A 115,343-nucleotide genomic window follows, 5' to 3' on the forward strand; every position below is an offset into this window, starting at 1 on the left:
TGTGTGGCTCGTGTGGCGCCGAGGAGGAACGCAACGCCGCCGAGGAGACCGGGATGTCGGTCACCGACGGGCAAGACGAGACAGAGGTCGTCGACGTGAGCGACGTGGACGACACCCAGGTCGCACCGACGACGGAGGTTCACTGTCCGAAGTGTGGCAACGACCGTGCCAGCTACGAGATGAAGCAGATCCGCGCCGCAGACGAGTCCGAGACACGCTTCTTCACCTGTACGGAGTGCGAGCACAAGTGGCGCGAGGACGACCACTGACCCCTGGTCGCCGTCGACACCGACTCGCTCGCAGACGTCGCAGAGCACGAGCCAGGGGTTGGCGCGGCGGACGTTCCACGTTGTAGCAAGGCTCTTGCCGCTACCCCGTGTCTCGCCGGACGATGGTTCTGGGTGGACTCCTCCCGCAGGTTCCCGCGGTGTTCGTCGCCGTCTGTGTCGTCACGACGCTGTCGATCTGGGTCGGGAGCGGACTGTTGGAGCAGGCGGCAGAGGAGCTGTCGCGCTACTACGGCCTGCCGGACGTGATCCAGGGCTCCGTCGTGGTGGCGGTTGGCTCTAGCTCCCCGGAGCTGGCGAGCGTGGTGTTCGCAGCCGCCGCCGGCTCCTTCGGGATGGGGGTCGGCGCCGTCGTCGGCTCTGCGGTGTTCAACGTGCTCGTGATCCCCGGGCTGGCCGGGCTCGTGACCGCCGCTCCGGTGGACGCCGACCGCACGCTCGTCTACAAGGAAGCACAGTTCTACATGCTCGCCGTCTCCGGGCTGATCGTCACGTTCGCGCTCGCGGTGATCTACTTCCCCGTCGCGGGCGGGCCGTCGCTGACCGGCGAGGTGACTCGTCCGTTGGCAGCCATCCCGTTGCTCCTGTACGGACTGTACGTGTTCATCCAGTGGCAGGACGTGAACGACCACGAGCCCGACGCGGACGGCGAGCGAGTCCCGGTCGGGCGGGCCTGGGGCCGACTCGCCGCCGGGCTCGCGGTCATCCTGATCGCGGTCGAACAGCTCGTCGGGGCCGTGGAGGGGCTCGTCGGCGTGTTCGGTATCCCGGAGTTTCTCGCGGGCGTGACGATCCTCGCGGCGGCCACGAGCCTGCCGGACGCGCTCGTGTCCGTCCGTGCGGCCCGCGACGGCAGGGGGGTGACGAGTCTGGGGAACGTCCTCGGGTCGAACACGTTCGACCTGCTCGTCGCCATCCCGCTGGGCGTGTTGATCGTCGGCGACGTCCCCGTCGACTTCGCCGTCGCCGCTCCGATGATGGGTGTGTTGACCGTGGCGACGATCCTCCTGTTCACGATGCTGCGGACTGGCCTCTCACTCACGACCGGCGAGTCGTACGCGCTCTTGGGCGCGTACCTCCTGTTCGTCGGCTGGGTGGTCGGCGAGACCGTCGGCGCGATCGACCTGATCGTCGGAGCCTGACGACGAGACTCGGTGACGCCCCCGAACCGGGGGTGAGGAACGGACAGCTTAACCCGTTCCAACGGCTATCGCGAGCGATGAGTGAACGGACTGCGAGCGAGGACCGTAGTGAGGGTGATCTCCGCAACACCGGACTGTCGCTGAAACACGACCGCGAGTGGGACTACGAGCTCGAACGGATCGTCGAGGAACTGGAAGAACGCGACGCAGACACCGTCGGACTCCAGTTCCCGGAGGGACTGAAGCGACGCGGCCCGGCCGTCGCCGACGACCTCCGTCAGCTCACCGACGACGCGACGTTCCTGTTGTCCGGGCAGCCGTGTTACGGCGCGTGTGACTTGGACACCTACCTGATGCGTCGGACGGACCTGTTCGTCCACTTCGGCCACTCCCCGATGAAGGAGTCCGACAAGATCCTCTACGTCCCGTTGTTCTCCAACGTCGACCCGTTCGGGATCATGGAGGAGTCGCTCGAGGAGCTGACCGACCCGGACGACGATCCGGACGTGGGGCTCGTCACCACCGCCCAGCACATGAACCTGTTCGACGACATGTTCGACTGGCTGGCCGAGCGGGGCTACGAGGTCCACACCCGCCGCGGCGACGACCGACTCACCCACGAGGGCCAGGTGCTGGGGTGTAACTACGCCTCCGCCCAGGTGGACGCCGACCAGATCCTCTACGTCGGCGGCGGGAAGTTCCACCCCCTCGGCCTGGCGATGGAGCACCCGGACAAGACGGTCGTCATCGCAGACCCCGTCAACAACGTCGTCGAGGTGGCCGACACGGAGAAGTTCATGAAGCAACGCTACGCCTCCGTCCACAAGGCGATGGACGCCGACAAGTGGGGCGTCATCTTCTGTACCAAGATCGGGCAGGGCCGCTGGGAGCAGGCCCAGGAGATCGTCGAAGCCAACGACGACGCCTACCTCATCACGATGGACGAGGTGACGCCCGACCGCCTCCGCAACTTCGACATGGACGCGTTCGTCAACACCGGCTGCCCCCGGATCACCACCGACGACGGCCCGCAGTTCCACAAGCCGATGCTCACGCCCGGCGAGTACGAGATCGCCGTCGGCAACAAGCCGTTGGACGAGTTGGAGTTCGACACGTTCCACGGGACGTGGTGATCTTCAGGCTGGCGTAGACCCGAGGTCACGGGCGGAACGGTTCCGTGTCCGTGACGGGTAACACTAAGTTTTCTACTTCCCGTCTCGCGTACAGAATCGCACCGTACCCCGCAGTCGCGGCGACGGACACACCGATCACGGTGTTGAGGAGGATCGCTCCCGTCGTGTCGACGGAGACGACGGAGAGGACCGGGAGACAGACGAGGAGTTGACAGACGCTGTAGACCACGAGGACGGTCGTTGCCGGGGCAGTCGGTCCCCCGCCGACGACAGGCCCCTCGCTCTGGTCTCTCGCAACGACACCGAACAGGATCGAGAGGGCGGGAGAGGCGACAGCGTAGAGACAACCGAGTGCGACGACCGCGACGGTCTCGACGGGCGAGACGCCAACGGCGGCGGCGAGACCACCCGTCGTCACGACGGCCACGGGCACCATCGGAAGGGCGACCGCGAACAGCTTCGCCCTGACGTACTCTGTGGCCGTCAGAGGTGAGGTGAGGACCCAGGGAAGCGCCACTCCCTCCCTGTCGACGACGTTGATGTTTACCGCACTCCCGGCGGCCAGTCCGACGGAGATCGCACCGAGGGCGTGGGCGACCCCGAATCCAGATACTGTCGGGTCGATCAGCAACAACAGTGGTGTGACCAGCGGTGGAACGGCGTAGACGAGCGTGACTGGACTCCGCGCGGCCGTCCGCCAAGTGCTGCGGAGGAGTGCGCCGACACGACGAGAGAACAGTCGTTCGAGCGGGACTCTATCGGGGAGTGGCTCCCCGTCGGATTCGTCCGTCTCCTCGGGGTCGTCCTCGGAGGCGACCGTGTCACCGAGCCAGATCCGGTCGGCCACGCTGGCGGACCCGACGAGACTGACCGCCGTCGCCGTCAGCAACGCAGCCCCACCGAGTAGCGCCTCACCGAGTGGCGCGTCGAACGGTGGCACCAGAGCTAGCCCTGCGACACCGACGAACCGGACTGGGGTGGCGACCAACCCCTCCACTATGGGATTCCAGCTGATTATAAAGAATCCGAGCAGAGCTACGGTGACGAACCCGAAGATGGTCTCCTGTTCGGCCTCCAGATCGGCCGCCTGGACCGACGACAACCCTACAAGTCCCAAGGAGTATCCCAGTGCGACGCCCAGCGGGATCACACAGAGAGAAATCAACAGCAGCGACACCGACGGCAGGAGCGCACGAGAGCCGTAGTAGAACGCACCCGCGCCGGCGACCACCGGAGGCCCGAACACGAACAGCTTCGAGCTGACGTTTCTGAGTGTGAGCCTAGCGAGATACTCGGAGACAGTGAGGCGAACGATCAGCCCCCTGTCGCCGTTGGACAGTTCCGCTTCACCCTTCACAGTGTCGAACACGGTCGCAACCACAACGACCAGCAGGCCACCGACCAGTGTCTTGACGACCGCTGTCGCTACCGCCGCGTGGTCGCCTGCCAGAAACTGTTCACCGAAATAGAGTGCTCCCTGTCCGTTGGGCTGGATGATCCGGAACGCGACGTACCCCCACAGTACGAAGGCGATCGGTACTGTCAGTAGTTCGAACTCACGGCGGCGACGGCGAGCGTCGAAACGGATCACCGTGAGAACACGCCGGACCGAGTCGCCAGACACTCCCGGTGTCACTCTGTGTCACCCCGACGCTCTTGGGTGAGCTTCAGGAAGACCTCGTTCAGACCGCTGTCCTCCGACTCGCCCACGTCGGCCACCAGCTCCTCCGGCGACTCCTGAGTCAGCAGCTCTCCCTCGTGCAGGAGCCCGACCCTGTCGGCAGCCCGTTCAGCCACCTCTAAGATGTGCGTCGACAGGAAAATCGTGGTCCCTGCTTCGGACAGTTCTGAGAGGAGTTCTTCCATCTTGTTCGCGGCCCGTGGGTCGAGTCCACCGGTCGGCTCGTCGAGGAACAAGACTTCGGGAGAGTGAATTACCGCCTGGATGACGTTGATCTTCTGACGCATTCCCTTCGAGTACCCGGATATTCTGGAATGTGCGTCCTCCAGCATGTCGAAGCGCGCGAGATACTGTTCGGTGTCCGTCTCGTCGTCGTCGACTCCGTACACGTCCGCTGCGAGCCGAATCTGCTCCCAGCCGGTCAACTGTTCGTACAGCGGCGGCGTATCCGGCGCGTACCCGATTCTAGGAGCGAGCTCAGACCGATCAGCGACGGAGACACCTGCCACTTCCGCAGATCCGTCGGTCGGTCGTGTGAGTCCTGTCAACATCCGCATCGTCGTCGTTTTCCCGGCACCATTCGGGCCCAAGAACCCGTACACTTCACCCTTCGGGATACGAATATTGATCCGACCCACGGCTGTCGTGTCGCCGAACCGCTTGGTGAGTCCGTCAGTCTTCACTGCGTAGTCGCCGCCGACGTCTCTATCCTCGGTTGACCCAGTTCGGCTGATATGTTCTCTCACACACCCGTATGAGGAACTCGTGAACAAAAACTATTGGAATTATGTAGGTACAGTAGTCTAATTATTAACCATTTCTTTGGTCTACAGTGATAACGGACGGGTGGGAATCCCTGACGATGTGTGTAATTTTTGAAGATAAAGATTAGAACTGCTACATGAGATTTATATTATGAGGCTACATGCATTCCAACGAGGTGAGAACATGATCGGACTCACCACGATGTGTGCTGGCATCGCCGGCCGGCTCCGAGTGCACCACCACGGCAACGCTTAACACCGCCTCGGGACAGACCTGTTGGCGTGCTGTCGAGTGAGACGGTCAAGCTCGGGCTGGGTGGGGTCGGAGCCGTCGCGTTCCTCGCGGGGCTCGCCGTCGACGTGAACGCCGGGGCGCTCGCGGATCCGTTCGTCTGGCTGGCCGTCTGGGCGCTCCTGATCGGGGTCGGTCTCGGGGGGGACGACCCGCGACGGGACGCGCTGGCGGCCGGCGGGCTCGTGATCGCGGCGGTCGCCTTCTCCCTCGCCTGGCTGGGCGCCGCCACCTGGCGCACCACGACGTTCCCGACCGCCGGCCTACTGTTCGGTTGTTTCGGTGTCGGGCTCGCGCTCCAACTCGCGGGCGGCCGACTCTCGTTCGGCTGAGCCGACGGCCGCCTCGACGGCGCCGACAGCCGCGACGGGGCTCCCGGCGATCACACTCACACGAGTGACTCCGGGGGGACGGCTCGAGAAGACTCCGACGAGTCCTGGTCGTCGGAGCGTAACGGCACGGGACGCGCCGTCCGGGTCACTCCTCGTCCGGCGACGGCGGTCGTGGCCGGCCGACTGCCCGCGACATCGTCGCCGCCATCTCGCCGAAGCCGGCCGTCTGTCGTTCTCGTCGCACACCACGACACGACACGGGAGTTCGGTAAGTGTTTTGCGGCGAATACAGCCGGGGTGTCACCGGAGAGCGTCGCGGAGCTACGCTCCAGCGCGCGACTCTCACTGTCTCGCGTGGCGTGCGTCGCCACGCGACTCCGTGCCGTGGCTCCGCAATCACAAGAGCCAGGCGGCTCGCGGTCGACCGATCGGTCGTGACAGACACGGACGCAGACGCCGCGGCGGCGGGAACGTACGAGTTGGCAGATGGACTGACGGTCAACCGGATGGGCTACGGCGCGATGCGGCTGTGTGCCGAGGGGATCGTCGGCGCGCCGGACGACGAGGACCACGCCCGGACGGTCGCGCGGCGGGCGCTGGACCACGGCGTCGACTTCGTCGACACCGCAGACTCCTACGGCCCCGGGGTGTCCGAGCGCCTCCTCCGGGAGGCGGACGTGCCGGACGACGCCGTCGTCGCCACGAAGGCCGGCCTGCTGCGCAACACGGAGACGGAGTGGCTCGCACACGGCGACCCGGACTACCTGAAGAACCAGGCGCTGGTGTCTCGAGACCGGCTGGGCGTCGACAGCATCGACGTGCTCCAGCTCCACCGTCCGGACCCGGACACGCCGTTCGAGGACAGCGTGACCGCGCTCGCCGAACTCGTCGACGAGGGGGTCGTCGACCACGTCGGGCTGTCGAACGTCACCGTCGAACAGCTCGACCGCGCCCGCGAGGTCGTCGACGTGGTGTGTGTCCAGAACCGCTACAACGTCGGCTACCGGGACGAACAGCCCGTACTGGACGCCTGTGAGGCCGCCGACGTGGGGTTCCTGCCGTGGTACCCGATCGCCGCCGGCGACCTGGACGACGTGGGCGACGACTTGGACGCGGTCGCCGACGCACACGACGCCACCCGCTACCAGATCGCACTGGCGTGGCTGCTGGCTACCTCGCCGGTGACGCTGCCGATTCCGGGCACGTCCGACCTGGACCACCTCGCGGACAACGTCGCCGCCGCTGGAATCGAGTTGACCGACGAGGAGGTTCGGCGGCTGGACGAGGCGGTCTAGGTTGAGATAATAAAAGAGTTATATTTTCTTGATATTTTCTTCACTGACCTGCCCAGGCAGGACGTTCCATAGAACGCCTATCTGGTCGTCATATTCTTCACTTATTGAGATGTGGTACAGACCAAGTGTGACGCCTGTTATAAAAGAGTACATTAATGACATCTGTCTGTGAATGTAAGAAATTATACTATCTATAGGCCTCACAATATCACTGTTACCTACCCCCAGATTAATATTTTCTTCATCGAGTTCGAAGGCGTCTTCAAACACAAGCCTATAATCAGCATGAGAGAAACTATTTCGGATGTCAGATGCATTCGGATGCTCGTCAAACTCTCCACTATCTAAGGCTTCGTCAAAGCTCTCACCCAACCCGTTCCTCTCTGCATAGCTTTGATGCTGGCTTATTATAATCAGTCCTTTCGTCACCAACTCAATTCCTGCGTTCAACTCTCCATTATCTGCCGTATTGTGAGCTTGTTCTGATATTTGAATACAAGTGTTCAGCATTTCATGAAATCTTCGGATATCCCCATCACTATCGTATAACCTGGAGTGCCAATTCCCCTCTGACCCGCGATACTCATCAAGCAGATGTATTAGCGTTGCTATATGGTATTTCATCGGACCTTCGAGTTCTTGTGCATATATAGGTGCAAAAATATGGGCTCCTGCCCTCTTCGTGGCATAAGGCACTTGTCTCCCGTCCAGATTCCAACTCATCCAGTTATTGAATAACGAGTGATAAATTCGTGACCGGTCATAGAACGTTGCAATTGATCCAGTTAATTCACGAGACTCAAATAAGTTGTTCGAGTCTTGGTCAAGTTCTCTACTTAGGTACAGCGGTACTAAAGCCGAGTGAACGTGTAGATCTCTTTCAAAGTCGTCTTTATAGTCGATATTGAATATTGGCTGCAGTGGACCCTTGTCCAGCATCGGTTCAACAAACTCGTAGTCTTCTGGCTCCACCATAGTAGACAACACCGGTTTTCTAAATGATAAAGCTATGCATATTCCTCAGACAAAGCTACAAGTTGGTTAACCGCGTCTGTGATATCTGGGCAGGTTGGGTTTATCTGACTTTTCGCCTATGCCGCGCGGTAGCGCCGGAGGTCGAGCCCGACGACGACTGCGGTCGAGACGACACCGACGGCCCCGGCACCCGCGGCCGTCGTCGACTCACCCAGCGTCAGCCCGTACAACAACGCGAGGGCGGCCACTGCCCCGATCAGGCCGACGATCAGGTACCGGATCAGCCACTCGTCCATCGTCCGTGAGTCGCTCATGCTACGCCGTAGCCGAGCCATCCCTCAAAAACGAATCGGACCGGATCAGGCGAGCCAGTCGTCCGGCTTCGTGTCGTAGTCCACGTCGTCGGCCGACAGTCGGTTCGTCAGCTCCGGCGAGAGGTCGTGTTCCTCGAACCCCATCCCGTCGTAACGGATCCTGACTCCCACCTCCTCGCCTTCCGGCTCTCGGCCGCGACGGCGAGCGACCTCCAGTTCGTGCTCGCCGTACTCCGTCCGGATCGTCGCCAGGTTCACCGGGCGGCCCCACAGCTGGAACGTCCGCTCCAGCGTCGCGCGCGCCTGGCTCTCGTCCAACGGGACGCCGTTGTACTGGTGGCCCAAGAGGAGCTCCCCACGGTTGTCGAAGTTGCCGTCGTACACCGCCACCGTCGGCTTGCCGAAGTTGGTGAACTGGAGCAACAGCTTCCTCTTCACGTCCGCCGCCTCCGTGCTGGCGACCCGGTAGTCGCCCGTCGCCTGGGAGTACTCGTAGGTGAAGTAGTTGCCCTCGGCGACGAACTCGTCTGTGAGGAAGGCGTCCAGGAACGTCACGTCGTTGTGGCTCTCGCGAATCTCCCGCATCCGGTCCCAGCCGGCCGCGTAGTCCACGTCCGAGAGCGCCGCCGCGACGCTCTCGTACCGCTCGTCGTCGAACATGTACCGGGCTGCCTGTTCTAGCTCCGAGCGACCGACCCGCCGGAGGAACCCCCGGTTCTGGGGCTTCGTCAGCGAGAAGTGCCGCTCACACAGCCCCTCGTACGCCAGGACGTACCACGGGTACTGGTCGACATCGATCTCACCCTCGCGGGCGGCCGCGAGCCCGTCGGCGTCCACCCGCGGGTCCTCCGGGTCGAGTTCCGACAGGGTCTCCGCTCCGATGTCGGCGACGATCGGGTCCGGCTCCAACAGCGACTCCACCTCGTCGAAGTCGATCACCTCGTGGAACGTCCGCCAGGTCACCCCCTCGACGCGCAACAGCTTGTCGATCACCTCCTTCCGGTTGGCCCGGTTCTCGACGTACTGCCAGATCTCGATGCCGAGCTTGTACGGGTTCAGCCCGGGCGAGCCCAGGACTCGCGCCATGTGGTCCGCGTACGTCAGGAACTCGTCTGTCCCCGCGAACCCCTCGTCGCTCATCATCAGCGACTCCCAGTAACTTGCCCACCCCTCGTTCATTGTTTTTGTCATTTTTTGGGGTGCGAAGTAGTACGACTCGCGCCGCAACAGCTCCAACACGTCGTCCTTCCAGTCCGGGCGGTCGACTGCCTTCTCCTCTTCGTCGTCGTAGTCTTTCCCGTGTTCCAACAGGAATCCGAGCACGTCTGGCCGGGGGTTCGCGAGCCCCTCCTCGCCCTGCGAGTCGAGCCACTCCTGGTCGAACACCTGGGCACGCACCTCCTCGGAGATGTCCAACCGATCCAGTCGGTCGGTCATGTCCGGCAGTTCTTCCTCGTCGGGGCCGTCCTCGCGGTCGGCCGCCAGCGCGCGGTGTTGGTCGATGGTGTCTTCCAGCGTCAGGACGGCGTCGACGAACCGCTCGACTTCCTCGCGGTCGATCTCCGGGTCGTCGGCGTACGACTCGATGGTCTCGGCGTGGCGCTCCAGCATCGCCGCCGCCTCCGGGTTCTCGTCGTCGCCCGCGAACCGCCCGAACCAGTTGTTGTTCCGGAAGAAGTCCGCGTGCGCCTCGACGTGGGTGATCACCGCCTTCTGGTCGGCCGGGCTGTTGGTCTCCTGGAGGAAGGCGTGACACGGGTTGTCGTTGTTGACGATCTCGAACGCCTTCCCCATCCCTAGCTGGTCTTGTTTCTGCTGGCGGTCGTACTTCATCCCCCACCGCCAGTGTGGGTACCGGGTCTGGAACCCGTCGTAGGCGATCAGCTCGTTCATCTCGTCGTAGTCGACGACCCAGTAGTTGACCGGGTACGGCTGCAGCCCCAGTCGACGCGCGAGCTCGCTCGCCAGTTCCACCGGCTCCTCCAACTGCGCCGCCTCACGGCGGGCGCGGGTGCGTCTGTCGATCATGTTCCTTCCTCTTCCGTACTGAGAATCTCGTAAATCGCGTCCGTCACGTCGGCGTTGTCGCCGACGCGGGCGACGGCCACGTTGCCCGTCTCACCTAGGGCGCGCTCTACCTCCTCTGCGTGTGTCGCGTTGATCGTGTTCCCGCCCGGCTGTGTCTCCACGTAGGCGTGGAGGTTGGCGTCGATCTCCTCCATCAACGGGATCACGTTCTCTGTCGTGTCGTTCGAGGAGTTCTCCGAGTCGCCGGCCGCGAACACGTACCGGTTCCACTCCGAGAACGGGTACTCCTCTAAGATCTCCGCGGCCGTCTCGTACGCCGAGGAGATCCGGGTGCCGCCTCCGGAGCGAATCCCGAAGAACTCCGCGCGTTCCACCTCCCACGCCTCCGCGTCGTGGGCGACGTACCGGAACTCCGCGTTGTCGTACTTCCCCTGCAGGTACCAGTCCAACGGGGTGAACACCCGCTCGACCAGCTCTCGCTTTCGCTTCCGCATCGAGCCGGAGACGTCGCGGATGTTGACGACGACGACGTTCTTCTGCTTCTCCTCGACGACCTCCGGGTGGCGGTAGCGCTCGTCCTCGCGGCGGAACGGCACCTGTTTCAGCCCGTCACGCCGGATCCGCTCGTTGATCGGCGTCCGCTCTACCTCCGCCTCGAACGCGGCGAACGACTCGTACTGGTCCTGCTCGGTCTCGGGCACTGCGCCGGCGGCCTCCTGGATCCACGACAGCGACACGAGCACGTCCTCGTCGCGACAGTGCTCGAACACGTCGCGCGGTCCCGCGCCCGCGACCTTGCACGCCTCCCTGACGTACTCTTCGTCGAAGTCAGTGGCCAGCTTCCGCTCTAACCCCCGCTTGAACAACTGCTCGAAGTCCAGCGTGGAGTTGGGGCCGGCCCGTGTCAGCTCCGTGTAGTCGCCTTCCGTCTCCTCGACGACGCGTTTGCCCTTCGGCTCCAGGTCCAGGCCCAACTCCTCGTCTAACTCCTGGGCGAACTCCTCGGGGTCCATCTCGTAGTAGCCGTGGTCCCCTTCGTCCTCGCCGGGGTCGCCCTCCTCGGCCTCCTCGTCGTCGCCCGGGTCACCCGGCACGTCGACCGGCTGGCCCGGCTGCGGCTGGCCGTCGCCGCCGCGGCCGACACCGCCCTGTTCGCGCTGGTCGTAGGCGAACTCCGGGAGGTCGACGATCTTCACCGGCACCCGAACGGAGTCCCGGCCGGAGCCGGACAGGTCACCCTCGCGGATGAACTCCGTGAGGTCCGGCCGCCGCTCGTCGCCGATCTCGCGGAACCGCTCTAGATCGTCTCTCAGGCCCATCTGTCGCTCACCTCGTTCCCGCGGTCACCACGCTGCGCGCCTGGAGCGTCCAGACTGGCGAGTCGTGGCCACTCGCTGGCTGCTCGCGGGTCGCCCCGCTCCCCGCTCGCGTACGAGCGGCGCTCCCTTCGGTCGCGCCGACTCGCTCCCCGTTCGTGTACAAGCGCTGCTCGCTCCGCTCGCAGTGACTCACTCAGTCCCATCGGCCTTTCACCTCTCGCATCACGCGTCGACTGGTCAACTCGGCGGACGCCTCGCTGTAGCCGTTCTCGGTCATGTGTCTGATCGTGTCCTCCTTCACCTGTTCCGTCTCCGTGTTCGCGGGCGGATCCTCCCACTGTGCCGGGTCGAGGTCCTCGAAGATCCGCGCCACGTCGTCCCACGAGTGGGTGTCGAGCACGGCCCGGATCACCGGGATCTCTGTCAGATCCACGTCCGCGATCGAGAAGTCGTCGTCCCGGTGTTCCCAGGCGAACCGGTTGAGCGCCGTGATCACCTTCTCCCGGCGGAACGACACGACCGTCGACCCGGGCTCGTTGCCCCGGTAGTCGTCGTCCTCGAACCGACCGAGGTGTTCCGTCTCGAACACCTTCATCAGCAACGGATCCGGATCCACCGACCCACGCTCCGTCTCCACCTGCTCGTCCGCCTCCCAGGCGAACACGTGCTCGACGTACTCCGCGACCGTCTCCTCGGCGACGGCCTTGTCCGCCAGCACCGCGTCCAACACGTCCGACTCCTGCCGCTCGAACACCCAGTCTTTCACGCCCGCGAGCCGGGTCTCGTACTCTGCCGTCTCCGCCCGCGAGAACACCGGCGCGGTCGACAGCCGGTCGGCCATCGCGTTCACCACGTCCGACGGCAGCAACACCTCCTCCACCGGGAGCTCCGGGTGCGCCCGGTCCGTCTCCTCGTGGAGCAGGTCCGCAATTATGTCACGCGTGTACGTCACCGGAATCCCGTGGCTGCCGTCGTCGCCGTCGAACTCGAACGCGTCCGCCTCCGTCCGTTCGTCACCCTCCCGGAGGTACCCCCGGTCGAACAACGTCGCCTTCTCCACCAGGTCCAGCTCCGGCGGGAGATCCTCCCCGTCCAACCGGGAGACGACGCCGTACATCGCCGCCGCCTCCAGCGTGTGGGGCGCCAGCTCCCGCTCGCGGGTCCGACCCCGGTCGTCGCGGACGGTGACGGTCAGCGGCGCCCGAACCCGTTGCTGCACGTGATCGTGGACCAGCTCCGGATCGACGGTGACGTCGTCCGTCGCCCGGCTGTTCGGCAGCTCCGGCGTCTCGTCTAACACCGCCGTCTCCCAGACGGGCGTCTCGTCCGTCAGCTCCCGGTGGATCAGCTCCGTCTCCAACGAGACGCTCGTGAGGTACCGGAACTCGTGGCGGTCCAGCCGGCGCTTGAGCGCCTTCAACGGGTCACGCCCGTTCCGGTCTGCGTACTGGTCCAGCTCCACGTCCAGGTCCGGGTTCGAGATGACGATCAACTGCGTGTCGATGTCCATCCCGATCCCCTTGTCCAGCTTCACCCGTTCCTCGTCGGGGACGTTCAACAGCTTCCGCAGCAGGTCCGCGTGCTGACTGGCGTCCTCGACGAGCGTGAGCAGGCCGTTGCCCTGCGACAACACGCCGTCGTAGCTGAACGCCCGGGGGTCCTTCCGGCCGCGAGCGTCCAGTTCGCGGAGCATTCCCGGCATCCACGACCCGACGAGTCGTTCTTTCGGGCTGCCGTCGTCTTCCGCGTGGAGAACGCCGATCCCCTGGCCCTCGTCGACGACGTAGTTCTTCACCCGGAGGTGTCGCCGGTCCGTCACCGCCGAGAACAACCCCTCCGTCCCCTCGCGGCGGTAGCGTTCCTCCAGTTCGTCGTACGCTTCCCGGGAGAACGGGTCTAACTCCGTGTCGACGCGGACCGGCACCGGGTCGTCGTGACGCTCGTTGAGCTCCGCCAGGATCTCTGCGCGCACGTCCGGCGGGAACACGGACAGAGGATTGGTCTGGACCGGACTCTCGTACCAGTCGTCCTCGTCGTCCGTGTCGCCGCCGGCGTAGCTCAGCCCCCGGTCGTCGGCCGTCGTCGCGGCGATGTTCCACTCGACGGTGTAGCGTCGACCGGCTGCCGTCTTCGAGTACTCCCGGAGCCCGTTGACGAGACACCGCTTCAGCTCCGACTTCCCGGTGGCCGTCGGCCCGTCGAACCAGACGATCTTCTCGCCTTTCCCGCGGTCGGCCGCGACCGTCCGCAGGTCGTCCACGAAGGCGTTGAGGATCGCCGTGTTGCCGAGCACGGCGTGTTCGCCGTCGTTGTGCGGGTCGTCGAAGAAACGGTACCGCTCGTGTGTCTCCCCCTCCTCGACGACCGTACGGGTGCCCATCGACTCGATGGCGTCCAAGAGGTACTTCGCGGCGTGGGCCGCCACGGACGGCTTCCGGAGCGCCCGCTCGACGTACTCCGACAGCGACAACGGGGGTTCGTACGCCCCGGCCAACGCCTCGTCTGCGCGGTCGATGTAGTCGGTCACGGTATCACTCCTCTAACTCCGACTTCGCCACCTCCGCGCCGGCGAACTCCAACACCTCGCGGGCACCCTCCTTCGAGTACCCCTGCTCGACTAACGCGTCCACCCACGCGGACCGTTCGTCGTCGTCCAGTTCGTTCGCCGACACCAACGCGGAGAAGTTGATGTTGTGTTTCTTGTCCTCCCACAGCTTGCGCTCCAACGCCCGGCGCAGCCGGTCGTTGTCCTGCGGATTGAAGCTGGACCCCTCGCGGGCACGCCGGGACACCCAGTTGGCGACCTCCTGACGGAAGTCGTCCTTCCGGTCGCCCGGCACCTCCAGCTTCTCCTCGACGGACCGCAGGAACGTCTCGTCGGGCTCCTGCTCGCGGCCCGTCAGCTCGTCTTCCACTGTCGTGTCGTCGATGTACGCCATGACGTGGTCCATGTACTTCTCGCCCTGGCGCTGGATCTCGTCGATGTCGTACGCTAGCGCGTGGCGCACGTCCTCGATGGCGCGGTCGCGGTACTCGCCACGCACCTGCTCCAAGTACCGCTGGTAGGTGTCCAGTTTCTCCTCGGCGATGGAGCCGTGGTTCTCCAGGTTCTGCTCGAAGTGGTTGAACACGGACAGCGGGGAGAGGTACCCACGACCGCGGTGGGTGGCGTCCATGATCGCCTCGGCGATCTCGTCGCCGATGAACCGGGCGGACACCCCCTCCATCCCCTCCGCGATCTCGGCGAGTTCGTCGCCGTCCTCTCGGAGCTTCATCTCGTCGATCTCGTCGGTCTCGTCGATCTCTCCGTTGTACGCCTTCGCCTTCTGGACGAGCGTCACGCTGTCGTCCGACGGCTCCTCCAGCCGGGTGAGCACGCCGAACAGCCCCGCCATCTCCATCGCGTGGGGCTCGACGTGGATGTCCGGCACGTCCGCGTTCCGCAGCATCTTCCGGTAGATGCGCGACTCGTCTTCGTACTCCAGGACGTACGGGTAGTCGATCCGCTTCGTCCGGTCGTTGAACGCCTCCATCTTCTCGTCGCCCTTCTTGTCCCGGTACTCCGGCATGTTCGTCCGACCGACGATCACCTGGTCGATGTCGATCCGGGGGTTGCTCTTGGGCTTGATCGTCTGCTCCTGGGAGGCGTGGAGGAAGTCGTAGAGGAACTCTCGTTGGAGCTTGAGCAGCTCCTCGCCGGAGAACAGCCCACGGTTCGCGTTACAGAACGCGCCGGCGTAGTCGAACGCCCGGGGGTCGTTCTCCCCGTACACCGCGAGCTTCGAGTAGTTCACGTCGCCCGTCAGCTCCGTCTCGTCCTGGTTCTTCTTGTCCTTCGGCTCGAACGTCTCGACACACTGGCGCTGGTTCTCGTCGGCGACGAGCCGCACCACCTCGACGTGTTTCTCCAACACCGTGTGGAGGTCGTCGTCGTAGTGTGCCAACAGCTCGTTCATGTAGAAGCTGGACGCCGGGTCGAGACTCTGCTCGTTGCGGATCGTGTACGGCGCGTCCAGCCGTTCGTTCAGTTCCTGGATCACCCCGTCGCGTTGCTCCTGTGGGAGCAACACTATCGGGTCCTGGTTCATCGGCGACCGGACCGTGTCGTCTGCGGGGTCCTGGTCCGGGATCACGTCCGTCAGATTCGTCCACTTGAACGTGTACATCCGACCGTCGTCACGCCGAGTGTAGTCCTCGAAGTACCGCCGGACGAGGTAGTCGAAGTGGGACTTCCCGGAGCCGACCGGGCCCAAGAGGAGCTTGATCCGTTTCTCCGGGCCGAGTCCGCGGGCGCCGGACTTCACCTTGTTCACGAACTCGTGGATCGACTCGTGAATCTCGCGCCCGTAGAACACGTTCTCCCCGTCGTGGATCGGGTCCTCGCTCGCCATCTGGTACTCTACGACGCCGGCGTCCTCGTCGTACTCCGTACCGTAGTGGTCGAACATGTCCGCGACGCGCTGGTGGGCGTTGCGGGCGATCCGCGGGTCCTCCCGGAGCTCCTGGAGGTACCACTCGAACGTCTTCGCGGCCCGGAGGTCCTCCGGCACCGATTGCTTGTACTGCTCGCTGAGTTCCGCCAGGGTCTGTGTTTCACCGGTCATGGTTGTTGGTCGGTCGCTGTCGACGGGCCGTCCCACACGGAGGTGGGGTCTGCTAACGCCTGACACGCCACGCGCACCGACAGCAGCTCTTCGTCTCCGACCAGAACGTCCGACGGCGGGCGGCGAGTGGCGTCACCCCCGTCCCGCGGCAGGACCGGGGAGTTGATAACAAACAGATGGCCGAGAGTCATAAGGCTTCTCCCGTACCCGCCGCTTTCCCTCGATTTCTGTACGTGTGTCCAGTCCTTTCTTGCCAGGAGTTCCGAACGCCCGGGCCGTCGCCGGTCGCCACCGAGTGGTCACCGGCTAGGTCCTGAGACACGGTGACACACGTTCGCCAGCCACCCCACCCCAGGCCTACTACCCCGCTGTGGGTCGTCGCTCCGTCGTCGGTGCTCCCCCGACACCCACACGAGCGCTCCCCCGACACCCACACGAGTACCCGCCGGCGCCCCGCGCCGGCGTGCGCGAGTCCGTCGTCGCGGTTTCGAAGACAGGTGGTTTACGACCCGACCGCCAACACCCACGGTGTGACACTGGAGTCAGACGACCTCCCGACGGGGTGGCGGCTGTGGAACGAGGAGCCCGACGGCCGTGTGATCCTGGCGTACCGGCCGGACGTGTTCGACGCCGACCGGTTCGATCCGGCGTGTCTGCCGACGATCTACCTCTCGAACGGCGCCCGGCGGCGTCGCCCCAGCGCCGGCGCCGTCGAGACCGACGAGTGGCACGTCACGCTGTTCCTGGAGCCGGAAGTCGAAGTCGAGAAGACCGTCTACGACGACCGCGAGAGCGGGCTCACGGGCGCGATGGAGGTCGCAGAACGCTTCGCCGCCGGCGAGGTGGACCACCGCAGTGCCTACCAGGTCCCGCGGGACGCGTACCTCGACGAACTGGACCGACTCGTCGGCGACGGCTGACTACGGCTCCGGCGGTTCCTCGCCGGTGATCTCCGCGACCGCCTCGCGGAACCGTTCGAGATTCTCCGCGGAGTCGGGCGCCGTCGCCGCCTTCGTCCCCGGGAGGTTCGTCTCCTTCGCCAGTTCGATCTTCCCCGACAGGCCGGCGTGTTCCTCCACGAAGCTGTACATCTCCATGAGTTTCTCTCCCATCGTTTACACCTCCTCGAAGAAGTCCTGCAACGCCGCGACGTACGGCTCTGCTCTGTCGTCCCACTCGTCGATCGGCTTGATCACCCAGCGACACACGTCGTCGCCCATCCCGACACACTCCGTCTCCAGTTCGAGGACGGGCTCGCCCATGAAGCCGGAACACCACGCCGAGCCGTACCCCATCAGGCTCCAACACACCGGCTCGTCCGACACGCCGTTGTGGATGACGTGTTGTTGCGCCTCGTAGGAGTTGTGCCACAGCCCTTCGAAGTAGAACTCCCCGGCCTCGCGGTCGTACTCCATCTCCTCGGGCTCGACGGCCACGACTCCCTCCTGGGTGTGGAGCGCCGGCCCGACCTCCAACAGGTCGTCCGGCGTCGCCCAGTCGTACCCCGTCTCCATCTGGAGGTAGTCTGCGTAGCCGGACTGGAAGCCGAATCGGAGCAGGAGCTCCCGGGCCTGGTCCGTCCCGACGGCGTCGATCAACTGTTGACGCAACAACCCGATGGCGTCCGCGTTGAACGTCACCATCCGGTTGGCGTGGAACTCGTTGACGCCCGCCTGTGAGCCGTACGTCAGGTCCCCCTCCAAGTCGAAGTCCGATGCTTGCATGCCAGTGGTTGACGATACCCCACGGATTTAAGAAAATCGAAACGACGAACTTCGACGGTCGCGTCCGTCGTTCGTCGCGGCGGACATTTATGCCAGCCCCCACAACGGTGCCGCATGCCCACTGTCACGCTCATCGGCACGCGGCTCGCAGAGGAGGGAACGGAGTTCGTCTACCAAGGGGAGTCGGACGCCTGCGAGGGCTGTCCCTACCGGGGGCAGTGTCTCAATCTCGTCGTCGGTCGGCGCTACCGCGTCGCCGACGTGCGCGAGAACACCCAGACGCTGGAGTGTGCCGTCCACGACGCCGGGGTGCGGGCCGTCGAGGTGGAGCCCGCCTCCGTCACGGTCAACGTCCCGTCGAAGGCGGCGTACGCCGGCAGCAAGGCGAGCCTCGCCGGGTCGTGCCCGCACGTCGAGTGCCCGAGCCACCCGTACTGCGAGCCGGACGGCGCCGAGTTCGACCGGGAGTACCGCATCACGGAGGTCCACGGCGACCCCCCACACGACTTCTGTGCGCTGGACCGCGAACTCACGCAGGTGGAGTTCGAGCCGGACGACGGGTGAGCGGGGCCGGCCCCGCCCGCCCGTAGTCTACATGTAGCCGAGGTCCCGCAGCCGCTCCATCAGGTCCTCCTTGTCCTGTGCGCGGCCGGCGCGTTCCGTCGTGTTCTCCATGTCTTGGAGCCACGCCGGCTCCTCTGCGGACTTGTCCGTGGAGATCTCCGAGCCGAGCGACCGGAACCCGGCGAAGTACTTCGGCGACACCGGGATGTCCTCGTGGGTCAGCCCGTTCGGCAGGTCGTCGTAGTCCTGCGGGACGTAGCCGTCGTCCGGGTAGTTGTCGACCGTCTCCGGCACGACGAAGTACCAGAACGCGTCCCACACGTCCGCCTCCTCGAACTGGAGGATCGGCTGGACGCGGTCGTGGGGCGGGTAGATGTCCGGGTCGTGACGCGGCGAGAAGAACGTCTCGTCTGCCCGGGCCTCCTGTTCGTCCCACCGGATCCCGGAGATGATCCCGTCGATCTCCTCGTCTTCCAGCGCCTGGTTCAGCGCTACCGTCTTCAGGAGGTGGTTACCGACGTACGTGTCCAACAGGAACGGGAACGTCTCGTCTTCGTACTCCAGGATGTCCCGGATGTGGTGTCGGTTGTGCTCCGACAGGTCCGCGACCGGGATGTCGTCACCCGGGTCCAGCCCGTTCTCGTCGACGTACTCGCCCACGTCCGTGTTCCGGGCGTACTTCACCTCCAGATCCCACTCGTCTGCCCACCGCTCGACGAACTCCATCAGCTCGTCGAAGTGCTGGAAGTGGTCGATGAAGACGGTGGTTGGCAGTTCCAAGTCGTCCCGACCCTCGACGATCTCCTTGACGAAGTACAGCGTCAGCGTCGAGTCCTTGCCGCCGGTCCACATCACCGCCGGGTTGTCGTACTCCTCCAGGCCGGTCTCGACGACCTCCAACGCCTTCTCGATCTTGTGCTCGATGCTCGGGTACTCGTCCGGTGACTCCCCCTCGCCGCTCGTGTAGTCGACGTCGAGGTAGTCGGGGAACTCGGTCGTCTGGGACATCGTGTAATGAGATATAATTAGGGGGTTGAAGTGTCTTGTGGACTCGGATTGAGAGGCGGTGGCGGTAGACACTGTTATCCACCTCTCGCCTGGGCGTGCCCCGGCCGAACCTACCGACTTGGAGCTGTCAGCACAGAAGAAGTACTGAGAAATTAGAAAATCAAATAGAAATTTCTAAATATCTATAGTAGTACTACAACAGGCCATGTTCACAGATATGACTTCAGACGCAGTTGAACAGCAGTTAGCCATCGAAGATCCGCTCGTCGGTGAGATCACAGACAGGGTCTTCAACGCTCGCCAGTCGACCCTGACTGAGTTCGAGGACTGAGTCGACTCAGAGACATCTCACCCGGCGTGTTTCTTTACCGCACTCGTGTACATCCCCTGCGACATCTCGTAGAGAATGTAGGTGAGGAACAGGGCTGCGATGGTGACTGACGAGCCGACACGGGCCCAGAACACTCCGACTGTCTCGTACGAGAGCATCACGCCCAGTATCACTGCCAACGGAAGGCGTAGTACGAGTTTGTTGGCCATCCGGAACATCATCGACGTTCGCGTCCGCCGGGCAGCGTTGAACCCCGAAGATACCACTTTGAGCACTCCCGAAGCAGGATACGAGAGCGCAAGTAGTTCCACAAACGTCACAGACAGCGCCAACTCACGCTCGCCGATCGTCGGGACGAACAGCTTCGTGACGGTCGAGGCGGCGAGGAACTGGACTCCGCCGAGCAACAGCATTCCGGCCACACTGATCTTCAATCCGGAGTAGACGGCAGCCTTGGCCCGTGTGGCCTCAGTTGCACCGATGTTCTGCCCCGTCACGGTCGACACTGCCGACCCGACGGCACCGACGGGGAGCAGTGCGACCGCCGAGACCCGCGTCCCGACGGTGTACGCGGTCAGGCCCGCGGCACCACCGACGGTGAAGACGACGAAGAACACGGCCATCGAAACCGCGTTCCCGACGGTGCTACTGACGACTTTCGGGGACCCGATGTCGAGGATCTCTCGCAGTTCGTTCCAGCGTGGCTTCGCCGTTGCGAGCGAGTACACGTCGCCGTCCCGGACTGCGAGCACACCCGCGACGACGAAGCCAGCGAGGTAGCTGGCGACAGTCGCGTAGGCCGCTCCCCGAATACCGAGCTGCGGCAGTGGACCGACTCCGAAGATCAGTAACGGATCGACAGTGAGGTTCGCCACCACGACCAGAACGTTGATGACGAGCGTCGCTCGGGAGTTTCCACGGGCCAGCAGACACCCCTCCGCAACGTCGCCGAGCCCGGCGAGGAAGATCCAGGTTGCGACAATCTGGATGTACGCCGTTGCCATTTCGGCGACGGCGGTGCCGCCCGACTGTGGCTGTAACTCCGCGAGCAACGGCGCAGCAGCACCTGCGAGGAAGCGGACTGGCTGTCCGAGGAGGAGCCCGAGCGCCACTGCGACGAGGAGCCCGTTGAACGCGACTCGCTTCGCACCCATCTCGTCTTCGCTTCCGTACCGCTGGGCGAACAGAATCCGGGTCCCCGCGAACGGGACGTCGATACAGATCCCGATCAGCAGCCAGACGAGCGGGCTCGCCAGCCCCACCGCAGCAACTGCGAGCGCGTTGAACTGACCGAGCCAGAACAGGTCGACGATCTGGTTCGCCGTCAGGACCAGATTCTGTGCGAACAGCGGTGTTGCGATCAGGAGAATTGCCTTCGGGATCGACCCCTCTGTAATCTCCTCTCTGGAGACATCGAAGTAGCTCATTGTCTCTGTTCGAACCCCCTTTTCCAGAATCTCCCGCTAGTGCGATCCCGTCTAAATTCGATGCTTGGTCGCTTCACATGGCCAAATTAGAAACTGTAGGAAAAAGTCTACGACTTGTAATTTAGCTCTTTTTGGATCGTTCAGCCAACACAGTCACGCACAGTCGCCACCTGTTGTTCACAGCCCTGTGTGGACAGCGATGTCCCGTTCGAGCACTGCTACGGACGACTCGACGGGTAGCTCCGACTGCCTCACGCCGACGGATCGGCGCCACGTCGGACCGCCGCCCGGAGTCTGTCGGCGACACGATCCGGCTCGGCGAGACAGACGAGCGTCGTCTCGTGGAACCAGTACGGCGGTGTCGCCGCCGCCTCGTGCCGGGGGACAGCGACGGCCCCGACGCTCACGCCCGGCGGCCCGACGAGCGGTCCACGCTCGACACGCACCGCCTCTACCGCGGCGAGTGACGCGCGCCACTGTGGCGCGTCGAGTCGGGTGTCGTAGGCGACCAACGCTCCGTCGTACAGTCGGTACTCCAGTCTGCCGAACGCGAGGTCGAACTGGACGACCCCGACCAGACAGAGGAGTCCGACCGCGACGACGACCGACACGGTGACGGCGACGACAGCCGTCTCGATCCCGATTGGAGTCGGTCGCGTCGCGGTCACGGCGACGAGCCCCGTGACGGCGGCGGTACCGACGAGCAGGACACGCGAGAGGAGGCTCCGCCCCCACCGCACCCACCACGGCGCGGTGTACTCGTCGACCGTCTCCGGGCTCCAGCCGACGTGCCCGAACAGGCCGTCGAGCGCGCCGAGGAGCCACACCGCCCGCCGTCGCGGCCGGAACGTCGCCGTCGGACTCCCCGTTGGCGCAGTCACACTCCAAGCGGACCCGTCGACCGCCGGCGTCTCCTCGCCCGACAGCCGCAGCCCGTAGATCACCCGCGCGAGCAACAGCACTGCGGCGATCACCACTCCCAGCGCCGAGAGTCCGGCGACCGGTACCTCTCCGCTCGTGTACGCGGTGTCCAACAACAGGATCGGGAAGAAGACCACGAGCGGGGCGACCGGCCGGTACGTCTCTGGCCGCCGCCAGTCCCGCTCGATCAGCGTCGCTGCCGTCGCTCGTGGGTCGGTCGTCGCGGCGGCGATCGTCGGAGCCCGTTTCACCACGGTGGCGACGACACCGCCAGCGAGCACGGCAGCCCCGGGCCACTCGGCAACGACTCGCCACCCGCCGTTGGGGAGGATCACGAACGCCGCCGCGACGACCGGGATCCCAGCCGTGACCACGAGTGCGACACACCCTCGCGCCGCGATCCGGAGGTTGTGGGGCGAGACCGGTGGCAGCCACCTGACGAACCGCACCGTCCCGACCTTCGGTAGGAGGTGGCGGAACGGCCCCGGACGGCCGGTCGCGCCGAACGCCGGCGGCTCCGTCGGCGCGTGTTCGTGTCGCGGCGCCGCGAGTGCGACCCGAACCTGGTGTGCCAGCGTCCCGACGACCGCGTCGACGGCGTACAGGAGCAACACCGTGTACAGCGGCGCCGAGGCGACGACGACCGCGACGGCCGCGGCTGCCTCGACTGCGAAGTACGCCCAGCGCCGAACGGTGTCGCTCATCTTCGACTCCGGAGTGCCGTCAGCAGTAGTCGATCTCCTGGATCACGTCCCCGTCGCACAGTTCGTTCTTCACACCTGCAGACGGGACGACTGTAGCGATATATCACAGAACTACAACGCACGACACGACCCTACGTCCGCAGGGGAACAAACGACCGACCGAAACCGCCCGCTCTTACCCGCTGATGAAGTCGTTGTCCCGCCAGTCGACACCGCTGCCCTCGCCTTCACCGTTCGCGGGCGACTCGACGACCTCGACGTTCGCGGGACGGTTCTCACCTTCGACGATCCGAGTGGCACGGAGCTCCCCGTCGTCCTCGGTGATGGCGGTGAGGGTACCCTTCTCGGACAGGAGCGCGATGTCCCGTAAGACGAGGAACATCGGATACTGGAGCGCGGTGTTCTGGAGCACGGTCTCGCGGTCGCCCTTGAAGCAGGCGAACTCCACGAGTTCGGAGGGGATCTCCTCTTCTTCCTCCTGCATCCAGCCGCCGCCGGGCTTGGGCGGCTCCTCCTCGTAGACGCGGGTCTCGCTCACGCTGGCCTTCAACTGGGCGGTGGGGGTGTACTTGCTGATGTCGTTGTCGTCCTCGGCGACGGCCTGGAGGATCAAGGTGTTGTTGCGGCGTGACACGTCCACGTCCGCGACGCCGGGCGGCAGCTCCGGGTCGGAGTCGAAGTGATCGTGGACGTCTTCCAAGGGCAGTTCGAGCGTCGAGTGGAGTCGGTATACGCGACCTGACATTTTGTGTTGTGTGGGTGCCGGGGTCGCCCGGCGTGTCCGCGAGTTCTCGTCTGTCTGTACGTCGGCCAGACGCTTAAGGGGCGCCCCGCCGTCACTCCGCCGCGAGCGTCGACTCCAGTTCGCCACGTTCGTCCAGTTCGGACAACACGTCGCTGCCGCCGACGAACTCCCCGTCGACGAACGCCTGCGGGATCGTCTCCCAGTCGGAGTGGTCCGACAGCGCCGCCCGATACTCGTCTAAGGCGGGCAACACGTCGACGGTCTCGAACTCCTCGACGTACTGAGAGATCAGCTGGAGCGCCCGCTTCGAGTAGCCACACTGGGGCATCAGCCGGTTCCCCTTCATGAACAACACCACGTCGTTGTCCTCGATGACTCGGTCGACGCGTGTGGCCACGTCGTCCGGCTCACCCTCTGGCTGGAACGTCATACGGGAACGTTGGTTCGGGACGGGTTTGTGTGTTGCGTTGTCCGATACTTCCGCCGGGCACGACACGGCAGGGTGACAGAGAGAACAGAACGGGGACCGGACTCAGTTCCGGTCGATGGTCATGAACGCCGACTCGACGTCGTCGAAGTCCTGGACGGTCTGGTCGAGTTCCTCGCGGAGTTCGTCGGCTCTGGCCTTCAGCTCCTGGTACTCCTCGTTGTCTTCGAGTTCGTAAGTCGGCTTCTGTGCCTCTAAGACACCGATCTTCGACACGACGCTGAAGTAGTCTTGGAGGTCGTCGTCGTACTCCTGTTCGGCCAACTGCTGTTCGATGGCGTCGAACAACGACTCCTTCTCGACGGGCTTACACAGGTAGTCGTCGAACGGCATGTCGACGATGTCGAAGTCCGGGTCGACCGCCGTCACCATGATGACGGAACAGTCCAGCCCGCGCTCGCGCATCTTCTCTAAGACTTCGCCGCCGGAGTAGTCCGGCATCCGGCGATCCAGCAGGACGACGTCGACCGTCTCGTCGACGGCGGACAGGGCCTCCTCCCCGCCGTACGCCTTCCGAACGTCGTCGTACTCCATCTGGAGGCGGAGGGCGTAGGCGTCGGCGACCTGTTGCTCGTCGTCGACGACCAACACGGTTGGACTGTGGTCGGACATCCGTTACGTCTACTGGGGGCCGACGGAGAGATATATTTTTCCCGTGCGGACGGCCCGAGCGACGGCGTCACACACCGTACGACGGGGGGGAGTCGGCTGGTCGCGCGAGCGTCGGTGAGCGTGCAGCCCGCTCGTTCGAGAGTGGAGATCGGCTCAGAGCCGACTCTCCACTGCCCAGTGGCGGAGGTACCCGAACAGGGGGAACAGAGCTTCGGCGCGGTCGGTCGGGGTGTACTCCACGCGCGGAGTGATCTCGTCGTAGGCGGTGCGGTGCAAGAGTCCGGTACCGGTAAACTCGGACAGGCGGGCAGAGGGGGTGTCGGGAGCGATCTCCACCCGGTCTTCCAGGTCGGAGAAGCGGAGCGGATCCTCGGAGAAGGCGAACTCGCCGAGGACGGCCATCGCGTGGGCACGCCCCGAGAGGTCGAGCAGTTCGGCGACGGTCTCCTGGATCCGGGCGCGCTCCTCGGGGTCGAACGACTCCTTCGGCGCGCGAGCCTCCTCGCGGGAGAGTCCGGCACTCGGGTCCGGTACCTCCGGCGGCTGCGTCGTGCGCGAGGCTCCGCGTCGGAGCCACTTGCCAGTTCGTGTCCGCGCCGCTACGCGCCGCGGACCCGGAGCGCCCGCCGTCGGTCGTGTCGGCGACCACCCGTGGCTCCGGCCGTTCGAAGCTACCGTTCCAACACTACAGCGAGCGTAGTTCGGTGTGGAGATCACAGTGGTCGACGCATCCGGCCGGACCGGGAGACCAGTCGTGACAGTGGTGACTGTGACAGCCGGTCGGCACGGCAGCGACCGGGACAGCCGGTCGCCGGGTCGTCGCCGGGTCGATCGACTGGTGGCCCGGTGTGGACCGCGAGCCGGCACCCCGACCGGACCGGCAGCACTCGCCGACGACGAACTGACGACGCGGGCGAGCAGCGTGCGCAGCGAGGTGACTCACACGAGCCGTCGGCCCCGGCGTTCCCGTGGGAGGCTGCGAGCGCCACGAGCTGGGGTTCGCGCCGCTCCAGGTCGGAGTCTCGTGGCGTGACTGTGACCGGCCGCGCGGGTGTCCGACAGTCTCCCACGGCTGTTGGACCGAACTGCACGCCGTCGACGGCCACCTCGTGGTACGCGCCGTTGCCGAGCGGCGAGACGGGAGCCCACCCAGTGGTTCGCTATAGCGAGATGTAATTTACGAGTCGCGTGCGAGACGGAGATCTGACGCCGCGTGCACGACAGATTCCGCGCCGGAACCGTCAGAGTGAGGCGGGAACCGGGTGAAAGGGGGGTCGTGACACTACTGGAGTCTGACCCTGTGATCGGGATGGTCCACCTGGACGCGTTGCCGGGGGCGCCGAAGTTCGACGGCGACCGCGAGGCGACGTTTCGGGCGGCGCGGCGGGACGCACGGCGGCTCGCAGCCGGCGGCGTAGACGCGGTGATGGTGGAGAACTTCGGAGACGCGCCCTTCTACCCGGACGACGTACCGAAACACGTGGTCGCGTCGATGACGCGGGCCGCGACGGTCGTCGCCGACGAGGTGGGCGTGCCGGTCGGGGTGAACGTCCTCCGGAACGACTCGCTGGCGGATCTGGCGGTCGCGCAGGCGGTCGGCGCGGACTTCGTCCGGGCGAACGTCCACGTCGGCGCCCGCGTGACGGACCAGGGCGTGATCGAGGGGCGTGCCCACGAGGTGATGCGGGAACGCGAGCGACTCGGCGCCGACGTGTCGGTCCTGGCGGACCACGACGTGAAACACTCCGCGCCGCTCGGGACGGAGTCGTTCGTCGCGGAGTCGATGGCCGACGGGGTCGAACGCGGGCTGGCGGACGCGACGGTCGTAACCGGCGTCGGCACCGGCCGCGGGGTGGATCTCTCCGACTTGGAGGCGGTCGTCGCGCGGCGCGACGAGTACGAACTCGACACGCCGGTTCTCGTCGGCAGCGGCGTGACGAGCGACACGGTCGGCGAGATCTTGGAGACCGCCGACGGCGTCGTCGTCGGCACCGCGCTGAAGGAGGGCGGCGACGTGGGGCGTCCGGTGTCGGAAGATCGGGTCGAAGCGCTCGTCGCGGCCGCAGACGAGGTTCGTTGAGTCCGCGCCGGCCACTCTTCGCCGGTGCGGTCCGGTGAGTCCGCGCCGGCCACTCTTCGCCGGCGCGGTCCGGTGAGTCCGCGCCGGCCACTCTTCGCCGACGGCGTCGGTAGCTACCGCTCGGCCAGGAACGATTCCACTCGGTCGGCCGTCGGGAGGTCGCCGGAGGCGCCCGCGGCGGTACAGGACAGCGCCGCGGTCGCGGCCGCGAATCGCCCGGCCGCGCGAGCGCTGCGGTCGCCCAACAGCCAGGCGTGGAGTAGGCCGGCGACGAAGGCGTCGCCGGCACCGGTCTCGTCGACGACAGACACGTCGAACGCCGGGAGCGAGACCGTGTCGGTCCCGTCTCCGGGGACGAGCGTCGCCCCCTCTGGCCCACTCGTGACGGCCGCGCGGGCGACACCCCGGCCGCGGAGCGTCTCGGCGGCGGCCGCGCCGGTCGCGTCGAGGTACGACTCGGCGGCGACCCGACCGGTGACGAATAGGTCGGCCGTCTCCACCCAACGGTCGACGGACGCCTCACTAGCGCCCCGGCCGTCGAGCTCTGCCAAGGGGCCAGAGAGGTCGAACACGACGGGCGGGAACCCGTCGGCCGTGGCCCACTCGGCGAGTGTGCGCTGGACGCAGTCGGGGGCGTAGGCGGTGACGAACACGGCGTCGGCACCCGCGAGGTACGGGCGGTCCGTCGGGCGCAGCCGCATGTTCCGGACGCTGTCGCCCGCGGTGACGATGCTCCGGGTGCCGTCGTCGGCCCGCACGACGACACAGTGGGTCGAGGTGTCCGGTCCGCGGCGGACGTGTGTCGTGTCCAACGCCCCCTCCCGGAGCCCGGCGGCGACCGTGTCGCCGACGGGGTCTTCGCCGAGCCGGGTGACGATCCCGGCCGACTGACCGAGTCGAGCGACACCGCGGGCGACGTTCGCGGCGACGCCGCCCGGGTGCTCCGTCACCTCGGGGGCGTACGCGCCGCCGTCCGGCGCCGGGAGGTTCGAGACGGCGTAGTGGCGGTCGACGGTCGCGGCGCCGACGGTCACGACCTGCGGGGCGTCTGTCATCACTCCTCGACGAGCGGGAACTGAGCGAGCCGCGCGGCCGCCATCGACGTGAGGCCGCGAGCGGTGACGGAGTCGCCGGTACGCTCTCGGTGGCCGACGACCGTCTCCTCGAGGTCCGCACACGGGAGCAGTCTGATCTCCGTCCCCTCCGGCCCCACGTCGACGAGGAGGTACGACTGCGGGAACGAACAGGTCGTCGGCACCATCACCTCACGGACCCCCTTCGCCGTCGTCGTCGACGGCATGTGGAGGTGGCCCGTCAGCAGGAGCGGGGCGTCGTTGTCGGCGAGCGCGTCGACGAACGGCTCCGGGTTCCGGAGCTCCGGCGGGACGAACATGTCCGGCTCCGCGAGTTCGCGGTGACGGCGGATCTGCTCGAACATCCCCGGGAAGTTGAAGTGAGAAAGGACGACCGGCGCGTCCGTCTCCGGGAGCGTCTCCCGGAGCCAGGCCACGGTGTCCTCGCGGACGAGCCCCTCGTGGCTGTCCGTCAGGAACGACTCGTCGCCGGCGGAGTTGATCCCGAGGAGGTCGACACCGCCGACCTGGGTGTGGAACGGGAAGCCGTCGCCGGGCGCGTACCGCTCGGCGAACGCCGACACCGGGAGGTTGTCGTGGTCGTACCCCTGCTTGGGCACGTCGTGGTTGCCGGGGACGGCGTAGAACGGGGCACTGGGGCCGTGTTCGGCGAGCAGTTCGTCGAACCGGTCGAAGTTCCACCGCTCGCCGTCCTTCGTGATGTCGCCGACACAGACGACGGCGTCCGGGTCGCGCTCGGCCGCGTCGGCGAGCGCCGTCCGAACGTGGCGTTCCGTGCGCTCGAACAGCTTCGAGGTGCCGGCCTCGCGCGTCGAGAGGTGGGGGTCGGCGATCACGGCGAGTCTCGTCGGTTCGTCGGCTCGTGGTCGGGCGAGCGACGCCATCGGGGTGCCACTCGAACTGCCGTCTCGGTCGACGGGATGCATACCACTACCTTCGCACCCACCGACAAAACCCCGCCGAAAACCCCGCCGGTGTCTCACTGGCAGTTCCACGAGGGGCCACCGAGCGCTTCGGTCTCGGTGTTCCCCCTTGCCTCGTCGACCGTGTCGTCCGTGCCGCTCTCCGTCGGGGCTGTCCCCACGCCCTCGGGGCGTGGCCGATGTCCCAGAGTTCGCGTCTCGGACGAGTCGGCAGTGGCACACCCGCCACAACTGAACCCCCCGAGCAGTCTCCGTCGCGTCACCGTCGACTCCCGTGTCGCCCGGGTGACTACAGAGTTACGTCCCTGCGTACGATTTTCGCGGTGAAATGTCCGTAGATTCAGGCGAATGGAACACCGTAGCGGAAAACCGCAAGACTGAGAGCTATATACAGACACGTAGCCGAACGTACGCGCGTATGACAAACTATTTTAGTCGCCTCTCCGCCAAGACACACGATGCCCGAGGACAAGACTCGACGCGGTTTCCTTGCGGCGGCCGGAACGGGCGCGGCCGCGGCACTGGCGGGGTGCAGCGGTGGTAACTCACCCGAATCGACAGCGACCGAAGAGCCAACGGAGGACGGGACGCCGGAGGCGACGGACTCGCCGACGCCGGAGCCGGAGAAGAGCGAGACCGGCGGCACGCTCCAGTTGGCGTCGCCGGGGCCGGTCCAGACGCTGGACCCGGTGAACGCGAAGGGGTCGGGCGCGGGGTACAACCAGTACAACGCGGCGCTCATGAACTTCCCGAACGGGGATCTCCCGCCGGTCGCCGACCTGGCGACGGACTACGAGATCTCCAACGAGGGGAAGACGTACACGTTCACGCTCCGAGAGGGCGTGACGTTCCACGACGGGACGGAGCTGACGGCACAGGACTTCGTCTACTCGTGGGAGCGGCTCGCGGGCGCAGAGGAGACCCGCAACGCGGACGACATCGTGGGCGGCACGATGACGATCCAACACGAGGAGACGGAGGGGATGGACGGCGTCTCCGGGTTCAAGCCAGGCACGCTGGCTTGTGAGGCAGTCGACGACTACACCTTCGAGTTCACGATGGAGTCGGCGTTCCTCGGCACACTCCAACAGGTCGCCGGGGGCGCGTTCGCCCCGATCCCGGAGGGGGCCGTCGCCTACCCGAAGGACTACGAGCAGCACGGCCTGGACGGTCTGCTGTACGAGGGAGAGTACGGCTACAACGAGTTCTTCTCCACGCAGGGTGACGGGCCGTTCTTCGCGGGCGTCGGTCCGTTCGAGGTGGACTCCTGGAGCAAGGGAGACCAGATCACCCTCTCGGCGTTCGACGACTACTACGGTGAGGGACCGTTCATCGACGAGATCGTCTACACCGTGATCGGCAACGAGGCGACTCGGTTCAGTCGGTTCAAGAACGGCAACCTCGACGTGCTGGGCGGCATTCCGACGGCCCAGTTCAACCCGGACCGCCGCAACATCGAGACGGACCGCGGCACCTACCGCGTCGGGACGTACGAACTGGGCAACGGCGACAGCGTCAACTACGGGGAGGCGCCGGCCCTGGACACGGACTACATCGTGTTCAACTGTGCGCGGACGCCCAAGCCGGTCCGGCAGGCGATCGCGTACCTGATCAACCCGGTCCGGATCGCCAACCAGGTGTACAAGGGGCTCAACGAGCCGGCGTACCACCTCTCCCCGCCGGCGGCGTTCCCGGCCGCCGAAGGCGAGAACCCGGTCGACAACTACGACGCCCACTACCAGGAGGGTGAGGGCAGTCAGCTCGATGTCGCCAGTGACGGCTACATGTACGGCGTCGACTCGACGGAGTTCGAGAAGGCACAGCAGGTGATGGAGGAGGCCGGCTACGGCCCGGACAACCGCGCGGAAGTGGAGTACACGGTGTTCTCCGGCGACAGCGGCTGGGACTCCATCTCGAAGACGCTGCGCGACAAGGCCCAGAACGCCTACATCGACATCAACATCGTGAAGGCGGACTTCGGGACGATCATCGGCCAGGCGCTCAACGGCTCGATGGACATGTTCTCGCTGGGTGACGGGATGGAGTACGCGGACCCGTCGAACTTCCTGCGGTTCATCCCGCCGTACGACAACCCCAGCGGGATGTTCACGCGGTGGACCTACCAGGTCCAGGCGACGGACGTGGCCCTGGGTGGTGACGACCGGTCCACCGTTCGGAGCAACGTCTACGACGCGCTGGACGCGGAGTTCCCGGAGGACCACGTCCAGGTTTCGCTCAACGAGGAAAGCGAGAGTCCGCCGCGCGTCGCCGTCGCCATCGACGAGGTGACGCCCGACGAGCTGTCGTCGGCTCTGTCGTCGGCCGGCTACACGGTCGACGGCGAGGTAGAGTCCACGCAGGCGCCGTACGATCCGTTGATGACCGAGGCAGACCGTGCGTGGGACCGCTACCAGGCGAACCGTGGCCCCACCGAGGAGGAGGCGGCCACACGCCGCGAGGTGTACCGGTTGGTGGAGGAGATCAACTGGGCCGTCGTCCAGGAACTGCCGCTCGTCCACACGGTCACCCAGCGCATCTGGAACGACCGCGTGAACGTTCGGATGTCTGGCACGATGGAAGACCAGACGTTCGACCAGCTCACGCTGGAACAGGAGTAGCTCGCTCGACCGGCGCTCCCCGATCGACCGCAGAGAGAAACGGCGGCTAGAGGCGTTCTCGCCGTCGATTATCTGTGTTCGGGGGCTACCGTTCCGTCAGGATTTTTAGTGTACGAGACGACCACCCGATGAACACGGACGCAACATGGAACGACTGAAGTACATCACGAAGCGGATTCTCATGGCGTTCCCGGTGTTGTGGCTCGGTACCACGATGACCTGGTACATCATCTACCAGGGGCCGGTCGACCCGGCAGCCAACCTGTTGTCCGGGAACGAACGCCTGACAAAGGAGAAGTACGAGGCGGCGAGACAGTCGCTGGGTCTCGATCAACCGCCGCTGCAACACTACGTCGACTGGTCGACGAGCCTGTACTCGCTGGACCTGGGGACGACCTGGCTGATCTACCCCGGCTCGGAGGTGGGATCGTTGGTGATCGACTTCCTGCCTCGGACCGTCTGGCTGGGGTTCTGGTCGGTGTTGATCGCCATCTTCATCGGCATCCCGCTGGGCTTCTACGCCGGCGTCCGGTCGAACACGATCGCCGACTACGTCGCCTCCGTCTCCGGGATCGTCTGGCGAGCGATGCCGAACTTCTGGCTGGCAGTGATCCTGTTGTCGGTGCTGGTCGGCTCGGAGCCGCTCTTGGGGTTCGACTGGGACACGTTCCTCGTGGATCTCCCGTCGGGAGTGACGGGCAACCCCGGCCTGAGCTACATGGCCGGTGACCCGCTCGCCCTGTTCACCGAGCCCGGCCAGACGCTGTCGGCGATCAAGAAGATCATGCCGGCGGCGTTGGTGTTGGGCTCGGCGTCGATGGGCAACGAGATGCGGATCGGTCGGACGGCCGTCTTGGAGACGAAGAACGAGCAGTACGTCGACTTCGCCAGGGCGAAGGGGGTGTCGAACCGATCGATCGTCTGGAAACACGTCTTCCGCAACGCGTTGATCCCGTTGGTGCCCATCGTGACGACGGAGGCGTTCCTGTTGATCGGTGGGAGCGTGCTCGTGGAGTCCGTCTTCGGGATCAACGGGATGGGGAAGCTGTTCTTCGACGCGGCGATCCAGGGGGACCTCCCGCTCGTGGGGTCGCTGATGTTCGTCTTCATCGTTCTCCTGCTCGTCATCAACATCGTTCAGGACGTGTTGTACACGCTGATCGACCCGCGGGTCGGATACGAGGGGAGCTGAGATGGCAACACAGACACAGACACAGTCACGGACGCACGCTGACGGAGAGGCAGAACCGTTCTGGGGCCGAGTGAGTCGGAACCCGCGGCCGGCGTTGCTCTGGGCCGGTGTCGCCGGCTTCCTGTTGCTGTTGGAGCTCGGCGCGGCCGCGGAGTTCCTGCTCACGGTCCTGAGTGACGCGCTGGCGGCGTTGCCGACGATGGGGCGAGCGCAGTTCCTCGTCGCTGCAGAGGAGGCGGCCGGCCAGGTGCCGACGCTCCTGTCCCGAGAGACGATCCCCAACCGGGGGTACTACACCGGCTCCGGCTACCAGGGGACGTTCCTGGGGCTGTCGCCGATGTACGCCTGGCTCCTCCGCTTCGTGTTGACGTACGGCTACGCCTTCGTGACGCTGGCGTGGGTGTGGGTCGGCTACGACTGGTACCGGGAGCACTACCGTGTCGCCGACTGGACGCCGCGTGACGACGTGGTCGACCGGCTGCGCTCGCACCGCTGGGGGCAGTTCGGCTTCGTCGTCGTGTTCATGTTCTTCGTGCTCGTCGTGTTCGCACCGTCGGTGAGCCCGACGACCGTTGCCGCGAACCTCGCGGACCCGTACGGCCACACGCTCCAGTACTACACCGGGACCGGCGTCGAGGAGCTGACAGTCGGGCAGGCGAACCTCGGCTCGAAGTCGACCGGCACTCTCCAGAACAACGTCGGGCCGTGGAGCTACGACGACTACGGCCGGTTCCACCCGTTCGGGACGCTCCCCACGGGTAAGGACCTGTTCACGTTCATCGCGCACGGCTCCCGGATCTCGCTCATCATCGGGCTGCTGTCGGTGACGCTGTCGGCCGGGCTCGCGGTGATCCTGGCGCTCGTGACGGCCTACTACAAGGGTGCGATCGACCTGAGCGTCGTCCTGGTGTCCGACGCCGTGATGGGGATGCCCCAGCTACTCCTGCTCATCATGCTGACGGTGATCCTCTCTGGCACCTGGATCGGACAGATCTACTCCGGCGCGTTCGTCCTGGCGTTGATCTTCGCCGCGACGGGTTGGCCGGCGATGTGGCGGTCGTTCCGTGGGCCGGCGCTCCAAGTGTCCGAAGAGGAGTGGGTGGACGCTGCGAAGTCGTTCGGCCAGTCGCCGGGCGCGATCATGCGGAAACACATGCTGCCGTACATCTCCGGGTACATCCTGGTGTACGGCTCGATGACGCTCGGCGGCGCGATCATCGCCATCGCCGGGCTGTCGTTCCTCGGCCTGGGCGTCAACCCGCCGACCCCGGAGTGGGGACGAGCGGTCAACGCCGGGCAGGACTACGTCACGACGGCCTCCTGGCACATCTCGCTGATCCCGGGCGTCCTGATCACGTTCGTCGTGACCGGGTTCAACGCCCTCGGTGACGGGATTCGGGACGCCATCGACCCCGAGTCGGACAGCTCGACCGGGGAGGGTGACGCCGCCGGCCGTGGGGGTGGTGCCTGATGGCCGACCCGTTGCTCGCGGTCGAGGACCTACACACCACCTTCTACACGGACAAGGAGACGATCCGGGCCGTCGACGGGGTGGACTTAGAGATCGAGGCGGGCGAGACGGTCGGGCTCGTCGGCGAGTCCGGCTCCGGGAAGTCCGTCACGGCACGGTCGATCCTCGGGCTGATCGACGATCCCGGTCGTGTCGAGAGCGGGTCGATCCGGTTCCGGGGCAACGAGCTGACCGAGGGCGCCTGGGAGCAGTACCGTGGCGACCTCTCCATCGTGTTCCAGGACCCGATCAACTCGATGAACCCGGTGTACACGGTGGGCAACCAGATCCGGGAGGCGCTCCGGATCCACCAGGGCCTCCGGGGAGAGGAGGCACGTGCGGAGGCGATCGAGCTGTTGGAGGCGGTCGGGATTCCGGACGCGCCGCGGCGGCTCACCGAGTACCCCCACCAGTACTCCGGCGGGATGCGCCAGCGAGCGGTGATCGCCATCGCGCTGGCGTGTGACCCGGACCTGTTGGTGTGTGACGAGCCGACGACGGCGTTGGACGTGACGATACAGGCGCAGATCCTGGAGCTGTTAGACGACCTGCAGCGCGAGGAGGACCTCGGAATCCTGTTCATCACCCACGACATGGGCGTGATCGAGGAGATCGCAGACCGGGTGAACGTGATGTACGCCGGCGAGATCGTGGAGACGGCGCCGGTCGACCGGTTGTTCGACGACCCGCAGCACCCGTACACTCGTGGACTGCTGGCGTCGATCCCCGGCCGGACGGCCGAGGGGGACCGGTTGCCCACTATCGGCGGTGAGGTGCCGACGCCGACGGCGGAGCCGGAGGAGTGTCGGTTCGCCTCCCGGTGTCCGGCGGCGTTCGACGCCTGCGAGCAGGTCCACCCGCAGCCGGTGTCGGTCGGCGGTGGCACGGCCGAACACACGGCGTCGTGTCTGCTCCACGAGTCGGAGTTCGGTCACTCGCCGTCGGAGGCGACGTTCGACACGGACGGCGACGCGGCGGCAGACGGAGGTGAGCAACTGTGAGCACACAGACGACCCGAGAGACCGCGGGCGAGGAGACGCTGTTGGAGGTACGGAACCTGAAGAAGTACTACGACGACGGCAGCGTCCTGTCGGACCCGGTCAAGGCCGTCGACGGCGTCAGCTTCGAGCTCCAGGAGGGCGAGACGCTGGGTGTCGTCGGCGAGTCCGGCTGCGGGAAGACGACGCTCGGTCGGACGATCCTCGGGCTGGAGGACGCGACGGAGGGAGCGGTCCTGGCGGACGGGACGGACGTGACGGAGATCTCCGGGGGCGAGCGCCGGGAGTGGCAACGGGACGCCCAGATGGTGTTCCAGGACCCCGACTCCAGCCTGAACGACCGGATGACGGTCGGCGAGATCATCCGGGAGCCGTTGGACGCCCACGACTGGGAGACGGCGGCGGCACGCCGCGACCGCGTGTTCGAGCTGATCGACAAGGTGGGGCTGCGGGAGGAGCACTACTACCGCTACCCCCACCAGTTCTCCGGCGGGCAGCGTCAACGCATCGGGATCGCCCGAGCGCTGGCGTTGGAGCCGGAGTTCATCGTGTTAGACGAACCGGTGTCGGCGCTGGACGTGTCCGTACAGGCACGGATCATCAACTTACTGGACGACCTCCAGTCGGAGCTGGGGCTGACGTACCTGTTCATCGCCCACGACCTGAGCGTCGTCCGGCACATCTGTGACCGTGTGGCCGTGATGTACCTCGGCAACGTCGTGGAGCTAGGACCGACGGAGTCCGTGTACACGGAGCCCGCGCACCCGTACACGACCTCGTTGCTGTCGGCGATTCCCGGCAGCGCCGGGCCGGAACGCGAACGGGTGACGCTACGCGGGACGCCGCCGTCGCCGCGGGACCCGCCTGCGGGCTGTCGGTTCGTCACGCGGTGTCCGGCGAAGGTACGGCCCGACGAGTACGACGACCTCCCGGAGCGGGCCTGGGAGGGAATCGAGGAGTTCCACACGGTGTTGCGGGCGCGGTCACAGGCCGACGAGGGGCTGATCGAGCGACTGCGGGCCGCGATCGGCCAGTCCGTCGGCGAGGACGTGGCCCAGACGGCGGCGGACCTGTTCGAGGACATTCAGTTGGACGACGCGGAGTCGGTGATCGACGAGGCCGTCGACGCCGCCCGCGGCGGCGACGACGCCGACGCGGCCGCACTCCTGCGCGAGGAGTTCGGCTCCGTCTGTAACGAGGAACACCCGGACAGACACGTCGTCGACGACGACGGTCGGTTCAGCCGGTGTGTGCGCCACGAGGAGGAGTACGACGCACCGGAGGAAGTGATCCGGCGGCGGCTGAGTCGGCGGCGAACGGAGTGAGGTGGGGTCGACCAATCCCTCTGGCTCAGTTGTTCTCGGTTTTTGTCTCGACAGTTCGGTCGTTCGGAACAGTTGGTGTCTTCAGTAGAAAACTCTTATAACCTAGGGGAGTCTATCGTTCCTTATGGGTTACCAGACCACAACAATAGACAGTATTATAGATGATGTGAATTACACTTACCTCGTTCCTGCGATTCAGAGAGAGTTCGTCTGGGATTCAGACCAGATTCTCGACCTATTCGACTCCGTCGTCAGAGGCTATCCAATCGGGTCTTTTCTCTTCTGGAGGGTCAGCGGTGAGTTCTCGAAGAGCAGAATAAAGTACAAATTTATAAAAAACTATATTGGGGATCCGATTCACCCCGACGAACTGGACAACGTTACGTACCACAACAACAGGCATCGGGACAGCCTAGAAGACAATCCAAACAAAATTAATCTGGTCTTAGACGGGCAGCAGCGGCTCACATCATTCTACATCGGTCTCAAGGGATCGTACACGGAGAAGATACTGAACAAGAGAAGGAGGAAGAAGGACTCCTGGGAGCGAAAGTACCTGTACCTGAATATTGCGTCCCCGACTGACGAGGAGGTGAGCGGTAGGAAGTTTGACTTCCGATTCAAGAAGCCAGACCCGGATCACGGCTGTGACGAATACTGGTACAGAGTAGGTGATATCCTAGATGTTGACGACTTCGCAGAGGAAGCCGACAAAATTATGGAGAACATCGAGTTGATAGACGGAATAAATGCGGAACGTGTCCACAGAAGCATCAGTAAAAATATACAGAGGCTCAACCACGCGATCTGCCAGCGTGAGTCGATATCGTACTTTGAGGAGGATGAGGAGAACCAGGAGAAGATTCTCGACATCTTCATCCGCGCGAACGACGGGGGGACCCAGCTCAGTAAATCGGATATGTTGTTGTCAGTTGCTACTGCCCAGTGGAGCGACCGGGGCGTAGACAACAAAGTAGTTGCTAGAGAAGAAATAAAGCAGTTTGTCGACAAGCTGAACAGCCACGCGGCGAGAGGGACGGTCGAACTTGACTCTAACTTCGTTCTCCGCGCACTGTTGACCGCGTCGGATGTTCCTAACCTCTCGTTTACTCTCGCCAACTTCGACGAGGAGACACTAAGGGAAATGAAAGAGACGTGGATGGACGGAGAGTTCAAGCAGGCGGTGATGAGCACACTGGACCTACTCCAGAGCTACGGGCTCTCGACCACACACATAAGGAGCAAGATGGTCATCCTCCCGATAGTCTACTACTTCTACCATAATTCAAATCCACACCTCTCGTTCAACGGTAACTCTGGCCGCTCCGAGAGGCAGAAGATCCTCTACTGGATGTGCTCTCTAGTCGCCAACGGTGACCTGAACACCGGCGGAACGATCCAGACTATTCGCGGTATAAGAAACATCATCAGAGAGTCTGCCGACCGAGAGTTCCCGTTGTCTCGAATAGAGGAGAAGCTAAACGACTACAACAAGTCGATGGGATTCGACAGAAGTACGCTCGAAAGGTGGTTTAGTGACGGGACTCTGAGCAACAGCTCACAGAGAGTTGTCCTGTCTCTCGCGTACTTCCCCGATATAGCGAGTGAGAGCTACGAGTACGAACTCGATCACATATTCCCGAAGTCCGAGCTACAACGGGATACGTTGGTGGACGAGTACAATATGTCGATTGAGAAGGCTGAGAGGCTGGACGACCTTCGGTCGAGCACGGGGAACTTACAGCTCATTCGTGCCGGTGAGAACCGGTCGAAGTCGGACAGTCAGCTCACAGAGTGGCTGAGTACACGGCGAGAAGACTACTTGGACCGCCACTACGTTCCGACCGATGAAGATCTCTGGAGAGTAGAGAACGCTCTGGACTTTATAAACGAGAGAGAAGAGAGGTTGATGCAAGAATTGCTCGATAAATCACCAGACAGAGCCACTAAGCAACCCACCTGATCATCCCACCGAGGCAGAACCAGATTCTCCTCGCGTCCGTGGCTTAGTCCGCGTCGGCGTCAATCCCGTCGGTCCCGACGGTGCGTTCCTTGCCCAGCCGGCTCTGGAGCCTGCCGGCGACGACCGCGAGGACGTAGACGACGACGGCAGTCAACACGAGCAGGTCCGCCTGGTCGCCAGTGCCCGAACGATGAACGCCCGCTGGTGTTGGCCGCCGGACAGTTGGGTAACCTTCCGGCCCGCGAACGCCTTCACCTCGACAGTCTGAATGGTGTCGTCGAAGATAGTCTCGTCGTCGTCTAGCCGGCCGAAGCCGAGTGTGAGAACCGCCCCATCCGGATACCTCACGCACCGTGATTGGCATCTCCTTGACGGCGCTGGCGTGTTGGGCGACGTAGCCGGTCCGGTCGCCACCATCGAACCGGTGAGGCGGCTCGCCGAACGGCCGGACCCCCCGGTCCGGGCGGCACAGCCCCACCGCCAGCTCCATCGGCGCCAACCTTCCGGAGCCGTTCGGCCCGGCGACGGAGACGAATTCTTCGCCTGGATCGACAGCGTCACGTCCCGAATACCCGCATCGTCGCGTGGCCGAACGTCACGTCAATCAGTTCGATCACCGTGTCGCCCGCGGTGCCGTCCCGTTCGCGCCGTCTGTGTCACTCTCGCCGCCCGCGCCGGCTGCCAGTGCCACACGACGACCCACCCGCCACGACTCGAACGTCTCGGTCGTGCTGACGATCTAACACGCTTGAGGATCGCGCCCCAGCGCGGTCGCCGGCAGGTGCTCTCGTTCGGTGTGTGTCACCGCCGACTGGAGAATCCGTATAGTGACATACGGTTTGTGAGTGGCGTGAGCGACGGTGGAATCGAGTCCCCCAGCCACTGGCTGTGAACTGTGGAGTGGCCAGAGAACTGTCGAGCGGCCGCGGGACGAACTGCAGCGGCGAGTCAGGAAGAGTCAGTGTCGAGTGTGGGCCGGGGCATTCGAGCGAGGAGCGGTTGTCGCATCGACAAGCGCCCGGCGGGACCGTGAAGCGGCGACACGACACCGAGAGAACTGAATCGACCCGACGAACGCTGCTCCAACGACGGAGCGTCAGAGTCTCTCGCTCGAACCAATGCTCGCACACCGACGGTTACACTCGAATCGACGGCCCGGCCACCCGCGGGGAAGAGAGCAGACCGCCACTGAACGCCGCCAAAGTAGTAAGACAGGATCCTGAATACACGAGAGACACCGGAACAACCGCTGGAGACGCCGGAAATCCGTCGACAGGCCGAATCGACGCCCCCAGCACGAATCGAACTCCTGTCTTAGGGCTTTAGGACAGAGTCCTGCATCAGGTTGAAGTGGGCGGCCACGCACCGTTCTGGCGTGACGAGCGAACGACGAGAGCCGGTGACGACGCGGGTGCCGGCCGCACAGAAGCGGGAGTGGGCGGCCGACGCCGAGGCGTTGGACATGAGCCAGAGCGAGTTCGTCCGGACGATGGTCCAAGCCGGTCGGCGAGACCTCGGCCTGGAGACGACGGTGGCGGTCGCCGAAGAGAGCGACGACAGCGAGGTGGAACCCCCCCGAGAGAGTGACCCCGTCGAACCCGCTTCTCCCGGGTCCGACCCTGGGGGTGACGGGCTGGAAGACCGGGTGCTCGACGTTCTCGCGGCGGAGGGGGTGTGTTCGTGGGACGATCTCTTGGACGCGGTCGTCGGAGACTTAGAGGCACAGCTCGACGAGACGATGGAGCGACTCCTGGAGGAGGGGACGGTGACGTACTCCGGCCGGGAGGGGGGGTACGTTCGCCGTGAGTAGCACACGCGCCGGGGAGGTGGAAGAGCCGGTCGCCTTCTTCCTGCGAGACGTGGAGCTCCACGGCAAGAGCGAGCGCACCCGCGCGGAGTACGAACGAGTGCTGGGGCGGTACCGGTCGTTCCTGGCCGACCGGAGCGACCGAGCGCCAGGGGAGGCGACCCACCGCGACTGCACGGCGTTCGTCCACGAACTCCGGACGGATCCGGAGCTGGCCGACTCCACGGTGGCGACGTACGCGGCGTACCTCCACCGGTTCTACGCCTACATGACCCAGGTGGGGGCGTTCGACGCCAACCCGATGGCGCTCGTGATGGAGGAGTTGGACGAACGGATCGACACGGACCCTGCGCGACGGGAGCTGACGGTGTCGGAGATGCGGTCGTTCCTGACGGGCGTCACCCACCCGTTGGAGCGGGCGCTGATCGTCACGCTGCTGAAGACTGGGGTGCGAGTCGGGGAACTGTGCAACCTCGACCTCAGAGACCTCTCTCTGTCGGGAGTGTCGGGGTACGACCTGGGTGACCGCCCGGCGTTGGAGGGGCGACGCGACTCGTTGTTCGTCCCCGCGGCGCCGTCCGTCGGCGAGTCGTACAACGGCGCCGAACGTACCGCCTCGAACAAACGGAAACGCGACACGGTGGTCCCCGTCGACGAGGAGCTCCGGGAGGCGCTCCTGGTGTGGCTGGCGATCCGGCCCGACACTCCGTCGCCGGCAGAGCCGTTGTTCGTCGGCACCGCCTCCGGGTGGGGACGGCGACTCACGCCCGAACAGGTCCAACGGGTCGTCAGGCAACACGCCCGCCGGGTCGGGTGGTACGAGAAGGGCGCCGGCGTCACCGAGAACGTCACGCCCCACTACTTCCGCCACTTCTTCACCACGCACCTCCGCGAGCGCACGGGAGAACGCGGCGTCGTGAAGTACCTCCGCGGGGACGTGGCCGACGACATCATCGACACCTACACTCACAACTGGGGCGGCCGGGTCCGAGAGACGTACGAGCGACACGTGTACGAGCTCTCGTGACCGCGACGCCAGGGCGGGTCGTGTCCCAGTGACGACGCGTAAATCACATTTTGCTATATCGAAACTGTGTGGGCCGTTGGTCGCGCGGTCGTCGCCCGCACACGAGAGAGTACATCGAAGGGTTAACACGAGTGATAACCCTACGTCTGCGTATGACTGACGACGCCGAAGAGACGGGGGGCGATCGCCCCGTCGTCTTCGATCTCGCTCCCAGCTGTACGCTGTCGGACGTCTCCGAGGGGGACCGTTACCACGCCACGGTGAACGGTGTGGTCGACTACGGTGTGTTCGTCGACGTGTCCGACGCCGTCTCTGGGCTGATCCACGAGTCGAGTCTCGACACCGACTACGCCGTCGGCGACCGTCTGATCGTCGAGTTGGACGAGATCCGAGACAACGGGGACGTCGCGTTCACGCCGGCGGACCCGGACGACTACCAGACGGCTGCAGTCGAACACGACCCGGAGATCACGCCGCTCGACTCGCTGACGGTGGGTGACGAGGCGACGGTCGAGGGGGAGATCGTCCAGATCAAACAGACCGGTGGCCCGACCATCGTCCAGGTGGGCGACGAGACCGGTATCCGTGCGTGTGCGGCGTTCGCCGGCGCGGGCGTCCGTGCGTACCCGGAGTTGTCCGTCGGCGACGCCGTCCGGATCCGCGGCGAGGCGGAGTCACACGACGGCACGCTCCAGCTAGAGATCGGCGACGTGACGATCCTAGACGGCGAGACCGCGACGGACGTCCACGAACGGGTCGCCGAGGGGCGCCGCGAGCGGGCGACGCCGGCCGACGTCGACCCGCTCGTAGAGTGGGAGGCGTTCGAGGAGATCCGCTCGGAGCTCGTCGAGGTGGCACGGCTCCTCCGAGAGACCGTCTTGGAGGGTCGTCCGATCCGGATCCGTCACCACGCGGACGGCGACGGCATGTGTGCGGCGATCCCGGTCCAACAGGCGCTGGAGGCGTTCATCGACGAAGTCCACGGTACGCCAGACGCCGCCCGCCACCGCCTCAAGCGGCTGCCCAGCAAGGCCCCCTTCTACGAGATGGAGGACGTGACCCGCGACCTCAACTTCGCGTTGGAGGGTCAGGCCCGACACGGCCAGAAGCTGCCGTTCCTGCTGATGTTGGACAACGGGTCGACGGAGGAGGACGTGCCCGCCTACCGGAAGCTGGCCCACTACGACGTCCCGATCGCGGTCGTCGACCACCACCACCCGGACCCGGAGGCCGTGGAGCCGTTGCTGGACGCCCACGTCAACCCCTACCGTCACGGGCTGGACTACCGCGTCACCACCGGGATGATGTGCGTCGAGCTCGCTCGACTGATCCACCCCGAGATCACCGACGACCTCCGGCACGTCCCGGCGGTCGCCGGGCTGTCCGACCGCTCGTCTGCGACCGCGATGGACGACTACGTCGCGCTCGCCGACGAGGAGGGGTACGACCGTGCAGACCTGGAGAACGTCAGCGAGGCGTTGGACTACGCCGCCCACTGGCTCCGTTACAAGGACGGGGGCCAGGTCGTCTCGGACGTGTTGAACGTCGGCTGTGACGACGAGGCCCGCCACGAGGAGCTCGTCGAGTTCCTCTCGACCCGGGCCGAGCGCGACGTGGAACGACAGCTGTCCGTCGTCGAGCCACACGTCGAGTCCGAGCGGCTGGACTCCGGCGTCCGGTTCCACCGGGTGGATCTCGAGAACTTCGCCCACCGGTTCACTTACCCCGCGCCGGGGAAGACGACGGGCGAACTCCACGACGAACTCGTCCGCGAGCACCGCGAGCCGGTGATCACCGTCGGCTACGGTCCGGACTTCGCCGTGCTCCGGTCGGACGGCGTCCGGCTCGACATCCCGGAGATGGTGACGGAGCTCAACGAAGAACTGCCGGGCGCGGGCGTCTCCGGCGGCGGCCACCTCGTCGTCGGCTCGATCAAGTTCGTCGAGGGGCGCCGCGAGGACGTGATCGACGCCTTGGTGGAGAAGATGGGCGACGCGGACCTAGACGAGGAGCTGTCGGCGGCGGCCGTCGACGACTGATCGGCCATCGCAGCCGACCGAGGCTCGGCAGAGACCCGCAGATTGCCTCTCACCGAGGCGTAAACGCCTCGCCCCTCACCGAGGCGTAAACGCCTCGCTTCTCACGGTTCGTCGGCGAATCGGAGCCGGCGGCGGGCCAGCAGCGCCACCCCGGCGACGGCACCGACGGCTGCGACCACCAACAACGGTGGCACGCTGCCGCCGACGAACGCGGTCCCGGCCCCGGGGCCGTTCCAGTCGGCGTCGAAGACGCGTCGGTAGTAGTCGGCGACCGCCGGGTCGCGGACGGCGACGGCCACCTCGCGGTTCTCGCGCACGCTCGTCGGGTTCCAGTTGAGCGACCCCACGACCGCCGTGTCGTCGGCGACGACGCCTTTCGCGTGTATCTTCCCGAAGGCACCGCCGGGGTCTGCGAGCCGGACGGAGAGCGTCGCGTTCTCGCGGTCGGCCCACCCGGACAGCCGGTTGGCCAGCCCCCGGTTGGCCTCCTCGGCGTACCAGGCACTGGACAACAGGAGCCGCACCCGGACGCCGCGGGCGGCCGCCTGGCGCAGCGCCGTCAGCAGGCGGCCGCGCTCCACGGTCGGCTGGATCACCGCGACCCGGCGGTCGGCCGCGGCAACGACTGCGGCGACGGCGCCGCCGGCGTTGCCCGGGGCCGTCAACAGGAACGTCGCGTTCGCCTCGAACGAGGTCGGCTCGAACCGCGTCGGGAACTCACCGGTCGCCGGGCCGTCGCCGACGCCTCCGCTCCCGCCCGCCTCGGCGACGGCCGACCACGGCCTGGCGCCTCGGCCGCGCCAGTCGTGTCGGAAGACGGCCGCGAGCTCGCGGGCCGCGACCGGGCTGTCGATCCGGACGCCCCAGCCGCGGTTGCCGGCGCCGCCGGTGCCCGACGGCTTCCAGTTCTCCGTGGCGACGATCACCTCGTCGTCCGCGACGGCGTACTTCGGGTGGTGGAACCGGAAGCGTGCGCCGTCCCCGCCGACGAGCCGAACCGGGACGCCCGCGTCGGTCAGCGTCGTCGTCAGGCGGGCCTGTCGCCGACCGATTCCGCCGACCGGGTCGGCGTCCAACAACACTCTGACCCTGACGCCGCGGTCGGCGGCCGCTCGGAGGGCGGCGACGACCCGCTCGGAGCCGAGCGTGTAGCCCGCCAACAACAGTCGGTCGTCGGCCGCACGCAGTGTCGCCACTGGGGGGGTGGGGGCGTCCGGGAGGACGAACGCCGTGAGGTTCGTGGGGCCGAGCGCGACGGCCGCCCGCTCGTGGAGTCCGACGGGCTGCCAGCGCTCGGCGGCGACGTGGTACCGACTCCCCGACTCTGCGGCGGGGTACGCGACGCGGTGGACCCGACTCCCGTTCCGGAACAGCGTGAGCCGTTCGCCCGCGTTCGACAGCGCCAGGTCCGCGTGGACGACGCGGCCACGAGCGTCGACGCGGTCGGGCTCGGGGGTCACGACGACCCGGCCGGGGCCGTCGAGGTCGACCATCGTCTCGCCGTCGGTGAGACGGTGCGGACCGGGCGCGAGCGCGACGGTCACGCGCTCGCCGGCGTCGTCGTCGGCGACGGGGTCCGGCAGGACGGAGACGACGCGGCTCTCGCCGGCGTCCGCGCCGGCGATCGCCGGCACGAGCCACGGCGACGAACAGAGACACAGACACAGCAACACGCGGACGGCTGTGCGGGAGCGAGCGGACACGGGGGCGTTGGTCCCGGCACCACTCAAGAAAGTTCGGTGGGCTTTTTCCCCGTCTCGGCGACGGCCGGGTATGGTCGAACTCGCAGAGACTGTCAGGCTGGCCGGCGCGGCGCTCGGCGCGATTGGCGGAGCGCTCGTCGCCTTGGAGTTCTTCCAGCAGCCCTCCTACGTCCGGTACGACGCGGAGTTCGACAGCTACGACATCGACATCGCGCCCGCGGAGCTGACGGAACACACCTGGCTGGGGCGGGCGGGTGGACTGCTGATGGCGGCCGGCTTCGCGTTGTTGTTCGTCGGGGAACTGCTCTGATCAGGCCGGAACGGCGTCCTCGTCGGAGTCCAGTGCGTCCGCGGCCCGTTCCGCCTCCGACTCAACGATGTAGGCGTCGTCGTCGGTCGCCTCGCTCGCGGCCTCCAGCGCCGCTCGGGTGCCAATCTGCCGGAGCGCCCACGCCGCAGCCGCCCGAACGGTGTCGACTTCGTCCGTCCGGAGCGTCTCCTGCAACGGTGCCACGGCGCGTGTGTCGCCGATCATTCCCAGCGCACGGGCGGCGAACGGCCGCACCTCCTCGTTGTCGGCGACCAACTGGTCGGCCAACGGCCGGACGGCGTCCGTGTGGCCGATCTCGCCGAGCGCCTTGAACGTCACCTTCTGGAGCTGCGGGTTGGAGTCCTCGTCGACGTAGTCCACGAGCGTCTCGACGGCGTCGTCCGCGGCCATCTTCCCCAACGCCTCGATGGCCGGCTCGCCGCGCCGCTGGGCCCGCGAGTGCATCTCCTCGAAGGCGCCCTGGTCGTTCATCCGGGTGATCGCCTCCAGACAGTGCCGCTCCATGAACTCCGAACCCAGGCTGTCCAGGGCGAGCAATACCATCTCCACGTTGCCGCGCTGCTCCCACTCCTTGAGCGCCGCCCACTCCGGCGGGAAGTCCTTGTAGTGGCCGAGCACGTCGTAGTACCCCTGGGCCGCCAACTGCTCGCGGACCTCCAGGTCGTCCCACTCCTCGGCGGCGTCGACGCCGTCCGCGAGCGTCTCCGTCGCCGACAGCAGGGTCTGGACCGTCTCGGCGTCGTCGTCCGGGTCCAACTCGGCGTCGAGGACGGCCGCGGCGACCGTCTCCAACCCGTCGGCCAGCGTCTCCGCGTCTCCGCTCGTCGCGGCGTCGACGGACGTACCCAGCGCGTCGCCGACCGTCTCGACGAACGTCGTCTGCGCGTCCGCCAGTTCGGCCTCCCCGTCGTCCGTCCACCGGGTGTCGCGCAGCGTGCCGGCGATGTCGTCGATCTCGTCGGTCGCGTCTTCGGCGTACGGCCCGCGTGCGGCCGTCAGGTCCTCTCGGACGGTCACCAACTGGTCGTCCAACGACTCGTCGTCGTCGTCCGGCTCCGGGAGGTCCGCGGCCGACAGCCGGTCGGCCACGTCGTCTAACTCGGCTTCGGCGTCGTCCAACGCCGCCTCCGTCTCCGCGTCGGCGACGGCGTCGGCGACGGTCCCGAGTCGGTCTTCGAACTCCTCGCGGGAGAGTTCGACCGCGTCCTCGCCGCCCTCGCCTCCGGCGTCCGACGCGGACGTGTCGTCGTCTTCGCTCATACGGGTGGGTCGTCCCCTGGCCTTCAAGGGCGTTTCCATTCCCGGCCCGTCTCGCCGGGCGACGGCGCCCGAAACGCCTACCAGTGGTTCCGTCGTACCTGGGCACATGACCGACACAGCGGCGGACGGCGAAACCGCCGACGACGGCACGGCAGAGTCACAGGGGCCGGTGAAGATCACGGAGCGGTTGGACGAAGCCCTCGCCGACCGACGCGAGGAGCTGTTCGAGGAGTTCGGCATCGCGGACGGCTTCCCGCCGGAGGTGTTGGCCGAAGCGGAGGCGCGCACGGAGGAGGTCGACGAGGAGATCGAGGCGGAGCTAGACGAACGGCAGGATCTCCGTGACCTGACGACCTGGACGACCGACCCGATCGACGCGCAGGACTTCGACGACGCCATCTCCGTCCGCGACGAGGGCGACGAGTACCACCTCTGGGTCCACATCGCGGACGTGAGCCACTACGTCCACCCGGAGTCGGAGATGTGGAGCGAGGCCGTCCAACGCGGGAACACGGTGTACCTCCCCGGCTACACGATCCACATGCTGCCGCCGGTGCTGGCCGAGACCGTCTGTTCGCTCGTCCCGCAGGAGGACCGCCTCGCTCACACCGTCGAGATGCGACTGGACAAAGAGACCCTCTCGTTCGAGGAGTTGGACATCTACAAGTCGGTGGTCCGGTCGGACGAACGACTCACCTACACGCAGTGTGAGAACCGCCTGGAGGACCCGGAGGCGCCGCTCCACGAGGAGAACGCCCTCGCGTACGAAATCGCAGAACAGCTCCACGAACAACGGAAGGAGGACGGCAGCCTCGTGCTCAACCCCTCGCGGGACCGCGCCCACACCATCATCGAGGAGTGCATGCTGAAGGCAAACAAGGCCGTCACACACGAGCTGATGTGGGAGCGCGGGGTGGAGGCGATGTACCGCGTCCACCCACAGCCGACGCCGGAGCAGTGGGACGACGCGCTCCGAGAGATCCAAGAGCTCAACGGCGTGTCGATCCCCGGCGGTTCCTGGAACGACCCCCGGAAGGCGGTCAACGCGGCGATGGAGGAGGCCCCCGGCCGCGCACTCGACAAGATCCAACGCGCCGTCCTGAAGGTGATGCCGCGCGCGAAGTACATGAACGACCCGTTCGGCGGCCACCACGCGCTCAACTTCGACATCTACGGCCACTTCACCTCCCCCATCCGGCGGCTGTCGGACCTCATCAACCACTGGATCGTCCACACGAACGACGTGCCCGAGGACCTGATCGCGCTGTGTGACCGGGCGTCCGACCGGCAGAAGGACGCCGAGACGGCAGAGCGGCTGTACAAGGAGCACATGGAGGAACTCGGACTGGACCCGTACGCCGTCAACAACCGTGGCGTCGAAGTGGTGGACGACCCCGCGGAGGCGACCCACGAAGCGCCGGAGACGCTGCCGGACTAACGCTCTCTGTCGACGACGGCGACGAGCGCGTGCGGCTCGTCGGCGACCGTCACCGGCTCGACGCGCACGTCCGCGACCGTCTCCGCGCTCGGGAAGCCGACGGCCTCCACCACGCGGGTCGTCTCGCCGACACTCTCGGAGACGGCCCCGGAGCCGTCGGCCGTCGTCACTCCGCCGTCGCGACGGGCGCGTCCCAACACCGTCTGGACGGCGGAGTCGACCCGGCCGGTGTCCGGCTCCGCGACCAGCGTCGCCACCGCCGGCCCGTCGCCCGCCCTGGGGCGCGGGGAGACGCCGAGTCGCCGCCGTGCGGGGTCGTTGGCGAACAGGACCGTCGACGTCTCGTCGACGACGAGCGCGGGCGTGCCGACGCCGTCGGCGACGGCCGCCTGACAGTCGTGACGAACTGCCGTCCGCTCCCGCGTCGTCACGTCGTCCGCGTAGACGATTGCACCGCCGTCGTCGTCGGGGAACACGCGAACGGACAACACTCGATCGTCCGTCTCTACCTCGACCGTCTCCGGCTCGCGGCTGTCGACGACACGCCGGGTGGCCGACTCCACGGCCGTCCCGGCGAACGCAGGGACCGCCTGCCACAACGACGCGCCGGCGACCTCGTCGCCGTCCACGTCGAACTCCGACAGGAACGTCTCGTTGCCGAACAACACCGTCGAGTCGTCGTCGACGGCGACGACCGACTCCCCGGTGCGGTGGTACGCGCGCCGGAGCTCCGCGGCCGTCGCCTCCGCGCGTCGCTTCGCGCGGTAGCCCTGTGTCACCGTCCAGATACGCTGGGCCAACAGCTCGAAGTTGTTCTCACCCGCCCGAACCGGGACGTACGCGCTCACGCCCGCCGCGATGGCGTCGGAGGCGACGCTCTCCGAGCCGGCACCGGTGAACAACACGAACGGGAGATCCGGGTACGACCGCCGGAACGACTCCAGAAACGAGACGGCGTCCGTCTCCCGGAGCGTGTAGGCGCTGACGACACAGTCGACGGTCGGCTCCGGCGTCGTCGGGTGGGCCCCGTCCAGTGTCGTCGCGCTCGGGTCTTCGCCCGCGATGGCGGCGAACGCCGCCGCCGCCGAGTCGACGTGTGTGACCGAGACCGTCGGATCCAGTCGCGTGAGCGACCGTTCGACCAACTGCGCGAAGTCCTCGTCGCTGTCGACGTACAGCACCTCCGTCGGAGCGACGGGTGACTCCGCACGGTCACGCATGTCCGACTCTCTCGGTGTCACGCTTTATCGTTGTGTCGGTCGGGACAGTGTTCTCGAACATTAATTCAATTTTTCTGTACAGAGTCTAACTCCCGGGCCCTCGTTCTGCACTCGTTCTCTATTCGAAGTCATAGGTTTTTCGATAGAGTGTCGAAATCAGGCACGAGAGACCGTTTTCCCCGGATTCACCAGGCGTCGTCGAGGACTCGGCGTGCGGCAGTCTCGTCGAGGTCGTACGCCGGCGGTGCGTTGGCGACGAGCGAGTCGGCGGCAGTCGCGCGAGCGGCGGCCGCGAGCGTCTCTCCCGGTTCCCCGTCGCGGTCCGCCGCGGCCCGCAGTGTCGCTGGCAGCCCCAGTGCGTCTCGAATCGCCGCCAGTCGGTCGGCGACCGCCTCACCGTCCGACACCCCCAGCGCCTCCGCCGACGGTGTCGGCGAGACGCCGGCCGCGAACAACCGCCGCAGGGCGTGGGGGGCGACTACCGCGTGTGCCACTCCTTGTTGGAGGTCGAACACGTCCCGGAGCGCGTGGCCGAACGCGTGGAGCACGTTCAGCGTGGTCGTCTCCGGTCGGGCGACGCCGTACTGCGCGAGCACGAGGCCGGCGACGACTCGGTCTACCGCGGCGGCGTCGTACCCGTCGTCCCCGTCGAACAACGCCGGCAGCCCGGTGTCGAAGTACGCCAGCGCCCGCCGGGCAGTCGCGTCGGTCACGGGCGTCCGGTCGGCGGCGTACGTCGATTCGACGGCCTTGTTCAGGCCGTTGAACGCCGACCCCGCGAGCACGGACTGTGGTGTGGTCTCGAACAACGCCGGGTCGAAGACGGCCGCCTCCGGCATCAGTCCAGGGTCGCCGACGCCGGTGGCGACGACCTGGTCGTCCAACTGCACCGTGATCCCGGCGACGCCCGACAACGACGCCCCGGCGAGCGTCGTCGGCACGGGGACCAACGCCGGTCTGTCGCCCGACGGCGGGGTCACCCCCCCGGTCTCGGCGACCGTCTCTCGGACGGCCGCGAGGTCCCGGTCGTCCGCCCGGAGCGTCGCCGCGACGGTCGCCACGTCGAGACTCGACCCGCCACCGACCGGGACGAGCGCGTCGGCGTCCGTCTCCGCCGCTCGGTCGGCGACGGCCGCGGCGGTCGCCGCCCGCTTGTCCGGAGTCGTCCCGACGAACGTGTCGACGCGAGCGTCGCCCAGCCCCGCCTCGACGGGATCCATCAGCGCCCGGTTGCGCCCGGTGTTGTCGCCACAGACGACGAGCGCGCGCGAGCAGTCCAGCGCGGCGAGCAGGTCCGCCAGCCCGTCGGCGGCGCCGCGGCCGTACTCGATTCGCGCGGGTCGGTAGTCGAACGCGAACGGCTCGGTGTGCACGCCGAGTGGTTGGGTGCCGCCGGCTTAGACCCCTCGGGTCGTCGCTCGACTCCCCACGCCTCTTTTGCCGTGGCGCGTGTTCCGTGGGGTATGGACGAAATCGCCGCAGAGTTCGGGCGGGCGTGGGTGGCGGATCGCCCACGGACGTTCCTCTCGGAGCTGACCGGGATCGACAGTCGGATGGCCGGGTCGCCGGGCGAGACGCGCGCGGCGGCGCTCGTCGTCGACGCGCTCCAGTCGGCCGGCGTCGAGGATGTGACCCAGGAGTCGTTCGAACTGTCGGCCTGGAGCCGAGGCGACGCGACGCTGACGACGACCGAGCCGACGGAACGCCAGTTCGAGGCGGTGGCGTTGCCGTACTGTCCATCCGCGTCCGTCTCCGGCCCGGTGGTGGACGTTGGCCACGGCAGCCCCGAGGAGATCGAGGCCGCGGACCTGTCCGGCCGGGTGGCGTTGGCGAGCACGGACACTCCCGCCGGCGGGCGGTTCCTCCACCGGATGGAGAAGTTCGGCGCGGCCGCCGACGCCGGGGCCGTCGGCTTCCTGTTCGTCAACCACGTCCCCGGCCAACTCCCCCCGACCGGCTCGCTGACGTTCGGTCGGGAGGCGGAGATCCCCGCGGTCGGCGTGAGCCACGAGACCGGCGAACGACTCCGGGAGCACGCCCTCTCGTCGGCCGCCTCACACGAGGACAGCGAGCCGACAGGCCCGGTCACCCGGGTGGAACTGGACGTGGACGCGGAGACGCGCCCGGGAGAGAGCCAGAACGTCGTCGGTCACCTCGGCCCGGAGACGGACGACCGGCTCCTGCTCCTCGCCCACTACGACGCCCACGACATCGCGGAGGGGGCACTTGACAACGGCTGTGGCGTGGCGACGCTGCTCGTCGCCGCGGGGCTCCTGGCCGACGCGGAACTGGACCGTGGAGTGACCGTCGCGGCCGTCGGCGCCGAGGAGGTCGGACTCCTGGGGTCGGAACACCTCGCGCAGACGCTGGACCTGGAGACGGTCGCGGGCGTCTGCAACGTTGACGGCGCCGGTCGGTTCCGCGATCTGGTGGCGATGGCTCACAGTTCGACGGCGACCGCGAGCGTCGCGCGCCGCGTCGCCGAGCGGACCGGCCACCCGGTCGCCGTCCAGACGGATCCACACCCGTTCTCCGACCAGTGGCCGTTCGTCCGCCGGGGCGTGCCGGCGCTCCAGCTCCACTCCCGGGCCGCGACGCCGCCGGCCGCCACCGGCGACTCCCCCTCGGGTGGCGTCGGCGCCGGCCGAGGCTGGGGACACACCCACGCCGACACGCTCGACAAGGTCGACGTCCGGAACGTCCGGGAACACGGGATGTTGACCGCGTTGCTCGTGCGGGAACTGGCGGCCGCGGAGCTGCCGCGGTTGGAGACGGCGACGCTGGAGAAGGCGTTCGAACGGAACGACTTCGAGCCCGGAATGCGGGCGGCCGGACTGTGGCCCGACGAGTGGGCGTAGTGTGAACTACCTCGGGGTCGAGTGGTTCGAGATGCCGAGGGCGTCTCGTCGTCCCGGCTTCGGTCTCCGGAGACCCCGAGGCACCCGCCTCGTCTACCTGTAGAGAACTGTGAGGTGTCGGCGTCGGTCGCGGTCGGCGTCTTCGTCCGCGACCCGTGTCGGTGTGACGCTCCGTCGGCGCACTATCGTCGGTCGCGGTCGGCGTCTTCGTCCGCGACCCGTGTCGGTGTGACGCTCCGTCGGCGCACTATCGTCGGTCGCGGTCGGCGTCGCCTTCGGTCGCGCGGGCGACGACCTCCCGTTGGAAGACGGCCGCGAACTCCTCGCTCGTCGGGTGGTCGACCTCGCGTTCCACGTCGGCCAGGAGCGACTCCAGGCCGTCGCGGGGCTGGTGACACAGGTCGCCGTGACAGTCTCCGCAGAGGTACTCGAACTCCTTGTCGTGACGGTCCCACCGATCTCCCTCCTTGTCGTACTCGCGGGCGTCACCCCGGGGGAGCTGGTCGCCACAGGCGATGCAGACGACCTCTTCGCCACCCCGATCCCGCCGGGAACCGAACATGAGCGTACGTGAGACGCCCGGGGACTTAGGCGTTGTCGGCTCGTCGCCGACCGTGTCGTCGGTCGACTCGGTCGGGACGGTCGGTCCGCTCGTCACCGAATCGAACGGGCGATTTATGCTCCCGACGCCGCCCAGACACACACATGGACGTGAAGTCGCGTCACCACCTCCGGTCGGACGAGATCGACGAGATCCGGACGGCGTTGTCCGACCGGCTGGGCGTGTCGTTGGACGGAGAGGCGTTCGAACTGGTCGAGTTGACTGACTCCCCGTTCGATCTCGTGTTGGTCGACGGTGACCCGGACGTGTTGTACGTGGACGGCGATCCGTTCCTCACCGTGCGTGGGGCCAACGAGCACCCCCCGGAGACGGGTGTGGTGACGGTCGACCCCGGGGCGGTGTCGTTCGTCTCCGACGGCGCAGACGTGATGCGCCCGGGGATCACCGAGGCGGACGACGGGATCTCGACGGACGACCTCGTCGCTATCGCCGAAGAGAGCCACGGGAAGGTGCTCGCGGTCGGGCGCGCGCTCGTCGACGGCAGCGAGATGGCCGGCAACGAGGGGAAGGTGGTGGAGTCGGTTCACCACGTCGGCGACGATCTGTACGAGTTCGCGGTGTAGTCGAGCGCTGCGTTCTTGCGCTCGGATCGAGACAGCTTCGACCGCATGGACGAACTGATCGAGGTCGCAGATGTCCTCGTGGACGGCGGTCTCGAGGGTATCGTCGCCGCACTGATCCGACTCGTCGGGCTAGTCGCACTGCTCGCGGGTGTCGGCCTCTGGCTCCTGACGGACACCGGGCTGCTCGTCGCGCCGGCGGCGTTGATCGCCTGCGGACTGTTCACGCTGCTGATCGCTCCGGGGCTGTTCGTCGCCGCGTTGGAGGTCGTCTAGTCGGTTGCCGCCAGGTCTGCGGCGACCGGCCGGTGATCGGAGGGCCGCCCGGCCGGCTCGTCGTCGCCGTCGGCGCCGCCGGCGTGGACGGCGTACCGCCGCGTCTCGAACCCGCGTGTGAACACGTAGTCCAGCCGCCGACGGTCGGCCGGGCTGTCCTCGTCGTGGGCGCGGCCGCCGAACCCGACGTACGTCGCCCGTGGCCCGACGGTCTCCCCGGCGGCGCGTCGGCTGTCGGACAGCGACTCCGTGAACGCCGCGTACGGCGGGGCGTCGGGCGTGCAGTTGCAGTCGCCGGCGACGACCGCCGGGCCGTCCGGGAGTCGGTCACGGACGAGCCGCGCACCCTCCAGGCGGGCCTCGCTCCCGCGGTGGTCGAGGTGGAGAGAGACGACCGGGAACGTCGCCTGCGTCTCGCGGTCGCGCAGCGTCACCCGGGTCGCAACGCGCGGGAAGGCGGCGTCCCACGCGACCACACCCAGTTCTCCGTCCGGCGCGATCCCGAACGCCGTCGCGTCGACTCGCTCGAACCGCTCGGGGTCGAAACCCACCGGCGTGTGGCTCCCGTTCTCGTCCGGAAACGCGACCCACTCGTGGGGCGTGCGCGCCCGGAGGTCGTCGAGTTGACCGTGCCAGCACTCCTGGAGTGCGATCACGTCCGGCTCCAGACCCGCGAGCACGTCGGCGACACGGTCGCGTCGCCGCTCCCAGGCGATCGACCCCTCGTCTAAGCCGGCGTACCGGACGTTGTAGGCGACGACACGGAGTGTCATCGTGTCCACGGAGCGTCCCGACGGAGAAGAGTCTGCTCCCGGCGGCCCCCCGGCCGCCGTCGCGGAGGTCACCCACGCCGAACCACCTGTGCGGGTCCACCGACGACCGGAGCGCGTCGAGGGCGCCCACCCGGTGAACCCGTCTGGCACGTTCACCGCCGTCGAGCGGCCGGTCGTCCCGGCGACTCTATGCCGGAACGCAGAAACCGGGGACGGCCGTACGTCGCCCGTGGATCAGAAACGCGAGCTGACCAGCGTGGACGTGGCCGCCGTCGTCGGGGAGCTGTCCCGGTACGAGGGGGCGAAGCTGGACAAGGCGTACCTCTACGGCGACGACCTGGTGCGGCTGAAGCTGCGCCACTACGACCACGGGCGGGTGGAGCTGTTGATCGAGACGGGCGAGCGGAAACGGCTCCACGCGGCGGACCCCGACCGGGTGCCGGACGCGCCGGAACGGCCGCCGGAGTTCGCCAAGACGATCCGGTCGCGGATCGCCGGCGGGGAGCTGGCGAGCGTCGAGCAGTTCGAGTTCGACCGGATCGTCGTCTTACGGTTCGAACGACCCGACGGCGACACGACGCTCGTCGTGGAGCTGTTCGGCGACGGCAACGTCGCGGTGCTGGACGAACACGGCGAGGTGTTACGGAGCCTGGAGACGGTGCGGCTGAAGTCACGGACGGTCGCCCCCGGCGCCGTCTACGAGTACCCCGCCTCGCGGCTCCAGCCGTTCGCGGTGGGGTTCGACCAGTTCCGTGCGAAGGTGCAGGAGTCGGACGCCGACGTGGTGCGGACGTTGGCCACCCAGCTCAACTTCGGCGGGCTGTACGGCGAGGAGATCTGTGCCCGAGCGGACGTGGACAAGACGCTGGACGTGTCGGAGCTGTCGGACGACCAGATCCGGGCGCTGTACGACGCCGTCGGCCGGATCGGCGACCGGCTGCGCGCCGGCGACCTGGAGCCCCGAGTGTACGAGGACGACGACGAGGTCGTCGACGTGACGCCGTTGCCGCTCGCCGAGCGGGAGTCGTTCGACGCCGTCGGCTTCGACGACTTCCAACGGGCGCTCGACGACTACTTCCGGCGACTGGACACGGACGAGGCGGACGACGACACTGCGCCACAACGGCCGGACTTCGAGGGAGAGATAGCCAAACAGGAACGGATCATCGAACAACAGGAGGGGGCGATCCAGAACTTCGAGGAGCAGGCCGAGGCGGAGCGCGAACGGGCGGAACTGTTGTACGCCAACTACGACCTCGTCGACGACGTGCTGACGACCGTGCGCGACGCGCGCGAAGAGGGGACCGACTGGGACGAGATCGAGGCGACGCTGTCGGCCGGCGCCGACCGCGGCATCCCCGCGGCGGAGGCGGTCGTCGGCGTCTCCGGGAGCGACGGCACCGTCACCGTCGATATCGACGACAGCCGGATCGAACTCGTCGTCGCCGACGGGGTCGAGAAGAACGCCGACCGGCTGTACCAGGAGGCCAAACGCGTCGAGGGGAAGAAACAGGGCGCCCTGGAGGCAATCGAGAACACCCGCGAGGAGCTGGAGGCGGTCCGGGAACGCAAGCGCCGTTGGGAGGCGGCCGACGGCCACCCGGACGACGAGGACGAGGAGGAGGACGACGACGACGAAGAAGAGACGGAGACGGACTGGCTCGCGGAGCCGTCGGTCCCCCTGCGGACGAGCGACGAGTGGTACGAGCGGTTCCGGTGGTTCCACACCTCCGACGGCTTCCTCGTGATCGGCGGCCGCAACGCCGACCAGAACGAGGACATCGTGAACAAGTACCTGAACAGCAACGACCTGTTCTACCACACTCAGGCCCACGGCGGTCCAGTGACGGTGTTGAAGGCGACCGGACCCAGCGAGGCCGCTCGTGACGTGGACATCCCCCAGCAGAGCCGCGAAGAGGCCGCACAGTTCGCGGTGGCGTACTCGTCCGTCTGGAAGGACGGTCGCGGCGCCGGCGACGCCTACGAGGTCACCCCGGATCAGGTGTCGAAGACCCCCGAGAGCGGGGAGTACCTGGAGAAAGGCGGGTTCGTGATCCGCGGCGACCGGACGTACTACCGGGACCTGGCCGCTCGCGTCGCCGTCGGCGTCCAGGCCGAGGAGACGACCCAGGTGATCGGCGGGCCGCCGAGCGCCATCGGCGACCGTGCCGCGACGACGATCGAGCTGGAGCCCGGCCGGTTCGCCCAGAACGACGCCGCGGTGAAGTGCTACCGGGAGTTCAAGACCCGTTTCGCCGACGAGTCGTTCGTCCGGAAGGTGGCGAGTGCGGACCTGATCCAGGAGTTCCTCCCGCCCGGCGGGAGCGACCTGCTCGGGGTGTGAGGGCGGGCGGAGACAGGTGTCGATCCCGTGAGGACGCGCGACTACTTCGTGTCGCCGTCGCCCGCGTCGCCGTCCCCCTCACCCAGCACGTCGTCGGCGAACGCCCGCAGTTCGCGCCCGTGTTCCGCCGAGAGCCCGGTCTGGCGGGCGGACTCCAGCTGTGACTCGACGAGCCGGTTCTGTTGTGGCCCCCGCACTTCCGGGGGGTTGTTCCGTACGTACTCGGCTCACCGCTCGACCGCTGCCAGCCCCTCGCGGCGGGTCTGCTCGCGGCGGTCGGCCAACGGGTCGTCGGGATCTGAGTCTGGCACACTCCTCGGACATCCCCAGGTGACGGTCGCCGTGGGGCCGTCGACGACGCTCACGGCGCCATCTCCGCCCCGGCCGGCCCCAGCGCGTCGGCGGCCGACGCGGACGCGCAGCTCCACGAGACCGCCCGCAGACCCCGACAGAGTCGGCACACGCCGCCTACGACGAGCGTGTCGGCGTCGTTGCGACGGCGCTGGCGACGCTCCGCGACCGAGTCGAGTCGTCGACGTCGGAGGCGAAGTAGCTCTCGGAGACGCCGGTGTCGACTTCGGTGACGCGGAGTCGATGGCGCCGACGCGGAGTCGACCGTCGGCCCGCACGACCGCGGCGGCGACGGTGTCGCCCCGTCGACAGCTACGGCACGGGAGAACGGCGTCACAACACCGACGCCAGCTCTGCGAGTGAGCCGAGTCGGTAGTCCGGCGTCGGGTCGGGGTCGTCCGTCGCGTCGTCGCGCGGCACCCACGCACTCGCCGCCCCGGCGGCGCGAGCACCGCCCACGTCGTCGTGGAGTGAGTTGCCGACGAGCAGAACTCGCTCCGGGGTGGTGTCGAGCGCCGCGGCCGCACGCTGCACCGGCTCCGGACTCGGCTTCCCCGGCGCGTCACCCTCGGGATGACAGTACAACTCGACGGCGAACGCGTCCCGAATACCGACGGCGTCGAGTTTCGTCGTCTGTGTCTCCCGTCTTCCGTTGGTCACCAGCCCGACCGATCCGTCGTCGGCCGCGGCCGCCAGCGCGGACGCTGCCCCCTCGCGGAGCGACACGGCCGTGTGGTCCACCACCTCGGCGTTGGCCGCCGCCAGTCTCGGGGCGAGCGACGGATCCCCCCCGACCGTCTCGATCACCGCCCGGTACACCGCCTCGTAGAACGCCCGGTCTCCGGTGGCGTCCACCTCCGGCAACGAGTGGAAGTCCACCGCGCGCATATCGGCCGGGTCGAAGAACGGGTCCACGTCCACCCGGTCGAACACGCCCGCGTGAATCTCCTCGAGTCCCTGTTCGTCCACGACCAGCGTCCCGTCGAGGTCGAACAACACCGCGTCGAACGTGTTCACGACTCCGAGTTCGGGAGGCTCTCGGCAAGGCCGTTTCGACCGGTCGCGGACAGTGAGAGGCCGTCGTAGTTCTCGTCCGGGTCGTCTGGGTGGTTCGACGACGACGGGCCGCCACGGGAGGGTAGCGGCGGCGCTCGACGGACCGACCGCACGGGCGAACGGCAGCCGTCCACTCCGGTCGCCAGACTGGTAGCGGCGACTCGCCGGGTGTCGCACCGGCCGGGCCAGACGATCCAGAGTCGAGACGTTCGGAGTGTCCCGAAGACCGATGTCCCGTATCGACGGTTGTCTGCGGCCGTTCTGGCGAGAACCTCTGTTCGCTCGCTCGCCCGTCCCGCGGTCGCTGTCGGTGTGCCGTCGTCGTTCTGGGAATCGTCGAGTCGGTCGGAGAGGGCGCGCCGGCCACCACCGCCGACGACGTACTGGCGAACCCGGTCGCGTTCCCCCTCGGTCACGTTCTCGACGGGCCCGTCGGAAGGGGCCGAGTGCGGACCCGATCCGGGGGTTCCTGCCGCCGGGCGGGAACGACCCGATCGAGGTGTGAGACGACCGTCGTCCGCTCACCCGACGACGCCGTTGGCTACTTGTCGCTCGACAGAGACCCGAGGCCGTGGAGAAGACAGTGTTCAGACGCGAGGACAGAGGCGACGACGCGGCCGCGGCGACGGCCGTGCGAACACGCCACGCGGACCACGACCGCGTGCAACTCGACGGGTTCGTCCCGCCCGGGGAGACGCCCCGGGACCGGGCCGATCGAGGACTGTCGTTCGCGGCGACGTTCCTCTCGGAGTACTGTGACGGGGGGTTGGAGGACGTGACGACGATCCGTCACTACGTCCGCGAGGATCTCCTCCCGGAGGCGGAGTTCGAGATCGGCGCGGCGTGTCGGGAGCACTTCGAGCCGCCGGAGCTGCCGGCGACCGTGATGGTCGGCGTGAGCGACGTCGTCGGCGGCGACGCCGCGGTGAAGATGGAACTGCGGGCGACGGTGCCACACGATCGCGAGACGACGGACGTAGACGTGGTGGAGCTGCCGCCGCCACCGGGGTACGCGAGCAGCGCCGACCGGACGGAGTGACCGAACGTCGGCACTGTCCCACTCGGCGTTCGTCCACGGTCTCGCGGCGACACAGTGGGTGGGTTCGGCAGTCGTGGACGGTCGAACTGCCGTCGGCGCGTCAGTCGCAGCGAACTGTCCCGGGTCGTGAGCGTCGAACCACGACACCCTTGTAGCGGCCCGCCCGAGATCCGAGTATGCGAACGGAGCCCCGCGGCTACGCCGAGGACGGTCGCGAGCGACTGGAGATCGTCCCGGAGACGACGGACGACCTGTGGCACCTCTCACACGTTCTGGAGCCGGGCGACCACGTCTCCGGCGACACCACGCGGCGGATCCAACGAGACGACGAGAACCTCCGGGACACCGGCGGGGAGCGCGAGCACATGCGTGCCACGGTCCAGGTGGACGACGTCGAGTTCGCTCGGTTCGCCAACAGACTCCGAGTGGGCGGAGAGATCGTGGACGCCTCCCGCGAGGATCAGCTCGGCCACCACCACACGCTGAACGTGGAGGCAAACACGGAGATCGTCGTGGAGAAGGAGTTCAAGCCGGACCAGACGGAGCGGCTGGAGGAGGCAGAGGCGGCGACGGACGCGCCGCCGGTCGCCATCGCCACCGTGGAGGAGGGGGCGGCGGCGGTCCACACGGTCCAACAGTACGGCACCGAGGAGTACGTCTCGCTGACGAAGCCGACGGGTAAGGGGGAGTACGCCCAGCCGCGGGCGGAACTGTTCGACGAGCTGGGCGAGGCGTTGAGACGGCTGGACACGGACGCGGTGATCCTGGCCGGGCCGGGGTTCACGAAACAGGACGCACTAGACTACTTCGAGGAGAACTTCTCGGACGTGGCCGGACGGGTGACGACCGTCGACACCTCGGGGATCGGCGACCGTGGGGTTCACGAGGTGCTCAAGCGCGGCGCGGTCGAACGGGTGCGCGAGGAGACCCGGATCGCTCGGGAGGCGTCGCTGATCGACGACCTCACGGAGCGAATCGCCGAGGGAACGAAGGCGACGTACGGGCCGGCGGCGACGATGGAGGCCGCGGAGTTCGGCGCCGTCGACACGCTGTTGATCGTCGACGAACGGCTGCGGGCCGAACGCCAGGGTGACGGCGACTGGGAGATCGACGCCGACGAACTGCTCACGACCGTCGAACGCCAGGGCGGCGACGTGACCGTCTTCTCCGGAGAGTTCCAGCCCGGCCAACAGCTGTCGAACCTCGGCGGCGTCGCCGCACTCCTGCGGTACCGACTGGAGTAGCCGGCGGCGCCTCCAGCCGGTGTCACCGTCGCACGTACAGTGTTTCGAATCCTGTGACACAGCGTTAGCTACTACTCGTGTGGTGTTGTACCAACGAACATGCCAGAGTCCCGAATCGAGGGTGACTACGTCGTCGCAGTGATCGACAGTGTGACCGACGTGTCACCGGTGTTCGAGTCCAGAGCCCGCGACATCCTGGCGGACGCCGGGATCGACGACCCAGAGCCGTCGGCCGCCTACGACGCCGCGGCGTTCGGCGACGCGATGACGGAGATGGCGGACGCGACCGGCCAGACGACGGTGAAGCGGGCCGGCGAGCAGATGGTCGCACAGAACGACGCCATCACCGCACAGGAGTCGTTCGTGGACGGGTTCGAGGTGTTGTGCGAGCAACACGAGGCCGTCCACCGCAGCTTCTCGACGGAGGCAGTCGGCGACTACCGGGCCGAGCAGACCGGCGACCGCGAGCACCGAGTCGCGACGTACGGCGGCTACACGTTCCCCGAAGCGTTGGCCCGTGGTGTGACCGAGGGCGTGGTGAAGGCGACGGAGTCGCCGGCGATCGTAGCGTTCGACGACGCCACCCCGGAGCCGGACGAGACGCACGCGTTCGTCGTCTCTTGGTAGGGAGTCAGCCGTCGACCGGAATGCCGAACTCGGCCGCGAGTGTCGCCTCGAACGACGACTCGTCGACCGGCCGGCGCTCCCGGCCGTCGGCGGTCGTCACCGTCAGTCGGCCGTCCGTGAGCGTGCGGTAGCCGTCCTCTGTGGCGACGACCGCCAACGTCCAGTCGGTGAAGGTGGCGTCCGGGGCGTCCTGGTGGTACTCTCGGGCCGGCTCGAAGTACGACCGCTCCCGGTGGGTCGTCTCGAAGACGAACCGGTCGCGCCAGTCGTCGCCGTCGAATCCGCGCGACTGGGCGACGTAGTCGGCGTCGCGGCGGTCGCTGTCTGTGAGCCGCCAGGCGCCACACGGTCCCTCGCGGGGGGTGCCGTCGAACGGCAACGGCGTCCGGATCACGTCGCCGCCGAACCCCACGTCCGCGAGGTACGGTTCGTCCAACGAAATCAGCAGCGTCTGGTGGTCGCCCGGCGGCCCGAGCGACCCGTCGGGCGCGAACACCCGAGCGCCCAGGCGGGAGACTTCGAACCCCAACTCCGTCAACAGCCAGTAGAACAGTCCGTTGAGTTCGTAACAGATCCCGCCCCGACCACGTTCGACCACCTTCTCGTAGCGGGCCGCCAGCGACTCCGGCACCCCACTCGGCTCCCACTCCTCGCGTGTCCCCGCCGACACGGACAGCGTCTCGAACGGGACGGCCGTGACGTGTGCCGCCTGGAGTCGCCCGAGCGTCTCCAGGTTCGGCTCCGTCGCCGCTTCCGGCTCCACCCCGACCCGTTCGAGGTAACGTTCCACGTTCAAGTGTGGAAACTACTACACTACTACTGTTTTTAACCCTTTCTCTCGGGGAGGCTGCCGAGATCGACGGGAGTAACTACGTTTCACGGACACCAGCCTCCGTCGACGGTCTCGTGGGTGTCAGTCGTCGTCGACGGCCTCACGGACGCCACTCGCCGTCGCCTCGGTCAACGCCTCGCGGACGCGGTGGCTGGCCTCGGCGTCCGTCTCGACGGCGACGACGCCGCTGCCGTCCGTCGTCGTCGCCTCGCGGTACTGCTCGCGGAACGCCGCCGGATCGTCGCCGTCGACGCGGGCGAACGACAGTCCGAACATGTCGGCGGCGTGCTCGAACTCCAGTCCGTGTGGGGTGCGGAACTGCTCGGTGAACGGGGGGTCGAACGACTCGATGGGGAGCTTGTGGAAGATCCCGCCGCCGTCGTTGTCGATCAACACGACCGTCACGTCCACGTCGGCGCGCTCGACCGCCAACAACCCAGTGGTGTCGTGGTAGAAGGCGAGGTCCCCAGTGACGAGCGTGAGGTGATCCGTGGTGGCGCTGCCGGCACCCAGTGCGGTCGAGGTTATCCCGTCGATCCCGGAGACGCCACGGTTCCCCAGCACCGTCAGCGAGCGGGCGGCGGGCTCGGCGAAGCGGTCCAGGTCGCGGACGGGCATGGAGTTGGAGACGAACACGGTGGACGGCTCCGGCGCGAGTTCGACCACGTCCGCGAGCACGCGCCCCTCGAACGGGCGGTCCTCGGCCGCCACCGCCTCCCAGTGGGCGCGCTCGGCCGCCTCCCAGCGCTCCCGCCAGGCGGTCGAGTCCGGCCCCCCGACGCGGCGCGCCGCGGCGACGGCCAGCCGCGAGGGGTCGGCCGCGACCAGGTCCGTCGCGGTGAACTCCGCCTCTCGCCAGCCGCCGGCTGGGTCGACGAGTAGCTGTCTGGCGTCGGTCGCGGCGAGGTACTCTCGGAGTGGCTTCGATGTGGGCGAGGCGCCGAAGCGGAACACCACCTCCGGATCCGGCCAGTCGGCGACGGCGTCGCCCGCGAGCACGCCGTCGTAGCCGCCGAGAATCGGCGCGACCCGGGTCGAGGAACCGAATCGGAGCCCGGACAACGGGTCCGCCAACACGGGGAAGCCCGTCCGGTGGGCGAGCGTGGTGATCGCCTCCGGATCCGGCCCGGGCGGGTCCGCCGGTCCGGCGACGATCAGCCCGCGTTCGGCCGACAGTGCCTCCGTCACGGCCCCGAGGTCCCGGTCGTCCAGCGTGGCGTGACCGGTCGTCGTCGCGACGAACGCGGTGTCGCCGTCGCGGCCGGCTGCCGCGAGCGGCGGCAGGTCGTCGGGCACGTCGCCCGGCACCGACACCGGCTCCAACGGCTTGCGGAACGGGACGTTCAGGTGGACCGGGCCGGCGGGTGTCGACTCCGCCTCGTGGACGGCCCGGCCGGCGTCCGTCCGGAGCCGTCGGAGCTTCCGTTCCGTCGGCTCCGGCTCCGGCAGGTCGCGGTACCACCGCACGGCGTCCCCGAACAGCTTCTCCTGGTCGGCCGTCTGGTTGGCGCCGGAGTCGCGCAGCTCCGGCGGACGGTCGGCCGTCAGCGCCAGCAACGGGACGCGCGCCTGTGACGCCTCCATCACGGCGGGGTGGTAGTTGGCGGCGGCGGTGCCGGAGGTGCAGATCAACGGCGTCACCTCGCCGGTGCGGCGGGCGCGACCCAGGGCGAAGAACGCCGAGGCTCGCTCGTCTAAGTGAGAGAAGACGCGGAGGTCGTCGTGGGCGGCCGCGGCGACCGTCAGCGGCGTCGACCGCGACCCCGGCGTGACACAGACGGCGGAGACGCCGGCGGCGACGAGCTCGTCGACCAGCGTCCGCGCCCACAGCGTGTTCCTGTTGGGTGCCTGACTCACGTCGTCCCGTTCGGGCGGGGCGGTGTTACGCGCTACGGACTCGTGGTCACACCTTCTCTTCTGCGTCGTCCGCGAGCTCCTCCATCCGCTTGCCGACGCGACCGGCGTCGGAGAACTCGTCTTCCGACATCGCCGTCGCCAGGGCGTTGCCGAGGACGAACACCGCGTGCTTGTGTTCGCTCTTGGACTTGTGGACGTGTGAGGGGTCCACCTCCAACTCGTCGTACGGATCGAACAACGAGGAGTCCACGTCGTCTTGGCTGCGGAACTGCTCCATGATGATGACCATCTGCTCGTGCAGTTCGAGCAGTTCGTCCTTGTGCATACCCACACTGAGGATTTCCCGAGGTTAAACGTTGTCCGGCAACCACTCGCAGACGGCCGCGACGGACGGCGCCGCGGCTCCCCGCGGGCCCGCACGCGACGAGACCGGCCCAGATCAGAAGACGTACTCGTCGTCGTGGCCCATCATCCCGTCGTCCTCGAAGCCGTCGACGGGATCCGCCCCCTCGTCGTCCTGGGGTCCGCTCGTCTTGAACGCCTTCAGCCCGGTGGACAACAGTTCCTCGACCGCCTCCTCCCTGTCGACGAACTCCCCCCGCTCTACCATCTGCGCGATCTGCATCTCCAGGTGCTCCGGTACCGTCAGTTCGACTCGTGGCATCTACTGCGGTCTTGACGAACGTGTTATTTAAAACCTGTGGGGCGTGCTCCAGCACCGAGACCACCGGATAATCGCTGTACGGCGGCGGGGTCGTCGGAACACCGCCGCCGTAGAATTCACGTCTGTTGTCACGATTCTAACCGTCACAGGGGGCGGCTGGCGGCGCGCGCGCGCCGAGACGGCCGCGTCGTCGGTGACACTCGTGGCCGGCAGTGGGTCGTCGCCAGCGGCGCCCTGGTGCTCCACGCTCGCGGACGACTGCTCGCGGACGACTGTTCGCGGACGACGCCGCAAGCGCCAAGCCGTCGGGCCGCCAGGATTCGGTCGTGACACGCGCGGCAGTCGAGGCCGGCTTCGAACAGTTCGTCGACGACGCGATTCGGGCGACCGCCGAGGCGTTCGCCGTCGGCAACGCCCTCGGCGGGACGGACGGCCCGCCGGGGGTCGTCGACCGGCTGGTGTCCAACAGCGCGGCCGTCGAACGCTCCGTCGTCCAGCCGGAGCTGGAGTCGTACCGTCGGGACGTGCTCGCACAGTTCGACGCCGTCTTGGACGCCGTCGAGTCGCCGGAGCCGTGGGACGCGCACGCCGACCGGGTTCTGGAACTCGACCGCTACCGGGTGGCGATGCGCGACTCGTTGTCGTCGAGCCGCCGCGAGACGGTGGAGTCGGCGTTGTTGGACCGCCAGCGCGGGCTCGCCGACGCGGTCGCGCCGATGGTCTCGGCCGACGCCGACGCGTTCTGGCCGGCCGTCACGGAGACGCTGTCCGTCTCGGAGGCCCGGACGGTCGTCGACGACCACTTCGAGTTCACTCGGCCGCTGGAGGCGTTCCCGGACGCGTTCGCGTTCGCCACCACGGTCGACCCTGCGGACGTACTCGGCGGGCTGGGTGGTCTCCTGGCCGGCGGGCTCCCCACCCTCCGGGTGGAGTTCACCGACGAGGCCGCGCGCGCGATGCGACGCGCCGAAGAGCGCGTGAGCGAGCAGGCCCACCGCGAGATCGACCGCCGGTTCTAACGTCCCGGCTGGTCGAACTCCGCTTCCGTCACGCGGACAGTCACCGTCTCCTCGACGTCGTGGAGGTCGTAGCTCGGCCGCCCGCTCCCCGTCCGCGCGAGGTACATCGGCTCCAACAGCCGATCCTCTCGGAGACCGTACACCTTGAGGTACCGTCCGGTCTCCTCGGGCGCGGCCCGTTCGTTCCTGATCGCCGTCGCCAGGTCGCGCGAGAGCCACTCCTCGTCGGTGACACTGGGCTCCTGGAGCAGCGTCTCGTCGACGAACCGCGTCAGGTACCAGTCTAAGTCGTTGCACAGCGCGAGCGCCGTGCCGAGACTCACCGTCTCCAGGGCCACGGAGTCGTGGAACGGACTGTACAGGTCGTAGGTGGCCAGCGCCTCCCGGGCCGTCTCCCGCGAGAGGAGTTCGCGTCTGAGCGGCGCCTCCGCGTCGCGGTCGCCGAGGAGACAGACTGTGGTCATTCGGGTCGCCGTCGTGGTGCCAACGGCATAACTGGCTGGGGATCGGCCGCCTCAGACGAGCGGCTCGACGACGAGCGTCTCCTGTGCCGGCACCGGTCGCTTCCGTCTCCCCTCCGTCTCGAAGCGCCCGACGCCCAACTCTGCGAGCGCCGACAGATCACGCGACACCTGCGACTTGTCGCGGTCGAGCCGGCGCGCGAGATCAGTGACGGAGTCGACTTCCTCGGCTCGTACCGTTCGAAAGATCTCCCGCCGGGCGGGGGTGATCTCGGCGGCCGTCTCCCAGCCGATCACGTTCACGTCGTCCACTCTGCCGCGTGCGAGCGTCAGAGAGAGACCAACAGGCGGACGGACGACCACGCCAACGCCGAGCCGACGGAGACGAGTCGTCGGATCGAGTCTCTCCTTCGCCGTCGGTGTCACCTGTCTCTGGTGGGAGGTGGCGTGACGTCACACCTTCCGAACAGAGGGGGACGACAGATCGTCCTACGGGCTCTCACGAACCAGGCGTCACGACGAGCCAGACACACTCTCCAGCAATTTTAACAAACGGGCGAGCATCTACTACGGTTCGATCTGTGACCAGTACACGACGACGACTTCTCCAGGCGGTCGGTGTGGCCAGTGTCGGGTCGCTCGCCGGGTGTGGTAGGGCCTCTGAAGACGAGTCGACGAGCGACCCTCGTGTGGGTGGGTGGCCGTCCATCTACTACGACGGTCGCAACACCAGCCACAATCCACACGCAGCGCCACCGACCGACGAGCCCGGAGTCGTCTGGCGGGTGAAGGGTCACACCTGGAGGAGCGCCGCAGCAGAGACGACGTACCGTCTCTCCAGCGCTAGACCGGTCGTTGCCGACGGACGTGTGTACGTCGGTGGCCAGGGCGTCACCTGCTACGATACACGAACTGGGGAACGGACGTGGGAGCGAGAGAACGACGACCGGTTCGTCGTCGGGCTGGCTGCTCTCCACGGTCGGGTACACGCCGTCGAACGGGCAGCGGACGCATCGGCGGGTGGTGACCCGGAGGGGTTCCTGTCGGTCCTCGATGCGGCGACCGGGGAACGCGTCCGGACGGCGAACTGTGGTGCTCGACCGTTCGTCCCGACTACCGACGGCGACCGAGTCGTCGTCCCGACACGTCGTGGTCAGGTCGGGTTCGACGCTGCCGGAGCCAGACGGTGGCGCGTCGCCGACGGCACTCCCCGGATCCCTCCCGGGCCGGCGGCGATCACCGACGACAGCGTCTACCTCTCGGCGTCCGGCGAGTTCGGAAGATACAGCCGGGAGAGTAGTCTAATAACCGGGGCTTCCGTCGACAGCCGTTGGTCGGTCGACCGTGGCCTTCGGCGTCGCTGGCACCCGCCGACAGTCACAGACGAGTGTATCGTCGCCCCGGTCGTGCAGTTGGCCCAGGATCTTCCCGGGGCGGGTGGTGTTCGGCCGGGGCTCCACGCGTACGGTCGGGACGGCACACCTCTGTGGCACCTCCCCGTCCCGACGACGTGGATGTCCGGTGACGACTCTCCGGGAGAGTTCATCCACCGTGTGTCGTCGCCGGCCGTCGCAGACGGCGTCGGCTACGTCACGAGCGCCCGGCTGTCGTGGAACCGGGGGGCCGCAACGTCGGCAGACACGGCCCTCCAAGCGTTCGATACGACGAGTGGCGACGAGCGGTGGCGGGCGACCTTCCCGGGCGAGGGGAGTGACGCAGTCAGTCCGGTCGTCGCCGACGGTCGGGTCTACGCTGTGATTCCCGACAACACTGGGGAGAGCGAGACGAGCAGGCTCGTCGCCCACGGACGACGTGGAAATCGCTTGTGGAGCGTCGGCGTCCCGGGAGTCGGGTACCACCTCGCTGTCTGTGGTGAGACGTTGTACGTCGCACTGAGGGGCGGTGAAGTCGTTGGGTACAGTTCGAACAGTTGAGCTTCGGAGCTAGCCTCTGTAGACGTTCCCTGTCTCGGTGGCCGTTCGGGAGCGAGGCACCGATCGCACGGACACGCTGTCGCTGTAGGACGCCTCGGACTACTCCCCCGGCGTCCACGTCAGCGCCTCGTACAGCGACGCCCGCGGCGGCGAGCACGACCGGCCGCGACAGACGTACGCGGTCGGCGTGCCGTCGCGCGCCTCGCGGTTCGCCCAGACGGGCGGCGCGTCGGCGAGGTCGAGTCGCGTCAGCCAGTCTTCCAAGTCGGCCTCGGTCGCGGGCCGGGGGGCGAGCACGGCGTCGGCGAGGAACTGGTTGGCGAGCGTGTCGCGCCACTCGGTGGGCCACTCGTCGGCCGCGAGCGTGAGCTCCAGCGAGCCGCGGGCGTGTTTGGCGGCCGACAACGCCAGGGTGACGTGCTCCAGCGGGCGGCCGGCGACGCGGTCGCGGTGGGTCGCCAGCGTGTCGGCGGCGGCGTCGGCGAAGCCCGCCTCCGGCCGGAAGTCGTCCAGGTCCAGCAGGACGGAGACGGCGACACCGAGACTGGAGGGGGTCGAGCGGTCCGTGGGCTCCTGTGGCCGGGCGATCAGCTCCTCGCCGTCGGCGGGCGTGGCGTAGATCGTCCCCTCGTCGGCGTCGTAGAACGCCTCCGAGATCACCTCGGCCAGATCCAGCGCGAACGCGAGGTGGTCCACGTCCCCGGTGACGCCGTACAGTTCCAGCGCGCCGCGCGCGAGGAAGGCGTAGTCCGCGAGGTAGCCCGTTCCGGCGGCGCCGCCGACGGCGTCTCCCCCGCCTGCGTCGGCGTCGTCCGTCTCGGTCGCTTCACCGTCGTCACCGACGGGGTTCACGTCGGCCGGGTCGACGTACCGACGAGCGAGTCGGTCCCCGTCCCAGAGGTGCTCCCGGACGAACGCGAGCGCGTCGGCGCCGCGGTCGGCCAGCCCCGGATCCAGGCTGCGGGCACCGGCGGCGAACGCGGAGACGGCCAGCCCGTTCCAGGCGGCGATCACTTTCTCGTCGCGCGGCGGTCGCTCCCGACGCTCGCGGGCGTCGTACAGCGCGGCCCGGGTCTCTCCCAACAACGCCGTGACGGTGTCCTCGTCCAGGTCGTAGTCGGCCGCCAGGTCCGCGACGGACGCGGTGACGGTGAGGACGGTCGTCCCGCGCTCGAAGTTGGGCTCGTCGACGCCGAACCGGTCGCGGACGACGGCGACGGCAGTGTCCTCGTCGACACCCAGCTCCCCCAGCACGTCCGAGTCCAGTTCGGCCGACAGCGCGGCCGTCAGCGACGACTCGTCCCAGACGTAGAACGCCCCCTCCTGGCCGCCGGTGTCGGCGTCCAGCGAGGCGTAGAAGCCGCCGTCCGGGTGTGACAGCTCCCGGTCTAGGAACGCCAGCGTCTCGCGGGCGACGACGGCGTACCGCGGCTCGTCGGTGAGCCGGTGGCCGTCGAGGTACAGCCGAGCCAACGAGGCGTTGTCGTACAGCATCTTCTCGAAGTGGGGGACGACCCACTCCCGGTCCGTGCAGTAACGGTGGAAGCCGCCGCCGACGTGGTCGAACAGTCCGCCCTCGCTCATGGCGTCCAGCGCCTCCGTCGCCACCCGCAGCGGCTCCGGATCGTCCGCGCGGTCGGCCGCCCGGAGGAGGAGGTCGACTCGACCGGGCTGGGGGAACTTCGGGCCGCCGCTACCGAAGCCGCCGTAGTCGCGGTCGGCGCTCCGGAGTGCGGTCGTGACGGCGTCGTCCAGCGAGCCGTCGACGACGTCGGCGTCGGTGCCGGGGGCGCTCGCGTCCCCGGTCGTCGACTCGGAACTGCCCGTCGACTCCAGTTCCTGGCGGGCGGTCGCGGCCCACTGCTCGCCGCGGCGCTCCATCTCGCGGCGTTGTTCCGGATCCGCCCAGGAGTCGGCGACGTTGCGGCAGATCTCCAGGAACCCCGGGCGATTCCCCTTCGCTCTCTTCGGGAAGTAGGTGCCGACGTAGAACGGGTCCCCGTCGGGCGTGAGCCAGGCGGACAACGGCCAGCCCCCGCCGCCACTCACCTTCCGACAGACGGTCTGGTAGATCCGGTCGAGATCCGGCCGTTCCTCGCGGTCCACCTTGATCGGGACGAACGCGTCGTTGAGCAGCTCCGCGACGGTCTCGTCTTCGAACGACTCCTCTTCCATGACGTGACACCAGTGACACGCCGCGTAGCCGACCGAGAGGAAGATGGGCTTCTCCTCCTCTCGGGCGGTCGCCAACGCCTCGTCGTCCCACGGCTGCCAGTCGACGGGGTTGTCCGCGTGCTCGCGCAGGTACGGGCTCGCCTCGCCGGCCAGCCGGTTTCGCGCGGTCGAGTTGCTCATCACCTCGCGGTAGGAGCGCGACACTGAAGAAGGGCCCGCGACCGGGCGAGCGGGCGGGGGAACCGCTCACACGGACCGAGTCGCCCGTTCCGGTCGGGCGCAATCCACTCGGTCGGGTGCCGCCCACCCGATCAGACGCCGTCTCGGACGGACACCACCCGGAGCTCCGTGTCGGCGGGTTCGCCGTCGGCCGTCAGGTAGCCGGCGGCGAACAGGGTGTACACCCCGCCACTCTCGGCGGTGACGTCGACGGTCGTGATCGGCTCGCCCTCGTTGTCACTCGTGGCGCCGTACACCGACAGGCTGTACTCGCCGGCCGGCAGCTCCGTGTACGAGCCGTCCCCGTACGCGACGCCGTCGAAGACGACGCTCCCGTCCCCCCCGACCACGTCCACCGCGGGTGCGTCCGGGACGGCGTGCACCAGTCGCACGCGCGCCGTGTCCTCGCCGGGGCTGTCGTTGTCGTCGCGCAACACCACCGGCTCGAACGGGAAGTCACCGTCACCCACCTCGCCGACCGCGGCGACCGTGTAGTCGACCCCGCTCTCGAACGGGATGCGCCCGCCGAACACGGTCGTCTCCGGGTCGTCGGCCGGCCGGATCTCCACCGGTCGCCCGCCGGGAGTCACCGGGCGGTACTCCGACACGTCGCCGAACGCGAGGTCACTCAGTGCGATCATCTGGTCGGTGAACACGTCCACCGCGGGCGCGTTCGGCGAGAGGTGTGCCACCCGGAACGCGGCCTGCGAGGGCACCGCGTCCACCAGTCGGGTGCCGCCGTCGTCTCGGGTCACCCGGAGGTCGAACCCGCGCTCCCCGGGGACGTCGTCCGGCACCGACTCCGGCGAGAGGTAGCCGACCGCGAACGCGGAGTAGCTGCCGTCCGCAGCGAGCTCCAGGTCGTAGGCGGCGACGATGTCGCCGTCGCCGTTCGCGGTGTCGCCGCGAACCTCGACAGTGTACTCGCCGGCCGGCACCGTCGCGGTCGGCGCCTGCCCGAAGGAGACGCCGTCGAAGACCGCGACGGGGTCGCCGTCTGCGACCAACTGCACGTCCACGGCGGGCGCGCCCGGCGAGGCGTGGAGCAGTCGGAGCCGGGCGTCGCCGTCGGAGTCGGTCACGTCGTCGGTCAACACCTGCGGGGTGAACGAGCGGTCGCCGTCGGCGCCGAGTTCACCCGTCGCGGCGACCGTGTAGCCGGTGTCGCTCGCGACGGAGACCGACCCCTCGAACACCGTCTGCTCCGTGTCACTCGCGGGCGCGATCCGAACCGTGTGCTCGCCCGCCACCACACCGCCGTACTCGGTCACTTCTCCGTACGAGACCTCTCGGAACCTCGAGGTTCCGTCGAGGAAGACGGTGACGGGAGGTGCGTTCGGCGAGAGGTGTGCCACCCGGAGCGCGCCGACCGCGTCCATCTCCGTCGCCTCGTCCGTCTCTGTCGCCTCGTCCGTCTCTGTCGCCTCGTCCGTCGCAGTCGAGGGGGGCGTCTCCGTCTCACTGGCGCCGCCACAGCCGGCGAGACCGGCCGTGACACCGACACCGAGCGTTCCGAGCAACCGTCGTCGCGTCGTGTCGCGGGGCATGCAGACGGACGGAGTCACCACACCGGCAAGTATCATTTCGGGAGTGGGTCGGGACTCTCTCTCAATTTCGACTCGATTCCGTCGTGAGTTGCTCTCTCCGTCGAAATCGGCCGTTCGTCGAAAGTCATATACCCACACTCCGACGATCAAACGGTGTGACAGGCCGGCCGTCGCTCCGCCGCGAGACACCCGTTCGGCACCCGGAGCGACAGTGCCACCCACGACGGTCGTCGACCGACACAGTGTCGGTGGATACTTGCCGCGAGGTGCAGAACCGACAGACGGGATGGACACGGTCCTCTGGCAGACGCTGGCCGGGACACGCGGAGGACCGAACCGCGCCCGGATCCTGGCGACCCTCGACGAACGGCCGCGCAACGCCAACAAACTCGCCGAGGAGATGGATCTGGCGTACAACACCGTGCGGTACCACCTCGACGTACTCGAGGAGAACGGTGTCGTCACCAGCGGCGACACGGACTACGGCGCGGTGTACCTGCCCAGCGACCGCACCCGAGCCAACTGGGACACCGTCGAACGAATCCTCTCACAGGTGGACGACTGACATGCTCACGCTACACCACGCCGACCCGCTCTCGTCGACTGCGACCGAGACGATGGCCGCAGGCCAGTTCGGAGGTGGTCGGCGGTGAGTCTCCTGTTGGACGCCGCGCGCGTCGCCGCGGGCACGAACATCCTCCTACTGCTCGCCCTGTTGGGAATCTGGGGGCGCACCTACCGCGAGGTGAAGGCGCCGCTCACGCTCGGGTCGATGGTGTTCGCCGCGTTCCTGCTCGCGGAGAACGTCGTCGCCATCTGGTTCTACTCGACTGCACCCGCTCTCCCGGGGATCGCGGTCGAGGTGATGATGGCGCTCCAACTGTTGGAGACGGTCGGGATCGCGGCGCTGACGTACGTCACCTGGCAGTGAGACAGTCGACGACTGCCGTCGGGGTCGTCGCCGTCGGACGGGACTACTCCCGTCGGGCCAGATCCGACCACGCGCCCCAGAACCGTTGGAGTGCGGTGAGGTGGCCGACGACGGCGAACAGCCCGAGCAACGCTCCGACGACACCGACACTGCCGACCACCGGGACCGACAACGTCACCGGAACGAGGGCGGCGACGACGCCGACGACCCCGGCGAGTGCGAGTCGGTCGGCCCGTCCCAGCAGGCCGCCGTACTCCCGACCGATCCCGACCGCCTGGATCTGAGTGCCCAGGTACGAGGTCATCAACACGCCCGTCACCGCGGCGAGCCCCAACACCCACTGGTCGACGCCGGCGGTGAGACCGACCAACACCGCGAGGTCGGCGTAGCGGTCGAGCACGTGGTCCAACAGGTCGCCGCCGGAGGAGTCGACACCCTGTTCGCGGGCGAGTGCGCCGTCGACCAAGTCGAGCCAGCCGTTGCCGAGCACGAGCAGGCTGCCGGCGACGTACGCGACCGGGGTGGCGACCGCGAACGCGCCGCCGGCCGCGACCGCACAGCCGAACGCGACGACGCTGACGCCGTCCGGCGACAGCCCCAGTCGGTCGGCGGCGGTGACGAACGGCGTCAGCCCGCGCTCGGCCACGGGGCGGAGCCGGTCCAGCGTCATACGTACTCGATGTAGTCGACGGTGCCGACCGCCGGCTCTCGGTCGCCGGCGACGACCGCCTCGATCGCGGCGGCCGTCTCGACGGGGGTAGCCTGCGTCGTCTCGATCTCGTAGACGGCGTCCCGTCCGTGTCGTTCGACCGCCTCGCCCGTCACCACGTCCAACGCCTCGCTCTCGCGGTTCTCCGCCGCGCTCTCGGGCGACTCACCGCGCTCCACGAGTCGGTCTTCGAGCACGTCCGGACGGCAGCGCAACACGACGACCCGGTCGGCTGCCAACCGGTGTGCGAGGTGTGACTCGACGACGACCGGCCCGTCTGTGGCCGCGACCCGTTCGTCGACGAACGTGGCGGCGGCGTCCAAGTCCACGATCAGGCTGTCGCGCTCGTCGTCCCGGTCGGCGACCAGTTCGCCGCCGCTCCCGTCCGTCGCGTCGCCGGTCTGCTCGGTCGCGTCACCGCCGACTCCGTCCGTCTGCTCGCGGACGGCGTCGTTCAGGTGGACGACCGTCTCGTCGAGGTGGTCGGTCGCGGTCGTCTTCCCGGTGCCGGGGGTGCCGGTGACGGCCACCCTCACGAGGCGTCACCCTCCGCTGGAGTCGCCTCGTCCTCACTCGGTGCCGTCTCGTCTGTTCCGGCTGTCGCCTCGTCTGCTCCCGGCGTCTCCTCGGATCGGTCGCCGCCGTCGGCGGCCGCGTCCGGCGGGCCGGCCGCGTCGGGGTCGAACGCCGCGGCGTCCAACTCTGCGAACACGTCGTTCAGTGTCTCGACCGCGGTGCGGGTCTCCTCTCGCGTCCCGCAGGAGATCCGGACGTGGTCCGGGAGCCCGAACGAGCCGGTGTCGCGGACGATCACGCCACGGCGCTTGGCGGCCGCCGCGACCGCCGCGCCCGGCGTCTCGCTGTCCACGTCCGTGCCCTCGGTCTCGACGTCGCCGACCTTCGCGAGCAGAAAGTTGCCCGCGCCGTCGACGGTCGGCACACCCAGCCGCTCGGCCATGTACTCGCGGGCCCAGGCGGCCGTCTCGACGCTCTGTTCGACGTGGTCGTCGTCGTCCAACGCCGCCAGCGCCGCCCGGAGTCCGACCTCGTTGGCCGCGAACGGCGTGTTGATCTGCGCGTACACCTCGCCCCACGACTCCGGGACGAGCGCGTACCCGATCCGCAGCCCCGCGAGCCCGTACGCCTTCGAGAACGTGCGTGTCACCGCGAGGTTGTCGTGCTCGTCGAGCAACTCTGCCGCCGAAGCGCGCTCGGTGTACTCCCCGTACGCTTCGTCGACGACGACGAGCGTGTCGTCGTCGACCGTCCCGAGTAGCTCCCGCAGCTCCTCGCGCGGGAACTCCGTCCCGGTCGGGTTGTGCGGGGAGGTGACGTAGACGACCCGTTGGCCGTCGTACGCCGAGAGCACGGTCGCGGCGTCCTGTTGGAACCCGTCGGCCTCGTGGAGGTCGTAGGTCGTCACCTCGCCGTGGTGGTAGCGCGTGCTCATCGAGTAGTAGGCGAACCCCGGCTCGGGGACGAGCACCTCCTGGCCCGGCTCCAACACCGCCCGCGAGACGTAGTCGAGCGAGCCGTCCGCGCCCGGCGACACCCACACCTGCTCGGGGGTCACGTCCCACGTCTCCGCGACCGCGGCGGTCAGATCCGTGTGGCTCGCCTTCGGGTAGTGGTGGACCCCCTCGGCGGCCGACTGCGCGGCCTCGACGGCCGCCGGCGACGGACCGTGTGGGTTCTCGTTCGAGGAGAGCTTCACGAGGTCTGCGGGTTCGACGCCCAGGTCGCGGGCCACCTCCTCGATTCCCTTCCCCGGCACGTACGGCGCGTGCGCCGAGAGGTCTCGTGGTTGCATACGCACGTGTTGGTGCGCCGGGGTTTAATGACTCCCGAACGGGTGACGACCGCGGTGTCGAAGCTGTTGACTATCTCGACGACGGAGGGTGTGGTGACTAGCACGGTAGCCAGTCGGTCGGGTGATCGAATGAACGACGACACACTCCTCGTGACGGTCGAATCGCTCACAAACGTAGAACGGCGAGCACGCGACGCGACGACGACGGCGCTCGCGGACACCGACACCACTGCGGGCGGCAGCCTGCGTCGGCTCTCGTTTCCCGACCCGGCGTCGTTGTTCGCGGTGTTCTCGCCCGAGGCGGTGACACTACTTCGACTCGTCGCCGACGAGGAGCCCGCGAGTGTGGCAGACGCGGCGCGGCTCGCGGACGAAGACCGGGAGACGGTCGCGGAGACGTTGGAACGGCTCGCGACCCACGAGGTGGTCGCGTTCGACGGGGACCGGCCGGTGGTGTCGTACGAGACGGTGCGAATCGAGTTGGGTGTGGGGACGGTCGAGGATACGGAGCGAGTCGTCGAGGCGTGACTCGTGGTGTGGTCGGCGTCACCGCGTCGCGCGCCGCCCGAGCACGAACACCAAGACGGCGAACAGAGTGACCCCCAGCGCGGACTCGACGGTCGCAAGCACGCGCCCGAAGCCAACCGGGCTGAAGTCGCCGAACCCGAGTGTCGTGAACGTCACCGACGAGAAGTAGAGGCTGTCCGCGAGCGTGGCGGCGAGTGTGTCGAGGTACGAGGGGAGTGTGGCGAGTCCGTCCGGGAGCGGTGGGTAGCGGACGGCGGCGCTCACGGCTGCATCACCGGTCGCGTTGCCTTCGAGTCCGCGCTGTGCCGCCTCGACACTGCCGGGGTTCGGCGCGACCCAGTTCCCGAGTGGGTAGAGAGCCGCACAGGCGAGGATACACCCGACGGCCATCCCGATCACCTTCGATGGCTGTTCGCCGTACCCCATCGTCACCTCGAACGTCCGGAGCTGGAGCCAACGGGCGTACGCCTCCCAGTCGCGGCGTCCGCGAACCCACTGAGCAGTCTTGCGGACGGGGTTCCCTCGTAGACGTTGCCAGAGACGCCCGAGTCGGTCGCGTGCGTTTTGGACTCGTTCGTGTGGTGACTTTCGGGTGCGTGTGTCGCGGATGTCGCTGGCGCGGCTCGTAATCGCGTCTCTGGTGAGTCCGCCGCGGAGTTCGCCGACCTGGGTCCGAAGCGCGTCGCTGTCGAGAAGCGCGTCCGGAATCCGGTCGCGCCACTTCCCGACGTTCGCCTCCTCGGCGTAGTGGCGCTTGCGGGCGCGTTGCTTGCGGATGTGAAACCGTCTGGCGACTGAACTGAGGGCGTTCTCCTCGTGGAGGCGTTCGAGGCGGCGGTGGACCCAGACGGACGGTGGAACGGCGTCGTCTCCGTCGTCGCGGACCTCGCTAGTTACGCCCTCCTCGCGTTCGTAGATCGTCTTGGCATCGAAGGTGGTCTGCGCGTCGATGCGGGCGTCCGTGAGGTCAATCTGGTCGAGTCTAGCGTCGATGAAGTCCGCGCCGCGGAGGTCGGCGTTTTTGAGTACGGCGTTTTCGAGGTTTGTTGGTCGGTGGTCTGTGTCTGGGTCGCCGAAGTCGGCGTTTCGGAAATTAGCATTTTCGGCGACGGTGTCCGAGACGTCTGCCCCCGAGAGGTCGGCATGCCGGAGATCTGCTCCTGAGAGGTCGGCACGCCGGAGATCTGCTCCTGAGAGGTCGGTACCCAAGAGCTCCGCCTCCGAGAGGTTGGCACGCCGGAGATCTGCTCCTGAGAGGTCGGTACCCAAGAGCTCCGCCTCCGAGAGGTTGGCACCACTGAGCTCTGCCTCCGAGAGGTTGGCACCACTGAGCTCCGCCTCCGAGAGGTTGGCACCACCGAGGTCCGCCTTCGAAAAGTTGGAACCGAAGAGATCCGCCTTTGAGAGGTCGGCACGAAAGAGATTCGCATCCGAGAACTCGGCATTTAGGAGGTTCGTCCCCTGGAGGTCGGTGCCGCGGAGGTCCGCCCCCGAGAAGTTACTCTCTGAGAGATTTGCCTCCAAGAGATCTGCTTTCGGGAGATTCGCTCGTGAAAAGTCGGCGTACCGACACGCAGCTCCGTCTGGCAACGAATCTGACTCCAGTTCATCGCCGCTCGCGCCGTCAAGGACAACTACCGACTCGTTTCCCACGAGTTCATCGCCACCTCTAATGTCCCCCTCTGCGTGCCAGCCACAGCGACTTCGCCCGTCGATTGTCTGTCGCCAGCAGACCGCGCTCCGATTCCGTTCAACTACTTCCGACAACGTATCGGGCGCGAGCGGCCGCAATTGAACGTCCGCGGCCAACATCCCGAACCCACACCGCTCCTCTGGCACTTCACTCTGATCCTGCGCCACGCACTACTCACGCCCCAGAAAAACAAGAATCTACTCCACGGACAACTCACCCTGCCGCCACGCCCCGACGAACACCACGATGGCCCCAACAACAGCGAGCCCGACACCCATCATCCCACTCACGCCCCCAGCGAGATCTAGTACGTTCACCATCAGCCCGAGGCCCACGAGCCCGAACCCCACCCACCGCGGCACACCGTCTACACTGTCTACTACCATCGACTCCGGAATCGCACCGCCAGAACTTCGATCCACCGGCCCACCACACACCACGCCACACCCACACACGCCAACTTGACACCAGTCCAACCCCAGTAACAGCTATGAGCCAGACACCCCCGGAACGCTCGCCGGACCCGACCCAGATCGAAGACGACCCCAGAGCGCGTCGTGACGCCGCGATTCGCGCGTTGATCGACCGCGAGCCGAATCGCGCGGGCGACCTCTACACCCTCGCAGGGCGCGGGACACTCGCGGGACTGGAGGGTCGCGGTCGCGACTACGACACACTCGGCGCGGACGCCACCCGCGCGGGCTGGGGACTGGGCGCGTTCGTGCTCGCGGCGTTCTGTTACCGCGCCGCGGGTCGGAAGCCCCGCGCGACCACTCGCGCGACGGAGGGAATCGCCATCGCCACGGACTACCGCGACAGCGTCCTCCAGACCACCGCCGAGCAGGCCGCCGCCGAGGAGTACCGCGGCACCTTCGGCGTCGCCGGCGGGATCGACACCGGCGGCTTCGACCGCGCGGAGGAGCTGTACGGCGAGGTGGACACCGACGACCCGGTCTCCGTCGCCACCGACCCGTTCTTCGAGGGGCTCCGGACCGCGGTCGTCCAGACGAGTCGTCACACCCCCGCGCGGTTCGAGTGGGACGACATGCACGGCGGCGACGCGAGTGACGCCTCGTATCTGGCGGGCCGGCCGCGGTTCCTGAAGCGTCGTCTGCCGAAGGTGCTGGAGCACGTGATCGACGCCGGGCGTGTGGCCCCGCCGCGTGCGACGACGGAACACAACAACGCGAACTGGCGCTGTCCGGACTGCGGGCAGTCCGAAGCGCACTGGGTCGCCGACGAAGTGATCTGTCTCGACTGTGACGTTCGGATGGTGGAGAAGTAGTACCGTCTATACACTGTAGCTCCGGTTCGTTCTCCCCCGTGTCCGCTGTCTGACTGGTCTATCGCGGGACTGTGAACACGCTGAAAGCCCGGTGCCCCTCTCAGTCCCACCCTGCACTGCAGGCTCACACGTCCCCAGCCTCCTCGTTCGCTTCGCTCACTGCGTTCGGTCGCTCCGCTCGTCTTACGTCGGAGCAACCTCCGACGAGGTCTTGCTCGCTTCGCTCGCGAGACCCTCGCGCGCCGCTCGCGCCGGCACAGGGCCGGCGCTGCGCGCGCCCTCGGCTGTGTGACCAATCGGCGCAGTCAGAGATCCAGTGGAAAAGCGCCATCGGACCGTCGACTCTGTTTTGCTCCGTCTCGCTCCGTCTCGTTCCGTCAGAACCCCGAGTCCCGCCTCTCAGTGATCGTGCCCGGCGTGCGGGTCGCCGGGATTCGACACGCCGCCAGGTCCAGCCACACCGCCTGGGCCTTCGCCACCGTCCTCTAAGTTCCCGCCGTAGGTGACGTGACCGGCCGTCGACACCTCCCGGCGATTGACGAGCCCGGCGTTGTTGGCGACGTTCTCGGTGACGACCCGGAACGCGTCGGCCGTCTCGGAGTCTTCCTCCAACACGACCGGGCGGCCGTCGTCGCCGCCGGTCCGGACCCGTTTGTCCAGGGGCACCCCACCGAGGAACGGGAGGTCGTTGTCGGCGGCGAACGCCTCGCCCCCGCCGGCGCCGAACAGGTCGTGCGTGGAGCCACAGTCCGGACACTGGAACCCGGACATGTTCTCGGCGATGCCGAGCACGTTCGTGTCGTGTTTGCCGAACATCCGGAGACCCTTCCGGGCGTCGTCGACGGCCACCTCCTGGGGCGTGGTGACGATCACGGCACCGGTCAACGGCAGCGTCTGGAGGATGGTGAGCTGCGTGTCGCCGGTCCCTGGGGGGAGGTCGAGCACGAGGTAGTCCAGTTGCCCCCAGCGTACGTCCTCGACGAGCTGGGTGAGCAGCTTGTGGACCATCGGCCCACGCCAGATCACGGGGTCGTCCTCGCCGACGAGGAACGCCATCGAGATGAGCCGGACGCCGAACTTCTCCGGCGGGATGATCTCCTCGTCTGCGGTCGCCTTCGGCGCCTCGTCGGCGTCGATCATCCGCGGCACGTTCGGTCCGTACACGTCGGCGTCGAACAACCCCACCCGAGCGCCCAACTGCGACAACCCGGCCGCGAGGTTGACCGCGACCGTCGACTTCCCCACCCCGCCTTTGCCGGAGGCGACGGCGATCACGTTCTTCACGCCCGGCAACACCCGCTCGGAGTCGTCCAACGCGGTCGGCACGGACGCGGACAGGTCCACGTCGTAGTCGGGCCCCGACAGCGCCTCCCGGACGCGGCCGGCGATCTCCGTCTCCGTGGGCGCGTACGGCGCCCCCAGGGCCAACGACACCTGGATCACGCCCGCCTCGTCGTCCACCTCGACCGCGTTCACGAGTCCCAGCGACACCAGATCCTCGTTGAGACCCGGGTCCGTCACCCGGCTGAGCCGCTCGCGCACTGTCGTCTCGTCCATACCGACACACGGCCCCTCCCGCGAATAAGGATTACTCACTTCGGCCCACGAGCGGAACCCTCACCGCTCTCTCGGAGCGACTGTGTGTAACCTTGGAGAGTTACACAGCGTCGTCTCTCACCCCGCAGTTGAAGTGTGACGGTCGGATACACGGTGGTGTGCCGCTGGCAGACGACTTCGACCGGGAGGTGACGGGCGTGCGGGTGTCGCTCACCGACCGGTGTAACTTCGACTGTGTCTACTGTCACAACGAGGGGCTCGGCGACACTCGCGGACCGTCGGCGCCCCAGGACCACGAGATGGACGCCGACGACGTGGTCCAGTTCCTGGAGGTGGCCGCGGAGTTCGACGTGGACGCGGTGAAGTTCACCGGCGGCGAGCCGATGCTCCGGCAGGACCTGGCGGAGATTGTCCGACGCACCCCCGAGTCGATGGCGGTGTCGATGACGACGAACGGCACCTTCCTCCCCGGCCGGGCCGAAGAACTGGTCGACGCCGGCCTGGAGCGTGTGAACGTCTCACAGGACGCGCTCGACCCGGACGCGTTCGCGGCCGTCACGCAGTCGGGCGCCTACGACCGCGTGCTGGAGGGGGTGGAGGCCGCCTTGGACGCCGGGCTCGATCCGGTGAAGCTCAACATGGTCGTGTTCGAGCACACGAAAGGCTACGTGGAGGGGATGGTGGACCACGTCGCCGAGCGCGAGGGGCTCCGGCTCCAGCTGATCGAGTACATGCCGGAACTGACCGGACGGCCGGAGTGGAACGTCGACATCGACCGTGTCCACGGCTGGCTCGCCGACATCGCCGACCGCGTGGAGCGTCGGGAGATGCACGACCGCCGGCGCTACTGGGTGGACGGCGGGATGGTGGAGATCGTCGACCCGGTCGGCAACGAGTCGTTCTGTGCGGGCTGCGGCCGGGTCCGGGTGACCCACGAGGGGAAGCTGAAGGGGTGTCTCAACCGCAACGACGACCTCCGGTCGATGGGGGAGATGACGAAGCCGGAGATCCGCGAGACGTTCCGCGAGACGGTCGCCGAGCGGGTGCCGTACTACGGCGAGTACCTCGTCGAGACGGACGACGGCTGGGAGATGAACGATGAGTACGTCGAGTCGCCGGCTGTAGAGTGACGCGCGGCACCTGCCGAGTTCACCGGCGCCCACAGCGATAACTCCCTACGGCCCGAGTTCGGATCGTGCCCTGTCGCCACCTGGAGTACCGCGAGACGGACGGCGAGACGGAGTTCGAGACGGCCCGCGCCTACTGCACGGTCGCAGATCGGTTCGTCCAACCGATGCGGGCGGACATCTGCAACCAGCGCTACGACCTCACCCCCGCGGCCGACTGCGAGATCTACCGCGACCACGCCGGGATGGCGTGGGACGACCCACCCTCGACCGACCCCGCGGGCGACGAGTCGGACGGCGACTCGACCGGCGGTGCCGACGAGCCTGACGCTGGCGATTCGACCGGCGGCGGTGACGACCCGTGACCTACGACGACTACCTCGACGGCGAGCCAGTGATCGTCACGGCGGCGCTCACGGGCGGGGTGCAAGGGAGAGAGGCCCACCCGGAACTGCCGGAGACGCCAGCGGAGATCGCCGCGGCGGCGGCCGACTGCGAGGCGGCCGGGGCGAGCGTCGTCCACCTCCACGCCCGCCGCGACAACGGAGAGCGCGCCTTCTCGACCGAGCGGTTCCAGGCGGTGACCGACGCGGTTCGGGCCGCCACGGACGACGTGATCGTCCAACACTCCACCGGCGGCACCGCGGCGCCGCCGGCGCTGCGGGCGGAGCCGCTGCGGACGGACCCCCCGCCGGCGATGGCGAGTCTCGACGTCGGCCCGGTGAACCGCTACGACCGGCTCACGGCCGAGAACACTCGTGACACCGTCGCCGGCCTCCACGACGAGATGCGCGAACGCGGGATCGTCCCCGAACTTGAGGTGTTCAACGACGGCCACCTGAACGAGGCGCTGTCGATCCTGGACCGGTTCGACGACCCGCCGTACCTGAACCTGATCTTCGGGCCCGGGACGCTGTCGCCGCCACACCCTCGGCGGCTCCTGGCGGCCGTCGAACGCCTGCCCGACCGCGCGGAGTTCACCGTCCTCGGGTTCGGCCGCCACCAACTCCCGTTGACCACGCTGTCGATCCTGCTGGGCGGCCACGTCCGCGTCGGACTGGAAGACAACCTCTACTACCGCGAGGGGGAGTACGCCACGAACGACCGACTCGTCGCCCGGAGCGTCCGGCTCGCCGAGGAGCTGGGTCGGCCGGTCGCGTCGCCCGCGGAGGCGAGAGCGATTCTCGGCATCTCTCCGCGAGAGTGACCGCCAGACGGCGTAGACTCCGAAGGTTCGAAGCCAAAAGTATACCACTACAGACTCCGTAGTGTTGCTATGGCGAAGGCGACCGAGCAGGAGCGGCAGACGAGCGAGGACGGGCAGCCGTCGGTGTCCGTGCGCGACCTCCAGTTGACGTACGGCGACGGCACCGAGGCGATCGCGGGCGTGGACATGACAGTCCCGCAGGGGGAGTTCTTCGGCTTTCTCGGCCCGAACGGCGCGGGCAAGACGACGACGATCAAGGTGTTGGCGACGCTGCTGTCGCCCACCGCGGGCGAGGTGTCAGTCAACGGGTTCGACGTGACGGCGTCACCCCGTTCGGTTCGGGAGTCCATCGGCTACATGGCCCAGGAGACGAGCGTCGACGGCGAACTCACCGCAGAGGAGAACATTGCGTTCGCGTGTGAGGCGTACGGCGTCCCGCGGGGCGAGCGGGGCGAGCGGACGGCAGAGCTGTTGGATCTCGTCGACCTGGCGGACGTGGCCGACAAGCGGGCCGAGGAGTTCTCCGGCGGGATGAAGAAACGGCTGGACGCCGCGACCGCGCTCGTCCACCGCCCGCCGTTGGTGTTCTTAGACGAGCCGACCACCGGACTGGACCCGAAGGCGCGAAATCGGCTGTGGGAGTACTTCGAGCGGATCAACGACCGCGGGACGACGATCTTCCTCACGACACAGTACTTGGAGGAGGCGGACACGCTGTGTGACCGGCTGGCGGTGATCCGGGGCGGTCGAATCGTCGCCGAGGGGTCGCCCGCGGAGCTGAAGCGGCGCGTCGGCGGCGAGGTGTTGGACGTGACGGTGTCGGGCGACCGCGACCGGGCCGTCGAGATCGCCGGCGAGATGGACGTGTTCGCGGACGCGACCGTGACGGAGACGGAGACGGGCATCAGCGTCACGAGCGAGGTCGCCCGCGAACACGGGACGGACCTGCTCGTCAGGCTACGCGACGACGGCCTGACGGTGACGAGCTTCGAGATCAACGCTCCCACCTTGGACGACGTGTTCCTGGCGATCACCGACGACGACGACGACCGGGAGGTGGAACGGTGAGCACCCCCGGCGCGGAGGACACGACGGTCGTCGGCGAGCAGGAGGCCGTCGAACGGGCGGGCAACAGCTTCCTGGGTGACGCCTGGGTGAACTTCAAGCGCTGGAACCTGAAGGCGGTCCGCAATCCGTTCGTGTTGGTCGTGTCGTTGGTCCAGCCGATCATCTTCCTCGTCTTGTTCACGGAGGTGTTCGGCAACGTCGCCGGCCAGGCGGTCGCCCGCGGGATTCCGGGCGTGAGCTACGAGACGTACCTCGTGCCGGCCATCGCCATCCAGGTGGCGCTCGCGGCCGCGATCACCTCCGGAATCGGTCTCGTCAACGACATCGAGAACGGCATGTTCGAGAAGGTGCTCGTGTCGCCGATGAACCGGACGGCGATCTTCGTCGGCAAGACCGCCGCGGAGGTGTTCCGGATCGTGATCCAGATCGGGATCATCCTCGGACTCGGGGTCGCCCTGGGGGCCGAGATCGCCACCGGGATCGTCGGCGTCGTCGGGATTATCGCCGTCGGGGTCGTCTTCTCGTTCTGGTTCCTGGCGTTCTCGAACGCGCTGGCGATCCTCACCCGCGACCAGGAGTCGACGATCATCGGCGCGAATCTGCTCCAGTTCCCGCTCCTGTTCCTCTCGTCTGCGTTCCTGCCGTTGTCGGCGCTGCCGGGCTGGATCCAGACGTTCGCCCGGTTCAACCCCGTGACGTACGGCGTCGACGCCGCCCGCGCCCTGACGACGGACCGCGACGTGATGACCGTGATCGAGGTGACGGCGTTCGAGGGGGCCGCGAACACCGTCGTCCCCGGACTCGCCGTGTTGCTGGCGTTGGATGTCGTGTTAGGTGCCGTCGCGGTCGTCCTGTTGTCGCGGGCGTCCAGCTCCGACGTCCGCTGAGGCGCTCGCCAGGAGCGCGTCGAACCGGTCGCGGCTCGCGGCCGCGTACGACCGGTCGAAGGTGAACAGTTCGTGCGTGACCGTCCCGCTCCACCCGTCAGCGAGCGCCGCCGCGATCGGTTCGACGTCGATCCGCCCCATCCCGACCGGGAGGTGTTCGTCGTCTCCCGTCTGCCGGGTGTCCTGGAGGTGGACGTGATCGATCCGGTCGCCGTGGTCGGCCAGGAGTGCCGCCTGGTCGGCGCCGTCCAGCCCGGAGACGTAGGCGTGGCCGGTGTCGAGACACGCCGTCGCGTCCGTCTCCTCGAACAACGCCCGCAGGTCGCCCGCGTCGACGAAGGCCCCCTTCGCCGTCTCGGCGACGGGTTGGACGCCGACCCGGTCGCCGTAGGCGGCGAGCCGGTCGGCCGTCTCGCGGACCGCGTCCCACACCGGCTCGCGGTCCCACTTCTCCGGGTGCACCTCCGTCCCGAGGTGGTAGACGCCCCGCTCTGCACCGTACTCCGCGGCCGCGTCCAGGGCAGCCTCTAGCTCCGCGACCCCGGCCGCCCGGACGGACTCGTGTGGCGAACACGGATCGATCCGGACGGGGAAGTGGACGACCGCGTCCAACCCCCGGGCCGACAGCGCCTCCCGCACCCGGGCGGCGTCCGTCCGGTCGCGGGCGAACTGCCAGTCCATCGACAGCTCCAGGAAGTCGAACTCCTCGCGCTCCGCTAGCGCCAGACACGTCTCGAAGTCTACGCCGTTGGCGACCGAGAACCCCTGTCTGAGCGACACGGGGGCTCGCGTCGCCGGAGTCACTTGAACGACTGGGGCCGCTCTCACTCCCCGCGACGGTCCGGTACCCGAATCCGGACCGTGGTGCCGTCGTCCGTGTCGAACGAGAGGACGCCGTTGAGCTCGTCGACCCCCCAGCGGAGCTGCCACAGCCCCAGCCCCCGGCCGTGCTTCAGTTCCGTCTCCGTCCCGCGGTGGAGCGACTCTAGCTCCGCGTCCGGGATCCCCGGCCCGTCGTCGGCGATCTCCACGACGATCGCGTCGTCGTCACGGTGTCCCGTGACTGACACCTCGTTCGCGGCGTACTCGACGGCGTTGTCGAGCGCCGCCGCCACCGCCGCCCGGAAGGCGGCCCGGTCCGTGACGACCGACACCTCCGCCGGCACCGCCGTCTCGACGGTCACTCCCTCCCGGGGCGGGAGCCGTTCCAGCGTGTCCGCGACCAGCTCTGCGACCGCGACCGGCTCCGGGTCGAACGCCTGCGAGACGATCCGGTCGACGGCACGGGCCCGCTCACCCATCGAGTCGAGCTTGTCCGCGGCCGCGAGCACCTGGCGGGCGTGGTCCGCGACGGCGCCGTCGGCGTCCGTCAGCGTCTCTGCGTGGGCCTTCACCACGTCGAGGTGGTTGCGGAGGTTGTGCCGGAGGACACGGTTGAACACCTCCAGACGTTGTTCGCGGCGTTTCCGCTCGGTCACGTCGTCTGCGACGCCGACGTACCGCCGTTCCTCGTCGGACAGCGCGACCGTGTAGCCGGCCGCGGAGATCCACCGCAGCCCGCCGTCCGGCTGTCGCACCCGGAACTCGAAGTCGTGGCGGTTCCGCGAGCCGTCCGTGTCGACGTCTTCGCGGAGCTGGCGGAACTTCTCGCGGAACGTCTCGCGGTCTCGGGGGTCGATCCCGTCTACGAACGCCGTCGGGTCCTCGTACAGCTCCGCGATACTCCGTCCCCACACGTCCTCGTAGGCGGGGTTGACGTACGACAGCGCCGAGAAGTCCGGCTCCGCGAGGTAGATCACCTCGTCGATCCGGTCGACGATCAGCCGGAAGCGACGCTCGCTCTCTCTGACGGCTCGTTCCCGTTCGACCCGGGCGAGGGCGGTGGTGACGTGGTCCGCCAGCGCCTGGGCCAGCTCCAACACCGTCTCACCGACGCTGTGGTCCGCTCGACTGCCGGCGACCAACAGCCCGTGGTCGCCGAGCGGCAGAGTGACGGCCGTCTCGAACGCGCCTGTCGGCTCCGTCGCCGCCTGGACGGGCGACTCTCGTTGGAACAGGTCGTACTCGATCTCCCCGAGCTGGAACTCCGAGGGGGTGACCCCCTCCGTCGCGGCCGCCACCTCCGGCTCCTCGCCGGCGGTCTCGTGGAGCCAACAGGCCGCAGCCGGCAGCCCCGTCACCTCCGTCGCCGTCTCGACTGCTACCTCCGCCACCTCCGTCGGGGCCACGGCCGTCTGCATCTCCTCGCTGGCGCGAGCGAGCGCCTCGACGGCCTGCTCGCGGCGCCGCCGCTCCGTCACGTCCCGGTGGACGGAGATGGTCACCGTCCGGCCCTCGATCTCGGCGGCCGTCACCTTGATCTCCAGCCGCCGGCGCCGCCCGTCGCCCGTCTCCGCCACCCACTCGACCAGCTCCGAGCCGCCGCTCTCGGCGACACGTCTGTTGATCTCGCGGGACCGTTCCGGCGTGAACCCGTCGTCCGTGTCGCTCAACCCCGCGACCCCTTGCTCGCGGATCGCCGCGAGGCTGTCGTAGCCGACGAGATCGAGGTACGCCTGGTTGGCGTCGACGATCTCCAGCGTCTCCGGGTCCAGAATGGCGATCGCGTCCTGGACGCTCTCGAAGATCTGTTCGTACTCCCGGCGGCGACGCTTCCGTTCCGTCACGTCACGCTGGAGCGAGAACACCCGTCGTCGGCCGTCGACCCGTTCGGGAACGAGCGTCGCCTCCAGCCACACTGGCTCGCCGTCGGCCCGTTCGGCCCGCCACTCGACAGTGCGGGGCTCCCCCTCGGCGGCGACGGACTCGATCAGCTCCCACGCCCGCTCGGCCGTGTACCCCTCGTCGCCCGCCGACAGCCCCGCGATCCCCTGCTCGCGGATCGCCGCGAGACTGTCGTACCCCAGGGTCTCCAGGTAGCTCTGGTTCACGTCCACGAACCGGCGGTCCTCCGGGTCGAACACGTTGATCCCGTCGTTGACGATGTCGAACAGCCGCTCGTACCCTTCCGGGTACTCCGTGGCGGCCTCGGAGACGACCGACGCCAGCCGCTCGTGTGCGGTCGCCGGCGCCTCCACGAGCAGGGCACGCGGGAGCCACTCCCGGGCTAGCCCGGCCTCCACCGCCGCGACGCCTCGCTCACCCGGCGGGTCGGCGACCGCGACGACCGGTCCGTCGTCGGGGGCACCCTCGGCGTCGAGCCGAGCGGCGTCGACGAGCAGACAGTCGGCTGTCGCGGGCTCGGTCGGCGACACTGCAGAGCGCTCTCCCAGTGGTCCGAGAGAGACACCCACCGTCGCGACCGACAGCCGTCTCTTTTCGCCTCCTGCCATCGATTTCCCCTTGGGACTTTCGGCAAAAAGCTGTTGGCATTCGACCACGCTCTCGAGCGTGTAACTGCTCGACGCCGTCGAGCAGTTCCAGCCGGCGCTCACCCCCCGTCCGTGGGTGTCGTCGCCGGGCTCGTCGCGTCTGTCCCCGTCCGGTCGTCGCCGGCCTCGGCGTCGTCAAGGAACGACCGGGCGCGGTCGAGGCTGTCCGTGATCGCCTCCACCTGCTCCACCTGGCGGCGGTTGGCGGCCGCGATCTCGTCGATCTCCGTCGAGACGTCGTCGGCGGCCGTCGCCGCCTCCGTCACCATTCCCGCGATCTGTTCCGTGGAGGCCGCCTGGTCGTCCGTCGCGGCCGCGACCTCCTCTGCTCCCTCGGCCGTCTCCGTCGCCCGGTCGACGATCGTCCCGAACGTGTCGCGTGCCGTCTCGATCTGTCGCATCCCGTCGTGGACGCGGTCGGCGGCGGTGTCGAGTCGGTCGACCGCCTCCGCCGTCCGGGCCTGGATCTCGTCTGCCTGGCTCTCGATCCGGTCGGTCTGTTCTGCCGTCTCCTCCGCCAGCGACTTCACCTCCTGTGCGACGACCGCGAACCCGTCGCCCGCCTCGCCCGCCCGCGCCGCCTCGATGTTGGCGTTCAGCGCCAACAGGTTCGTCTGGTCGGCGATATCGTCGATCAACGACACCACCTCGTCGATCTCCGCGACCTGTTCGCGCAGCCGTTCGAACTCCGCGCTCGCGTCGTCGACGGCCGTCTCCACGTCCTCGACCAACGCCGCCGTCTCCGTCGCGGCGTCGTAGCCGTCCTCCGCCAGCGACAGCGTCTCCTCGCTGTTGTCCCGCACCCGGTCGGACTGGGCGGCGATCTCCTCGACGACCGCGCTCAGGTCCGCCACCTCCTCTGCTGCCTCCGCCGTCGTCTCCGCCTGCTCGTCGGCGAGATCACCGATCTCCGCCGTCCCCGCCGAGACGCTCTCGGCGGTCGCCTCCAACTCGGCGACGCTGTCGGCGACGGCGTCCGTCAGGTCGCGCAACACCGCCTGTTGTTCCCGGAGCGTCTCGGCCCGCTCCGCCAGGTCCCGTTCGCGGGCCACCCGGTCTAACGCCTCCGCGGCGCTGCGGCACAACACCTCCAGGAACCGCGCGTCGCGGCCGTCGAACGCCGACGGCTCCGGCGACCCGGACAACAACACCCCGTGGTCTCCCACCTGGACGATCACCTCGCTCCGGAAGACGGCGTCCGGGTCGTGGAACTCACCCGTGTCGGCGTGGTAGTCGTCGACCGAGACGGTCTCGCCCGTCTCGAACACCTCCCAGGCGACGCTGTCGGGGCCCAACGCCGGCGGTTCACCCATCTCCTGCTGGAGTGTCCCGCTCCAGTCTTCCGGGACGAGCGCCTGCCGGCTCTCGTCTAACGTGTGGATACCGGTCTGTGACAGCCCCAGCACCTCTGTCGCCGCTCCGAGCAACGCCTCCAGAGCGGCCCCCCGCGAGTCGGCCGCCATCATCTGCTCGATGGCGTCGTACAGCGTGTCTGTCGCGCCGAACTCGTCGGTACTCTCCCCACTTGTCCCGCCGACTGCTCCCATAGCACTCGAATGCAGTCTGCATCACTGTAAGTATCCCACGTCTCCGCTCGACCGGGGGGTCACACCGTGACCATTCAAGTGCCCGCTCGTTCGTAGGGTGTCGTATGGCAACAGATGACGAACGGAGCCGGCGGGCGTTCCTGGCGGCGACCGGCGCCACGGGCGTCGGTCTGACGGCCGGCTGTGTGACGACGACGGACGAGGAGACGTCGACCGACACGGAGACGGACGGCGGCGGCGGCGGCGCCGGCACCGAGGACGACACGCCGACGGCGACGGCGGAGCCGACTGGTCCGTACACCGTCGGGATGGTGAACTCTCTGACGGGCTCGTTGTCCGCGTTCGGACAGCGAAACGAGCGCGGGAAGGAGCTGGCGCTGTCGGCCGTCAACGAGGTGGGGATCGGCGGCCGCGAACTCCGGATCGTCTCCGAGGACTCACAGTCACAGTCTCAGTCCGGAGTGTCGGCGGCCCAGAAGCTGGTCAACCAGGACGGTGTCCCGTTCCTGATCGGCGCCGTCGGCTCCGGCGTGTCGTTGGCGATCTACCAGTCCGTGATCCAGGGGACGGACGTGGTCCAGTTGAGCCAGAACTCCACGAGTCCGGATCTGACGGACTTCTCCGGACTGTTGCGGATGTCACCGACCGGCAGCACACAGTCGGCGGCGCTGGCGGACATCGTCGCCGCCGACGGCTACGACGCCGTCGCGCTGGCGTGGGTGAACAACGACTACGGCCAGGGGCTCGCGGAGGCGTTCCGGGAGGCGTACGACGGCGACATCGTCTACGATCAGTCTCACGACCAAGGCCAGTCGTCGTACTCGTCGACCGTCTCCGAGATGGCCGGCTCGGACGCGGACGCCTGGCTGTTCGTCACCTACCAGCCGGAGTTCACGACGATGGTCCAGGAGACGTTCTCCAACGGCTACGAGGCGCAGTTCTACGGCGCCGACTCCGTCGCCGGGCCGGACGTGTTGGCCAACACCCCCGACGGGAGCCTCGCGGGGATGAAGATCGTCACTCCCTCGGCCGCGGTCGACCAGGAGAACTACCAGAGCTTCGCGAGTGACTTCGAGTCCGCCTACGGGGAGCGCCCGACCTCGTGGTCGGCGTTCGCGTACGACTGCGTGGTGACCGCCGCCCTGACGATCGCGACCGCAGACGAGTTCACCGGTGCCGCGCTCTCGGAGACCGTCCGGGACGTGACCCGTCCGGAGGGGGAGGCGGTGTTCACCTTCGCCGAGGCGATGGACGTGCTCGGCGACGACGGCGATCCCTCCGACGTCGACTACCAGGGAGTGTCCGGCCCCATCGACTTCGACGAGAACGGCGACCCGGTCGGCTTCCTCCAGGTGCTCACGGTGGACGGCGGGGAGTACGTCCAGACCGACACTGTCGAAGGCTGAGATGTCGGTCCTGGAGTACCTCGCCAACGGCCTGGTGTTCTCCAGTATCGTCGTGTTGGCGAGCGTCGGGCTGTCGCTCGTGTACAGCATCGCCGGCTTCGCCAACTTCGCGCACGGCGACACGATGACCGTCGGCGCCTACGCCGCGCTCGTCACGTTCGGCGCCGTCGGTGGCCTCGGCGCCGGCGTGCTCGGCTTACCCGTCGGCTTCTTCGTCGCACTACTCGTCGGCGCGGTCGTCGCGGCCGTCGTCGCCGTCGTCACCCACCGAATCGTGTACGAGCCGTTGGAGTTGGACTCCATCGGACTGCTCATCACGAGTATCGGCGTGGCGTTCGTCTACCGGGGAGCAATCCAGACCGGCTTCGGCGCCGGCTTCACCGAGTTCGGCATCCAGGTGTTGCGGCCGATCGAGTTTCTGATCCCGTACGGCGTCCGGATCACGCGTCACGACGTGGCGATCGTCCTCTCGGCGGGCGCGCTCGTCGCCGCGACCCACGCCCTGCTCCAGTACACGGACCTCGGCCGGAAGATGCGCGCGACCGCGGACAACCCGGAGCTGGCACGGGTCGCCGGGATCCGAACCGCCCGGATCGAGCTGTGGACCTGGGTCGTCGGCGCCGGACTCGCCGGCGCCGGGGGCGTGTTCCTCGGGCTGTACAACCAGGTGTCGCCGCGGATGGGGTTCAACCTCCTGTTGGTCGTGTTCGCGGCCGTGATCCTCGGAGGGATCGGCTCCGTCTACGGCGCGATGCTTGGCGGGTTCCTGATCGGGACGATCAACCAACTGACGCCGTTGCTGTCGGATCTCGGGATCCCGATCGGGATCGAGTACGCCAACGCCGTCGCCTTCCTGGTGATGGTGGCGGTGTTGCTCGTCCGCCCGCAGGGCATCGCCGGGGAGGTGGTGTCGTGACGGACGGCGACACGCTCGGCGACCGGATCCGGCGACTCACCCGGGCCGAACGAGGGGTGGCGGTGTTCGTCGTCGGGCTCGTCGGGGTGTTGCTCGCCGGCACCCTCGGGGGTGTGTTCGGTCCGACGTACGTCCTCTACCTCCTCGGCTTGGTGGGGATGTACGTCCTGTTGTCGTTCGGGCTGAACGTCCAGTGGGGGTACGCCGGGCTGATCAACTTCTCCGTGGCGGCGTTCTTCGGACTGGGTGCCTACGGGACGGCGCTCCTGACCGCGGACAACTCCCCCATCGCCGGCGGTGTGAGTCCGGTCGTCGGCTTGGTCGTCGGGTTGGGGTTGGCGGCGGTGTTGGCGGTCGCCATCGGGATTCCGACGCTCCGGCTCCGGACGGACTACCTCGCCATCGCCTCGCTGGGGCTGGCGGAGGTGGTGCGGCTCGTCGTCCGCAACGAGCGGCAGTGGACGAACGGCAGCGCAGGGCTCCGAGGGATCCCGGGCTTCTTCGAGGGGTGGCCCGTGTTGGCGCAACTCCCGGAGACGCTGCCGGGACTGCGCGTAGAGGTCGTCCCCGGCAGTCCGATATTCGTCCAGACGCCGTTCTGGCAGGCGGCGCTCAACGTCGGGCTCGTGTTCGTGTTCGTCGCCGTCACCTACCTCCTGCTCCGTCGGCTCCACCGGTCGCCGTGGGGCCGCGTCCTGCGGACGATCCGGTCGGACGAGGATCTCGCGGCGGCGCTGGGGCGCGACACCTACCGGTTCAAGATGCAGGCGTTCGTGCTCGGGAGCGTGATCGCGGCGCTGGCGGGGGTGTTCTACGCCCACCTCAACCTGTTCGTCTCCCCCGGCGACCTGGAGCCGATCAACACGTTCTACGTCTGGATCGCGGTGATCCTCGGCGGCAGCGGCTCCAATCGTGGAGCGATGTTTGGCGGGTTCGTCGTGATCGCCATCCGGGAGGGCACCCGATTCGTCGACAGCTTCGGGGGTCTCCCCGTCGACGTGGCGCCGCTGCGGCTACTCGTCATCGGCCTGTTGATCGTCCTCGTGATGCGGTTCCGGCCGGAGGGGGTGCTCCCGCCACAACGGGAGCTGATCTGGCCGGCCGCGCTCGCGGACGCCGAGACGCCGGAGCGGGGTCCGGACACAGCCGCCGACGGGGGTGACGAGTCGTGAGCGACCCAGATCACGATAGCGGCGCGAGCGCCGACCCAGACCACCAGATGGACGCTGGAACGACGCTGTACGACGGAGCGAACTTGGACAAAGAAGACGTGGTGCTGTCGGTGGAGGGCCTCCAGAAGACGTTCGGCGGGCTCGTGGCGACGGACGACGCCTCCTTCCAGGTGGAACGCGGGACGATCACGGGACTGATCGGGCCGAACGGCGCCGGCAAGTCCACCATCTTCGAACTCGTCTCCGGCTTCTACGAGGCGGACGCGGGCACAGTTCGGGTGAACGGGACGGACGTGACGGACGCACGGCCACACGAGGTCGCGGCCCAGGGGCTCGTCCGGACGTTCCAGACCCCCCGCAAGCTGGAGGGGATGACCGTCCGAGAGGCGATGCTGATCGGGCCGCGACAGCAGTTGGGGGAGTCGTTCGTCGCCGCCCTCACGCGCGGCGAGGCGATCCGACGAGAGGAACGGGCGAACCTCGCGGACGCCCAACGGGTGTTAGAGCAGTTCGACATCGGCCACCTCGCCCGGGAGCCGGCGACGGATCTCTCCGGTGGACAGCTGAAGCTGGTCGAGCTCGCCCGGGCGATGCTGGCGGAGCCGGAGATTCTCCTGTTGGACGAGCCGGTCGCGGGGGTCAACCCGACGCTGGCGCGGGAGCTGCGCGACCACGTCGCCCGGCTGAACGACCGCGGAACGACGTTCCTCGTGATCGAACACGACATGGAGTTCGTCATGTCACTGGCGGACCCCGTGATCGTGTTGGACCAGGGTAGCGTGCTCGTGGAGGGGAGTCCGGAGGCGGTCCGGGCGGACGACCGCGTGTTGGACGCCTACCTCGGAGGTGGAGAACGGTGAGCGACACCGAGGGGGGCGTCGGAACGGACGCGGCGGTCGCCGAGGGTGACGGCTCGTCGGTGCTCGAAGTCGACGGTGTCGACAGCGGCTACGGCGACGTACAGGTGTTAGACGAGATCACGCTGTCGCTGTCTGCCGGTGAGGTGGCGTGTCTCGTCGGGCCGAACGGCGCCGGGAAGTCGACGGTGCTGAAGACGGTGTTCGGGCTGTTGGAGCCGTGGACCGGCAGTGTTCGCTACCACGGGACGGATATCGGCGGGCTCGCGCCCGAGCGGATCGTCCGGGAGGGGATCGGCTACGTCCCGCAGACGGAGAACGTGTTCGGCAGTCTCACCGTCGCGGAGAACCTCCGGATGGGCGGTGTCGCCCGCGACGACGACGTCGAGACGGTCGTCGCGGACCTGTACGACCGGTTCTCGATCCTGGACGACAAACGGACGGCGAAGGCGAGCACGCTCTCGGGGGGGCAGCGGCAGGTGTTGGCGTTCGCTCGGGCACTCGTGATGGAGCCGGACGTACTCCTGATCGACGAGCCGTCCGCGGGGCTGGCGCCCAACACCGCACAGGCGGTGTTCGACGACGTGTTGGCCGTCAACGAGCTCGGGACTGCGATCCTGATGGTCGAACAGAACGCCCGCGAGGGGCTGGCCATCTCCGACACCGGGTACGTGTTGGACCAGGGACGGGTCGCGTTCGCCGACGAGGCGGACGCACTGCTCGACGACCCGGAGGTGTCGCGGTTGTATCTGGGAGGCTAGTGCCGCGCTGCGACGGCCGCCGCACGGGTCGGATTAGTGTCGCGCGGCAGCGGTCGCCGCACGGGTCGGATTAGTGCCGCGCGGCAACGGTCGCCGCACGGGTCGGATTAGTGCCGCGCGGCAACGGTCGCCGCACGGGTCGGATTAGTGCCCCGCGGCAACGGTCGCCGCACGGCTCGGGTTGGTGTCACGCGGCAACGGCCGTCGCGTCACTCGGAGGGGCGCTGGGCGGCGACGACCGTCGCCGGTGGACAAAGGGTTTTGTACAGGTCCCCGAAGAGACACCCATGTCGACATCACAGAGCCGCCGCCCGACCGTCGCGTGGGCGGCGGCCGGACTACCGTTGGTCGTGACGCTGGGTCAGACACTGATGGCGTTGTTCGGTTACACCTCGGCGTCGGCTGGCGTGGAGCCGGTCACCGGGCCGTTGTTGTCCGTCCCGGTGTTGTTCGAGGCGGCGGTCGTGTTCAAGGAGTCGTCCGGGGTCGTGATGGCGTTGTTCCTGTTGATCGCCGTCGCGTGGGCGTCACAGGGGGTGACGATGCACAGACTGGAGCACCGCGAGGCGACGTTCGGCGCCGCCACGCTCGGGAGCGTGTTGTTCTTCGTGTTGTTCTTCGGCGTGTACGCCCCGTTGTACGGCGGCGGGACGGGCGTCGGCCCGGTCCAGCTCGGACTGTTCTCGCTCGTCCCGATCCTGGCGTCCGGTCTGATGGTGTACGCGGCGTCCGACTACCCGTGGGCCGTGACGGTGGACCGCGAGGCCAGCGAGGAGCTCGGGGAGATCGAGGCGTCGCTGGACGACGCCCAGGCGACGTTCCGGGAGGCGTTCGACCGCCGACTCGACGGGTTCGAGGAGCTGTCGACGACCGCGCCGGAGGCGGTCGACACCGTAGAGCAGCGCCGGGAGGAGTTCCAGAGTCAGGTGGACGACGCCAGACAGCTGCTCGCCGACTGCCGGTCGATCGACGACCCGGAGCGACGGCGCAGTCGGGCGGGCGACGCCCGACGGCGCGTCGACGAGCTCCGACCGACCGCGACGGTCGACCGGATCGAGTCCGGCTTCCGCGACCGGCTGACGGACGCCGTCCGGGCCGCGTTCGGCGACCGGACGGTGGAGTCGGCGTTCGGTAGCCCGTACGAGGTCGTCAACCTCCCGACGCGGTTCCGGGAGTTCGACGTGCCGGGGGTGGAGGGTGACGTGCACGTCCGCGAGGTAGACCGGGCGTTGATCGACCTGATCGAGTCCGACGCCTCCGTGGCGACGGTGGCGTCGGCCGTCGACGGCGCACACCGGGAGTTCGACCGACTGGAGCGACACGTCGCCGACCGGGAGACGCCGGTGGTCGAGACGATCCGACAGGCGGAGTCGGATCTGGAGACGGCGGAGTCGGAGGTGGAACGCGACCGGCTCCCGTTCGCCGACCGGCTGTCGGAGGTGGTCGTCGACGGTCGGACGGAGGCGACGCCCGGCACGCGCGAACTGCGGCGGGAGCTGCGGCGGGTCCGCGACCGACTCCACGACTGTGAGTTCGACACCGCGGGACGCGAGGCGGACACGGTCGCGACGTCGGCCGACCGGCTCGTCGTGTTCGTGGAGTTCGCGGGCGCCGTCTGGTCGGCGGTCGACACCCGAGCCAGCGGGAGCAACGTCCCCGAAGAGCTGGACGACGATCTCGTCTCGGTGTTGGCGACGGCAGTGGAACGCGCAGACGAGGCCGTCGCCGTCGCTCACGAGGACGACCGGCTCTCGTTCGAGTACGCCGACGTGACGCCGGACGCGGAGTCGACCGAGGCGTCGGACGAGACGGACGAGACCGACGCGACGGACCCGACAGACGCGGACGGCGGCTCGGAGACGGACAACGTGCAACAGCCGGAGGCGGTGGTCGACGAGGTGTTGTACGTCCTCCGGGAGCTGTCGACGGCCGCAGAGCGGGGTGAGACGTTCCTCCAGTACAACTTGGACGACCTCCCGTCGTCGATGGCGACGGCGGACGTGTTGGTCAACACGCGCCGGTTCGTCGACCGACAGACGGACTTGTTCGGCCGGGTAGACCTCCAGAGCCCGGAGCCGCCGGGGTTCTTCGAGCTGACGGCCGCCGACGACACGGACGTGGAGACGGCGTTGTCGACGGCCCGCGAACGGTTCCGCGATCGGTACGTCTGACCCTCCCGCGGCCGTCCGGTCGGGGGGAAAACTAAGTACCGGAGCGGCGAGGTACTTCACGAACGAATGCCAGACCAGTGCCAGATCTGCCTGACCGGGCCGTCCGAGTGGAACGCGGACGACCTGGAGGGACACGTCCGTGCGGCCCACGGTGACAACGAGGCGGCCGTCGCGGCGATGTACGGCGACGAGTTCGACCACCTGTTCGAGGAGAACGGCGGCGGGAGCGGCACCGGCGACTCGCCTCGACAGACGACGCGGGAGACGCCGAAGCCGACCGGCGGCAGCGGCGGCGGTGCCACGGACAGTGTCGGCAAGAAGTGGTTCATGATCGGTGTCGGCGGCGCTGGCAACAACATCCTGGACGCGCTCCTGATGCGCCGGGACACGCTCGTGGCCGCCGGCGAGGAGCGCGCCCGTATCTGGGAGGGGGGGCTGGCCGGCTACGGACTGCTGAACACGAACACGGCGGAGTTGGAGCAGACGTACTACGCTCAGGAGGAACAGGGGTACGACCGCGCACAGCTGGAGACGAACACGATCATCGGACTGGGGGCACACGACAACTCCGGGATGGGTTACCGGTGGCAGAACGGCGCCGCGGTCGCCGAGGTCGACTTCGAGGGGGAGAACAACCCGTTCCGCGACCGCTGGGACATGCGCCAGACCGACCTCCGGAGCGCACAGGCGTTGTTGCTCGTCCACAGTGTGACGAAGGGGACCGGCTGCGGGTCGACGCCGGTGTTGGCCGAGCGCATCCGCGACGAGGTGTTGTCGGACGACCGAGAGATCGACAAGGCGATCCTGAGCGCCGTGGTGATCCCGTCGGTCGGGAGTCAGCAGTCGACGCTGGGTGGACGCGGGAAGACGAACGGGGTCGTCGGGCTCGCCCGGACGGCACAGGCGGTAGACGCACTCATCCCGTTCAACAACGCCAAGCTCCGAGAGGTGAGCCAGGACATCACGCCGCGGGTCGACGGGCTCGCGCAGTACAACCCGCCGCAGTTCGTCGACCTGAACAAGCCGCTGGTGGCGTTCCTGGAGGCGTTCACGATGTCGTCGACCCCGCAGTTCGTCGACCAGGACGCCACGATGTCGATCCGCGGCAACGTGTTCGACGTGGCAGACAGCTTCCGACTGGTCCAGGACAAGTACCCCGCGAGCATGCCGAAAGACGAGCGGCCGGCGGTCGTGTTGGCACCGGTGCTGGGGCGGCTCCGGTCGGAGACGGTGTCGGAGTCGAAGCTGGAGATTCTCGCCCGGCGGACGCTGGACCAGAACCGGTTCGCCGACTTCGATCCGTCGACGGCCTGGGGGGCCAACTTCATGCTGTACGGTCCAGAAGAGAAGATGCGCGAGGCGTCGGAGTACGTCACTGACGGTCGACTCCAACGGATCCTCAACGGGCCGGACTTCCTCGACGCCGGGAACACGGCGGGCGTCGAGACGGTGGACGTGCAGCTCAACCAGCTCGTCACCCCGCAGTTGGACGACCTCTACATGTGGGGGATGCTGTGGAACCCGGAGATGCCGGCGCTGGAGTCGATGTACGAACACGCACAGCGGCTCAACCAGGAGGGCCAGACGCAACAGGCCGAGAGCGTCAGAGAGGTCTGGAGCGACGTGGAGGCGTTGTTCTCCTGTCTGGGCCGCGACAACATGCTGTGACCGTGACGGGAGAACACGTCAGCGAGGCCGCCGACCGGCTGGGTGTGGAGCCGGAGCCCGAGGCGGTCGCAGACGAGGTCAGAGAGTGGCACGGAGCGCTGTACCGGATCACCTCGAAGCTCGACTCCGAGGCGACCGGCATCGAGCCGGGCGACTCCGCCGCAGATCGGTTGTTCGCGCTCCAGAAGGCCGCGGCGGACGGCCGACTGTCCGTCGAGCCGGCGGGAGAAGAGGAGACGGCGGCCGACGCCGAGTCACCCTTCGACGAGACCGTCACGGGCGGGGCGGACGCCAGGGGTGCCACGGAGACGGACGCGAGAGGAGACACGACGACGGACGCGAGAGGAGACACGACGACGACGGACGCGAGAGGAGACACGACGACGACGGACGCGAGAGGAGACGCGACGACGGACGCGGGGGAGACGACCCCGGCGCAGCCAGACTCGGAGTCGACCGGCGGGGGCGAAGCGGACGGTGACGAACCCGTGTCACCGGGCGCGCGAGCGGCGGCCCGGGTGGCGGACGCCCGCGAGCCGTCACAGCGGGTGATCCAGCAGCTGCTCGACACGCTCCAGGACGGCTCCGTCGCGGGTGTCGAGTTGGCGCTGGAACGGACGGCCGACGCGGTCGCCCGGTCGGCGGCCGTCGGCGCCATCGACGACGACGACAGCGATCCGGCGGCTGCACGAGACGCGCTCGGCGACGCACGGGAGGCGCTGGCCGACGTCCCCGACCCGGTCGCGGCGCCGTTCGACGAGCGGCTGTCGGAGCTGGCCCGTCAGCTGGAGGCGGCCGCCGACGGGAACCCGGTCGTGCCGTACGCCGTCGGGCGAGAGGCGACGTTCTACGCCGAGACGCTCGCCGGGTCGCTGGCGTCGGTGTCCGTCGACGGCGACCGGACCGACGGGACCGCCGACGCGGCGACCGTCGGGGACGCGACGACTCCCGATAATGCGACAGCTCCAGACGACGCGACATCTCCAGAGGGCGCGACGGCTCCGGACGACGCGACAGCTCCGGACGACGGGGAGGCGGCGGAGACGGTCCAACGGGTCGCCGACCGGCGGCGCGAGATCACGGAGCGGTTCGTCAACCGCCGAGAGGACCACAGCCACGCCATCCCGTTGTTGTTCCTCTCGACGGCCGACGACCTCCGGGAGCGCGCGGGCGAGGCGATAGATCGAGGGGAGACTGCCCGGGCGACAGGAGTCGCAGAGGCCGCGCTCGCGTCGTTGGACACGGTGGAGTCACTGTACGAGGAGAACCAGTACAGCGTCATGCTACGGCAGCTACGCGGGAGCTAGCCGGGGGCGTGACCCCGACGGAGGACGGCGTTCCCGGCGTGTAGTTCGACCGAGTAACGCGGCGGAAGGATACGGTAGGTTTAACAGACGAACTGCGGACGATACACACAGTACAGATGGCGTATCTCTTTGTCGGAGCGGGGCAGGCCGGGTGTGCGCTCGTCGACTCCGTCTTCGACCACGAACGTGTGTCGACGTTAGCGACGCCGGTCGCGGTGAACTCCACGGCGAGAGACCTCCAGAACCTCTCGAACGTGGGGTCAGAGTCGTGGTACGGCATCGCACGCGGAGAGGGCCTCGTCGCGGGCGACACGGCGGGGTTCGAAGAACAGGTTCAGGGCGGCTTCGGTCGGGAGCCGCGAGAGGCAGACAGTGTGGCGAGCGACCTCGTGGGGCCGATGGCGGACGCGTTCGGCGAGCAGTTCGGCGAAGGGACGCCGTCGTTCGCCTTCGTCTTCGTCGGGTTGGGCGGCGGCACCGGCTGCGGGATCGGGCCACACGTCGTGGAGGCGATCCGAGAGTTCTCCGGGCCGAGCACGGACGTGATCGCCGTCGCGGTGTTGCCGAACACGAGCGGCGACGTGACACAGGGCGAAGACGACGCGACGGTGTCGGCGACACGACAGGCGGACAACGCGGTCTACGGACTCGACCGGCTGGAGTCGGTCGTCGACGGGGTCGTGCTCGTGGACAACCAACGGCTCGCCTTCGAGGACGCCGCCGAGGGCCGGTTCGGGGAGTTCAACGACTACGTCGCGGCCGGGGTCGTCGACCTGATCTCCGGGGCGGTGCTCGAACGGATCGACCCCGGCGGGTACGAGTCGTTCGACCCACAGACGATCGACCTACAGGACATCGTCACGTCGCTGTCGCTGTCGGACGGTGTCGGCTACGCGGCACTCGGTCGGTCGGTCGTCCGGACGCGGTCGCTGGCGGGGTACTTCCTGCCGTTCGTCGGCAGACAGGCGGTCGACGGCGACACGCTCGCGGATCTGGCGGTGACGAAACGCTCCGTCGCGGACCTGAATCCGAGCCTGGCGGAGAAGGCGATCGGGCAGATTCGTGCGCCAGAGCGGTACGTGACGGACAGCGACTACCGGATCGAGGCGTCGGTGATCCGGAGTCGACTCGACAGCTACTGCCCGGAGGTGAACATGGGACTGATGTTGACGGAACGCAACCTGGCGTCGTTCACGACGCTGCTGACGTTCGAACGCGAGGACATCGATCGAATCGCAGACCTCGAGACGCTGGCGGCACAGGGGAGGGGGCGAGCGTGAGTCGGGCGGTCTCGTGTCTCGTCGCCGTCGCCGTCGTCGCCGTGGCGCTGGCCGGTGTCGGCGGCGTCACCGCGCAGGCCGACGACGACGGGACGACCGGGAACGAGACGGCCGGCAACGGGACGACGCAGGCGGCCACGGCGACCCCGTCGCTCGGAGAGCTGTCGACGGCCGTCGCCGAGCGACGGACGGCCGTCGCGGAGACGAGAGCGAACGGCGGCGCCGTCCAGCCGGCGGTCGTCGGGCTGCTCGCGGGCGTCGGCGGCGGACTGCTCGTCGGCACCGTCGTGCGTTACTGGGGGGTGGGGCGGTGACGCGGCTCCTCGCACTCCTGGTGTGTCTGCTCGCCGTCGTCCCCGGCACCGCCGGGGCGACGGCGGCGCCGCCGGCGGACTGTTCGGGCGTCCAGAACACGACCGCGGTCGTCACGGACGCCGCGGGCGACCGGGTCACCGGCACGGTCCGGCTGTACCCGGGCTCGGAGTTGACGCTGACCGTCTGCAGCGACGGCGACCCAGAGGACTTCGGTCCGGTCTGGGGGCTGGCCGACAGCCCAGTGTACGAGCGGCTGGACAACACCTCCGAGAGCGTCCGGCTCCGGGTGGTCGCGGCGGGCGCCGGTGAACGTGTCTCCCTCGGCGAGGCGATAGAGCGCCGGGACGCACGTGGGCCGACGGTGGTAGTGCCGCCGGCGAACACGGTGACGTGGAACGCCACGGACGAGACGTCGGTGACACTCCGGTTCGAGACGGCCAGCCAGAGTGAGGCGTTCGCGGCCGCGTCGGACCGGCACTCGACCGCCCGGCGGGAACTGAACGGCACCCTGTCGGCGCTGCCGACGAACGCCTCGTCGGACGACGAGTCGGCTTCCAACGCCAGCCAGGTGGTGACGGCGTTGCGCGAGTACGAGCGCGCGTCGGTGGCGCTCCAGCAGACGGCGTTCGCGGCGACGGCGACGGGTGACGCCGCGGCGGCCGACACGGTGACGCGCCGGTCGAGTGAACGGCTCACGGCGGCCCGCGACCGGGTCCGCGAGCGGCTGACGGCGTACGAGACCACGTTGGTCGAGCGCCGTTCGTCCGTCGTGGGGACGAGCCGGCTCGCGTTCGGCGGCGCGCTCGCCGGCGGCGTCGTCGTCGGCGCGGCCGTCGGCGTCTGGTTCGCCGGCCGCCGTCGCGCGGAGATCGACTTCGACAAGACGTACGACAGCGGGACGACGCTGGACCCGCGTCACGTCGCAGTGCCGCTCGCGGCCGGCGGGCTGTTGTTGGTGGGCGGGCTCGCGGCTGCGGTCGTCCTCGGCGTCGCGGGGGTGATCGTCTGATGCGGCCGGCCGTTCGCAACGCGCTGCGGCTGGTCGCGGTCGTCCTGGTCGCCGGCGGTGTCGGCGCCGGCGTGTTGCTCGCGACCGGCTCCAACGTCGGCGTCGGGCTCGCGGGCGTCGGCGTCCCGTTGGTCGTGGCGGCGGCGATCGTCGTCTACGTCCAACGGACGGTGAACCAGAACGCGACGAGCCCCGGGGAGTTCGTCCGGGACCGCGCCCGCAACACTGCGGGACAGCTGCGCGACGAGCTGACGACCTACGAGCGCCGACGCGGCCAACACCCGGAGTGGGACACGACCCAACTGGACACGCAGGTGGAGCAGTTGGTCGACGACTTCGCCGCCGCCGGCGTCCAGGTGTCGCCCGAAGACGGGACGTTCACCGTCGACGAGCCGGGCAACCCACGGGAGTTCGACACGCTGGAAGACGAGGTCGCGGAGTTCGCCCGACAGCGAGACGAGTCGTTCGTCTCGTTCGTGGAGACGGCGGTCGGGCGAGCGGCGACGGCGTTAGACCGGCTGTCGCCGGGCGTGCTCGACTCGGACGAGGTGGAGTCCGTCCCGGCGTCGGCAGTGCCGTCGGAGCCCGACGGCGCGGCCACGACGCTGTCGGAGGCCCGCGACACCGCCCGCGAGACGGTCGAGCGGGCGGCAGATCGGGTCGAAGAGACGATCCAGGAGTACGACGGCGACCCGACGACGATCCGCGACCACTTGGAGACCGCCCGGACGGCGGCGGCAGACGGGCGCGTCGAGGAGGCGGTCGGCGAGATCGAGCGGGCGACGAGCGCGGCCGAGGCGGCCGTCGAGACGGAGTTCACCGACCGCCGGCAGGCGGTCGAGGAGCTGGTGGAGACGGTGGAGTCGTCCGTCGTCGACGAGTACGTCGACGCCGACAGCGTCGCCACGGTGTCGACGGTCGGCGACGACGTGAGCGACGTGGACTCGGCGCTAGAACGGGAGGCGCTGGCGACCGCAGAGTCGCAGCTCCGGACCGCATGCCGGGAGATGGTCGAACAGCTCCAGGCCGACTTAGACGGCCACATCGAGACGATCCAACGGGCGGACATTCCGGTCGGCTTCTACACGGTGCCGCCGGCGGCGGGGACGGACTACGCCGGTCGGCTCCAGTCGACGTCGGACGTGTCGTCGTTCCGTTCGACGTGGGTGGACGCGGTCGGCGCGCTGACGGACGCCGTCGAGACGGCGTCGTCGAAGGCGGCCGTCGCAGACACCTACGGGATGGTCGCAGACCAGATGGACGAGACACTCCGGACGAGCGGACGAGTCGAGGGGTCGGACCTGCGCGTGGCGGAGCCGGAACAGTTCATGGAGCTGTACGCCGACGCGAACCCGGAGACGGAGTACGATCCACGCGGACCGACGCTCACGGCACCGGGCGGCGGGGAGACGTACACCCTCGACGCGACGGCGCGGCTGGGTGACAACGACGGCTCGAAGTACGAGTTCCAGATCGACGTGACCGGCGGCGACGAGCGCCGGACGGCGCGCACGCGGGACTTCGTCGCCACGCAGGAGACGTTCGACCGGCTGCCGTACGGGGAGTACGAGGTGACGGCGACGGTCGACGACGACGGCTTCCCGACGGTCTCGGAGACGGTCGCGGTGCAGTCGGACACGGAGGTGACGCTGTCGTTGACGCGGCAGTCCGTCGCCGACCGGGTGTGTGGCCGCGACCGGGCGACCGTCCGCGACCAGCTCCCGACGGTGACGACGGAGCTGGAACGGCGGTTCGAACAGGAGAGTCACCTCTCGCCGGAGATGGACCTGCCCGTCACCGACGAGTATGTCCCGTGTCTCCTGGCGCTGTGGGCCGAGGGGACGAACCACGACGCCCAGATCGACGACGGGCGCGTGCTCGTGTACGACCACGACGACCTGACGGAGAAGGTGGAGTACGCGTTGGCCCAGTCGGTCGTGGACGGCGGGGAGACGATGCGGTTCGACACGATCCGGAGCCGGTACCTCTCCGTCCCGGTCTCGGACGACCTGTTGGAGACGGTCGTCAGGGAGACCGGGTTGGACGTGGCAGTCGACGGAGCGGAGGTGCGTCCGGCGTGACCCGACGACCCGACAGGGCAACACTGACGGAAGGGGGTTCCCTGGTGGTGAGTAAGTGATGGCACGAGCAGACACGTTCACTCGGTGGGGCGTCGTCGCCTCCGGAGAAGGTGGGAATCGCGTCGCCGCGGAGCTGTTGTCCCGCGAGGAGAACACGGGTATCGCCGAACGAGTGGTGTTGTTGAACACGAACCGCGCGGACATCCGGAACACGGTAGACCAGTCCGACGTGGACGGCGACCTGGACGACTACGTCAGGGTGTTCGGCGACAAGCGGGGGGTCGGCAACGACTTCCTCGAGGGGGAGCGCCAGACGGAGAGTGACGTACAGGGGATCACCAACGAGATCGACGACCGGATGATCAACGCGGACGCCCAGCTGTTCTTGACGACGCTGGGCGGCGGCACGGGCAACGGCTCCGTGCCGTACCTCCTGCGGGAGTACGACGAACAGATCGACGTGGAGTCGGCGAACTACGGCCCGTGGATCGACGACGCGGTCCGGATCGGCGTCGGGATCTGGCCGTACTACAACGAGCCGTCACAGCGACAGTTCAACGCGATGCTGGGGCTCTCCCGGCTACTCCGTCGGCGTGACGGCACCCAGAACGCCGACATGACGCTGTTGGCGGGCAACTCCCACCTGGACCGAGACGGCCGCTCGGAGAGCTACGACCGGGTGAACGAACGGATCGTGGCGGCGTTGGACATGATGATCGGCGCCGGACGGGAGACACAGAGCGTCATCGACGTGGAAGACTACGTCGCCAAGCCCTCCTCCGTGGGGGCGTACCACTTCACGCCGGCGTTGGCGACGGAGCTCAACGGCAAGATGCTGGAGTACGGGCTGATGTTCGACAAGGCGGCCGAGAACGCCTACGTCCCGATGGACGTGTCGACCGCCCGGGCGGCGTTCGCGGTCGTCCGCGCGCCAGAACGGATGGTCGAGCGCGGGGAGGTGACCGCGACGGAAGTCGACCGGGCGTTCGACACCTGGAAGCGGGACAACGGCCTCTCCGGTGCCGTCGGGATGACGACCGTCACGCCGGCCGACCGCCGGGGCAACGACGTGGACGTGCTCCTGTTGTTGGGCGGGTTCGATCTGAACCCGTTGCTGGACCACGCGCGCGACAGCTACGAGGGTCACAAGCGGAACCTGGACGCGGCCAGACAGCTCGGGGGCAACGAGGCGACCATCTCGCAGCGCCACCTGGAGGACCTGGAACGCAACCTGGAGGAGTACGTCGATGCGAACGCGAGGTGACGACGGGTGACGGGGAACCGAACCGCCCTCGTCTGTTGGGTGACGCTGGCGGTCGCGGTCGTGGCGGCCGGCGTGGCCGGCGGGGCCGTCGGGGTCGGCGAGCCCGACGGTATCGGCGGAGCCGACACTGTCGCCGAAGCCGACGCCGCCGTGACGACTAACCACACGAACGCGACGCTGGAGGACGTCCGGTCGTCGCCGTCGAGCGGCGCGCTCGTCGTCGAACTGGCGAACGCGAACGGCTCGGTGAACGTGACAGTGGCGACGGTCGACGGTCCCGAGGACACGTACACCAGAACCGTCGAGGAGAGCGGCGACGTTCGGGTCGTGCGGGTCGCTCCCGGAGTACTCCCGACGGGAGACCTGAGTCCGGCGACAGTGTCGGTGTCGGTCGGCGGGCAGCAGATCGGCTCCGACCAACTGCCGTTGGACTACGTCGAACTCGACCCGAACACGGCACGGATCCGGCCGAACGGCACGGCGGTGTTCGGCACCAGCACGTCCGTCGGGACGGACGCCGTCACGCTGCGACTGCTCGGTGACGGCGGCGCAGTGACGACGGCGACAGCGACCCGCAGGAACGGCAGCCTAGTCGTGGGAGGGGAAGCGGTGGAACAGTACCTCCTCCCGCCCCAGCCGTTCCGGGTCACCGGCCCGGCAGCCAGCGAGACGGTGCCCGTCACCGGAGGCGGAGCGAGCGTCGACCCCGGGCAGTTGGCCGACCGTGGTAACACGACCGTCACGGCCGGCGACGGGCGGATCACGCTGTCTAGTCCGGCGCTCGTGAACGACGAGACGTACACCGTCACCGTCCACTCTGGCGCGCAGTACACGACCACCACGACCGCCAGCGGCGGCAGCGTCACCGTCGAGAACCCGGCGTTGTTGGAGCTGGCGTCGGTGAACGTCACGGTGGCGTACGACGGCACGGACGTCGTCTCCGTCGACGACTACCGGATCCACGAGGTGACGACGGCGACCGTCGTGGCGGCGACGGGCAACACGACCACGCTGAACCTCACCGAGAGCGCACTGCCGTCGCAGGCGGGGCTGGCCGACGCGAGCGTGATCGGTGCCGAGCGGACGGTGGCGGTCGACGTCGACCGCACGCCCAGTGGTGACGTGACGCTAGACGGCGTGTCGCTGAACGTGAGCGGCAGCTACCGAGTGCTCCTCCGGACGGCAGACGGCGCCAGCTACCCGGTCCGAGTCGGTGCGGGCGACGCGCTCGGAGAGATCCAGACGCCGGCTGCGGCCGGCGGCACCGACGGCGGCACCGACGGCGGCGCCGGGCTCGCCGACAGCCCGGTCTTACTCGGCGGAGCCGGGGCGGTGTTGGTGTTGGTCATAGTCGGTGCGTTCGCAGTGCTCCAGACGGACGTGCTCGGTGGACCGTCCGGTGGTGGCCGCGAATCGCGGTCGGAGACGGTCGAAGTCGAGGTACTGGATCCGGACGGGAGTGTCCACGACGGGCCGGTAGAGGTCGTCTACCGAGAGGCCGGCCCACTCGGCGGGGACGGGTCGAGCGGCCGCCAGCGGAGCCAACCCGGACGGAACGACCCGGCCGGCGGTCGGGGGCGCAAGCAGGACAAGGAGACGATCGACGGGCGCAGGACGCTCGAGTTCTTCCCGAAGGAGTGGGAGCTGACCGTCCAAGACCCGTTGTCGATCCGGGGTGGCTCCGTCCGGTTCGACCCGGAGCGGTCGGACACCGTCACGCTCGATCTCGAGCCCCAGCGGCGGCGGCTCCGCGTCGTCGACGAGGTGGGAGACCCGATCGACGGGGTCGAGGTGGCGGTCGACGGTGATCGCCGCCAGACGGACGCGAGCGGGGAAGCGACGTTCCAACGCCCGCCGGGCGAGCGCCGGACCAACGTCCGGACGGACCACCCGGTGTACGAGGACGCCGACCGGCGACTCCGGTGGGCGAGCGACGGGACGACGGAGCTCGCGTTGGACGTCGACAGCGGCGGACTCGCGGTGACCGCGGCCGTCGACGGCGAGCCGACGGCCGGGATCGACGTGACTGTGGAACGTGCAGACGGGCGGCCGGTGGCGGACGACCCACGGACCGGCGAGACGGACGGGGACGGGAGCGTCTCCTTCTCCGGGCTGGTCGTCGGGGAGTACACCGTCACCGCGGACGCCGGCGAGTCGTTCACCACCGACGAGCGAACCGTCTCGGTGGCGGTCGACCGGACGGAGCCGGTGGAGCTGTCGGTGTCGTTCCGGTACGAGCTGTCGCCGGACCACGACCGACGGCTGTCGGCGTTGGCGGACGCGGCCGACGAGCTCCGGCCGTCACAGCAGCTCGACGGTGCCGTCCACCACTACTACGGGACGGTGATCGAGTCGCTGGCAGACGTGATCGGCGGGCTGCCGGACGCCGGTCACCGGTTCGTCGACGCGCCGGCGGCGCCGGCGGCGGTGACGGCGGCGTTGCTGGACACGGGTGAGGAGTTGCTGGACCTGACGCGGGTCGCGCTGAACGACAAGCGGAACGTCGACCTGTTCACCGCCTGTGCGGAGATGCAGTCCGTCCGGACGGGCTGGGCGGACGGGTACGACGAGGCGGCGTTGTTCGAGGCGCTGACGGCGGAGCCGAACGGCCTGATCCGCGACGTGAGTCGTCGGCTAGAGGAGACGGACGAGTTCCTCCAGAGCCGTCGTGACGAGGTGACGGTCGACTCCCCGGTTCGAGAGCCGTACGCGGAGGTGGACTCGTACGCCAGGTCGGCGGCGGATCCGGTCCCGCCGTTGGCGTCTGCGGCCGCGCTGTCGTTCGCGGTCGACGGCTACCTCCGGGCGATCGAAGACGTGTTCGACGAGCCGACGCTCCGGGAACGGCTCGACAGTACGGTGTACTGACAGCCTGCAGAGAGAGAACGACAGATGCCGAGAGGACACACACGACACACGACGCTGGTGGTCGCCGTGACCGTGGCCGTCGTCGTGGCCGGCTGGGCGCCGGTCGCGGCCGGGGCGCGGCCGACCGCCGAGGGAACGGGGGGACAGATAGACACAGTGACCGCCACGGACACGCCGAACCACGCGGCGACGACCGCACCGCCGACGACGGCCAACGGCTACCTGGCTGCGTTCCGGAACCTCTCGGACGATCCGGCGTTGTCGACGTACGGCGAACTGGAGGTGTTGCGGAGCCGGGCGGTGGCGGCCGTCCAGGTCGGGTCGTTCGACGACGCCCGGAGCCGTCGGATGCGGGGTGTGCTCGCGGTGTTGCAGAACTTCTCTGCGGCCTACGAGTCGGCGACCGCGGGCGACCGAGAGGAGAGCCTGACGCGGGCGAACGACACGGCGCGGGCGTTGGACCGGCTCCGGACTGCCGGCGGCCGAGACTACGCGGCGCTGGCGCAGTTGGCGTTAGACCGGTTCTACCGCGACCGCGGGGACAGGCTCCGTACGGAGGCGCGGACGGCAGAGCGCACGCCGACACAGCTCCAGTTGTTCCGGCTGGCCGTCCGAGCCTACCAACGAGGCGGGGCGACCGACCGGTTCTCCTCCACGTCGGCGAACCTGGAACGGCTGTCGGCGGAGTACGAGACGGACCTGTCGTTGTTGAACCGGTCGGTGACGACGGCGGCGGCGTTCCGGTCGTCGTGTGACGACCGGTGTAGTGACCCGCAGACGGCGGTTCGGGCGTTCGGACTCGACGTGTTCGACCGGTACGTGGAGGCACGTGCGGCAGTGTCGGGCGCCCGGCAGGCGGCGTCGCTGTCGTCCGAACACCAGCTGACGGCCCGGCTGGAACGGGCCCGTGGCTTGGAGGAGTGGGGCGTCGGGACGCTGCGGGCGCTGACGATCGCCTCGGTGGCGCTGATCGGCGGCTACACCCTCCTGTTCGCGTTGTTCGGGGCGGTCGTGATGGCCAGACTCTCCCGGTGGGGACAGGACGCGAAGGACGCGACACTGGGTGACATCCTCCCGCGGGAGCCCCTGGAGGTGGAACGGTGACCCGTCGACTTCCGGTCGTTCTGGCGGTGGCGACGTTGGTCGTCTGTGCGGCCGTCGCCGGGCCCGCGAGCGCTGCCGGGACGGACGTCCAGTTGCAGGCGGCGACCGACGAGGACGCCACCGCGAGTCTCGGAGTTACGTTCACGACGAGCGGCAACGGCACCGTCTCCGTGCCGAGCCAACTGAACGACGGCCCGGCCCAGTTCGTCTTCCAGGAGTGGGAACGCGTCGACGGGCAGGACGGCGGCAGCAGTAGCGAGTGGGAGGCAGAACCCGGCGTCGAGTACCGCGTCGAGTACGACGTGATCGTCGACGGGGACGCGGAGGAGGGGGTCTACGGCGAGACGCTCGACGTTCGCCGCGAGGGGAGCGTGGTGGACGACGAGCAGTTGACCGTGGACGTGACCGTGCAGGAGCCGTCGTTCGCCGATCCCGGTTTCGTCTCCGACACGGTGGCGGTCGACGCCACCAGACAGGAGCCACAGGCGGTGAGCGTCGAGGTGCCGATCGAGAACCGCGGCTCGGGCGTGATGCTCGTCGACTCCGTGGGTGCCCGCGACCTCCCGGCGGGATTCTCCGTCTCCGGCGGGAGCGTCGACGCACAGAAGCTGGTCGCCGGCGCGGAGACGACCGGGGAGATCGATCTCACGGTCGCGTCCGGCGTGGAGCCGGGGGAGTACGAGATCACGGCGGTCGTCGAGGACAACCTGGGTAACACGCAGATGTTCCCGGTGACGGTGACTGTCGAAGAGCTACTCCCGGAGTTCGGGGAGGTGACCGGCACCGGGCTGTCGGTCAACGTCGACCGGGTCGGCGACGGGGAGGCGACGGCCAACGGGATCGTCAGAGTGCAGAACGTCGGTCCCGGGACGATGCGATTGGAGGCGTTCCGGATCGACGACACGCCACAGGGGATCACCGCCGAGGCCGACACGGTCGACGATCCGATCGACCCGCGGTCGAACGCTCAGGTCCCCTACACCATCTCCGTCTCCCGCGACATCCGGTCGGGGACGTACAGGCTCGACGGCTTCGTCGAAGGAGTGGCCGCCGGTAGCCGCAACTTCGAGGCCACGGTGGACGTCGACGTGTTGTTCCCGTCGCTCGGGAACGTGCCGGAGCAGTCCGGCACCGTCCAGTTCGACCGCGCGGCCCAGGAGTCGGCGACGGTGTCGTTCGACACGCCGGTGCCGAACACCGGTGCCGGCAACATGCGTCTGTCGGCGGTGGGGTTCTCGAACGTTCCCGCCGGAATGGAGGTCGTCGACGCGAGCGTCGGTGGGACCGTCGTCGAGCCGGACAGACAGGGGACGGCCGAGTTCACCGTCCGGGTAGACGAGAGCGTCGAGAAAGGGACCTACCAGTTCCAGGCGACCGTCGAGGAGAGCCTGGGCAACACCGAGTCGTTCCCGGTGACGGTGTCCGTGGAGAAGCCGCCGATCCTCGACGTCGGCGGCGAGACGGTGTCACTGGGTGACGTGCTCGTCGGCCAACGGTCGGAGACGACGCTGTCGCTCGCCGAAGTCGGCGACGCGACCGGGATCGACGGGGTCCAAGCGACCGTCCAGTCGTCCCCGGGCAACGGGTCACTGTCGCTCGACGCCGTCCGGAACACGCAGTTGCCGGCCGGCGGGGAGACGGACCGAACCGTCCCGGTGACGGTGGCAGACGGGGCGCCACAACACGAGACCCTCCGGTGGACCGTGACCACACAGCCGAACGACGAACGGTCTCGGAGCCGCCAGGTGACACTCACCGCACGCGTGATCTACCCGCCGGAGCTGACGAACGTCTCCGCGACCCCAGAGTCGTTCGGCTTCGACCGGGCGCGGCCCACCTCGGACTACGAGCAGACGTCGACGCTGACACTCGGCAACGCGGGCGACCTGCCGATGACCGTGACGAGCGTGTCCGCGAGCGTCGACGGGCCGGCGTCGCTGTCGGCGACGGCCGTCGACGTGCCGGAGACGGTCGAGGGGCTGACTACGGAGGAGGTCGACGTCGCTCTGACGGCCGCCCCGTCGACGCCGGAGGGTGAGTACACGTTCACCGTCCAGGTGGAGACGGCCGACGCCGGCAGCCGGACGCTCACCCGGACGGTGACGGTCCGTCACGAGACGGAACTGTCGGTGGAGACGGGGTCCGTCACGTTCGGCGAGCTGACGATCACGAGCGAGCGGACCCGCGCCGTCGACGTGGCCGAGGAGCTGGGCTACCAGGACCTGGAGAACTTCACCGTGACGCGCGTCGACGGTCCAGAGCAGTTCCTGGCGGTGACGAGCAGACCGGGGTCGGTGTTGCCTGCCGGTGAGTCCGACCAGATCGTGTTCGCGCTCCGATTCGGGACGAGCGCCCGCGTGTACGAGGACTACGAGTGGACCTACCGGATCGACGGCGAGCGGGCCGACCCCCGAACGGTGACGGTGACGGCGCGCCCGAGCCCGTACTCGTTCGACAGTCTGCGGCAGAACCTCACTGCGGTCGCGGACGGCGGCGAGTGGCGCGAGCCGTTGGCCGGCGGTGTCGTCTCGACGCTGGACCGGCTGGAACGACAGCTCCGCGAGGAGGAGTCCGTCGGCCGCGACACGCTCCCGACGGCACTGGCGATGGGGCGGGCGGCGTTGCTGTACGCCGACGCCGTCGACGGCGCACAGACGGCCCAAGCGGACGGCAACTACAGTCTCGCACAGCGGCGGGTGGTCCGGGCGGCCGTCGCCCGTGACCAGCTCGTCCAGTTCGCCGGCAGTCTCCCCGGCCGACTCCGGGAGACGGCGAGCCCGACCGTCGACGTGGCCAACCGGACGCTGTCGGACGTCGTCGCCAACCAACGGTCACACTACCGTGGCCTGGTCGGCGAGGACGCCAACTTCGACGAGCGCGCCCGGGCCAGACGGGCGCTGGCGCAGTTGGCCGCCATCGAGGGCGACCGGGCGGCCGAGCGTCGCAACCGACGGGCGACCCGCAACGCGACGGAGTCGTACCTCCAACGGGTGTCTGCGGCCTCACAGCACCGCGCGACCGCAGACGCCGCGTGGCGCGGGCTCACCGACAACGCGACCGTCGTCGTCGCCGGGCAGCCGCTCGTGTTGAACCCCGCGCGGTTCGACGCGACGACGGCGCGGCTGGACGAGGTCGACACGGCGTACGCGCAGGCCGTCGACGACTACGGCGCTGCCGGTGCGACCGCCGAGGCCGACACGGTCGCCGACCGACGGTCGACCGTCGCCGGCCAGGCGACTATCGTCCGGTACGGCCTCTACGGCGCCCTCGGCGCGTACGCGCTCGTGTTCCTGGGGCTCGTCTGGTACGTCGCGCGACGCGCGCTCCAGTACTACAGCGAGTCGAACGAGGCGGCGCTGGGGGACTTCCTCCTGGATCAGCCGGTGTCGTGACGCTGCCGCCTCTCCCGACTCTGGGAGAAAGCCGGCGAAGAACTGACACCCACACCGGGGATCGGCCTCGGTGGGGTGTCACTCCGGAGCGAACGGACCGACGAGAATCGACGGGAACTCCGGCCGGTCGTCGCCCGCGTCGGCCACCTCGAACGCGCCGTCCCCGTCGCCCACGGCACGCTCTCGTCGGAGGACGGCCTCGTCGTCGACCGAGACCGTCTCGACGGTCACGACCACCTCGTCGGCGTCCGTCTCCGGCGTCAGCTCCAACAGGAACTCCCGTGTCTCCCCGGGACCGACGCTGTCGACGACGCCGTCGCCGAACGTGGCGACGCTCGCGCCGTCGCCGTGACACCGGAGCCGGACGTCTTCGACCGGCGCGTCACCGGTGTTGACGACCGTCAACGAGGGGTTGTCCCCGCCGGTCAGCGAGTCGACGGCCAGCCCGGACGGGCCGTCGTCCGTCGCCAGTCGCGGCGCGAGCGTGTCGAGACGCCGACGCTCGCCGTCGACGACGAGGTTCAACTGCGCCGGCACCGCCGTCTTCGAGTCGACGCTCGGCAGCGACTGCGACGCGACCGTGCCGTCGAACGGACACTCGAACTCGAACGGCTCCGGCTGTGAGTCCAGTGTCACTCCCTCCACCCGGCCGGTCACGCCGTCGTCGCCGTCGGCCGCGACACACAGCTTCGGCCCGTCGTCGCCGACCGTCCGCCAGACGTACGGGACGACCGGTCCGTCGGAGGCCGTCAGGTCGACGGCGCTCGTCGACACCCGGTCGCCGTCGACCGCGACGGACAACGGCGGCAGTCGCTCGTCTCGGTAGACGACGACCCGCCGGGTGCCGACCGCCCGCGGCTCCAACGGCAGCGTCGTGTCGTCGTCCAACGGCCGTTCGAGCGTCGCCGTCCGGTCGGCCCCGTCCGTCGACCGGGCCTGGAGTCGGTCCGTGACCGCGACCCCAGCCCAGGCGTCCGTCTTCGCTACCGACCGCTCGACCGTCACCGGCGGACCCGACGCCAGCGTGTCGCCGGTGGCCGCCGACGCGGGGTCGTTGGCTGGCGCCGACGCGGCATCGTCGGTCGTCGCGGCAGCGCCGGTCGCCGTCGCGGTAGGGTCTGTCGTCGCCGCAGCGACGTCGCCCGTCGGCCGCCGTCGTCCGCGCGTGTCCGCGACGGCCGGGACGACCCCGGGGTCGAGCGTGAGCCGTGCGTTCGCCGTCTCCGTCGCCGCCTCGACGATGCGTCGCTCCGGGTCGACGGACGGGAGCCGCCAGCACAGACTGCCGGCCGGCGGGAGCGACAGCTCCCGGGTGACCCGGTCGTCGGCCGACGGGAGTCCCTGGACGACGAGTCGGTCGGTCGTCGGACAGTCGACGCGGCTCTCGACGGTCACCTCGGCGTACCCAGTCTCGTCGGCCGACGCCACGTCGACCGACAACGGCTGTTCCGGCACCGCAACGTCAACCGTGCGCTCGCCGAACTTGTCGAGCGTGACGGTCACGCCGTCGACGGGCGGGTCGAGGACCGCCTCGACCGTGACCGTGTCGCCGGCCGGTACCCGGTCGATCTGGGAGTCTGCGACGTACCCCCCCTCCACCGGCGTGTCCGTCGCGTTCGACACCTCGACGGCGACCGTCACTCGACCGTCGGTCACACCGACCGGCTCGCCGGTGACGCTCGCCGTCTCCGTCGACTCCCGGACGGTGAGACTCGTCTCGTCGACGGTGCCGTCGCCGTCCGACAGCCGGACGGTCACCTCACCGGCAGACAGCTCTCGGAGTTCGAACTCTCGGGTGAGACTGTCGCCCGCCCCCAGCGACAACGGGACCGGGCCGCCGGCGAACGTCACCCCCTCGCCGGTCAGCTGGACGGTGTCGTCCACCGGCACGTCGCCGTCGTTGCCGACGGCGACCGGCAGCGTCGCCGCCGTCTCGTCGACGGACGCGGCCGGCACGGACACGGACAGGTCCGCGCCGGCGTCGCTGCTGGGCCGGAACACGCCCGCGGTACCGCCGGCCACCACACAGACGACGGAACCGTCTGTCGACGGCACGACCGTTCCGTCGGGCGACAGCCCGGTGACGGGGGTCCGGTCGCCGTCCGGACGCAACGCCGCGAGTTCACCGGCCGTCTCACACAACAGCCACTCCGTTCCGTTGGACGCCAGCCAGTCGACGCCGGCGTCCTCGCTCCACTGTCGCCGCCCGTCCTCGTACGCGACCGCCGACCCGTCCGCGAGCACGGCGAACAGGCGACCGTCCAACAGCCCGACCCGTTCCACGGCACCGTCCAGCTGGACCGGCTCCCGCGGCTCACCGTCGACGATCCGGGTGAAGGAGGTGAAGCTGGCGACGGCCACCGTCCCGTCGCCCGCG

At 68.2% G+C, this 115,343-nt stretch carries 99 protein-coding genes and 2 pseudogenes (2 of these 101 cut by a window edge); 54 read left to right on the forward strand and 47 right to left on the reverse strand.

The window, feature by feature from the left end:
• The 3 genes from RYH79_RS05885 to dph2 all read left to right on the forward strand — a co-directional run.
• Positions 1-269, forward strand: the 3' portion of a protein-coding gene (locus RYH79_RS05885; protein ID WP_370897167.1) for a transcription factor S. It extends 55 nt beyond the left edge of the window; the window shows 269 of its 324 coding nt (coding positions 56-324); its start codon lies off the left edge, out of view; the stop codon is at positions 267-269.
• 122 nt (positions 270-391) lie between these two features.
• Positions 392-1,429 carry a sodium:calcium antiporter gene (locus tag RYH79_RS05890; RefSeq protein ID WP_370897169.1) on the forward strand — a complete coding sequence of 346 codons (1,038 nt, stop codon included), beginning with the start codon at positions 392-394 and terminating at the stop codon, positions 1,427-1,429.
• A gap of 77 nt (positions 1,430-1,506) precedes the next feature.
• Complete coding sequence (gene dph2 / locus RYH79_RS05895; RefSeq protein ID WP_370897171.1) at positions 1,507-2,562, forward strand: diphthamide biosynthesis enzyme Dph2; 1,056 nt, start codon at positions 1,507-1,509, stop codon at positions 2,560-2,562.
• 25 nt (positions 2,563-2,587) lie between these two features.
• On the opposite strand, the gene RYH79_RS05900 is transcribed toward dph2, so the two are convergent.
• Positions 2,588-4,153 (reverse strand): hypothetical protein, encoded by a 1,566-nt coding sequence (locus RYH79_RS05900; protein WP_370897173.1) that lies wholly within the window; start codon positions 4,151-4,153, stop codon positions 2,588-2,590.
• Positions 4,154-4,194: 41 nt separating this feature from the next.
• Positions 4,195-4,989 (reverse strand): ABC transporter ATP-binding protein, encoded by a 795-nt coding sequence (locus RYH79_RS05905; protein WP_370897175.1) that lies wholly within the window; start codon positions 4,987-4,989, stop codon positions 4,195-4,197.
• A 300-nt stretch (positions 4,990-5,289) separates the two neighbouring features.
• On the opposite strand from RYH79_RS05905, the gene RYH79_RS05910 reads away from it, so the two are divergent.
• The gene (locus tag RYH79_RS05910; RefSeq protein ID WP_370897177.1) at positions 5,290-5,631 is read left to right on the forward strand and encodes a hypothetical protein; all 342 of its coding nucleotides are present in this window, start codon (positions 5,290-5,292) and stop codon (positions 5,629-5,631) included.
• Positions 5,632-6,137: 506 nt separating this feature from the next.
• Positions 6,138-6,926 carry an aldo/keto reductase gene (locus RYH79_RS05915; protein ID WP_370900785.1) on the forward strand — a complete coding sequence of 263 codons (789 nt, stop codon included), beginning with the start codon at positions 6,138-6,140 and terminating at the stop codon, positions 6,924-6,926.
• A gap of 18 nt (positions 6,927-6,944) precedes the next feature.
• On the opposite strand, the gene RYH79_RS05920 is transcribed toward RYH79_RS05915, so the two are convergent.
• The 6 genes from RYH79_RS05920 to RYH79_RS05945 form a co-directional block, all read right to left on the reverse strand.
• Complete coding sequence (locus RYH79_RS05920; protein ID WP_370897179.1) at positions 6,945-7,901, reverse strand: hypothetical protein; 957 nt, start codon at positions 7,899-7,901, stop codon at positions 6,945-6,947.
• A 116-nt stretch (positions 7,902-8,017) separates the two neighbouring features.
• A complete protein-coding gene (locus RYH79_RS05925; RefSeq protein WP_370897180.1) occupies positions 8,018-8,215 on the reverse strand; it encodes a hypothetical protein in 198 nt (65 codons plus the stop codon).
• Positions 8,216-8,260: 45 nt separating this feature from the next.
• On the reverse strand, positions 8,261-10,243 hold the full coding sequence (locus RYH79_RS05930; RefSeq protein ID WP_370897182.1) for a SpoVR family protein: 1,983 nt from the start codon (positions 10,241-10,243) through the stop codon (positions 8,261-8,263).
• Positions 10,240-11,562, reverse strand: a complete 1,323-nt coding sequence (locus RYH79_RS05935; RefSeq protein ID WP_370897184.1) for a YeaH/YhbH family protein — start codon at positions 11,560-11,562, stop codon at positions 10,240-10,242. The genes RYH79_RS05930 and RYH79_RS05935 overlap by 4 nt, the downstream gene beginning before the upstream one ends.
• A 193-nt stretch (positions 11,563-11,755) precedes the next feature.
• Positions 11,756-14,089 carry a PrkA family serine protein kinase gene (locus RYH79_RS05940; protein WP_370897186.1) on the reverse strand — a complete coding sequence of 778 codons (2,334 nt, stop codon included), beginning with the start codon at positions 14,087-14,089 and terminating at the stop codon, positions 11,756-11,758.
• 4 nt (positions 14,090-14,093) lie between these two features.
• Entirely contained in the window at positions 14,094-16,166 is a 2,073-nt protein-coding gene (locus tag RYH79_RS05945) for a PrkA family serine protein kinase (RefSeq protein WP_370897188.1), read from the reverse strand.
• Between the two features lie 530 nt (positions 16,167-16,696).
• Between RYH79_RS05945 and RYH79_RS05950 the strand changes: the two genes are divergently transcribed.
• Positions 16,697-17,086 (forward strand): DUF5820 family protein, encoded by a 390-nt coding sequence (locus RYH79_RS05950; RefSeq protein ID WP_370897190.1) that lies wholly within the window; start codon positions 16,697-16,699, stop codon positions 17,084-17,086.
• Here the strand turns inward: RYH79_RS05950 and RYH79_RS05955 are convergent, their stop codons facing one another.
• Positions 17,087-17,278: a hypothetical protein gene (locus tag RYH79_RS05955; protein ID WP_370897192.1), complete on the reverse strand. Its 192-nt coding sequence runs from the start codon at positions 17,276-17,278 to the stop codon at positions 17,087-17,089.
• 3 nt (positions 17,279-17,281) lie between these two features.
• Complete coding sequence (locus RYH79_RS05960) at positions 17,282-17,890, reverse strand: XylR N-terminal domain-containing protein (RefSeq protein WP_370897194.1); 609 nt, start codon at positions 17,888-17,890, stop codon at positions 17,282-17,284.
• A gap of 114 nt (positions 17,891-18,004) precedes the next feature.
• Between RYH79_RS05960 and RYH79_RS05965 the strand changes: the two genes are divergently transcribed.
• The gene (locus RYH79_RS05965) at positions 18,005-18,454 is read left to right on the forward strand and encodes a UPF0179 family protein (RefSeq protein ID WP_370897196.1); all 450 of its coding nucleotides are present in this window, start codon (positions 18,005-18,007) and stop codon (positions 18,452-18,454) included.
• A gap of 27 nt (positions 18,455-18,481) precedes the next feature.
• Here RYH79_RS05965 and RYH79_RS05970 read toward each other — a convergent pair whose 3' ends face one another.
• Positions 18,482-19,462 (reverse strand): phosphoadenosine phosphosulfate reductase family protein, encoded by a 981-nt coding sequence (locus RYH79_RS05970; RefSeq protein ID WP_370897198.1) that lies wholly within the window; start codon positions 19,460-19,462, stop codon positions 18,482-18,484.
• Between the two features lie 205 nt (positions 19,463-19,667).
• Here RYH79_RS05970 and RYH79_RS05975 point away from each other — a divergent pair, with 205 nt between their 5' ends.
• Positions 19,668-19,793, forward strand: coding sequence for a hypothetical protein (locus RYH79_RS05975; RefSeq protein ID WP_370897200.1), 126 nt, complete (start codon positions 19,668-19,670; stop codon positions 19,791-19,793).
• A 17-nt stretch (positions 19,794-19,810) separates the two neighbouring features.
• Here the strand turns inward: RYH79_RS05975 and RYH79_RS05980 are convergent, their stop codons facing one another.
• The 6 genes from RYH79_RS05980 to RYH79_RS06005 all read right to left on the reverse strand — a co-directional run bounded on the left by RYH79_RS05980 (position 19,811) and on the right by RYH79_RS06005 (position 25,406).
• Positions 19,811-21,220, reverse strand: coding sequence for an MATE family efflux transporter (locus RYH79_RS05980; RefSeq protein ID WP_370897202.1), 1,410 nt, complete (start codon positions 21,218-21,220; stop codon positions 19,811-19,813).
• 251 nt (positions 21,221-21,471) lie between these two features.
• Positions 21,472-22,845, reverse strand: a complete 1,374-nt coding sequence (locus tag RYH79_RS05985; protein WP_370897204.1) for a hypothetical protein — start codon at positions 22,843-22,845, stop codon at positions 21,472-21,474.
• A gap of 175 nt (positions 22,846-23,020) precedes the next feature.
• Positions 23,021-23,590, reverse strand: coding sequence for a DUF7110 family protein (locus tag RYH79_RS05990; RefSeq protein ID WP_370897206.1), 570 nt, complete (start codon positions 23,588-23,590; stop codon positions 23,021-23,023).
• A gap of 91 nt (positions 23,591-23,681) precedes the next feature.
• Positions 23,682-24,020: a glutaredoxin family protein gene (locus RYH79_RS05995; protein ID WP_370897208.1), complete on the reverse strand. Its 339-nt coding sequence runs from the start codon at positions 24,018-24,020 to the stop codon at positions 23,682-23,684.
• A gap of 102 nt (positions 24,021-24,122) precedes the next feature.
• A complete protein-coding gene (locus tag RYH79_RS06000; RefSeq protein ID WP_370897210.1) occupies positions 24,123-24,689 on the reverse strand; it encodes a HalX domain-containing protein in 567 nt (188 codons plus the stop codon).
• A 153-nt stretch (positions 24,690-24,842) separates the two neighbouring features.
• Positions 24,843-25,406, reverse strand: a complete 564-nt coding sequence (locus RYH79_RS06005; RefSeq protein ID WP_370897212.1) for a winged helix-turn-helix transcriptional regulator — start codon at positions 25,404-25,406, stop codon at positions 24,843-24,845.
• 559 nt (positions 25,407-25,965) lie between these two features.
• Between RYH79_RS06005 and RYH79_RS06010 the strand changes: the two genes are divergently transcribed.
• The gene (locus RYH79_RS06010; protein WP_370897214.1) at positions 25,966-26,769 is read left to right on the forward strand and encodes a BtpA/SgcQ family protein; all 804 of its coding nucleotides are present in this window, start codon (positions 25,966-25,968) and stop codon (positions 26,767-26,769) included.
• 113 nt (positions 26,770-26,882) lie between these two features.
• On the opposite strand, the gene RYH79_RS06015 is transcribed toward RYH79_RS06010, so the two are convergent.
• Both RYH79_RS06015 and RYH79_RS06020 read right to left on the reverse strand, forming a co-directional pair.
• Entirely contained in the window at positions 26,883-27,824 is a 942-nt protein-coding gene (locus RYH79_RS06015) for a carbohydrate kinase family protein (RefSeq protein WP_370897216.1), read from the reverse strand.
• On the reverse strand, positions 27,824-28,789 hold the full coding sequence (locus RYH79_RS06020) for a metallophosphoesterase family protein (protein WP_370897218.1): 966 nt from the start codon (positions 28,787-28,789) through the stop codon (positions 27,824-27,826). Before RYH79_RS06020 ends, RYH79_RS06015 begins: the two co-directional genes overlap by 1 nt.
• A 455-nt stretch (positions 28,790-29,244) precedes the next feature.
• Here RYH79_RS06020 and RYH79_RS06025 point away from each other — a divergent pair, with 455 nt between their 5' ends.
• The 6 genes from RYH79_RS06025 to RYH79_RS06050 all read left to right on the forward strand — a co-directional run bounded on the left by RYH79_RS06025 (position 29,245) and on the right by RYH79_RS06050 (position 38,392).
• On the forward strand, positions 29,245-31,404 hold the full coding sequence (locus RYH79_RS06025) for an ABC transporter substrate-binding protein (RefSeq protein ID WP_370897220.1): 2,160 nt from the start codon (positions 29,245-29,247) through the stop codon (positions 31,402-31,404).
• 145 nt (positions 31,405-31,549) lie between these two features.
• A complete protein-coding gene (locus RYH79_RS06030; RefSeq protein ID WP_370897222.1) occupies positions 31,550-32,596 on the forward strand; it encodes an ABC transporter permease in 1,047 nt (348 codons plus the stop codon).
• 1 nt (position 32,597) lies between these two features.
• The gene (locus RYH79_RS06035; RefSeq protein ID WP_370897224.1) at positions 32,598-34,067 is read left to right on the forward strand and encodes an ABC transporter permease; all 1,470 of its coding nucleotides are present in this window, start codon (positions 32,598-32,600) and stop codon (positions 34,065-34,067) included.
• Entirely contained in the window at positions 34,067-35,107 is a 1,041-nt protein-coding gene (locus RYH79_RS06040) for an ABC transporter ATP-binding protein (RefSeq protein WP_370897226.1), read from the forward strand. The genes RYH79_RS06035 and RYH79_RS06040 overlap by 1 nt, the downstream gene beginning before the upstream one ends.
• Positions 35,104-36,429 carry an ABC transporter ATP-binding protein gene (locus tag RYH79_RS06045; protein ID WP_370897228.1) on the forward strand — a complete coding sequence of 442 codons (1,326 nt, stop codon included), beginning with the start codon at positions 35,104-35,106 and terminating at the stop codon, positions 36,427-36,429. Before RYH79_RS06040 ends, RYH79_RS06045 begins: the two co-directional genes overlap by 4 nt.
• Positions 36,430-36,553: 124 nt before the next feature.
• The gene (locus tag RYH79_RS06050; protein WP_370897230.1) at positions 36,554-38,392 is read left to right on the forward strand and encodes a DUF262 domain-containing protein; all 1,839 of its coding nucleotides are present in this window, start codon (positions 36,554-36,556) and stop codon (positions 38,390-38,392) included.
• A 150-nt stretch (positions 38,393-38,542) separates the two neighbouring features.
• On the opposite strand, the gene RYH79_RS06055 is transcribed toward RYH79_RS06050, so the two are convergent.
• A complete protein-coding gene (locus tag RYH79_RS06055) occupies positions 38,543-38,740 on the reverse strand; it encodes a hypothetical protein (RefSeq protein ID WP_370897232.1) in 198 nt (65 codons plus the stop codon).
• Between the two features lie 1,027 nt (positions 38,741-39,767).
• Between RYH79_RS06055 and RYH79_RS06060 the strand changes: the two genes are divergently transcribed.
• From RYH79_RS06060 to han, 3 genes are all read left to right on the forward strand, one after another.
• A complete protein-coding gene (locus RYH79_RS06060) occupies positions 39,768-40,202 on the forward strand; it encodes a DUF5805 domain-containing protein (protein ID WP_370897234.1) in 435 nt (144 codons plus the stop codon).
• Complete coding sequence (locus RYH79_RS06065) at positions 40,195-41,226, forward strand: tyrosine-type recombinase/integrase (protein ID WP_370897236.1); 1,032 nt, start codon at positions 40,195-40,197, stop codon at positions 41,224-41,226. Before RYH79_RS06060 ends, RYH79_RS06065 begins: the two co-directional genes overlap by 8 nt.
• Before the next feature lie 152 nt (positions 41,227-41,378).
• The gene (han, locus tag RYH79_RS06070; RefSeq protein ID WP_370897238.1) at positions 41,379-43,265 is read left to right on the forward strand and encodes a Hef-associated nuclease; all 1,887 of its coding nucleotides are present in this window, start codon (positions 41,379-41,381) and stop codon (positions 43,263-43,265) included.
• A gap of 101 nt (positions 43,266-43,366) precedes the next feature.
• Here the strand turns inward: han and RYH79_RS06075 are convergent, their stop codons facing one another.
• On the reverse strand, positions 43,367-44,968 hold the full coding sequence (locus RYH79_RS06075; RefSeq protein ID WP_370897240.1) for a phospholipase D-like domain-containing protein: 1,602 nt from the start codon (positions 44,966-44,968) through the stop codon (positions 43,367-43,369).
• A gap of 70 nt (positions 44,969-45,038) precedes the next feature.
• Here RYH79_RS06075 and RYH79_RS06080 point away from each other — a divergent pair, with 70 nt between their 5' ends.
• Entirely contained in the window at positions 45,039-45,278 is a 240-nt protein-coding gene (locus tag RYH79_RS06080) for a hypothetical protein (RefSeq protein WP_370897242.1), read from the forward strand.
• On the opposite strand, the gene RYH79_RS06085 is transcribed toward RYH79_RS06080, so the two are convergent.
• Positions 45,279-46,559 (reverse strand): HEAT repeat domain-containing protein, encoded by a 1,281-nt coding sequence (locus RYH79_RS06085; protein ID WP_370897244.1) that lies wholly within the window; start codon positions 46,557-46,559, stop codon positions 45,279-45,281.
• A 106-nt stretch (positions 46,560-46,665) separates the two neighbouring features.
• Here RYH79_RS06085 and RYH79_RS06090 point away from each other — a divergent pair, with 106 nt between their 5' ends.
• The gene (locus RYH79_RS06090) at positions 46,666-47,997 is read left to right on the forward strand and encodes an RNB domain-containing ribonuclease (RefSeq protein ID WP_370897246.1); all 1,332 of its coding nucleotides are present in this window, start codon (positions 46,666-46,668) and stop codon (positions 47,995-47,997) included.
• Here the strand turns inward: RYH79_RS06090 and RYH79_RS06095 are convergent.
• Together RYH79_RS06095 and RYH79_RS06100 are read right to left on the reverse strand one after the other, a co-directional pair.
• On the reverse strand, positions 47,994-49,217 hold the full coding sequence (locus RYH79_RS06095; protein ID WP_370897248.1) for a PAS domain-containing protein: 1,224 nt from the start codon (positions 49,215-49,217) through the stop codon (positions 47,994-47,996). The two genes, RYH79_RS06090 and RYH79_RS06095, sit on opposite strands and share 4 nt — an antisense overlap.
• A gap of 185 nt (positions 49,218-49,402) precedes the next feature.
• Positions 49,403-50,590, reverse strand: coding sequence for an iron-containing alcohol dehydrogenase (locus RYH79_RS06100; protein WP_370897250.1), 1,188 nt, complete (start codon positions 50,588-50,590; stop codon positions 49,403-49,405).
• A gap of 90 nt (positions 50,591-50,680) precedes the next feature.
• Here RYH79_RS06100 and RYH79_RS06105 point away from each other — a divergent pair, with 90 nt between their 5' ends.
• Entirely contained in the window at positions 50,681-52,075 is a 1,395-nt protein-coding gene (locus RYH79_RS06105; protein ID WP_370897252.1) for a M28 family peptidase, read from the forward strand.
• Between the two features lie 247 nt (positions 52,076-52,322).
• Here RYH79_RS06105 and RYH79_RS06110 read toward each other — a convergent pair whose 3' ends face one another.
• Positions 52,323-52,637, reverse strand: coding sequence for a DUF7562 family protein (locus tag RYH79_RS06110; protein WP_370897254.1), 315 nt, complete (start codon positions 52,635-52,637; stop codon positions 52,323-52,325).
• Positions 52,638-52,780: 143 nt separating this feature from the next.
• Here RYH79_RS06110 and RYH79_RS06115 point away from each other — a divergent pair, with 143 nt between their 5' ends.
• Positions 52,781-53,260 carry an RNA-binding protein gene (locus RYH79_RS06115; protein ID WP_370897256.1) on the forward strand — a complete coding sequence of 160 codons (480 nt, stop codon included), beginning with the start codon at positions 52,781-52,783 and terminating at the stop codon, positions 53,258-53,260.
• Positions 53,261-53,305: 45 nt separating this feature from the next.
• Entirely contained in the window at positions 53,306-53,533 is a 228-nt protein-coding gene (locus RYH79_RS06120; RefSeq protein WP_370897258.1) for a hypothetical protein, read from the forward strand.
• On the opposite strand, the gene RYH79_RS06125 is transcribed toward RYH79_RS06120, so the two are convergent.
• On the reverse strand, positions 53,530-54,306 hold the full coding sequence (locus tag RYH79_RS06125; protein WP_370897260.1) for an endonuclease/exonuclease/phosphatase family protein: 777 nt from the start codon (positions 54,304-54,306) through the stop codon (positions 53,530-53,532). The genes RYH79_RS06120 and RYH79_RS06125 overlap by 4 nt on opposite strands.
• Positions 54,307-54,535: 229 nt before the next feature.
• On the opposite strand from RYH79_RS06125, the gene rqcH reads away from it, so the two are divergent.
• On the forward strand, positions 54,536-56,650 hold the full coding sequence (rqcH, locus tag RYH79_RS06130; protein WP_370897262.1) for a ribosome rescue protein RqcH: 2,115 nt from the start codon (positions 54,536-54,538) through the stop codon (positions 56,648-56,650).
• A 41-nt stretch (positions 56,651-56,691) separates the two neighbouring features.
• Here rqcH and RYH79_RS06135 read toward each other — a convergent pair.
• The 3 genes and pseudogenes from RYH79_RS06135 to RYH79_RS06145 all read right to left on the reverse strand — a co-directional run.
• A pseudogene (locus RYH79_RS06135) lies at positions 56,692-56,865 on the reverse strand (DUF8150 family protein); the annotation flags it as partial.
• A gap of 12 nt (positions 56,866-56,877) precedes the next feature.
• Positions 56,878-57,015 carry a hypothetical protein gene (locus tag RYH79_RS06140; RefSeq protein ID WP_370897264.1) on the reverse strand — a complete coding sequence of 46 codons (138 nt, stop codon included), beginning with the start codon at positions 57,013-57,015 and terminating at the stop codon, positions 56,878-56,880.
• A 319-nt stretch (positions 57,016-57,334) separates the two neighbouring features.
• Positions 57,335-58,018 (reverse strand): HAD family hydrolase, encoded by a 684-nt coding sequence (locus RYH79_RS06145; RefSeq protein WP_370897265.1) that lies wholly within the window; start codon positions 58,016-58,018, stop codon positions 57,335-57,337.
• A gap of 610 nt (positions 58,019-58,628) precedes the next feature.
• Here RYH79_RS06145 and RYH79_RS06150 point away from each other — a divergent pair.
• From RYH79_RS06150 to RYH79_RS06160, 3 genes are all read left to right on the forward strand, one after another.
• Positions 58,629-59,096, forward strand: coding sequence for a hypothetical protein (locus RYH79_RS06150; protein ID WP_370897267.1), 468 nt, complete (start codon positions 58,629-58,631; stop codon positions 59,094-59,096).
• 176 nt (positions 59,097-59,272) lie between these two features.
• Positions 59,273-60,340 carry an mRNA surveillance protein pelota gene (locus RYH79_RS06155; protein ID WP_370897269.1) on the forward strand — a complete coding sequence of 356 codons (1,068 nt, stop codon included), beginning with the start codon at positions 59,273-59,275 and terminating at the stop codon, positions 60,338-60,340.
• Between the two features lie 99 nt (positions 60,341-60,439).
• Positions 60,440-60,967: a hypothetical protein gene (locus RYH79_RS06160; RefSeq protein ID WP_370897271.1), complete on the forward strand. Its 528-nt coding sequence runs from the start codon at positions 60,440-60,442 to the stop codon at positions 60,965-60,967.
• Between the two features lie 4 nt (positions 60,968-60,971).
• Here the strand turns inward: RYH79_RS06160 and RYH79_RS06165 are convergent, their stop codons facing one another.
• From RYH79_RS06165 to RYH79_RS06180, 4 genes are all read right to left on the reverse strand, one after another.
• Positions 60,972-61,757 carry an arylamine N-acetyltransferase family protein gene (locus tag RYH79_RS06165; protein ID WP_370900787.1) on the reverse strand — a complete coding sequence of 262 codons (786 nt, stop codon included), beginning with the start codon at positions 61,755-61,757 and terminating at the stop codon, positions 60,972-60,974.
• A 123-nt stretch (positions 61,758-61,880) separates the two neighbouring features.
• A complete protein-coding gene (gene menD, locus RYH79_RS06170) occupies positions 61,881-63,656 on the reverse strand; it encodes a 2-succinyl-5-enolpyruvyl-6-hydroxy-3-cyclohexene-1-carboxylic-acid synthase (protein WP_370897273.1) in 1,776 nt (591 codons plus the stop codon).
• A 46-nt stretch (positions 63,657-63,702) separates the two neighbouring features.
• Entirely contained in the window at positions 63,703-63,981 is a 279-nt protein-coding gene (locus tag RYH79_RS06175) for a UPF0058 family protein (RefSeq protein ID WP_370897275.1), read from the reverse strand.
• 114 nt (positions 63,982-64,095) lie between these two features.
• Positions 64,096-64,320, reverse strand: coding sequence for a DUF7120 family protein (locus tag RYH79_RS06180; protein ID WP_370897277.1), 225 nt, complete (start codon positions 64,318-64,320; stop codon positions 64,096-64,098).
• A gap of 326 nt (positions 64,321-64,646) precedes the next feature.
• Here RYH79_RS06180 and RYH79_RS06185 point away from each other — a divergent pair, with 326 nt between their 5' ends.
• On the forward strand, positions 64,647-65,339 hold the full coding sequence (locus RYH79_RS06185; protein WP_370897279.1) for a hypothetical protein: 693 nt from the start codon (positions 64,647-64,649) through the stop codon (positions 65,337-65,339).
• Here the strand turns inward: RYH79_RS06185 and RYH79_RS06190 are convergent.
• Together RYH79_RS06190 and RYH79_RS06195 are read right to left on the reverse strand one after the other, a co-directional pair.
• Complete coding sequence (locus tag RYH79_RS06190) at positions 65,336-65,803, reverse strand: DUF5804 family protein (RefSeq protein ID WP_370897281.1); 468 nt, start codon at positions 65,801-65,803, stop codon at positions 65,336-65,338. The genes RYH79_RS06185 and RYH79_RS06190 overlap by 4 nt on opposite strands.
• A gap of 51 nt (positions 65,804-65,854) precedes the next feature.
• Positions 65,855-66,112, reverse strand: a complete 258-nt coding sequence (locus RYH79_RS06195; RefSeq protein ID WP_370897283.1) for an HVO_A0114 family putative DNA-binding protein — start codon at positions 66,110-66,112, stop codon at positions 65,855-65,857.
• 377 nt (positions 66,113-66,489) lie between these two features.
• On the opposite strand from RYH79_RS06195, the gene RYH79_RS06200 reads away from it, so the two are divergent.
• Positions 66,490-67,734, forward strand: coding sequence for an outer membrane protein assembly factor BamB family protein (locus RYH79_RS06200; RefSeq protein WP_370897285.1), 1,245 nt, complete (start codon positions 66,490-66,492; stop codon positions 67,732-67,734).
• Between the two features lie 99 nt (positions 67,735-67,833).
• On the opposite strand, the gene RYH79_RS06205 is transcribed toward RYH79_RS06200, so the two are convergent.
• The gene (locus tag RYH79_RS06205) at positions 67,834-70,089 is read right to left on the reverse strand and encodes a thioredoxin domain-containing protein (protein WP_370897287.1); all 2,256 of its coding nucleotides are present in this window, start codon (positions 70,087-70,089) and stop codon (positions 67,834-67,836) included.
• Between the two features lie 131 nt (positions 70,090-70,220).
• Positions 70,221-71,675 carry a DUF4397 domain-containing protein gene (locus tag RYH79_RS06210; RefSeq protein ID WP_370897289.1) on the reverse strand — a complete coding sequence of 485 codons (1,455 nt, stop codon included), beginning with the start codon at positions 71,673-71,675 and terminating at the stop codon, positions 70,221-70,223.
• Between the two features lie 286 nt (positions 71,676-71,961).
• Here RYH79_RS06210 and RYH79_RS06215 point away from each other — a divergent pair, with 286 nt between their 5' ends.
• Together RYH79_RS06215 and RYH79_RS06220 are read left to right on the forward strand one after the other, a co-directional pair.
• Complete coding sequence (locus RYH79_RS06215; protein WP_370897291.1) at positions 71,962-72,240, forward strand: ArsR/SmtB family transcription factor; 279 nt, start codon at positions 71,962-71,964, stop codon at positions 72,238-72,240.
• An 84-nt stretch (positions 72,241-72,324) separates the two neighbouring features.
• The gene (locus RYH79_RS06220; RefSeq protein WP_370897293.1) at positions 72,325-72,606 is read left to right on the forward strand and encodes a DUF8036 family membrane protein; all 282 of its coding nucleotides are present in this window, start codon (positions 72,325-72,327) and stop codon (positions 72,604-72,606) included.
• Positions 72,607-72,649: 43 nt separating this feature from the next.
• Here RYH79_RS06220 and RYH79_RS06225 read toward each other — a convergent pair whose 3' ends face one another.
• From RYH79_RS06225 to hisC, 3 genes are read right to left on the reverse strand one after another with little or no spacing between them, the layout of a single operon-like run.
• A complete protein-coding gene (locus tag RYH79_RS06225; protein WP_370897295.1) occupies positions 72,650-73,276 on the reverse strand; it encodes a CDP-alcohol phosphatidyltransferase family protein in 627 nt (208 codons plus the stop codon).
• The gene (locus tag RYH79_RS06230) at positions 73,273-73,851 is read right to left on the reverse strand and encodes an adenylate kinase family protein (protein WP_370897297.1); all 579 of its coding nucleotides are present in this window, start codon (positions 73,849-73,851) and stop codon (positions 73,273-73,275) included. Before RYH79_RS06230 ends, RYH79_RS06225 begins: the two co-directional genes overlap by 4 nt.
• Positions 73,848-75,125 (reverse strand): histidinol-phosphate transaminase, encoded by a 1,278-nt coding sequence (gene hisC, locus RYH79_RS06235; RefSeq protein WP_370897299.1) that lies wholly within the window; start codon positions 75,123-75,125, stop codon positions 73,848-73,850. Before hisC ends, RYH79_RS06230 begins: the two co-directional genes overlap by 4 nt.
• 27 nt (positions 75,126-75,152) lie before the next feature.
• Here hisC and RYH79_RS06240 point away from each other — a divergent pair, with 27 nt between their 5' ends.
• Positions 75,153-75,653 carry an HVO_A0114 family putative DNA-binding protein gene (locus RYH79_RS06240; RefSeq protein ID WP_370897301.1) on the forward strand — a complete coding sequence of 167 codons (501 nt, stop codon included), beginning with the start codon at positions 75,153-75,155 and terminating at the stop codon, positions 75,651-75,653.
• Between the two features lie 18 nt (positions 75,654-75,671).
• Here the strand turns inward: RYH79_RS06240 and RYH79_RS06245 are convergent, their stop codons facing one another.
• Together RYH79_RS06245 and RYH79_RS06250 are read right to left on the reverse strand one after the other, a co-directional pair.
• On the reverse strand, positions 75,672-77,465 hold the full coding sequence (locus RYH79_RS06245) for a pentapeptide repeat-containing protein (protein WP_370900789.1): 1,794 nt from the start codon (positions 77,463-77,465) through the stop codon (positions 75,672-75,674).
• 78 nt (positions 77,466-77,543) lie between these two features.
• Positions 77,544-77,732, reverse strand: a complete 189-nt coding sequence (locus RYH79_RS06250) for a hypothetical protein (RefSeq protein WP_370897303.1) — start codon at positions 77,730-77,732, stop codon at positions 77,544-77,546.
• Positions 77,733-77,836: 104 nt separating this feature from the next.
• Between RYH79_RS06250 and RYH79_RS06255 the strand changes: the two genes are divergently transcribed.
• Positions 77,837-78,631, forward strand: coding sequence for a hypothetical protein (locus RYH79_RS06255; RefSeq protein WP_370897305.1), 795 nt, complete (start codon positions 77,837-77,839; stop codon positions 78,629-78,631).
• 519 nt (positions 78,632-79,150) lie between these two features.
• Here the strand turns inward: RYH79_RS06255 and RYH79_RS06260 are convergent.
• Positions 79,151-80,188 (reverse strand): annotated as a pseudogene (locus RYH79_RS06260) (Mrp/NBP35 family ATP-binding protein); the annotation flags it as partial.
• A gap of 158 nt (positions 80,189-80,346) precedes the next feature.
• Here RYH79_RS06260 and moaA point away from each other — a divergent pair.
• The 5 genes from moaA (at position 80,347) to RYH79_RS06285 (ending at position 84,477) form a co-directional block, all read left to right on the forward strand.
• A complete protein-coding gene (gene moaA / locus RYH79_RS06265) occupies positions 80,347-81,318 on the forward strand; it encodes a GTP 3',8-cyclase MoaA (protein ID WP_370897307.1) in 972 nt (323 codons plus the stop codon).
• Between the two features lie 65 nt (positions 81,319-81,383).
• Positions 81,384-81,680, forward strand: coding sequence for a hypothetical protein (locus tag RYH79_RS06270; protein ID WP_370897309.1), 297 nt, complete (start codon positions 81,384-81,386; stop codon positions 81,678-81,680).
• Positions 81,677-82,522: a beta-keto acid cleavage family enzyme gene (locus RYH79_RS06275; protein ID WP_370897311.1), complete on the forward strand. Its 846-nt coding sequence runs from the start codon at positions 81,677-81,679 to the stop codon at positions 82,520-82,522. The genes RYH79_RS06270 and RYH79_RS06275 overlap by 4 nt, the downstream gene beginning before the upstream one ends.
• A gap of 69 nt (positions 82,523-82,591) precedes the next feature.
• Positions 82,592-83,590: an ABC transporter ATP-binding protein gene (locus tag RYH79_RS06280; protein WP_370897313.1), complete on the forward strand. Its 999-nt coding sequence runs from the start codon at positions 82,592-82,594 to the stop codon at positions 83,588-83,590.
• On the forward strand, positions 83,587-84,477 hold the full coding sequence (locus tag RYH79_RS06285) for an ABC transporter permease (protein ID WP_370897315.1): 891 nt from the start codon (positions 83,587-83,589) through the stop codon (positions 84,475-84,477). The genes RYH79_RS06280 and RYH79_RS06285 overlap by 4 nt, the downstream gene beginning before the upstream one ends.
• On the opposite strand, the gene RYH79_RS06290 is transcribed toward RYH79_RS06285, so the two are convergent.
• From RYH79_RS06290 to RYH79_RS06300, 3 genes are all read right to left on the reverse strand, one after another.
• On the reverse strand, positions 84,421-85,257 hold the full coding sequence (locus tag RYH79_RS06290) for a sugar phosphate isomerase/epimerase family protein (RefSeq protein WP_370897317.1): 837 nt from the start codon (positions 85,255-85,257) through the stop codon (positions 84,421-84,423). The two genes, RYH79_RS06285 and RYH79_RS06290, sit on opposite strands and share 57 nt — an antisense overlap.
• A gap of 44 nt (positions 85,258-85,301) precedes the next feature.
• Positions 85,302-87,809 carry a PAS domain-containing sensor histidine kinase gene (locus tag RYH79_RS06295; protein ID WP_370897319.1) on the reverse strand — a complete coding sequence of 836 codons (2,508 nt, stop codon included), beginning with the start codon at positions 87,807-87,809 and terminating at the stop codon, positions 85,302-85,304.
• 98 nt (positions 87,810-87,907) lie between these two features.
• Positions 87,908-89,395, reverse strand: a complete 1,488-nt coding sequence (locus RYH79_RS06300; protein WP_370897321.1) for a methyl-accepting chemotaxis protein — start codon at positions 89,393-89,395, stop codon at positions 87,908-87,910.
• A gap of 104 nt (positions 89,396-89,499) precedes the next feature.
• On the opposite strand from RYH79_RS06300, the gene RYH79_RS06305 reads away from it, so the two are divergent.
• From RYH79_RS06305 to RYH79_RS06380, 16 genes are all read left to right on the forward strand, one after another.
• Complete coding sequence (locus tag RYH79_RS06305) at positions 89,500-90,801, forward strand: ABC transporter substrate-binding protein (RefSeq protein WP_370897323.1); 1,302 nt, start codon at positions 89,500-89,502, stop codon at positions 90,799-90,801.
• Between the two features lies 1 nt (position 90,802).
• Entirely contained in the window at positions 90,803-91,717 is a 915-nt protein-coding gene (locus RYH79_RS06310; protein WP_370897325.1) for a branched-chain amino acid ABC transporter permease, read from the forward strand.
• Entirely contained in the window at positions 91,714-92,889 is a 1,176-nt protein-coding gene (locus tag RYH79_RS06315) for a branched-chain amino acid ABC transporter permease (protein WP_370897327.1), read from the forward strand. The genes RYH79_RS06310 and RYH79_RS06315 overlap by 4 nt, the downstream gene beginning before the upstream one ends.
• A gap of 47 nt (positions 92,890-92,936) precedes the next feature.
• Complete coding sequence (locus tag RYH79_RS06320) at positions 92,937-93,749, forward strand: ABC transporter ATP-binding protein (protein ID WP_370900791.1); 813 nt, start codon at positions 92,937-92,939, stop codon at positions 93,747-93,749.
• A 59-nt stretch (positions 93,750-93,808) separates the two neighbouring features.
• Positions 93,809-94,507 (forward strand): ABC transporter ATP-binding protein, encoded by a 699-nt coding sequence (locus RYH79_RS06325; RefSeq protein WP_370900793.1) that lies wholly within the window; start codon positions 93,809-93,811, stop codon positions 94,505-94,507.
• Between the two features lie 287 nt (positions 94,508-94,794).
• Positions 94,795-96,678, forward strand: a complete 1,884-nt coding sequence (locus RYH79_RS06330; protein ID WP_370897329.1) for a hypothetical protein — start codon at positions 94,795-94,797, stop codon at positions 96,676-96,678.
• A gap of 66 nt (positions 96,679-96,744) precedes the next feature.
• Positions 96,745-98,346, forward strand: a complete 1,602-nt coding sequence (locus RYH79_RS06335; RefSeq protein ID WP_370897331.1) for a cell division protein FtsZ — start codon at positions 96,745-96,747, stop codon at positions 98,344-98,346.
• The gene (locus RYH79_RS06340; protein WP_370897333.1) at positions 98,343-99,653 is read left to right on the forward strand and encodes a hypothetical protein; all 1,311 of its coding nucleotides are present in this window, start codon (positions 98,343-98,345) and stop codon (positions 99,651-99,653) included. Before RYH79_RS06335 ends, RYH79_RS06340 begins: the two co-directional genes overlap by 4 nt.
• A 116-nt stretch (positions 99,654-99,769) precedes the next feature.
• The gene (locus tag RYH79_RS06345; RefSeq protein ID WP_370897335.1) at positions 99,770-100,933 is read left to right on the forward strand and encodes an FtsZ/tubulin family protein; all 1,164 of its coding nucleotides are present in this window, start codon (positions 99,770-99,772) and stop codon (positions 100,931-100,933) included.
• Complete coding sequence (locus tag RYH79_RS06350) at positions 100,930-101,247, forward strand: hypothetical protein (RefSeq protein ID WP_370897337.1); 318 nt, start codon at positions 100,930-100,932, stop codon at positions 101,245-101,247. The genes RYH79_RS06345 and RYH79_RS06350 overlap by 4 nt, the downstream gene beginning before the upstream one ends.
• Positions 101,244-102,257 carry a hypothetical protein gene (locus tag RYH79_RS06355; protein WP_370897339.1) on the forward strand — a complete coding sequence of 338 codons (1,014 nt, stop codon included), beginning with the start codon at positions 101,244-101,246 and terminating at the stop codon, positions 102,255-102,257. The genes RYH79_RS06350 and RYH79_RS06355 overlap by 4 nt, the downstream gene beginning before the upstream one ends.
• Positions 102,257-104,338, forward strand: coding sequence for a hypothetical protein (locus tag RYH79_RS06360; protein WP_370897341.1), 2,082 nt, complete (start codon positions 102,257-102,259; stop codon positions 104,336-104,338). The genes RYH79_RS06355 and RYH79_RS06360 overlap by 1 nt, the downstream gene beginning before the upstream one ends.
• A gap of 58 nt (positions 104,339-104,396) precedes the next feature.
• Positions 104,397-105,602, forward strand: a complete 1,206-nt coding sequence (locus RYH79_RS06365; RefSeq protein ID WP_370897343.1) for an FtsZ/tubulin family protein — start codon at positions 104,397-104,399, stop codon at positions 105,600-105,602.
• Between the two features lie 6 nt (positions 105,603-105,608).
• Entirely contained in the window at positions 105,609-108,470 is a 2,862-nt protein-coding gene (locus RYH79_RS06370; RefSeq protein ID WP_370897345.1) for a hypothetical protein, read from the forward strand.
• A gap of 24 nt (positions 108,471-108,494) precedes the next feature.
• Positions 108,495-109,574, forward strand: a complete 1,080-nt coding sequence (locus tag RYH79_RS06375) for a hypothetical protein (protein WP_370897347.1) — start codon at positions 108,495-108,497, stop codon at positions 109,572-109,574.
• Positions 109,571-112,966, forward strand: a complete 3,396-nt coding sequence (locus tag RYH79_RS06380; RefSeq protein WP_370897349.1) for a COG1361 family protein — start codon at positions 109,571-109,573, stop codon at positions 112,964-112,966. Before RYH79_RS06375 ends, RYH79_RS06380 begins: the two co-directional genes overlap by 4 nt.
• A 78-nt stretch (positions 112,967-113,044) precedes the next feature.
• Here RYH79_RS06380 and RYH79_RS06385 read toward each other — a convergent pair whose 3' ends face one another.
• Positions 113,045-115,343: the 3' portion of a hypothetical protein gene (locus tag RYH79_RS06385; protein WP_370897351.1), read on the reverse strand. Its footprint extends 416 nt past the window's final position; the window shows 2,299 of its 2,715 coding nt (coding positions 417-2,715); its start codon lies off the right edge, out of view — the gene reads right to left on this strand; the stop codon is at positions 113,045-113,047.

The organism is Halobaculum sp. MBLA0143, from assembly GCF_041361465.1.
Taxonomy (GTDB): domain Archaea; phylum Halobacteriota; class Halobacteria; order Halobacteriales; family Haloferacaceae; genus JAHENP01.

Bases quoted from the DNA above. Each gene is read 5' to 3' on its own strand.
- dph2 (WP_370897171.1), top strand. From the start codon at position 1,507: ATGAGTGAACGGACTGCGAGCGAGGACCGTAGTGAGGGTGATCTCCGC.
- RYH79_RS06105 (WP_370897252.1), top strand. From the start codon at position 50,681: ATGGACGAAATCGCCGCAGAGTTCGGGCGGGCGTGGGTGGCGGATCGC.
- RYH79_RS06215 (WP_370897291.1), top strand. From the start codon at position 71,962: ATGGACACGGTCCTCTGGCAGACGCTGGCCGGGACACGCGGAGGACCG.
- RYH79_RS06180 (WP_370897277.1), bottom strand. From the start codon at position 64,320: ATGCCACGAGTCGAACTGACGGTACCGGAGCACCTGGAGATGCAGATC.
- RYH79_RS06280 (WP_370897313.1), top strand. From the start codon at position 82,592: ATGGCGAAGGCGACCGAGCAGGAGCGGCAGACGAGCGAGGACGGGCAG.
- RYH79_RS06115 (WP_370897256.1), top strand. From the start codon at position 52,781: ATGGACGTGAAGTCGCGTCACCACCTCCGGTCGGACGAGATCGACGAG.
- RYH79_RS05955 (WP_370897192.1), bottom strand. From the start codon at position 17,278: ATGGGAGAGAAACTCATGGAGATGTACAGCTTCGTGGAGGAACACGCC.
- RYH79_RS06175 (WP_370897275.1), bottom strand. From the start codon at position 63,981: ATGCACAAGGACGAACTGCTCGAACTGCACGAGCAGATGGTCATCATC.
- RYH79_RS06330 (WP_370897329.1), top strand. From the start codon at position 94,795: ATGTCGACATCACAGAGCCGCCGCCCGACCGTCGCGTGGGCGGCGGCC.
- RYH79_RS06205 (WP_370897287.1), bottom strand. From the start codon at position 70,089: ATGAGCAACTCGACCGCGCGAAACCGGCTGGCCGGCGAGGCGAGCCCG.
- RYH79_RS05890 (WP_370897169.1), top strand. From the start codon at position 392: ATGGTTCTGGGTGGACTCCTCCCGCAGGTTCCCGCGGTGTTCGTCGCC.
- RYH79_RS05985 (WP_370897204.1), bottom strand. From the start codon at position 22,845: ATGAGCGACACCGTTCGGCGCTGGGCGTACTTCGCAGTCGAGGCAGCC.
- RYH79_RS06320 (WP_370900791.1), top strand. From the start codon at position 92,937: ATGGACGCTGGAACGACGCTGTACGACGGAGCGAACTTGGACAAAGAA.
- RYH79_RS06020 (WP_370897218.1), bottom strand. From the start codon at position 28,789: ATGCATCCCGTCGACCGAGACGGCAGTTCGAGTGGCACCCCGATGGCG.
- RYH79_RS06335 (WP_370897331.1), top strand. From the start codon at position 96,745: ATGCCAGACCAGTGCCAGATCTGCCTGACCGGGCCGTCCGAGTGGAAC.
- RYH79_RS06300 (WP_370897321.1), bottom strand. From the start codon at position 89,395: ATGGGAGCAGTCGGCGGGACAAGTGGGGAGAGTACCGACGAGTTCGGC.
- RYH79_RS06080 (WP_370897242.1), top strand. From the start codon at position 45,039: ATGGTCGAACTCGCAGAGACTGTCAGGCTGGCCGGCGCGGCGCTCGGC.
- RYH79_RS06125 (WP_370897260.1), bottom strand. From the start codon at position 54,306: ATGACACTCCGTGTCGTCGCCTACAACGTCCGGTACGCCGGCTTAGAC.
- RYH79_RS06375 (WP_370897347.1), top strand. From the start codon at position 108,495: ATGCCGAGAGGACACACACGACACACGACGCTGGTGGTCGCCGTGACC.
- RYH79_RS06085 (WP_370897244.1), bottom strand. From the start codon at position 46,559: ATGAGCGAAGACGACGACACGTCCGCGTCGGACGCCGGAGGCGAGGGC.
- RYH79_RS06030 (WP_370897222.1), top strand. From the start codon at position 31,550: ATGGAACGACTGAAGTACATCACGAAGCGGATTCTCATGGCGTTCCCG.
- RYH79_RS05915 (WP_370900785.1), top strand. From the start codon at position 6,138: ATGGGCTACGGCGCGATGCGGCTGTGTGCCGAGGGGATCGTCGGCGCG.
- RYH79_RS06210 (WP_370897289.1), bottom strand. From the start codon at position 71,675: ATGCCCCGCGACACGACGCGACGACGGTTGCTCGGAACGCTCGGTGTC.
- RYH79_RS06345 (WP_370897335.1), top strand. From the start codon at position 99,770: ATGGCGTATCTCTTTGTCGGAGCGGGGCAGGCCGGGTGTGCGCTCGTC.
- RYH79_RS05960 (WP_370897194.1), bottom strand. From the start codon at position 17,890: ATGCAAGCATCGGACTTCGACTTGGAGGGGGACCTGACGTACGGCTCA.
- RYH79_RS06225 (WP_370897295.1), bottom strand. From the start codon at position 73,276: ATGACGCTGGACCGGCTCCGCCCCGTGGCCGAGCGCGGGCTGACGCCG.
- RYH79_RS06000 (WP_370897210.1), bottom strand. From the start codon at position 24,689: ATGTCCGACCACAGTCCAACCGTGTTGGTCGTCGACGACGAGCAACAG.
- RYH79_RS05975 (WP_370897200.1), top strand. From the start codon at position 19,668: ATGTTCACAGATATGACTTCAGACGCAGTTGAACAGCAGTTAGCCATC.
- RYH79_RS06295 (WP_370897319.1), bottom strand. From the start codon at position 87,809: ATGGCAGGAGGCGAAAAGAGACGGCTGTCGGTCGCGACGGTGGGTGTC.
- RYH79_RS06110 (WP_370897254.1), bottom strand. From the start codon at position 52,637: ATGTTCGGTTCCCGGCGGGATCGGGGTGGCGAAGAGGTCGTCTGCATC.
- RYH79_RS06090 (WP_370897246.1), top strand. From the start codon at position 46,666: ATGACCGACACAGCGGCGGACGGCGAAACCGCCGACGACGGCACGGCA.
- RYH79_RS05945 (WP_370897188.1), bottom strand. From the start codon at position 16,166: ATGACCGGTGAAACACAGACCCTGGCGGAACTCAGCGAGCAGTACAAG.
- RYH79_RS06240 (WP_370897301.1), top strand. From the start codon at position 75,153: ATGACTCCCGAACGGGTGACGACCGCGGTGTCGAAGCTGTTGACTATC.
- RYH79_RS06250 (WP_370897303.1), bottom strand. From the start codon at position 77,732: ATGGTAGTAGACAGTGTAGACGGTGTGCCGCGGTGGGTGGGGTTCGGG.
- RYH79_RS06360 (WP_370897341.1), top strand. From the start codon at position 102,257: ATGCGGCCGGCCGTTCGCAACGCGCTGCGGCTGGTCGCGGTCGTCCTG.
- RYH79_RS05980 (WP_370897202.1), bottom strand. From the start codon at position 21,220: ATGAGCTACTTCGATGTCTCCAGAGAGGAGATTACAGAGGGGTCGATC.
- RYH79_RS06050 (WP_370897230.1), top strand. From the start codon at position 36,554: ATGGGTTACCAGACCACAACAATAGACAGTATTATAGATGATGTGAAT.
- RYH79_RS05920 (WP_370897179.1), bottom strand. From the start codon at position 7,901: ATGGTGGAGCCAGAAGACTACGAGTTTGTTGAACCGATGCTGGACAAG.
- RYH79_RS05995 (WP_370897208.1), bottom strand. From the start codon at position 24,020: ATGACGTTCCAGCCAGAGGGTGAGCCGGACGACGTGGCCACACGCGTC.
- RYH79_RS06310 (WP_370897325.1), top strand. From the start codon at position 90,803: ATGTCGGTCCTGGAGTACCTCGCCAACGGCCTGGTGTTCTCCAGTATC.
- RYH79_RS06190 (WP_370897281.1), bottom strand. From the start codon at position 65,803: ATGACCACAGTCTGTCTCCTCGGCGACCGCGACGCGGAGGCGCCGCTC.
- RYH79_RS06025 (WP_370897220.1), top strand. From the start codon at position 29,245: ATGCCCGAGGACAAGACTCGACGCGGTTTCCTTGCGGCGGCCGGAACG.
- RYH79_RS06095 (WP_370897248.1), bottom strand. From the start codon at position 49,217: ATGCGTGACCGTGCGGAGTCACCCGTCGCTCCGACGGAGGTGCTGTAC.
- RYH79_RS05930 (WP_370897182.1), bottom strand. From the start codon at position 10,243: ATGATCGACAGACGCACCCGCGCCCGCCGTGAGGCGGCGCAGTTGGAG.
- RYH79_RS05990 (WP_370897206.1), bottom strand. From the start codon at position 23,590: ATGTCAGGTCGCGTATACCGACTCCACTCGACGCTCGAACTGCCCTTG.
- RYH79_RS06120 (WP_370897258.1), top strand. From the start codon at position 53,306: ATGGACGAACTGATCGAGGTCGCAGATGTCCTCGTGGACGGCGGTCTC.
- RYH79_RS06305 (WP_370897323.1), top strand. From the start codon at position 89,500: ATGGCAACAGATGACGAACGGAGCCGGCGGGCGTTCCTGGCGGCGACC.
- RYH79_RS05935 (WP_370897184.1), bottom strand. From the start codon at position 11,562: ATGGGCCTGAGAGACGATCTAGAGCGGTTCCGCGAGATCGGCGACGAG.
- RYH79_RS06040 (WP_370897226.1), top strand. From the start codon at position 34,067: ATGGCCGACCCGTTGCTCGCGGTCGAGGACCTACACACCACCTTCTAC.
- RYH79_RS06365 (WP_370897343.1), top strand. From the start codon at position 104,397: ATGGCACGAGCAGACACGTTCACTCGGTGGGGCGTCGTCGCCTCCGGA.
- RYH79_RS06035 (WP_370897224.1), top strand. From the start codon at position 32,598: ATGGCAACACAGACACAGACACAGTCACGGACGCACGCTGACGGAGAG.
- RYH79_RS05925 (WP_370897180.1), bottom strand. From the start codon at position 8,215: ATGAGCGACTCACGGACGATGGACGAGTGGCTGATCCGGTACCTGATC.
- RYH79_RS06160 (WP_370897271.1), top strand. From the start codon at position 60,440: ATGCCAGAGTCCCGAATCGAGGGTGACTACGTCGTCGCAGTGATCGAC.
- RYH79_RS05965 (WP_370897196.1), top strand. From the start codon at position 18,005: ATGCCCACTGTCACGCTCATCGGCACGCGGCTCGCAGAGGAGGGAACG.
- RYH79_RS05970 (WP_370897198.1), bottom strand. From the start codon at position 19,462: ATGTCCCAGACGACCGAGTTCCCCGACTACCTCGACGTCGACTACACG.
- han (WP_370897238.1), top strand. From the start codon at position 41,379: ATGACTGACGACGCCGAAGAGACGGGGGGCGATCGCCCCGTCGTCTTC.
- hisC (WP_370897299.1), bottom strand. From the start codon at position 75,125: ATGCAACCACGAGACCTCTCGGCGCACGCGCCGTACGTGCCGGGGAAG.
- RYH79_RS06255 (WP_370897305.1), top strand. From the start codon at position 77,837: ATGAGCCAGACACCCCCGGAACGCTCGCCGGACCCGACCCAGATCGAA.
- RYH79_RS06015 (WP_370897216.1), bottom strand. From the start codon at position 27,824: ATGACAGACGCCCCGCAGGTCGTGACCGTCGGCGCCGCGACCGTCGAC.
- RYH79_RS06155 (WP_370897269.1), top strand. From the start codon at position 59,273: ATGCGAACGGAGCCCCGCGGCTACGCCGAGGACGGTCGCGAGCGACTG.
- RYH79_RS06245 (WP_370900789.1), bottom strand. From the start codon at position 77,465: ATGTTGGCCGCGGACGTTCAATTGCGGCCGCTCGCGCCCGATACGTTG.